Genomic DNA, 114350 nt, shown 5'->3' on the forward strand with positions numbered 1-114350 from the left:
GCTTGTCTCGACCGAGCGCATGATATGCGAGCGACCCAACCCGACTTCGTTCTGGCCGGTGCCGGTGCGTAGTCGGACCTTGGTCGCCACGAGCATTCGATCTTCGTCCAGCCCCAGCGCTTTTAGCACCTGGCCCACGACTTCTTCGGAGCGGCCCTGCGAATAAGCGTCCGCCGTGTCGATCAAGTTGACGCCGCGTTCCACGGCCATCGCGACGAGCCGAGCGGCCTGATCGCTGTCCAATCCGGCAATATTGCCCCAGATGCCCGAGCCGGCACCGAACGTCATTGCGCCCAGGCTCAGCCGTGAGACGCGTAGACCAGTTCTACCAAGTGTGCTGTATTCCATCGTGTATTCCTTGTTTGAACGGACCTGATGCATGGGTCGGGCGATGCGTACTCCACGCGTCGCCCCGTCGACTCCGGTCAGACCGGACGCGATGCAAGCGTGCGCAGAACCGTCTCCAGTTCGACGTGGCCGCGCATGATTTCATCAGGATAACTCTCGAAATCGATCCAGCCTTCGTTGAAACCGTCCAGCATGCGCATGCGAGGTAGAGGATGCTTCATGCCCTGCGTGCGGAACAGCGCTTCCCACGTCTGCCTGTCGACAACTTCCGCGCGTACCTTGCGGCCCAACACGCGGGCGAAGGCCAATGCGAGATCGTTGGGACTCACCCGGCGCGGGCCCTCAAGCTCGACGACGCGCACACCGCGCCACGTCTGCTGGAGCAGTTCGGCCGCAACACGGCCTACGTCAGCAGTGGCGACCATCGGCACGGGCTTGTCGAGCGGCTGCAGGTAGCTTGCGATGACGCCATCGTCGCTTGCGGACGCGACATCCCATGCGGCGTTCTCCATGAACCAGCCAGGCCGCAGGAACGTCACGGGCATCGGCATCTCGCGCAGCTTCTGCTCCATCAGCGTGCGTTGAGTGAGCAGGTTGACCTCGTCGGCCTGTGCGCCGATCGTCGAGAGGCAAACGACCTTGTCGGGCTGCGCCTTCAGGAGCGCTGCGGACACAGCCTCGATCACCTTCCGCGCTTCAGGAAACTCGGGCTCCGGATCGAACTCCGAAGGAGGCAGGATGAAAACGCCCGTCGCGCCTTCGAACGCAGCGGCGAGCGAGGAAGCGTCTTCCATGAAGGCCGTCGCGATCTCGCAACCGCGCTCCGCCCACGACCCTGCCCGCATCGCGTCGCGCACGACGGCGCGCACCGGCTGACCAGAGGCCAGCAGCTCGCGGGCCAGTGCGCCGCCGACCTTGCCGGTGATTCCTGTTATTGCATGCATTGCTCGTTCTCCATGTGTGGGTACGTAAGTTGACGCAGCGTCGATGTCTCGACGGTTAATCGCTCAGGCGCGACGCAAACCGTCGTAAAACGCCTGCTCGAACTGTCCGTAGAGATTCACGACGCGCGCATCGTAGAAGGGCAGCACCTGCGTAAAGAGCGATCCGGCGACGCGCTTGACCGGATCCACCCAGAAGTAGGTGTTCAACAGCCCGGCCCAGCTCACGCTACCTGCGCTTCGTCCGTGGGCTCCTTGCTCTGTATTGATGTCGAACGACAGCCCCCACTTGTGCGCTGTGCCCGGAAACTGATCGAAGCTGTTCGACCACGACGGCTGCGCCGTCTTCATTTCCGTGACCTGCAGATCGCCAATGTGATTGCGCAACATCGTCGCGACGGTGTCGGCGCGTAGCACGCGTTCGCCGCGATACGTGCCGCCGTTCAACAGCATCTGCAGGAACGCCATGTAGTCGCGCGGCGTGCTGAAGAGCCCGCCTCCGCCCATGAAAAATTCGGGGCGCTGGTTGATCTCGAACGGCTCGGGCGCAAGTGAACCGTCCGCTTGACGCCGGTGCATGGTCGCTACGCGCTGCTTCTGCGCGCTGCGGATAAGGAAGCCCGTATTGCACATGCCCAGCGGCTCGAAGATGTGCTCGCGGAAATAGACCTCCAGCGACTGGTCGGTCACGGCCTCGACCAGTTTGCCGACCCAGTCCATGCTGATGCCGTACTCCCAGCGGTCGCCCGGCTCGAATTCGAGCGGCGCCGCGAATGCACCGTTCATCGAATAGCCTATGTCCGGCATGCCCGTCACCTTCTCGTACCGGCTGAGCTTGTCGCTCCAGATGCTGTACGTGAAGCCGGAGGTATGCGTCAGCAGATGACGCACCGTGATCGCATTGCGCGCTGGACGCAGCTTCGGCTGCCCGGAGGCATCGAATCCGTCAAGTATCTGAGGCGACTTCAACTGCGGCAGGATCTCGCCCGCAGGTTGATCCAGCCGCAGCCGGCCCTGTTCGACGAGCTGCATGCACGCGGTTGCGGTAATCGCCTTTGTCATCGAGAGAAGCCAGAAGACTGTGTCGGGACTAATGACCTCGCCAGTGCGGGCGTTCGCCCGGCCACATGCTCCCTCGTAAACCAGTCCGCGGTCGTTTGCGCCCATGGCGACAACACCGGCAACCGTGCCGTCGTCCACCGCCGTCTGCAGGCATTGATCGATCGAACTGTAGGCCGGGTGATGGGCCAGCGCGGCGTCGCCACTCGCGCGCGGCAATACTGCCCGCGCGTCGCGGCTTGCGACGCCACCAAGTGTCGCAAGAGCCAGCAGGCTCGACGCACCCTTCAGAAGACGACGACGATCTGTTTGAACTGCCATTTTCCGTTTCTTCCCGAATGAATGAATAAAGCGCGGCATCACGGTGCTTCAGTGATGGGCGAAAAACGCGTGCTGCGCCCCGTTCCCGGTGATGCGACTCCCCGTAGCTGACCTATCATTCGCTACGCCGCCCAGGGCGTTGACGGCATACGGATCGGCGCTTCCAGGCGCGCGAATTCGCGCCTCGGCTGCCAGCAGGCTATTCGGGTAATGGGGGTTGTTGGCGCGGCTCGGTCGATACCCGGCCCGCTCGAGTTGCACCAGCTCCTCGCGTACCTGCTCGCGCGTCGCGCCCGAAGCGCCGATCTGCGCATGTGCGGCGACTGGAAGAGCGGTTGCTAAGGCAACGATGAAAATACGGCTTCGCATGGCAATTTCCTTTCGATTGGCGGGACCGGATGCCTCGGTGAGACGCATTCTGCACACACGCCGAACGAAACAAAATGACTCGGATGGCATCTGATAAGTGACAGCGCGTCACCAATGCGGCATGATCAACGAAGACGTCCAGCACTACTGCACGGTGCAGCAGTGGCGCGCTGGCCTTCAGTTGGTCGGTCGCGACCTGCCACCCGTATTAGCTCGAGCAACCATGAGATCCAGTAGCGAGAAGCTGTCCGGCAGCGTTAGCGTGTTCGCCGCCGTAGTGGATGCGGGGACGTTTGCAGCCGCTTCCGAAGCAATAGGAATGACGCCGCCGGGCGTCAGTCGGGCGATTGCACGGCTGGAAAAAAGGCTGAACATCCGGCTTTTCAACCGAACGACGCGCTCCGTCTCCCTGACGGAAGAGGGCCGCCGCTTTTACGAGCAGGTTATGCCCCATCTCGCCGGGCTGGAGGAAGCAGCCGCCGCTGCGGCAGGTGGCGCGTCGGCTGTCCGCGGAAAGCTCAGAATCAATCTGGACCCCGTCGTCTACCGGACCATTCTTGGGCGACAACTCGATGCGTTCATGGACACGCACCCCGACCTCGAAATCGAGTTCATCGCGCGAGACAGTCTTGGCGATCTAGTCATGGACGGCTTCGATCTCGCCGTGCGATTCGGCGAACCCCGAGCATCATCCCTGATCGCGCGAAAGCTGCTCGATACCGGCATTGTGACGGTCGCGGCGCCCTCATACGTCGCTCGTTGGGGACGGCCAGCAAAACCCGAGGACCTGGAAAGCCGAAGCCACAGATGCCTTGAATTTCGCAACCCGGAGACAGGCAAGCCTTTCCCGTGGGAATTCCATCGCAAGCGAAAACGCATTGTGATTAGTAGCGGGGGGCGCCTCACGGTCAACGATCCGGGTGCCCTTCTCGACGCATGCCTCGCCGGTTCTGGAATTGCGCAGATGTTGCTGCTCGGTGCCGAGCCACTGATTGCCGACGGCCGATTGATCAACCTCTTTCCCGAATGGGCGGACGAGCGGTATCCCTTATACGTCTACTACCCATCCCGGCATCACGTGCCGGCAAAGACCAGAGCTTTTCTTGACTTCATTGCCGAACTGACGGGCAATCACGAGCGCGTCGGCACGTGCTAGCACTGTTGCGGCGGACTGGCGAGGCAATATCGAACGGCCGGTTACTTATGGGTTGCGGTCTCCCATGATCAGACCACGAACGTCCACTTTTGGCCGTCTGTTACCGTTCGCGACCACGGCCGCCTATCTCTCGTCGGAGTCAAACACAAACGAGAGTTCGCTGACCCCCGACGCCCAACTCGCGAGTCCACGGCCTAGCCTAATGAGCGTTGCTGGCTCGAGCTCAACTGCGAAGCGAGATCGGGCGCTAACAAGACGTGTACCGTTTCTTTGACACTCGACCTCAAGCGCCGAATGGCCAACGCTGTCGAAGACAAACGCGCGGAGAACCAGCCAGCCGTATGAATTCGTGGCACTTGTGCTGTTCTCAAACACCACTTCATCTGTCAATGAACGAGGGAACTCCTGCAAGGCACGGCCGAATTCTTCTAATGCGTCTCGGTAAGAGTAAAAATCTATTGTTGCTGCGAAGCCGGCGCCTTCCATGGAAAATTGAAGTTGAACCATGCCGTCGTGATCGCGCCATAGGGGCTCAAGGGTTAACTGCATTACAGGTCCATCGTCGTCGTTGAGCGGCTCATTACTATACCGGTCCAGCAATGCAAAGAACGGGATTGTTGACGATCTCTGACCCATGGTCGAACGTCTGCTCCTGGGCCGTTGTGTGCCGAACGCGGCCGATTACGGCTGCGTCCGGGACATGCTGTCGCGGATGAAACGGCTTCAGGAGCCCCACGAAGTATGCGAAGATTGGAGCGGCGTACAGATCGGCAAGTGTGACACTACCGCCGATCAGGAACCCTTGGTCGTCGGACAGCCGGGTCAACTCAGATAAACATTACAGCGGCACGCGGCAGGGCGGCGGCGATCGTCTGCTCATTTGCTAACCGGCCTTGGCGAGCTGAAACCACGCGCTCAACGTATATGTCCCAAACAAGCGTTCGATACGCATAGGCATCCAGTATTCCAACAATCTGGTTTACCTCGGCATGCGGCCATATTGTTGACGATCTCGGCCGGAGCGTCGAACGTCGCTTCATGGCCGCACTGCGTTCCATGACCAGGCTCGCCGCTCGTCCCCGACCCACGTACCGGAGCGACTGCGCATAATCGACCCGCAGGAGCCGTTCAACACTTTCCGAAGCGGAGGTTCGCAAGTGTCCGCGAAGGCGCAGAGGTGCCAGCGGTTAGGATTTGCTGCAGAATTTGCCGTACGGCGTCCGATCGGTAATCGAGCGCTTGTTGAGCGCGGCGTCTCGAAGCGCCGTCGCGCGGTCGGTCAGCGGTTTGGCTTCCGCGGAGCGTCCTGCTCCAGCAAGGGCGCGTGCGTATTCGTTCAGAATATCGGAATACGCAACAGGTGCTTGGTCCGCGACATTCGCTCCGTCCAAGAACGGCATTGCGCGTTCGAAGTATGCGGCGGATTGCGAAAACTTCTTCTGGTCCAGATTCAACCGAGCCAGTTCGATCAATGACAGAAAAAGAGGTTGACCTGCTTGTTTGTCAAGCTCGTAAGCCGCGTTAAGTTCGCGTTCGGATCCGTCAAAGAAACAGGTGACGCCCAACGAACGCCCGTATTCGTAATGTGCGATAGCCCTGCTCGCTGGAGGCAAGCCCGCTTGATCAGCGTTTAGGGTTGCACGGGCAAAAGCTCGACGTGCAGTGTCCCAATCGCCGCGACGCTGGGCTGCCGCACCGACCGCAGTGTAATTGGTGGCCACCCGTTCGCTGACAGCCGAAGCGCATCCCCATAGAACAACGCTTAAGATGAGAACCGCGACAATCGCCTTCATGCTTTCTCAATTGCAGAGATAATTGTTGTCGAAATGAACTTCGCTCAGACGGATCCACGCAGCGCCACACATAACCCTTTTTCAAGGCACACGTGAAAGACTGTCGTATCAAATCTAACGGCTCGTCAGAGAGAAACTTGAGCGTAGCGCCGACGGTTCATTGCAGAAATGCTGGGTCAAATTCATACGGAAACAACGGAAAGCGTGCGCCACGGGTGTGCTTCGTTTGTTGACGATCCAAATAACCCTGTCGACCGGCCGCTTCTGGCCGACTGTACGCATTAGCCGCCTTGGCGAACGCGGACCGATGGCGAACGCACCAAACCGACCCACTACGGGACGTCGGACCAAGCCCCACTTAGTTTGCTGCAGCGCACGCTCGGGTTTGCCCGGTTGTCGGGGACGGATGCGAAGCATAGCCTCCGTAATGATGTGGTGATAATTTATTCGCAGGTTGCCGGGTAAGCCAGCCGCTCTCGCGATCTGCGCAATACGTCGAACTTTCACGACTGCGCTCCACACGCGGGCTGTCAAACGATGCTGGAAATGACGACTGAAGTGTTGTGACCTGTTCCCGCCTGCGCAGCTTCGACAAGCCTCGATTGAAGCGTGTGGTTTGACACAGCCGACATGGCCGCCGACGGCGGTCCTGCCCGGTGTGAGCATAGGTCGTGATCGTTCCGGTGCAGCGCGGTCGGTTCCCCGTCCGACCTTATTTTGATCGTCGAGCGCCGACACACGCGTTACACGACGACGCAAATTAGACCTTTTGTGCAGACCTAAGGTTGCTCTAGATGAACTCCGCTTACTCCTCAGCCGAAAGCGCGCATCAGCGGTTTCATCGTCGCCCGTATCTGGCTGCCGCTGCGATCGCACTGACATTGTCTTCGTGCGGGGGTGGTTCCGACTGTCTGGACGAGGGCACTTGCTATACGGTTGGTGGCAGCCTTTCCGGGCTTCTCGCCAACAGTTCGGTTACCCTTCAAGACAACGGCACCGACAATCTGACGCTGAGCAACAACGGAGGATTTTCGTTTAACAATACGGTGGACAGCTCCCGCAACTTTAGCGTCACGGTTCTAACCCAGCCGGTCGGGCAGTCATGCACTATCTACCACCAGGACGGAAGCGGCTACGGCCCGGCCGACGCAAATGTTAACGTCGTCTGTAGTCCAAACAGTCATACTTTGGGTGGCACACTGAATGGCCTCGCACCGGGTACGACCGTCACGCTGCAAAACAATGGCGCGAATTCCCTCGCTCTCGCAGCTAACGGCAGTTTCAACTTTCCCACGAAGGTGCGATACGGTGACGCTTATTCGGTGACGGTCTCGGCGCAACCAATCCCACCAACGCGCACCTGCGTAGTGACGAACGGCAGCGGCACCGTCCCGGACGGCGACATATCCAATGTGAATGTGACCTGCCAATAGCGCCGCGATGATAGGGTCTGAGGTGCAGTGGAACGGAAAACCGGTTAAGCGTTGGTCAAGCGTTGTTGTCATGCCCTACAGAGAAGCCTCAGCAATGAACCGCCCCGGGGTGGTTCACTCCACGAAAACGCTGCCTGAAGTCCTCGGCTGTTGAGATTCCAGCAATCTACGAGCCGGCGAGCTGCGCGTTTTCGTGCGTTACCGTGCGTTCTCTATTTCACCGCGAACATTGCCGCAGCCGCCATCTCTTGGGCTGCATCGATCAAGTTTCGTTGAGATGGAGAGTGGATTCGTGGCTTTGCCATTCCCGTCTGACGCCTGTGCGTTGAACGGGCAGAGCGGGAAGGGCTGCAGCTGAGCGCTATCCCGACGCTCGAATGTCTGTGCAATCGTGTAGACGAGAGGCCACTTGTGGCCGCTTTGAGGCAATCGGAGACCGGCCATTGAGCGTGGACGGACGAGACCTTGGATAACCGGATTGGATGGCGACCTCGACCGGCGGCTCATGGCCGCACAGAGCCCCATGCCAACGGCGGACGATCGTCTCAGGTACGGGCTTTCATGCGAGAGCATGCATCGACCCGTTACTGCCATCTGACGCCGTTTAACGCTACTGGCAGGTTTCTGGCGTTTCTCGGTCGTTCGCGTCATCGAGTAAAGCAAGGTGCGCGCTTGGTTATCTTGCTGACCATTAAAGACATTCCGGAGATTGCCGATAGATATGTTGCGACGGTAGACAAGCAGTGCCACTGCTGTGCTGCAGCCCGCTCGACCATTAATGTCCATTTTCAGGCGCATTGCGTATCGCAATTGCCAACCCTATCGAACATGCACCCCTTTCGCCAACTCGCCGTATTCGCTGCTGGTTGCTTTACCGTAGTGGGCTTGGGCAGCACGCCCTTGGCGGCGCATGCAACAGCACCCGAGTACCAACCGCACTCAGGCCAAGCCGCCCCCGCTTTCGCCGACCCGTCCAGAACGCTGGGAGATGCTTGGGCAAAGATACGCAGTGGCGACTACAAAGTTGCCGAAGCCGATCTTCGGGCATTTCTTGGTTCGCCAGACATCGATCACGCGCCGGCCCGGTCGCGGTTCGCTGCGTACGTGGGACTGTCAATTTGTCAGAACGTTAACGGCGAATCTCAGGGCGTGTATGAAAATCTGATCCGAGCCGGCGACATCGCGCCAGACCTTCGCAATTTCGAATACTGGCAGATGCTCATGGCCACGGCAGTGACGACAGGCCACAACTATGTCGCCGCCGAAGCATTGAGCGCCGCGCTGCTAGCGGCCCCCGCCAAAGCACAGGGCATTGATATCGGGCTGATCTGGACGATTATGGATGCCACCCACGAAATGAATGACGGCGGCTATCACCGTCACATGGTCCAGCGGGCACTGTGGCAGGCCGGCTATAGGCCCGACGACGACGCCCAACGCGCCGGTCTGCAGTCCTTTTGGGCTGAACTCTTCGAATACGATGTCGACCACGGCGAGTCCGCTCAAGCCCAAAGCTATCTAATGGCGATCGTCGACCCGTACCAGATCGTGCGTCTTCGTGCGGACAACCGTTACAGGCAGGCACTGCTCGGTAATTCGCGCTACGCTGACAATGACGTGTTGAATCGACGCTATATCGACTACTTGCGCCAGCAGGCGGCTGATCATCCTCGCAGAATTTCAGCGCAGCAACTGCTCGCTGAGGCGCTTCGCAACGTAGGCGCGTCGGCTGAATCACTTGCGGTGATAGACACTGCGATCGAAAAAATCAACAGCGCGCCTGCCGATCGGCCGCCCTTTGATGATCTGACCGACAATCTGCGCTGGATGCTGGACTCCCGCGCAAAGGCGTTGTCGCGGTTGGGACGGTGGAACGAGGCCTTGTCAGCAGCGGAGGCTGCGCGTGACGAAGCGAACCGGCAAAAAAAGGACGTCGCCAGCCAAACGATAAATCTGGGAGAGATGCTCTATCGACTCGGGCGACCACAAGAGGCGCTTCGTGCAGTTCAAGACGTGGACGACAAGGACGCAAGCGAGTACGGTTTGACGGAATTAGCGCAAGTGAAGGTTTGCGCCTATGCACAATCGGGCGAGAAGGCAAAAGCGCGCGCTGCCGTTGACGCGCTGCTAGTGCATCCGAGCCTCGACCCTGAGTCCGTGAGGTTGTCACTGTTGTGCATCGACGACGAAGACCGCTTGGCTCAGGTGATCCTCGGACGCCTTAAGGACCAGCTGACTCGCAACTATGAACTAGCCGCAGATCAAGCTTACGCGCCGACGCCTAACCCGACACCTTTTCTCGCGACGATGGCACGTCGGCTGGACACCGTTTTGCATCGACGCGACGTGCGCGCTGCACTTTCACGTTACGGAGTCGTCGAGCCCTATCGACTGACCTCACCTGACTCCGGCGTTTGGTGAACGCGATAGGAGGACTCGCCGGCAGCGGGGCAACAGGTCGCGTATCTCACGAACCTATCGAGCGCCTCGCATACGTCTCAGGGCGAAACTCTTCAGTCTCCAAAAGTCCGCTCTAAAGTGAGAACTGGACGTCTGAGTGGCCGACTGCATCCGCAACTGAACGACTGCTCCTGGCCGGATCGAGGCAGTGTCACCCGTGATTTGCTCGCCGTAAAACGGTCATTGAGCAAGGGTCAAGGACACCCCGGGCATGGAAACTGGGCGACGACCTTGAATGGCCGTTCATGGCCGGTTGGGTGAGGTCGCCAACGTCCGCTTCATGGCGCTCCGGTGCGCAACACGCTCATTCGGCTGACTGACCGCTTTGGAGAGGGTCGTCTGACCGGAGTGGGTCGACATACGCCGATCGTATGAGACGGTAGCCGGCCAGTTTCGGCCAGTCGTCGATACGGTCACGCGGTCATTCGAACGTCGAATCTGTACCGGCAAGCTGTCGTTCGATCCGCGGATGCATGCACTCGTCGCACGTCACTTCGGTAAGCGCTGACCTAGAATATAAGCATGGTCGCGACCCAATAAGGAGGTTGCCATGACCCAGTCTTCCCCGCCGCTCGCGTGGTTCGGCGTGCCCGCGAACGCAAAAAGCCTGGCGCTGATCGTCGACGACCCTGACCCGCCGGACCCGGCCGCGCCGAAAATGACCTGGGTACATTGGGTGCTCTACAACATCCCGCCGACGGCAACCGGGCTGCCCGATGACGGTACTGCGCAGGCTTTGCCGGGCGGCACGCTCGAAGGCACCAATGACTTCAGGCGTGCCGCTTACGGCGGCCCGTGTCCGCCCGTGGGACGCCACCGCTATTTCCACAAACTGTATGCGCTCGACACCGTACTGCCCGATTTGAAAAGCCCCGGCAAGGCCGCTCTCGAAAAGGCCATGCAGGGGCATGTACTAACGCACGCGGAACTTATCGGCACCTATCAGAAGCGATGAGCGATGGCGTCGTTTTACAAATCGAGTTTGCTGACGAAGAAAATCCGGTGGTGCCGATGCAATGCGCACGGACTGCGGGCGTGTGAGAGCAATGTGGTGTATGACGTGGATCGCTATCGGTCGCTGCAATCCGATGCGGCGTGCCCACAGGCTGAGAGGCTGGTGCGGCCCGTCACGACAGCAGCATCCGGCCAATGTGGGGCGGGTGGTAGGTGCAATTACTAGGCCGTGCACGGGGATACCGGTGTTTGCGCCGCGCATACGATGAGTGCTGCCCGAGACGCGAACGCGGGCGTTTCCTGCACTTTCCAGTACTAATGGGTTATTGTCGGCGTCGTAGACACTATCTGGTCAGCACGACCCGCAGGATTCTCGTTGGAGGAATGCCATGCCGACTTACCAGTACAGGTGCGAGAAGTGTGGTGAGATCTTCGAACATGCCGAACATCTTGCTGAACATGAAACCGCTCATCCGGCTTGTCCGAAGTGCGGGAGCGAGAAGGTTCAGCACATACCCACGCCATTTGTGCCGAAAACATCCAGAAAGAGCTGAAATCTGTCTGACCCGGCGAAGCCACAATCCGGCATCCACTGCAGCTAGATAAAACAGGCTCACTGCTATCACCGCGAGTGCGAATCCTGCAAGTTGGTCTATCAGGTCACTCAGGCCGGTCGTCGGACGCCGGAGTATCCATGCACCCGCCGCACCAACTGCAATGACGGTCATGTGCTTCGAAAATGCTCGAAGATCGCCTTGGTGGCTGTTTCGTCGCCTGCATACTTGTCGATGAAGTCGAAATGCCTTTATTGGCATGGTCGGAATCCGGTTCGACTACCGTGATCTCGGATGACGCTCGATCCAATCGGGTGAATCGTTCTCGATCCAGTCAACCGCTTCAGCTTCGCTGACGAACGGCGGAGAACCGGTATTCAGGTCTTGAATCTCTTCCTGAGAGCCGTCTGGCCACGTTACTCGCACGTAGTACCCGCTTCCGTCCGTGAGTTGCATAGGTTGGAGCGTTGGTTTTGTGATGGCATTGGACATCGCCGGACCTCTATCGCGTGGTCGATGCAGTGATCATAGCAGGCTGGGCGATCCCTATGTCCTCCGCGTATCTGATTGGACCAGTTCTGATTCACGAGAGGGCGATCACCCGAAAGCTTTACGTAAAAACCGACATAGGTGACTCGAATTATTCGAATCGCAGCGAATAGCGACAAAGTCGGATCAACCCGTCGGCCGTTTAGTTGCTACGAACGACCGTTGCCAAAGCGACGGGGAACCGACCAGCGAAACCCATCAGGGACAGCGGCGCAGCCGCAGCTAAAGTCCGAATGTACGGTTGCAATCTACCTTCCAGTCATCGCGTTCTGAAAGCCTGGCAAAACCGGGGGCGTCCATGTACGGTCACTGAATCCAGCAAACTCGGTGACGGCTCATCGACCTTAGCGGCCCCTCAACACGCTGGTGCGGACTCACCGTTTTCTGTCGTATGAACGGCCATTCAATCGCGGCGGTCGACGTCCACATCTCGGGCGCTATCGATGTACTCTTCGCCCCAACGCTTCATCGCGTCAAGTACAGGTGTAAGCGTCTGGCCAAACTCAGTCAGCGTGTATTCGACGCGTGGCGGCACTTCATTGAACACCTCGCGACGGACGATTCCGTGCGATTCAAGCTCACGGATTTGCAGCGTAAGCGAACGTTGCGTTACTGTGCCAATAAGGCGTTGCAACTCGCCAAAACGTTTTGTCCCATCCATTAAATAGTGAATGATGAGCGGCTTCCATTTGCCACCGGCAACGTCGACAGTGACCTGAACTGCACATGGGTATTTAGTCAAAAGAGACATCCGCTAAATCCAATAGGATACTGTTCTTCCCTATATATCAAACCTGTGCCTACTTGCGTACAAACTCCGTAGCATTGACATTAAGCCCCTTACGAAGATTGATGTCGATAGGGAGCAAGGTCATGAAAGCTGCATATTACGATCGTCAAGGTCCAGCCAGTGAAGTTCTCAAGTTGGGCGAGTTCGCGCTCCCAGAACCGGGACCAAACGAAGTAAGAGTCAAACTTCATGCCTCGGGTGTCAATCCATCGGATATTAAAGCTCGTACAGGATTCTCCGCCAAAATGGGTTTTCCTGCGATTATTCCTCATCAGGACGGGGCCGGTACCATTGACAAAGTGGGAGCTGGGGTGACCACACATCAGATCGGTAATCGCGTCTGGCTTTATGAGGCCCAATACGGGAAGCCACATGGTACCGCTGCGGAGTACGTTGTCGTTCCTGCGGTACAGGCCGCTGCGCTTCATGCGGGCGTGTCATTTGAAATGGGTGCGTGTCTTGGCATACCCGCCCTGACCGCGCACCGCTGCCTCTTCGCCGACGGCCCGATTACCGGCCTTAGAGTACTTATACATGGCGGAGCCGGCGCTGTAGGTTCCGCAGCGATTGCGCTTGCAAAATGGGCCGGCGCCTGGGTTGCGACTACGGTAACTAAACCAGAGCACGAAGCCAGTGCGCGTAGAGCAGGGGCAGACGTCGTCGCACTTCGAACAGATGATGCGGTAGTTGAAACACTGCGGTCGGCAAGCAGCAATCAAGGGTTCGACCGCATCGTTGAGGTGGCGCTCACAGCTAACCTGGACATCGATCTCGCGTGTTTAAGCATAGGTGGCGTGATAAGCACCTATGGTCTTGAAGATGCGAGCGAGCAACTGGCATTGCCCATTCTCAAGGCTATGGTTAAAGGAAGCGTATTCCGGTTCGTTTACATTTATACGGTGCCGAATCATGCAAAGTTGGAGGCGGTCGCTACTATTAACGCATGTCTCGCGGCAAACGCTTATGTTCCGGCCATCGGTAAGATTGTGCCATTGGAGCGCATTGCAGAGGCGCATCAGTGCCAGGAGAGTGGTGAAATCGCAGGAAAGATCGTCGTCGCGATAAACTGACACGGCTTGATGTGGAGAGCTTGCGGTCCGAGAGTCTTCGGTGGCAGCTTGTCGGGGATTTTGGTCAGTCGGGGCATAAGAGCGCTATGACCGCATCGGCTGAACCCCCTTCTGCCCATGCGACTAAGCGAACGTCCGGTGTACCTTAAAATGCTGCCCTATCTGTCGCGCTGGGTCGACCGGCAGCAGTGGGCCGGAAGTACTCGCTGGCGAACGGCCGCTTCCGGCGACTGACTCCCACGGGCCGCTTTGCGGTGATGAGTTTCAGGAGCCGACAGACGCACACCGACCCTGAGCGGACTCACAGGGTTCCCGACTGCGGCCATTCAGCCTCCCGTTTTGCCGACTGCGGGCGGCAGCAGTCGGCACGGGATCAAGCTACGCCGGGGCAACGCACTTTGTCATCGGCACGCAAGGCAATTCCAGTCCGCGCGACGTTCGGTACGTCGAAATTAAATCGCCCGACCAACCACAGTAACGATAAAACGGTGCTGCATTCAGCGTGGCATCGAGCCGCATCGAGGCAAGTCCGTGATCGCGAGCCAACGCTTCGAGTGACTGCAGCATCTTGCGTCCAATACCGCGCCCCATGTGAGACGGCCGGACGAAGATGGCGTCCACTTGCCCACTTGCGACGGTAAGCATCCCTGTGCCAACGACAAATCCTTCATCGACGGCTACGTAAAAGTCGCGTTCGACGACGCTGGCCCATTTGTCGGTCGGCGAGCCATCAACCCACGCTGACAAGGATGCTTCTGGATAATATTTAACGCACGCGGCAAGTACCGAAGCCTTGCGGATATCCCACGCGTCGAGCACATCGCCACTGCTAGCTTTTCGTATCGTCACCATGCCGCGCTCCTCGGCGCGATCTGCCAGGTCCAGGCGTCGATCAGACTCCGAAGGTCGGAAACAGATACTTTGTCGTACATGCAATCACTCCTATCTGTGCCAATACAAAACGGAGCGATTAAAAGACTCGGCCCCGTCATGACTGGCGGGGCCGTTGAGGAAATCTATGTGCGACGTATGAACGTCACGATTCCCACGACTCGCCAGAGGCGGTCATGGTGCACATCATGAAGTGGCGCGCGTCGTAGTTCATGACCCGAGGTTGCCGTTCTAGAGCGAAGCTGTCAATAGCGATGTGAAAATTGACCAATTCAGGCAGTGGCTACGAGCGGCTCAAATTGGGCCGGTGAGGGCCCTGCAGGCATATGCGGAACATGTTTCGAGTGGCGGCACGCGTCCCGGGCTTGATGCTTGATACCCAAGGCAGCGGTCGATCGGATCGCGTATTCAAGCGAAAGCGTAAAGGACCTCGAATCTCTCACACACGAGAGGCATCGTTTTATCAACCGTCCGGCCAATTCGCTTGCACTCGTCGGTAAAGAATTTCCAGTGCTCTGTTTGCCAATGCGATAGCGAGTAGTCACCTTCGCCTTCGCTAGCTGCGAAATCGGCGGTCACGGCGTCAAACGGCACGATTTCCACCTCCGTGGCGCGTCGAACGAACGTTGGCCGACCATGCCAGTCAAGCACGATCTCCATATCCCCGACCTCAGGAAGTGTCGCACCGTCGAAATCCCAAGACCAAACCAAGCTGCAAGTACCGCGCTTTACGCCAGTCAGGATGAGGGTGATCAGCGATTCTGAAAGCGCCTCTGAGTCCCCGAAACCGCCGATTCTAACGTTACCTTTCGGTAGATGGACGCCTCGCTCGGCCAACTCAGCGATTAACTCTTCTACGTTCTTGTCCATTCGACAGAGTCCAGTTTATTGCACCCGCTATATCGGGGCATCTACGCGCCGATTGTCAACCATCTACCCGGTGCTGTCGAACGTCTCAAAGTGGCCGAGGCCGTGTAAAAACGTGCAGAACGCCCGGTTGGTGAAGTCCTGTCGGGAGCACGATTGCGTTGGACCGAGACGCAAGCGGATGACGTGATCGAGCTTTGCTCAATGAACAACGTTGGCGCGCGAGTTCACGCGCCTGCCAGCTTCATTGCGCGCATCGTCTTTGCGAACCCGAGAATCCTGATGACTCGCTTGAGACACTATGACTTTCCGTGAGGCAGAGGCTGGCCCGCCGTGAGGAATCAGACGCGGGTTAGCATTTCTGCCAGAGCCGCATGGTGTGGACAGCGCCACACCTGGCGATTTCCGGCACGGAGGCCAGCATGGAAAACGATAGCACGGTGTACGTGGGACTGGATGTTCACAAGGAGTCGATCACGGTCGCCTATGCGCTCGGCGCGGGCGAGGTCGAACTGCCCGGCAAGACCGGTACGACGAAGACGGATATCGATCGCCTGTGCAAGCGTCTTCAATCGAAAGCGCGACACGTACGCGTCGTCTATGAGGCAGGGCCATGTGGCTACGGGCTTTACCGCCAACTGGTCCAGAAGGGATTCGACTGCATGGTGTGCGCACCGTCACTGATTCCAAGGAAACCCGGCGAGCGCGTCAAGACGGACCGGCGCGATGCGGTCAAGCTTGTGCGGTCCCTACGGGCTGGCGACCTGTCAGCTGTACACGTGCCGACCGTCGAGGACGAGGCATTTCGCGATCTCGCCCGTGCATGGATGACTGCCAAAGACGATCTGAGGCAGGCGCGGCAGCGGCTGAAGTCGTTTCTGCTTGCACACGATGTACGCTATAGCGGTCACGCCGACTGGGGACCTGCCCACCGACACTGGGTGAGCCAGTATGCGTTCGGCAGCGAATGGCAACAATTCGCGTTTGAGGAACTTCGGCGCACGATTGAAGATCGGCTCGCGCAATGCCAGCGTGTTGAAGGTGCCTTGCGTGAGGCAGTGACAAACTGGCGGTTCTATCCGGCAGTCCTGGGCCTGCAGGCCATGCGCGGTGTGCAGTTCACCACGGCCGTTGGAATGCTTGCCGAACTCGGAGATCTGTCGCGCTTTCAACATCCGCGTCAATTGATGGCGTGGCTCGGCGTCACCCCGTCAGAACACTCATCGGGTGACAAGCGACGGCAGGGAAGCATCACCAAGACCGGCAATAGCTATGCAAGAAAGTTGCTCGTCGAGGCTGCCTGGAGTTACCGGCACCCGGCACGCGTAAGTCCCGACATTCAGCGTCGACATGAAGGCATTCCGAAGGCGATCATCGATCGTGCCTGGGACGCGCAGGTTCGACTGTGTCGCCGATACCGGAGACTCTCCGCGCGTGGTAAGCATGCCAATACCACGGTCGTGGCCGTCGCCCGTGAACTGTCGGGTTTCATCTGGGACATCGGGCGCCTGGCGATGTCGCTCGCGTTACCCAGTAACAGACCGACAACCTGATTACACGATGGAGATCACCCCATAGATCCACGAGTTTCCTGAAGGCGGCGTAGCCCGGCTACTCGAGTAACCCGCGGCACAACCCCGCAACCGATATCACCCGGACTTGCGACTTAAGAATGCGGCAGGCTCATGAGACGGTCCACTGTAATGCGGTAACCAACCCGCGGATATCAGCATGATCCACCGTCGAGACTTACTGCTACGTCGCCCTCAGGAAATTCATTCGCGTGGAGAGCGCTGGACACCCTACATTCCGATTGACATGGAAAGTCATATCAGGTTGTATGCCAGCACATGCAAACTCATTTCGGCCGCGACATGGCCCAAACGGCGTGTCTGGAAGTGGGTCGAACCCATCCAATGCTTGAGCGTGCCGAACACATGTTCGACCGTTCGGCGTCGTATCGTCATGGCGTCGAGCTGGCGATCCAGCCTTGACTGCATTTTCTCAAGCACCGCTTCGTGCTCCCATCGTCGGATACGCCGGTAATCAGCTGGTGTGCACTGGCTTTTCATCGGGCACTTCGGGCAAGCGCTACTCCAGTAGGTACGCAGGGTCATCGGATTTTCGCGCTCGACCGAACTGAATCGGTAAATCGCCCGTTGGCCCGCTGGACACAGGTACTGGTCGTCTCTGGCGATGTAGATGAAGTCGGCCCGGTCGAATCGTCCATCAGCCTTTGCACTGGAGGTTTGCATTTTCGGCACCAGCGCCGCGATACCGGCGTCATCGCACGCCTTGATCTCCGGGGCACTGAAGCACCCACGATCGGCTAGCGCCTTGATCGTCTTCTTGCCCATGGCATCGCGGGCGGCCTTGGCCATCGGGCTCAACTGCGTCCGGTCGTTACCGATGTTCGTCACTTCATGGGCCACGATGAGGTGATGCTTCGTGTCGACAGCCACCTGAACGTTGTAGCCGACCACACCTGTGCCCTTGGCTTGCGACATCATCGAGCGTGAGTCGGGATCAGTGAGCGAGACCTGCTTTCCCGGTAAATCATTCAACAGTTCTGCGGCATTATCCAGATCGCGCATCTGTTCGCGCAGCGTTTCAATCTTTTCCCGTAGCCGTTCGGTTTTTGCTTCTACCTCGGCCGGTTGTGTGCGGTCGGCGGTCTCCAGTGCATCCAGATAGCGCTGAATGCTTTGCTCGATTTGTTCCTGACGCTTCGCAATCTTGTTGGGTGTGAAGTTGTTATCGCGGCTGTTGACTGCCTTGAACTTGCTGCCGTCGATGGCCACGACTGCTTGCGTGAAGAGTTTCAGGTCACGGCATATCACCACGAAGCGCCGGCATACATTGCGAATGCCCGGACCATTGCTGCGCCTGAACTCGGCAATCGTCTTGAAGTCTGGCGCGAGGCGACCAGTCAGCCACATCAGTTCGACATTGCGTTGACACTCCCGCTGCAGACGTCGGCTCGATTGCACGCGATTGAGATAGCCGTAGATGTAGATTTTGAGCAGCACGGCCGGATGGTAAGACGGTCGGCCTGTGATCGCGGGCGTGGCCCCGTCAAATCCCAAGGAGGTCAGTTGGAGTTCGTCTACAAATGCGTCGACTATCCGGACGGGATTGTCTTCGGCGATGAAGTCTTCGAGACATTCCGGCAGCAGCGTTGCCTGATTGCGGTTCGCACCTTCGACGAATCGACCCATCTCCGCCTCTCGCGCTAAAAGGTTGATTCAGTGTAGGTGATCGGCCGGGTTTTGACACGGCCTCGGCCGATCCCCGCCTCACCTCTGCAAACGATTAGGCCACCCGCTTCTCGCGCGGCTTCGCGTTTGCTAATGGGCCGTCACAACCGGCAATGCAAGCAAAGGCGTTTGAGAGTTCGGACTGCGATGTTAAAAGCGTACCGAATTGCTGCTTCTGCGTTGAGGCGTCTCGCCCTGTTTTTTGTCGTCCCGATGAAAAGACGAACCTCGTACAAGGAGTTCGCTCGAGACGGGCCGAGACTCTCGATCGATAGGCAGCAGTCGGAAACATAAGCGGCATACCGTTGCAGGCGCAAAAGCTGCATCGCCGCCTCACACTCCAAGGATGCTGTGCCGGAAAACGCGACGTGGGCTATCTGCATACCGATGCCCATAACAGAACTCCATCGCGAATGCGAGAACGCGGCCGGACTGTAGCCACAGGGGAAATGGTCGCGCCTCTGCACACCAACCGTTTGATCTCGATCAGCTTTCCGAAGTATCGGTTACGGGTTTTTGTCATCGTGATGTCGGACCCATTACCGACACTCGCGGACCTCAATAACGGTCGATCGTTGCGGGGCCCAGACCGGCATATGAAGTATCGCCAGAGTGCGCAAGTAAAATATGAGCATGCGCACCGTTTGCGCTCCTCGGGCGCTTAATATGGTCTCAATCATTACCGAGACGACGCGCCATGAACCGTACATACGAATATCAAGGGTATGTCTTGGATGTAAGTGTGGAACCTGCATCCGCATGGCGACCACCTGGTCCGGCGATAAAGCGGCGAGGCTATCTGGCCACGGTCAGAATTTTTCAGGCGGATACGGCGGTCGCACTTTTTTCACCGCTCAGGTTCGGCGATCTCTGCAGCCGTCCGTTCGACACCGAGGCCGACGCCCTGATGGGCGGATATAGCGCCGCGCGAAAGTTAATTGATGATCTTTCCAGCTCTCGCTCCTAATGACGCGCCCACAGAATTGCGTGATAGAGCGCTGGACGGCCTGGCCGCGAACTTAACGTTTCGATGGCAATACACCTGTACGAGCCGGGCGACAGCGCGCGATGTCACTGCCGGCGATGGGCGCAAAGCGGCTCTCTTTGTTATAGGGCATGACGTAGCGTCTGTAGCGGATTTGGGGCGCAATATAAAGCAGCCACTCGGCAAAAACCACTCATGGTTGCGTCGTGGCTGGTCCGCCACTGCCAGCGCCACCCCGCATATCCGCATCGATGTCGCACAGGCTGTCGCGATGACCGCGGCCTAGGGCGATTGTGCACGGGCGGCGACCTTGCTGATGAATCAGCGGCTCAACGGCATCGTCGCGTGCCACATCCAGCTTCTCGGACGCGCGTCCGCCTGGTGCCGGCCGCGATCGACCGCACGCAGACGGTCGAGGATGCGTGACGCGCTCCATGCGTGCAGCATCGCGGTTCGTTTCGGTAAATAGTGCGAACGGCTTCGGCAAGCGCAGGCGCAACACTACGGAGCTGCACCATGCGATGTGCTCATTGCCTCTTGATGTGCAGCCGGCGGTATGCGGCTGTCCACGCCATCAGGCCGCCATACGTGACGTACCGGATGCATAAGGAAAGCCAGTGTGGATCGCGGCCATCCAGCATGCTGGCGATCCCGAAGCGCATGGCGTTTTCTCCGACAAGACCGATGCCCCAAACCGCCGTGATGAGCCGGATCGATCCCGCGAGCGCCGGGCGGCTTGCCCACATAGCGTCGAATTCGAGTTCGCGCCTCTCGTGCTCGCGGGAGAGCGTCGAGCGTGCGAGATAGAACACGAGCGGCCGACGCAGCGCAAGCGAGCAAAGAAACAGTACGCCGATGACGCCACTCACGAGCGGCTCGCGAGCCGCTCGCAGCCATGCGACGGGTTGCGAGATGAGTAACAGCAACGAGAGCGCGATGCCGGCCAGCACTATGGCGCTCAAGGCGTCGACATGGCGAAATCGCAGGAAATCGACACCCATCCACGCGATCAACGGCAGCGCCGACGCGAGCAGCGCAACGGCCAGGCCGACATGCGGCAGCATCGCGCGGTAAGCCGCCGTCGGTAGAACGACGTTGATGACGGATGCCACGACGTAGCGATGGGAGGGAATCATGGCGATCGTCTCGAGTCGACACGCAAGCGGAACGGGTGCGACGCTCGCAGGAAGTCCGTCCAGTGATTTGGAAACTGTGGGGCCAGAGTCGTAATGCTAATGCCACTGTGTTAGCGATCTGGGTGTTGCCATCACGATGCTCATCAAGGAAACGCTAACTTTTTTCGGCGAAATTCACTGCCGACCGGGCTTATCCTGGCCGAATCCGGGAGGGAACATGCACGCTTTCCGTCAGAGATTGTGCACTCTGTAAAGTGCTGCGCGCGCGTCCTTTTACTTTCTGCGCCACATAAGCTTCCCGACCGCGCCATTGCAATTGAAAAAATGAACGAAGTCCAAGGGTGAGTTGTCACTAACTCGGCCTGCTAAACACGCAGAGGTTCGCTGTCAGGGGTTAAGCGGTCGCCCGGATGTCCGCATGCTCGGTCGGATGGATAGCACCTCATGGCCGATTGGGTGAAGTCGCCAACGGCCGCTTATGCGCAGTCCGGTTTGCAAAAACCAGATTCAGCTGACTGACCGCTTCGGAGAAGGTCATTTGACCGGGATGGGTCGGAAGTACTCGCTGGCGAACGGCCGCTTCTGGGCGACTGACTCCCACGGGCCGCTTCGCGGTGATGAGTTTCAGGAGCCGACAGACGCACACCGACCCGCATCGGCCCTTCGGGCTGGTGGAGCGTGAATGGCGGCTACCCGCAGTATTGCGGACATCCGTCGAGCTTTTCGCGCCGGCAATAGTTGGCGATGCTCAAGTGGCTGGCGACCGAAATCGAGGTGAGATCTAAGGCTGGCACAGTTGACGCGCTGATCAGCATGACGTGCGTGGCCCGCAGCGCTAAGACCGTCAAGACCGAACCAATTTGGCCATATCCCAATCTTCGTCGCCATGGTTATCGTGAAGACCGTGAGGGCGTTCGTCCCGGCAATCTCAGTAGCGATGGCTGGGCAGCCAGAGAATATGGCGGACTGTACGCGTCGACGACCTACAGGGCCCGTCACGCCCGAAGGCGGGGCCGGCCCAGGGCATGGCCTGAACGCCGACTCTCCTGCGCCCTGATTCGTTGACGTACATCAATCAGACTGGCCGGCGCGCGACTATTGTTCAGACGTTGGAACTCACATGTTTCCGATCGGCTCTGCGGGGTCATCGGCACCGTTCCGCGCCTCTCGCGGAAAGGGGGATGTATGTCACGATCAGAGCTACCTCGGCCCGCGCCCCATCGCGGAGAGTCAGACGGACGCCTGTGGCTCGCCATCGGTATGTCGCTCACCGGGCTGTCCTTTGCCCATGGGACGCTTGCGGCGGGCATCCTTCCACAAGGCGGCGCCTACGTGGCCGGCACGGGCGCGATAGCAAGCCAGGGCAACGGCCTTGTAATCACACAACCGGGTTCGACGCGGGGTGTGGTCGACTGGAACAGCTTTTCTGTCGGCAAGAGCAACAGCGTGACGTTCGACAATGGCTCGGGCGCGACGCTCAACCGGGTGACGGGCGGCTCACCGTCCGCGATCCTCGGCCGGCTCAGTGCTACGGGCAGCCTGTATGTGCTCAATCCGCAAGGCATCGTCGTGGGGTCGTCCGGCGTGGTGACAACCGGCGGACGTTTCGTCGCGTCCACGCTGGACGCCTGCAACGACGCTTTCATGCAGGGCAGCGGCTCGCTTACTCTGTCGGGCAACTCGAACGCAGCCGTGATCAATCTCGGCAGGATCAGTTCGAGCGGCGGTGATGTGTTCCTGATTGCCCGGGACGCAGTCATTAACGATGGCACCGTGTCAGCGCCCAACGGGACGGCGGAGCTGGCCGCAGGTGGGCAGGTGTTGTTAAAGGATTCGGGCAGCAGCAAGCAGGTGTTCGTGCAGACGGGCAGTCAGGGCACGGTCGTCAACAAGGGGCGGATAACCGCCGCGCAGATCAGCCTGCAGGCCGCCGATGGCAACGTGTATGCGCTCGCGGGCGGCGGCACGCGCGTCCGTGCAACTGGCACGGCCAGCCGCGACGGTCACGTCTGGCTCGTCGCCGATGGCGGCCGTGTCGAGCAGGACGGGTCGATTGCCGCGAGCAACGCGGACGGCAGCGGTGGCACCGTCGATACCCAGGCGGCGCAGCTGGCGTTCAGCAGGCACGCAGCAGTTCATGCAGGCCAGTGGAATCTCTCGACGCCTGCTTTCACGATCGATGAGGGCGCTGCGCATACATTGCAGCGCAGCCTGAATGCAGGCACGTCGGTCGATGTCACGACCACGGGTGCCAACGGCGCAACGGGCGACCTGGGCGTCGCCTCGGGCCTGCTCTGGTCCGGTCCGGCTTCGCTTACGCTGGCCGCGTACCACGGCGTGTTGGTAGCGACGGGTACGACCATCGCCAACACCGGTGCGGGCAATCTGACGTTGCGCGCCGACGCATCCGGGATCGACAACGGCGGCAGTGTCACCAACGTCGGCACACTTGACTGGTCGAAAAGCACGGGCGCAATCAGCGCTTTCTACGACGCCAACGGGACGTACAGTGCCGGCACGCAACTCTTCAATACGACGTGGACGCCAGGTCCGTACAGCGGACTGCTGACGCAAAGCACCGCCTACAAGCTCGTCAATTTGCTCGACGACCTGAAGAACGTGGCCGCCGACCTCGCCGGCAACTACGCGCTGGGCAAGGATATTAATGCAAGTGCGACGAGCGACGGGTCATATGCCCCGCTGGGCAACAGCGTTACGCCGTTCATCGGGCAATTCGACGGACAAGGCCATACGGTGAGTTCACTGACGCTGCAACCCTGGGTGCCTGCCGACCCATACGCCCCGCCTCTAGTGGGCATGTTCGGCGCCGTCGGCAGCATGGGCGTCGTGCGGAATCTGACCGTCCAGGGCAACGGCGTTGCAGGCCCGGGGCCGTTCGGAGTACCTGCTTATGGCAATATGGGCATGCTTGCCGGCACGAACAGCGGGACGATCATTCACGTGAACGCGGCCGGTAACCTTTCCACTAATGCAGGTTCCTCCGGAGTGGACTACACGTCAGCCGGCGGCCTAGTGGGAGTGAACGCCGGCACAATCTTGCGTTCTGCCAGCAGCGTCTCGTTGACCGCGGGTGGCAGCCTGGGCGGTCTCGCGGGTGCGAATAGCGGCCTCATCGCGCAGTCTTTCTCGAGTGGCCCGCTGAACTCACTCAGCTATATCAATCACGGCGCAGGAGGCCTCGTCGACTACAACTCGGGCACGATCGAACAGTCGTACTCGACCAGCACAACGCTGCTTCAAGGATACTGCCGGGGCAGCGCCGGAAATCCATGCGGCGGCGCCGGACTTGTTGTCACAAACGACGGGACCATCAGTCAGTCGTTCGCGACGGGCCGCGTCACTCAGCCGTTCTATCAGCCCATAGGAATCGCACGGACGAATAACGGCACGATTGCAGGCGACGTTTACTGGGATAAGGAATCGACGACAGCGACAGTTGGCGTCGTATATGGGACGCCGGTACCTGCATCGAATGGACTCACGACCGCACAGATGAGCACGCCTGGATCCTTTGCATCGTTTGATTTTGGCCCGACGGGCGTATGGGCGATGCCCGTGGGGGCGACGCACCCTGTGTTGCGCTGGCAGCTAGCGCACTGAACCTGACTGCGGCGCACTGACACGTTGCTTTACAGTGAAATATGGAAAAGACGTCGTGGAAATGTCCATTGTCTGGGCGGAAGCCGACGTTCGAACGTCCGCGTGAAAACATCGACGAACGTCCGTAGTTGGGCCGTCCGCTGCCCGTTGCATCAGTCGTGATACGCGAGTGCGACCAGAGCATCCCCGTGCTCGCGCGTACGACGTCAGTTCACAAAAGCGCATGCGTCTTGCAAGCCCGCGAATTGGTCCGGACAGCGCTTTCTGAAACTGTCGACACCGCAGAACAACGCCGTCACTGAAGCCGGCGCGACGGCTGGGCCCAACGTCTGTTCGAGGCCTCGAGCGACGTCCAGGGCACGGGTCGAAAGCATCACGCGCTGCATCACGTCAGCTCCCCCACCGTTCGTCTTGAGCCATAGCGTCGTTGACTCCACCAGATGTTCGACGGATAGCCACTCGCCCGTCATCTGCCGCGCGAGAAGATGAGATACAACGAGATAGGTGAGCAGTTCGGCGCGAGCGCGCAGGTCCAAGTTTAGCGGCTTGCTCATCGCAATGACATCGATGTCTGACAGTCAATACGCGACATTGTAGATGTACCAAACCAACGCCTGTTTCCATGTCACGCTGTTCGCACTGTTCGTCGTTCGCAGACGAATGAACGCCTCGTGCAAGAATATGCGTGACCCGTCGTAAGTGGCCGAACGACACACCGCAACGCCCGCGGGCGCGAAAAGCCTCAGTGCAATACCACCCGCTTGGGGGATATGCCTTGACTTCGAGCGACCGCTCTCTCTATAGGACGGGTTTGGCTCGTTGCAGTTAAGGAAGCTGATCGCCGAAGCCCAGAAGAGAGAGGCCACATCTGCGCTCGAACGGGTGCGCGAAACCGTTGCGGAGTTCGGTTTCACAGCGGAAAACATTTTTAGCAAGCGTCACAGAAACGCCGGCCTGCCGGTGGCGCCGAAGTATCGCAATCCTGAGACCGGCGAGACGTGGAGCGGGCGCGGCCGCGCACCGGCGCTGGCTCAAGGATCAGGACCTAGAACGCTTCCGCATCATTGGATGAGCGTCGTCGGCGTCTCCAGCGTTCGCGGATCGCGCCTTGCCGCGCCGCCGCTAGATCGGCGCGGTGACACTTTTATTGCGCTCTACGGATCCGGCAGGACAGAGCAATGGCTCGTGTCCGAGGAGCAAGTGAGCAGTTAGATTGCGTCGTCCTCGTGCACGAGCCGCGACATCAGTTCAATACGACAGCCCGAATCCGAACGGGTAGAGCGGATGCGCGGTGTCGTGCGGAACGTCTTCGAGTTGCGCGGTGACTTCAGCCATCGACGAAGGCAGCTCGAACGGCAGGTGCCCTTCCGGTCTCGCCTTGCCGGTCAACACGTCGAATAGCGCCGCGTCACTGACGCCGAAGTTGGCGACGATGGCCGTTACCTTGTCCTTCACGTTGGTGAGGATGGCGGGGCGATCCAGATACACCGAGACGACCGACTTCGGCGCGAGCGCGGCTTGCTTGATGGCTTCGTAGTCAGCGTTGCCATCGACGAACGCGAGGCTGCCTTCGTGCTGCATGGCACCGAACACGTAGTTGGGATGCAAGGTCTCGTATGGTGTGCTGACGCGGACAATCGCGACATCGGCGGCTTGCGGCGTCGTGACGACCGTGTAGCCATATTGCTGTGCGACGGATGCGTCGATGCCATAGAGCCATGCTTTCTTGCCGCTTGGTTGCATCGGGAGAACATTGCCCGTATTTTGCAGCAGTACGAGCGCGCGCCGCTGAGCGTCGAGTGCTTTCGCTATGAACGTCGCATTGCCGACAATCGAGGCAGCTGCATCCGCGCCGACATACGGGTGATCGAACAGACCCTGCTGGAATTTCTGCAGAAGTACGCGATACGCGGATTCGCCTAGCCGTGCCTCGGTCAACAAGCCCTGACTCACTGCCTGCACGAGGAAAGACGGATCGCTCTCACCGCCGAACTGGTCGATGCCGGCAGTCGTCGCCCTCACGAAACGCTGCAGGCGCGTGGCTGTCTCCATGCCCCAAGGCGTGCCGAAGCCGATAAATGACGGAGCGCCAGACGACACGCCGTTGATGCAGTTCGAATCGCAGTCCGATGCGATGCCCCAGTCGGAAACGATCACGCCCTGAAAGCCGTATTTGCCGCGCAGAAGATCGGTGAGCAAGGGTTTATCGAAGGCACCGCCCACTTGTTCGAGCGCGATGCCGTCGATCGTGACTGGACCGTCCGGCTCCGAATACGTCGGCATGACGGAGCCGACATGAGCCGCGAATGCACCTTCGAATGGCTTCAGGTGATAGGCGAAGTTGTTGCCCGGATACGTCGCAAACCGGCCATAGTAGTTGTGGCTGTCGTAGCCGTCTTTTTGCGCGCCGTAACCCGCCCAATGCTTGACGACGGCAATCACGCTTTGACTGTTGATGCCGTTCGTGCCACCCTGGAAGCCCTCGATATAGGCCTGCACCTGCGACTTCGCGAGGTCAGCATCTTCGCCGAAGGTGCCGTTGATGCGCGCCCATCGCGGCTCAGTGGCAAGGTCTGCCTGCGGCGATAGCGCTTCCGTAATGCCGACCGCACGGTACTCCTGCCTGACGATGTCGCCGAACGTGCGCGTCAGCGTTGCGTCGCCGACCGCCGCAAAGCCGAGCGTCTCGGGCCATTGCGAAAAGCCGCCGCCGCTCGCGCTCGCTCCCACTACGTACTGAAAGTGACTGCGCGGATCTGAACTGATCGACACTGGAATCGCGAGCCGCGACTTCTCGGCCAGTGCCTGGATCTCGTTGTACTGCAAGGCCATGGTGTGCGCATCGGTACTCATCCGCGTGATGTACGTATTGATGCCCAGATTGCCGATCTGCGTCTGCAATGCGGCGAGGTCGTAGGCTGTCCCCGTGCCGGCACCCGTCGTGTCATTGAGGACCGGAGCGGTGCCATGCACCATCAAGCCGGCTTTTTCCGCCACGGACAGCCGGTTCGTGAGGTCGCGCGCGCGCGTCTCAGCGGATAATCGCCAATCTTCGTACGGATCGAGTTGGCCGTTGCGGTTCATGTCCTTGAATTGAAGACCATTCACCGTGAGCAGCGGCAGCGTGGTATGTCCGAGATCGCGCTGCGTGACCGTCGAATCAACGTGACTCCCTCCGCAAGCATAAAGGCCGATCATGAGCGCAGTGCCGGTAGTGGTCGTGACCGAAAGCCGACGAATCAAAGGCGACGTGCGATGCATTTATTTCCTCCTCCAGAAAGATTTGCCGAAGCATTCTGTTTGTTGTCGGTAGGCTGCCGTAATGATCGTAACGGGCAGAGTCCTCACCGGTTTGATCGGTGGGTGCAGCGTTTAACCCTGCGTGGCGCGACGGATGATGCAGTGCGTCATGTCATGGCAAGACCCTATAGCGCCTGGCTGACGCGGCAACGCATGATGGACGGATTGCGACTCTTTCCTGTGACCGATGCGGCCGATGTCAGCGCAACCATTACAGAGCGTCGATAGGCGCAGGCGAACCGTATCGAACCGTCTGGCCGCCGATGCGCGCGCTGCGGCAGAAGCCGCCGGGATCGGCCCGGAAGTATTCACCGCGCGCACCGGCATCAGCGCGCAGCATCTGATCGATGTGAGTGGTCGCATTGACGGCATTCGACACGAGCGGCTAATCACTCTTCTTCACTCGCTGTCGCCGTCGATCGAGTGGCTGGCTGAACGGCCATGCGGGCTCTATCCACATTTCTCCGTGCTCGGCAATGTGTGCTTTAACTCGAGAACATTGCGTGAGGCAATGAGTGCTTTCGCGCGATTCAGACCGCTGATTGGCGAATTCGACTTTCTCTTCTATAGCGAAACGCCCGATTGGGTGCAGTTCGAATATGTCGCCGAATTCGTGCCGCATAATTGCGGACAGGCGCTCGCCAATTTCCAGGTACTCGTCTCGCTGATTCGAGCGTATGACACGAAGGAGTCCACTGTCTTTCACGTCACGCTGACAGGCAAGGCACCGCGCAATGCGTGGCTGCTGGCCGAGTATTTCGGTGCGGCAGTTCAGTATGGAGCGAGCGCCAATTGCATCCGCTTTGCAGCTCCGACACTCGATGAGCCGTTCGCGCAGCACAATGCGACACTCGCACCGCATCTGCTGGAGCAGGCAGAAGATGAGTTGCAGCGGGTGCGACGTGGCCATCTTTTTTCGGCAAGCGTCGAACAACTGATCACCGAAATCGTTTCGCAGCCCGACGACGAGATGCCAAGCCAATCGTCATTGCTCACGAAAGTATGCGAGCGGCTCGACACGTCGCGCTGGACATTGCATCGTCAGTTGCGAGTCGAGGGTCTGCATTTCAGTGAACTCGAGGCTCGCGTCAAACTGGCGCAAGCATGCCGTCTGCTTGGCGAAACGCGCCGCAGTCTCTCCGAAATCAGCGACATGCTCGGGTTCTCGTCGCAAAGCGCGTTCACGCGATTTTTTCGCAGTCGTCGCGACATGGCGCCTCAAGCGTTTCGGCAGCATATGCTACAACGCAAGCCGGACTAGTCGGGGGACCGTTGTTCTTAGCACGAGCGAATCCGCGACCGCCGCAAGCTCCTGTCCATCACCGAACCGGGTGGCACCCTTTACCTGAGCTGGCGCGTCACCGAGGGGACGACCGGCGGGACGAACACGGACGGATATATGCTGCGTTAGATCCTTCCCTGGTTCTGCAAGCCTTGTCTGACGCCGCTATTGTTCTCAATGAGCAAGTTGTGAGTCCTTCGTCCGGTAAGGCAGTTCGTCGCATTATTGCCAGAAAGGCATAGACGCTCTTGCCGAGCATCGGATCGGCAATCGGTGCTGGCGCAGGTGTAATCGAGCAGCGCCTTCCTATTCTGCATGCCGGTGGTGTCAAAGATTGGGCAGCAGGGTCGCGGAAGATCCAAGGCTGGCACGCCGCGCTTTCTGGCGTGGCCGCAGCGATTGGCTGGGCTGCTCTGCCGCTCGTGTCCGCCAACCCGGCATTGTCGATCGTCGCGTTGATCGTGACCGCAGCCGGAACATCAAGCGTGGCGGAGCTATTGGCATTCGCAGCCGGGAATAAGTTACCCGCTACACCGGTTAACCGATGCAGAGCACGTCAAAACGAACTCAAACCGGGTTCGGTCGATACGCTCTTACATCCAGGAGCACTGCCATGAAACGCACGTATGCAGACCGCGCAGTATCGCGCTCATTCATCATGATGGTGGCGAGCACCGCGTTGATGATCACATCGACATGGGCGCACGCACAAGCATCGCCCTCGCCAGGCTCGCATGAACTTACGCGTGCTGAAGTGATGCATGAACTCGAAGAACTCGAAGCCGCCGGATATAACCCGTCTGTCGGCGACGACCCCAACTATCCGGCTGACATTCAGGAAGCAGAACGAAAAGTTGCCGCGATGCATGCGGCCCAGCAGAACGCGTCGGTCGACGGCCAACCGGCAATGCAGTCAATGCCGGCAATGCCGATGCAGTGAGAAGAACTGTCGCCGATCTAACCCACGCTACGAGAGAACCTATGCGCCAACCTTGTAAGGCCGCGTCATCAACTCGAGAAAGTGACCATCGAGGTCGTCGAAATAAAGTCCGCGGCCACCGTTGTGCATGTACGTTTCTCCAGCGCGCCGTTTGCCGGGATCGGCCCAGTATTCGATCCCTCGCTCGCGTATACGCGCGAACGCCCGCTCGAATTCTTCTTCGCTGATTAGAAATGCGTAGTGCTGCATGGCGATTGGATCATCGCTTTCATAGAAATCAAGCGACACGTCATTAGCCATTTGCACGACCAGCATTTCCCCAAACGGGATCGGAGCGGGAAGGCCGAGAATGTCCCCCAGAAACTGTGCCGACGCCTGCTTGTCCCGGCACCAGACAATAGTATGGTTTAGCTGCACGCTCATGCTGCGCCTCCATCCGGTAGGTACGCCTTGAATCAATATAGTCGAAGCCTCATTAACCAACCGCTCCGTCCTGCAAGTCGTGAGCGATGAAGTCGACAAACGCACGAATGCGGTTCGACATCTGATGCCGCTGCGAGTACACGGCGAAGATATCCGCGTTCGGCGTCTCGTGATCGGGCAGCACCACAACAAGTGAGCCGTCGGCCAGATACTGTTTGATGTCCCACTCCGCACGCAGCAGAATGCCATGCCCCTCGAGCGCCCACTTCACCGCGATCTCGCCGTCGTTGGTGGTCAGCGTGCCTTTGATCCGCACCGCTTCCGTCTTGCGCGACGCACCCTTGCCCGACGTCAGTCGCCACACGCCATACGCTTCGTCGCCCTGGCGAATGCCGATACAGTTGTGCCGCGTCAGATCGTGTGGCGTCATCGGCAGGCCGTGCGAGGCGATATACGAAGGCGCCGCGCACAGCAGGCGCCGGTTCCCTGCAAGGCGGCGCGCGACCACCCGCGTATCGGGCGGCTCGCCAAAGCGGATACAGACGTCGAATGTATCGTCTGTGAGCGGCGGCGGCGTGACCGACAGCTGAAGCTGAACCGACACCTGCGGATACTTCGCGACAAAACGCGAGATAGCAGGCGCCACGTGGCTGCGCCCGAACCCGAGCGTCGCATTGACGCGCAGCAGCCCTTTCGGACTCTTCTTCGCCGAACCGAGCAACTCCGCGAGTTCGTCGATCTCGTCGAGAATCCTGCGCGCATGCTGCAAATACAACTCGCCTTCAGGCGTAAGCATCATCCGGCGAGTAGTGCGATTGACGAGCGCCACGCCGGCGCGGCTCTCCATCTGCGTGAGCCGCTTGCTCACGGCCGCCGCGGTCAGCCCCAGCTCACGTGCCGCGGCGCTCAGGCTGCCGGACGCGGCGAGCGTAGAGAAAAAGCTCAAATCGGCCGGCTGGACGGTGTCGCGCATCAGCGTCACTTGTGAATTAGAGTTAAAGATGCTTTGAGTCTAGCACCGGTTTTTGCGTCCAGATATCGATAGAGTCACTCACATCTACAACATCTGAAGGATCGGAGACATGCAAACCTATCGCATCGCAACCATTCCCGGCGACGGCATCGGCAAGGAAGTCGTGCCCGCGGGCGCGCAAGTCCTTGAAGCGCTTGCCAGAACCACAAAGTCGTTCGCGTTCGAATTCGAGAACTTCGACTGGGGCGGCGACTATTACCGCAAGCATGGCGTGACGATGCCGGCAGATGGACTCGACGCGATTCGCGGCAAGGACGCTATCCTGTTCGGCTCCGCAGGCGACCCGGACATTGCGGACCACATTACGCTGTGGGGACTTCGTCTGAAGATCTGCCAGGGCTTCGACCAGTACGCAAACGTGCGGCCGACCCGCATCCTGCCCGGCATCGACGCACCGTTGAAACGTTGCAAGCCCGAAGACTTGAACTGGGTGATCGTGCGCGAGAACTCGGAAGGCGAATATTCCGGCGTGGGCGGCCGGGTTCATCAGGGCCACCCGATTGAAGCTGCCACCGACGTATCGATCATGACGCGTGCAGGCGTCGAGCGCATCATGCGTTTCGCCTTCCGCCTCGCACAGTCGCGTCCGCGCAAACTGCTAACGGTGATTACGAAAAGCAACGCGCAACGTCACGCAATGGTGATGTGGGACGAAATCGCGCTACAGGTCTCGAAGGAATTCCCCGACGTTACATGGGACAAGGAACTGGTGGATGCGTCGACCGCCCGCATGATCAATCGTCCGGCGAGCCTCGATACGATCGTCGCCACCAATCTGCATGCGGACATTCTCAGCGATCTCGCCGCCGCTCTCGCCGGCAGCCTCGGCATTGCGCCGACCGGCAACATCGACCCGGAACGCCGCTTTCCGTCGATGTTCGAACCCATCCACGGCTCCGCGTTCGACATCATGGGCAAGGGTCTCGCCAATCCGGTCGGCACCTTCTGGTCGGTCGTGATGCTGCTGGAACACCTCGGCGAACTCGATGCCGCAAACCGCGTGATGCAGGCAGTGGAAGCCGTGACCGCCGACAAATCGCTGCATACCGGCGACCTCGGCGGAACGGCGTCCACCGCGCAGGTGACCGCTGCCGTCTGCGCGTTCATCGAGCGGGCTGCAGCGCCCGCTGCCAACGCCGCGTAAGCCTGGATCGCGCGACACCAGTTCGCGCCGTGTAACGCGCGCCGGAACAAGCGCTTCATAAGCGCCTCATAAGCGCTTCACGAGCGCCTCACGACAGCCGCCCTACAGCCGCATCCGACGGCTGCGGCGGGCGCGGCGCTGCGCTGCGCTGCGTTTGCAAGCGAGCACAGCCCACGCATCCAAGGAGGAGACAATGATGACCGACCTCGAAAGCCGGGTGTCCCGCAAGCTCATGCTGCGGATCATCCCGTTTGTAATGCTGCTGTACTTCGTGAGTTTTCTGGACCGCGTCAACGTGGGTTTTGCCGCGCTGACCATGAACAAGGCCATCGGTCTTTCACCGACCGCATTCGGATTCGGCGGCGGGCTCTTCTTCATCGGCTACTTTCTGTTCGAGGTTCCGTCGAACCTGATTCTTCACAAGGTCGGCGCGCGCCGGTGGATTGCGCGCGTCATGGTGTCCTGGGGCATCGTCTCGCTGGCTTCCGCATTCGTCGTCGGGCCCAACAGCTTCTATGCGCTGCGCTTTCTGCTGGGCGTGGCCGAAGCGGGCTTCTTTCCCGGCATCATCCTGTATCTAAGCTTGTGGTTTCCGACGCGTCAGCGTGCGGTCGCCGCCGCATGGTTCATGGCGGCCGCGCCGATTTCCACCGCCATCGGCTCGCCGATTTCCGGCGCGATCATGAAGCTTCCATCAATAGCCGGTTTCGCGGACTGGCAGATGCTCTACATCCTGGAAGCGCTGCCCGCTATCGTCCTCGGCTTCTTCGTGCTGAAGTATCTGACCGACACGCCATCGAAGGCGCAATGGCTTGCGCCGGAAGAGCGCGACTGGCTGATCGCGAAACTGAAGACGGAAGCCGACGCGCGCCAGTCGCACGCTGGCCACACGGCCGGTGCGATGAGCGCACTGCGCGATCCACGCGTTCTCGCTCTGGCGCTGATCTACTTCGGGACCTCGGCGGGTTTGTACACGCTCGGCTTATGGGCGCCGCTGATCATCAAGCAGTACGGCTTCGGCTCGTTCGAAACGGGCCTGCTCGCCGGCATCCCCAGCATCGCCGCCGTGGTCGCAATGATCCTGTGGGCGAGGCATTCGGACCGTACCGAAGAGCGCACGTGGCACGTCGTCATTCCGTGCGTGCTGGCCTGCCTTGGCTTCGTGTTCGCAGGTAACGCCTCAACGGCACTAATGATCGTGCTCGCCCTCGTCATCGTGAACGTCGGCATCAGTGCGGCGAAGGCGCCGCTGTGGGCCATGCCGAGCATGTTCCTGTCGGGCGCCGGCGCGGCCGCGGGAATCGCAATGATCAACTCGATCGGCAATCTCGGCGGATTCGTCGGTCCGTTCGCGATCGGGTGGCTCAAGAACGTGACGGGTGGTTACTCGGCGGGGCTCTATGTGGTCGGCGCAACGCTGGCTTTGTCCGCTGTCGTCACGCTGATGCTGAGCCGGCAGTCGAAGCAGACACCTGTAGCCGCCGGCGAGCGCCACAGCCACTGACGGCATACGCTCGTCTGGGAACAGGATTCTCCGTCGTGACATCCAACGTCGTATGCAACGAAACGTTGGTTGAACGGGAGAGTCCGCAGGAAACTGATCGCCCCTCACTGGCCAGGCGCGTTGACGCTCGTCAGTCTCGCTAGCTGGGCTCAAAGCGCCGGTCCGACCGATCCGTAAATCGCGGCGATCATCCTCACGGCCAACCAGGTCGATATCGACGCCGGTAAGCTCGCCGAGTCGCGCCCGAAGTCGAGCGACGTCAAGGCGTCCGCGCAACAGATGGTCATCGATCACGCGAAGCAAGCGTGGCAAGCGACGCCGGCAGACATAACGCCATGTCATGGCCGCTCCAACAATTGCGGCGTTGCCCCGGTCAAATTGACTCACTATATTTCCAATCAAGCCAGCGCTATTTGCCCCTCCGGCCGCAAGCCGCAGGCGCATTCGCGCCGACCTGGATGATGTCTTTCGCTTCAACCGTATCGAGGAGAAGTCGTGATAAGCATGCCAAGGTTGCGCCCGTTTGCCATGACTCTTGTGTTGAGCGCAATGAGCATGGCGCCCGCTCTCGCCGCAGGAAAAATCACCTTCGTGTCGCAAGGCGGCACGTATCAGGAAGCCCAGACCAAAGCGATTCTCGACCCCGCTGCGAAGGAACTGGGCATCACCATCAATCAGGACAGCATCCCCGACGCGTGGCCACAGATCAAGGCCCAGGCCGCTACCGGCAAGCCGATCTGGGACGTGGTGGACACGCCCACCTCCAACTGTTTGCGCGGCGGCCGCGAAGGGCTGCTCGAAAAGCTCGACTTCTCGAAAATCCCCAACGCTGCCGCCATGCCGGAAAAGTACCGCACGCCGTACTCGGTCGCGTATGAGTTCTATTCGACTGTGATCGGCTACAACAAGAAAACGCTGAAAAAGCCGCCGCAAAGCTGGGCCGACTTCTGGAATGTGAAAGCGTTCCCCGGCACGCGAGCTTTGCGCAACGATCCGCAAACGGTACTGGAAGCCGCCCTGCTCGCCGACGGCGTGCCGCGCGACAAGCTATATCCGCTCGACGTCGACCGCGCGTTCAAGAAGCTGCAACAGATCAAGCCCGACATCACCGTGTGGTGGACTTCCGGTGGCCAGTCCGCGCAATTGCTGCACGACGGCGAGGTGGATATGACGATGATCTGGAACGGCCGCGCGAGCGCGGTGCGCAAGGACAACCCCGATGTCGACTTCACATTCAACGACGGCATTCTGCAAAACACGCAGCTGTGCGTGCTGAAGAATGCGCCGAATCTGACCGACGCCATGCGCTTCCTCAACGCTGCAATGTCGCCCGAGCTGCAGGCCAACCTGCCGCTTTACATCGACTATGGTCCAGGGAACCCCGCAGCGTTCAAGACCGGCAAGATCACGGCCAAGCGAGCAAGCGAATTGCCAAGCTCGCCTGATAACGCCGCGAAACAGGCACTGATGTCTGAAGATTGGTGGGCGTCGGATGCAGGCATCCAGGCAAAAGCGCGGTGGCTGAAGTTCATGCAATAGCTGCCACACTGCTTGCCATGCGATTGAAGCGCCCGCGGGAACACGGTTCATCGCGGGCGTTTTGTATCGTGCGGCGCTCATTGCATCCAGCGCATTCATCGCAGGGATCGCACTCACAGCCACGAGCCCCACAGTCCTTATCTATCCAACGTGATCGATTATCTGATTCTTGGCGGCGGATCGGCGGGCTGCGTGCTCGCTGCGCGTCTTTCCGAAGACGCCAGCAAGACCGTGTGCCTCGTCGAAGCGGGTCGCGACATCTCGCAGGCGACAATGCCAGCCGACATTCGCAGCCGCTATCCCGGTCGCGCCTACCTCGACAGCACGAACATCTGGCAGCAATTGAAAGCGCGCATGAGCGCGCCTGCCGCATTGCGCCGCTATGAACAGGCGCGGCTGCTCGGTGGCGGCTCCGCGATCAACGCATTAATGGCCAACCGCGGCGCGCCCGCCGATTACGACGAATGGCATGCACTCGGCGCGCAAGGCTGGAACTGGCATGCGTGTCTACCCTACTTTCGCAAGCTCGAAACGGACCACGATTTCGGCAATTCCAGCGAGGCCAGTATCAGCGCCCTGCACGGCGCGAATGGCCCGCTGCGCATTCAGCGCACTGCCTGGCCGCGCATCTCGCCGTTCGTGAAAGCCGTGCTCGATACGTTGAAACATGATTATCCGTTGCGGGCCGATCAGAACGGCGCTTGGGAAGACGGCACCTTCATCGGGGCGATCGCAGTAAGCGCGGGCGGCGAACGCATACCCACATCCGTTTGCTATCTGGACGAAGCCGTGCGCGCGCGATCCAACCTTGCCGTTTGCACCCTCGAAACCGCCGAACGCATTCTGTTCGACGGACGGCGTGCAGTCGGCGCACGCATGATCCGGCCTGACGGTACGCACCACGACATTCGGGCCGGCTGCGTGATCGTGTGCTCCGGTGCGATTCACTCGCCGGCGCTGTTACTGAGAAGCGGCATCGGTCCCGCCGGCGAACTTGCCGCACTGGGCATCGACGTGCTCGCACATCGCGAAGGCGTGGGCCGCAATCTGATGGAGCATCCGTCTATTGCGGTGTCCGCCTATCTGCCTCGCGCGGCGCGCACACCCTTTCGCCACGAGCATCACGAACAGGCAATCGTGCGCTTTTCGTCGGGCTTGCCCGGCACCGTGCCGGGCGACATGCACGGCGCAATACTGTCGCGCTCGGGCTGGCACTCGGTCGGCTACCGTCTCGGCACGATGTTTTTCTGGGTCAACAAATCGTATTCGCGTGGACGTCTGAAACTGAAATCGTCGAGCGCGTTCGATGAACCCGAGGTCGACTTCGCCATGCTGTCCGACCCGCGCGATCTCGAACGGCTGAAGCTCGCGCTGCGGTTAGGCGCACGGACTCTCGCCGCGCCGGCGATGGCCGCGCATCTCGGCACAGTATTTCCGTCGAGCTATTCGCCGCGGGTCGCAGCCGTTGCAGTGCCAGGCGCATGGAACGCGTTACAGCGCAGCGCGCTGAGCTTGTTGCTCGACATCGCCGGCCCGTTGCGGGCGTCGCTCGTGCGGCGCGTCGTGACTCAAGGGGTGACGCTGAGCGAACTGCTCGCCGACGACACCGCGCTCACGCAGTTCGTCACGCGCTCCGTGGGCGGCACCTGGCATCCGTCGGGAACCTGCCGCATGGGCGCTGCCGACGATCCACTCGCTGTCACCGATGCGCGCGGCGCGGTCTACGGTGTCGAACATCTACACGTGTGTGACGCGTCGTTGATGCCGTCTATTCCATGCGCCAACACGAACGTGCCGACCATCATGATCGCCGAACGCATTGCCGACCTGCTGCGCGGCCGTACGAGTGGCTCCTAATCGCCGTAGCCGACGATACCCTTCACTTCGAGAAACGCCTCGAGGCCCCACTCGCCGTACTCGCGGCCGTTGCCTGACTGCTTGTAGCCGCCGAACGGCGAACCTGGGTCCCACGACGGATAATTCACATAGACGCTGCCCGCGCGCAGACGGAACGCCACACGCCGGGCGCGCGCCAGGTCCGCGGACTGCACGTAGGCGGCGAGGCCGAATGGCGTATCGTTCGCGATTGCAATGGCATCTGCGTCGTCGCGATACGGGATGATCGCGAGAACGGGACCGAAGATTTCCTCGCGCGCAATCGTCATCGACGGGTCCACGTTCGCGAACACCGTGGGGCGCACGTAGTAGCCGCGCGTCAAACCATCGGGCCGTCCGGGGCCTCCCGCCGCCAGTTGCGCGCCTTCCTCGACGCCCTTTTCGATCAGCCGTTGCACGCGAGCGTATTGCACGTCGCTGACGACCGGGCCCATCGTCGTCGTTTCATCGTCTGCGGGACCCACGCGGTGCGCGGCCGCCGCGCGCTGTGCAATGCGCACGGCCTCTTCGTGCCGCGCTGCCGGCACGAGCATGCGCGTCGGCGCGTTGCACGATTGTCCGCTGTTGCTGAAGCACGACTTGACGCCCGACGTCACAGCCGCTTCCAAGTCGACATCGTCGAGAAGAATGTTCGCCGACTTGCCGCCCAGTTCCTGATGCACCCGCTTGACGGTCGGTGCGGCGAGCTTTGCGATTTCGACGCCCGCTCGCGTCGATCCTGTGAACGACACCATGTCGACGTCCGGATGGCTGCACAGCGCGGCGCCGACAGTCGGGCCGTCGCCATTCACGAGATTGAACACGCCGGGCGGCACACCGGCTGCGTCGAGAATCTCGGCGAACAGCACGGCGTTGAGCGGCGACACTTCGCTCGGCTTGAGCACCATCGTGCAGCCGGCGGCGATTGCGGGGGCGACCTTGCAGACTATCTGATTGATCGGCCAGTTCCATGGCGTGATCAACGCAACTACGCCGACAGGCTCATGATTGACGAGCGTCGTCCCTTTCTTGCGCTGCCACGCGAACGTCTCGCATGTTACGAGCAGTTCTTCGAGGTGACGCTTGCCGAGCGCGGCCTGCCACGCATGCGAAAGCGCTTTCGGCGCGCCGATCTCGCGCGAGATGATGTCGGCCATGTCATCGTAGCGCGCCATATAGGCGTCGAGTATCCGGCGAATCAGCGCGATCCGCCCGGTAGGGTCGGTCAAAGAAAACGACTCGAACGCGCGCTTCGCGGCGGCCACGGCGCGCTCGACATCGTCGGCATTGCCTAGCGCGACTTCAGCGAAGACTTCTTCCGTGCAAGGATCGACCACGGGCAGACGTGCGGTGCCCGACGGCTCGACCCAGGCGCCGTCGATATAAAACTTCAATGCGTTCGACATCCGCTTCCCATAGAAAGAGTTCAAAGACCTCACGCCCGCGCCGCCGAAGAACGGCGGCTCACGACGACGATCATCACGAGGCACAACGTCAACGCGGTCAGCATCGTACTGATCGCGGCGATGGTAGGATCGATCTCGTCGCGCAGCGTGACGAACATGCGGCGCGTGAGCGTCTGATTCGTGCCGCCCGAGATGAACAATGCAACCACCGTTTCGTCGAGCGCCTGAATGAAGACAAACACCGCACCCGAAATCACGCTCGCCTTGATCTGCGGAAGCGTCACCGCAAGAAAGCTGCGCAGGCGATTCATCCCGAGGCTGCGCGCGACCATCTCCTGCGTGCGGTCGAACGTGCGTAAATCGGCGCCCACGGAAATCAGCACATAGGGCAGGCCGAGCATCGTATCGGCAACGATCAGGCCACCCAGCGTATTCACATAACCGGCCTGCGTGAATACGAAAAACACGCCCACCGCGACGATGATGATCGGCACCATCAGCGGCAACATGAGCAGCGTGCGCAGATAGCGCATCGACCAGTGCGTGCCGTGCTGGATCGCATAGGCCGCGGCGATGCCGAGCGGCGTCGCGAGCATCGCTGCGCATACGGACGCCACGAGCGTCGTGCGAGCCGCGTCGATCCACGCGGGGTTGTCGAAGAACGCGTGATACCAGCGCAACGAATAGGCGGGTGGCGGGAACGTCATGAAGCGCGTGTCGGAAAACGACAGCGGCACGACGATCAGCACCGGCAGCATCAGAAACACGAGAATCAGCACGACGAGCACGCCGAGCACGACTCTGCCGAACGGGATCTTGTTCATTTCGCGCCCAGGGTCTTTTCCAGGGGAATCACACGGCTCGCGGCATAGAAAATCGCGAACACGCAGAACAGCAGCACGACACTGACCGCGCTCGCAGCGCCCCAACTGTTATAAATCTCGACGTTGCGACTCACCACCATCGACACCATGATGGACTTGCCCCCGCCCATCAGTTCGGGCGTGATGTAAAAACCGAGGCACAGTACGAATACCAGCGTGGCGCCTGCCACGACGCCGCTCATCGATAGCGGCAGGAACACGCGCCAGAACACGTGCAGCGGCGAGCCGCCGAGACTGGCGCCGGCCTGAGAGAGATTAGCGGGGATTTTCTGCATCGCCGAATACAGCGGCAGCACCATGAAAGGCAGCAGAATGTGCACCATCGCGAGAATGGTGCCGAACTGGTTATACGCAAGTTGCACCGGCCGATCGACAAGGCCCGTCGCGAGCAGCGCCTTGTTGATGAGGCCGGTGCGCTGCAGCAGCACGAGCCACGCATAGGTACGCACGAGCACACTGGTCCAGAACGGCAGGATCACCATGCCGAGTATCAGCGCACTCCATCGCGGCGATACCGACGCCGCAAAGTACGCAACCGGATAGCCCAGCAGCAACGTCACCCCCGTCACGATGACGCTGAGCTTGAACGTCATAAGGAACGTGTCGAGATAGGTGCCTGTGAAAATGCGCTGGTAATTGACGAGCGTGAAACCGCCGTCATGCCAGATGGACTGCCACGACAGCCACGCGAGCGGCACCACCAGCAGCACGACCACGACGAACAACGCGGGCGCGAGCAACAGCAGCATCGCGCGGTCTTCGCGTTGCTGGTGGCGCACCGACGGGTCAGTGGCAACTGCTTGCATCAGGGCGGGGTCCTGGAGAATCCGTTTGGCTGTCGTCATCATGCACCCACGGCGTCGAGAAACTGGTACCACGCGGCAACGACGCGAACGCCCGGCGCGCGCAACGAATGGAACGGCACGGGCCGCAAGCCCTGCTGGCCGAGCAGCGCAAGCTCGGGCGTCTCGCCGAGTGCAAGCGCTGCGGCATGCTGGCCAAGCAGGCTCGCCATCGCGACGCCCGCTCCGTTATACCCCAGACAAAACGTTGTGGCTTCGTCGCTGCGGCCAACATGCGGTAACGCATTGAACGTCATGCCGACATACCCGGACCACTGATATTCGATACGCAGATCCGCGAGGTCGGGAAAGAGCGCGACCATCGCGCGTCGCAGCGCGTCGAAGCCGGTCGCCTGGCCTTCCTTACCGAATGCGTCGCGGCCGCCGAACAGCATACGGCCGTCGACCTTGCGAAACCACTTCATCATGCGCCGCGTTTCCGTATAGCTGCGGCGCTGTGTCATGAGCCGACTATCGAGTTCGGCGGGCAGGCGTTCGGTCGCAATCATTGCGCTGCGAAACGGCACGAGTTCACGCTGATAGGCAGCGGTCGCCGACGTGAGATCGGAGTACGCGTTAGTCGCGACAATGACTTGTCTCGCGCGCACCGTACCGCCGGGCGTTCGCAGCACAACGCCGGCCGGGCCGCCTTGCGAACGCGTCATTTCGTCAACCGGCGTCGCTTCGTAAATCGGCACGCCGCGCGCAGTGAGACCTCGCGCGAGACCGTACACGTATTCGAGCGGCAGGATCGTGCCTGCGTCCGCGCTCAATACGCCGCCCGTAAATTCGCTCGATCCCGTCTCGCGTGTCACTTCTTCGCGCGACTGCACTGTCATCGACGTGTCGCCCAATTGCGTCCGCACCCAGTCGGCTTCCGCACAGATCGCGGCCAACGCGCGCTCGGTGTGCGCGCAACGCAGGCTGCCTGTGTGCTCGAAGTGCGCCCGTTCGAGCTTGAACTCGTCGATGAACGATTCGACGACTCGCACGCCGTCGTGCGCGAGCCGATGCATGCGCTTCGCGGTATCGAGTCCGTGCAGCTTGTCGATCTGCGGAAACGACAAGCGGAATTTCGACGACACCACCCCTCCGTTGCGCCCGCTCGCGCCCCAACCCACCGGGTTCGCATCGAACACGGCGCAATCGACGCCGCGCTTTTGCAGCGCGTACGCGGCCGACAGGCCCGAATAACCCGCGCCGATCACGGCCACGTCGACCGCCAGATCGCGCGCGAGCGGCGCGCCCGTGCTAACGGGCGGCTGCCGTTGCGCTAAGCGGGCGGCCATCGCGCGCCATAGCGAATCAGCGTGCGGCCGCTGCGAGTCGTTGTGGAGGACGGGCGCGAGCATGGCTTAAGCAGCGCGCGCTTCGGCTTCGACCGCGTCAGCGAGCGCGCCGAGCGTCGCGAATTTGAACGTGGGCGCGGTGACGGCTTCGGGCACCGGCGTCGCGCCGAAACCCTTCATGCCCTGGCGTCGCTCGATCCAGCATGTCGAGTAACCCAGCTTCGTCGCGATGCCGATGTCGTGATACTGGCTCTGCGCGGTGTGGAGGATCTCGTTGAACTTGAAGCCGAATGCCGCCTGACGTCCGCGGTTGTAGGCAAAGAACTGCGGGTCCGGTTTCGCGACGCCCGTTTCGTCACAGCACACGGTGTCGTCGAAAGGGTCGCCCAGGGTATGTGCGTAAGCCGACAACGCGACGCGGTCCGCGTTGGTCATCGCGACGAGGCGATAATGTTTGCGCAGGCGCTTCAGGGCCGCGACCGAGTCTTCGAATGCGGGCCACTCCAGCACGTCGCGCTGGAAGGCCGCCGCGGATTGCGCGTCGTCGGGCAGGCCCAGCTCGCCGGCAAGATACAGATACACGTTCGCCATTTCGTGGCTCGAACGACCCGGATACTTCGCGCGTCCGCGCATATACGGCTCGAAGATCTGGTCGTCGGTGAGATCCTTCGCCGCCGCGCCGCCAAGGCGCCGCACGGACGCAAGCACGCCCTGTTCGAAGTTGATCAGCGTGCCGACGACGTCGAACGTCAGGACCTTGAAATCGGTGAGCTTCATTGCATCATCCTTTTGCGGGTTGCGTTAATTTCGTAAGACGTATGCCCGAGGCGGGCGGGGAGTCAGGCGGGCACGACGATCGTGTCCTGCGGATCGAGCACAACGGTCATGTGTTCGCCCGGTGACGGAATGCGGCTACGTGCGTTGTGATTGCCGGGCTGGCGCAGACTGATCGAGGTGCCGTCAGCCAGTGTCGCGAACACGCGCAGGCTTTCTCCCTGGTACAGCACTTCGGTCACGCGGCACGAGAGCCGGTTGGCGGCAGGCTCTGCCGGGCCGGCGTCGATCACGAGCTTTTCTGTCTGCACGGCAAGCAGCAAACGCTCGCCGCGCGGCAACGGATGCGCGGTTCGCAGCACCGCGTCGCCTAGGCGCACGGCGTCATCGGCGGCGCGGCTCACATCGAGCAGCGTGGCCTCGCCGATGAAGCTCGCGACGAACGCGTCGCAAGGCCGGTCATAGAGACGCTCGGGCGTATCGATTTGCACGAGCTTGCCGTTCTTCAACACGGCCACGCGATCGCTCATGGTCAGCGCCTCGCGCTGGTCATGCGTCACATAAACAATCGTCGCGCCGAGCTTGCGATGCAGACGCCGCAACTCGATCTGCATCGTTTCGCGCAACTGCTTGTCGAGCGCGGAAAGCGGCTCGTCCATCAGGATCAGTTGCGGCTCGAAGACCATTGCTCTTGCAAGCGCGACGCGTTGACGTTGACCGCCGGAAAGCTGGCTGATGCCGCGGGATTCATAGCCGCTGAGTTCGACCATCGCGAGCGCGTCGGCCACTTTCGCCGCCCACCCCGCTTTCGGATCGCGGCGCGCGCGCAGCGGGAACGCGACGTTTTCGCCCACCGTCATGTGTGGAAAAAGCGCGTAGTTCTGGAACACGATGCCAATGTTGCGTTTGTGCGGCGGCGCAAATGTAATGTCCCGCTCGCCGACCCACACCGATCCGGAACTCGGCTGAACAAAGCCGCCGAGGATGCCGAGCAGCGTTGTCTTGCCCGACCCGGACGGTCCAAGCAGCGACACGAACTCGCCCGGCTCGATGTCGAGCGAGACGTCGTCCAGCGCGATCACGGGTCCATAGCGCTTCGCTGCCGACCGGATGGAGACTCCTGTTTTCGCTCGTGCGTCCATTGCGTTTGCTCTCGCTGAAGGGCCTGCATTAGGGAAAATATAGGTGTCAAACTTTTTGGCGGCAATTCCCAAATTGTTGGATCGGGCATAACATCAAGTCATGCCGAATCTACGCAAAAAACTGCCGAGCGCGAATGCGCTGTTCGTCTTCGAGGCTGCCGCTCGTTGCGGCAACTTCACGCGTGCCGCGCAAGAACTCTATGTGAGCCAGCCCGCCGTGAGCCGCATGCTCGCCCGCATGGAAGATCACATTGGAGTGCGCCTCTTCGAGCGCGTGCGCGGCGGCATCGAACTCACCGAGAGCGGGCGGATTCTGTACACCAAGATCTCCGAAGGATTCAACGGCATAGAAAGCGCGATACGTGAAATAGAAGCGCGTGCTACGGGCGTGGAATCGGTCACGCTGTCGGTATCCACGGGATTTACGACGCACTGGTTGATGCCGCGCATGAGCCGCCTGAACGAAGCGTTCCCGTCAATCGATCTGCGGTTTCAGCTCATTTCCGGGCGCATTGGTGGACCGCTTGTCGATGTCGATCTGGGCATGCGCTTCATGCACGCCGGCGACATCGACGAAAACAGCGTGCTGGTTATGCCCGAAACCCTGTTGCCCGTGTGCAATCCGCGCTATCAGGAAACGTCGCTGACAGACGCCGGCCGTGAGCACGGCGACACCGTCATCGTGATGGACGACGAGGAGCGCGGCTGGCACCATCGTTTTGGCGCGTTCGAGCAGCACGGCCGGCGCGTCGCGAGCATGCTCAGCTTCAACGACTACGCGATCGTCGTGCAGGCGGCGCTGCTCGGTCAGGGCATCGCGCTCGGCTGGCTGAACGTGGTGTCGCACTGGCTGTCGCAGCGCGCACTCGTCCCCGCCGAAGAAGAAATCCTCGTGACGAATCGGCGCTGCTGTCTGGTGTCGCCTGCGAACCGGCCTTTGCGGCCCATCGTCGCGAACGTGCGCGACTGGATCGTCGAGGAAATGCGCGCCGATTTGCGCACGCTGGAAAGTGCGTACCCGCAGTTGGGATTGCGTGCGGCGTTCAAGGAATGCGGCGTCGCTATCGTTTGACGGAAGGTAGTGCACTGCCGCGGCCACATCGCAGCATGAAAACGCGCGGTGCGCGAAAACCCCGGCCTCAGTGTGCGCGGGCCAATTCCGGAATTGCCTGCAAGCAGCAAGACAACGCGATGGGCCAACGGCAAATCAAAGCCCGTTTTTCATCGTGTGCATCAAGTCACCGAACGACTGACGCGTATTGACCGCATTGACGATGTCAGCGAGAAACCAGGGAAGAATCAACTGCGTGTTGGGATCGGTGACACCGACGCTCAGCACCGGCGGCCTTGCGGCCGGCGCGGCTGCCGTGGCTGGCTTTGCGCCCTGATAAGCGGGCGAGGTGCGGGTTTCGGTGCTAGCCGAAACGTGCGAGGCGGCTGGCTCGCCAGGCGGCGGCCACGCCGACGAACAGCCGGCCAGCAGCATAGTGGCGGCGGCAACAACGGCAGTACCGGCAACGTAGAACGGCTTCATGATGAACTCCAGCCTACGTTATTTGGACAAAACTGCCTGGCGGGAAGTTCGTCGACTTAGGCACGCCGAATGGCAGCGTGGGCGTGCCAGTTCCTAGTGCCCCGCTGCGGCGGCCGCCGCGACATTCGTCTTGCCCGGCTTCGTCACCCAGATCAACGGAATGATCAATACGAAGATCACAGCCGACAACCAGAAAATGTCGTTGAGTCCAAGCATGGCGGCTTGCGTGTTCACCGAATGTTCGAAGAAAGCCATTGCTTGAGACCGGCTTCCTCCCAGTGCCGCTTGCGCCGAATCCAGTGCCGCGGTGAAAACAGGGTTGGTGACGCCCGTCTGCTCGGCCAGTCTTGCGTGATGCAAGATGGTGCGATCGTTCCAGCCGGTTGCGGCAAGAGACGTTCCCACTGCGCCCGCAAACACCCGCACGAAATTCGACAAGCCCGCAGCGGCGGGAATCTTCTCGGGCGCGAGGCCGGAGAGAATGATTGCCGTCAGCGGCACGAAGAACAATGCGGTTGGTATGCCCTGCAACAAGGTGGGCAATACGAGCGTCCAGGTATCCACGCCAGTCGTGTAGTGCGAACGCATGAAGAACACGCCCGCAAAGCCGACGAAGGCCAACGTTGCGAGCACGCGCGCATCCGAGCGCGGCATGATCTTCGCCATCACCGGGGCAAGGATCACGGCGAATATGCCGAGCGGTGCAGTGGCGAGGCCTGCATCGACGGACCGGTAGTTCAGGTAACCCTGCATCCACTGCGGCAGCAAGACGAGGTTGGAGAAAAACACCGCATACGCAACCGAAATCGCAACCGTGCCGCCAAGAAAATTGCGGCCGCCGAACAACCTCAGATCGATGACAGGGTTCTTCTCGGTCAGCTCCCAGATCACGAAGAATGCGAAGCTGATCCCTGCAAAGACAGTCAACGCGACGATCACCGGGGAATTGAACCAGTCGAGGTCTTTGCCCTTGTCGAGCATGATCTGCAGCGAGCCGACCCACGCGATCAACGAGATCAGCCCGATCTTGTCGATCGGCGAACGCTTCGTTGGCGTCTCGCGCGTGCGGTAGATCGCCCATGTCACACCCGCAGCAAAAAGCCCCACCGGAATGTTGATGTAGAAGATCCACGACCACGAATAGCTGTCCGTAATCCAGCCACCGAGCGCAGGCCCCGCAATCGGGCCGACAGTCGCTGTCATTGCCCAGAGCGCCAACGCATGCGAACTCTTCTCCTTCGGATACGAGCCCAGCAGAATGGCTTGCGAAAGCGGAATCAACGGTCCCGCTACCGCGCCTTGCAAAATGCGCGCAGCGAGCAGAACCGGCAGGTTCGGTGCTATTCCACATAGCCACGAAGACATGACGAACAACAGTATCGCCCACACGAAGAGCTTGATCTGCCCGACACGCTGCGTGAGCCAACCTGTCAACGGAATCGAAATTGCGTTGGCGGCGGCGAAGAGCGTGATGACCCATGTTCCTTCATCGACCGATACGCCGAGGTTGCCCGCTATAGTCGGGATAGCCACGTTCGCAATCGAGGAGTCGAGCACATTCATGAAAGTGGCCAGCGCCACAGCGAGCGTTGCGAGCACAAGCTTGCCGCCCGTCAGAGGGGGAAGCGTTGCAGGTCGCGTCGATTGATTCATTTCATCACCTGTGAAGGTCGCTAATATCTGACTTGTCAGCTAATCGCACAAAAAATGGAGAACACTCGCCGCGTATTCAGCCTGCTTTTCGATTCGCGCTTTTTTGCACCCCAGCCGTTGCGGCTGTGCGCGCCATCGGCATGTTCTGCGCGATGATCCGGGCGATCTCCGCATCTGCATCCGCGCCGTACTGCGCGAACACATCGGTGCGATAGGTCGTATTCACCGCGGCACCCAGTTGGGTTCCCGACTGGTCGCGAGTTTCGACTTCGACCTGCATCGACAATCCAATCCGCAGCGGATGTGCGTCCAGTTCCTTCTGATCGAGCTGAATGCGCGCGGGCAGACGCTGCACGACCTTGATCCAGTTGCCGGTCGCATTCTGAGCGGGCAATACCGCGAACGCCGAGCCTGTTCCCGCAGAGAAGCCGACCACGCGGCCGTGGTATTTGACACTCGAACCATAGACGTCGGCGGAAAGCGTGACGGGCTGGCCGATACGCATGCGCTTGAGTTGGCTCTCCTTGAAGTTCGCATCGACCCACACCTCGTTGAGCGGGACGATCGCCATCAACGGCGTGCCGGGCGCGACTCGTTGACCGACCTGTACAGAACGGCGTGCCACATAGCCGGTAACCGGAGCAGGCAAGGTGTTGCGCGCGTAGTTCAAATAGGCGTCGCGTACTTTCGAAGACGCCGCCAGAACGTTCGGATGCTGTTCGACCGACGTGCGGTCGGTCAGTGCATGGTTTGCTTCGGCCTGCTGACGCGCGGCGTCGAGCGCGGCCTGCGCGGCGCTGACCGCATCGCGCGCGTGTGCCACGTCCTCGCCGGACACCGCGCCGGTTTCCGCTACCGCCTGACGTCGCTTCAGATCACTGACAGCGCGCGCGAGATCGGACTCGCGCTGCGCGACCGTTGCTGCATAGTAGTCATTGTTCACGTAGAGACCGCTGACTTGCCGCACGGTCTGTCCAAGCGTTGCTTCGGCGTTGGCAAGCGCGTCTCTGGCATCCGCGTTGTCGAGCGTCACGACCGGCGCGCCTTGTTTGACGATCTGCGTATCGTCCGCGTTCACCGCAACGACGGTGCCGCTGACCTGCGGCGTCAGTTGCACGAGATTGCCGCTGACGTATGCATCGTCGGTAGCCTCGTGATATTGACCGGTCGTCACGTAATACAGGCCGTACGCTGTTCCGGCTGCCACTATCGCGGCGGCCAGCAACGCGAGCAGCAACTTGCGCCGCGTGTTGCCTTGCGTTTTTTGGGGTTGGTCTGCGTCCGCCTTCGCTCGGTCGGCGTTGATGCTATCGCTCATTTTTTGACTCCTGACAGGATCTGAAATACGTCGCGCTCAACGCACGGCGACGACTGGATTGGGTTTCACTGCAGGCGCGGCACCGGCGCTCTGCCGAGCGGCATCGGCATTGTCGGAATAGCCGCCGCCCAGCGCCGCTGCCAATGCGATTTGCTGATCGCGCCGGTTCATCTTCAGATTCGCGACCTGCTCGTCGGCTTGAAGCGCCGTGGTATCGGCGTTCAATACCGTGAGTTGATTCGCAAGTCCCGCCTTGTATTGCACGAGGGCCAGTTGATCGGCGCTGCGGGCGGCTTCCTGCGCGGATAGCGCGTCGACGAGCTGCTCGTCGGTGGAACGGATTTGCGCGAGCTGAGTGGCAACTTCGGACAGTGCGGTGACGAGCGTCTGGTTATATGAAGCGACGGCGTAGTCGAAATCGGCATAGCGGCCTTTGAGTTGCGCCCGCAACTGCCCGCCGTCGAAAATCGGCAGATGAATCGCCGGGCCCACCGATGCCGTGCGGCTCGCTGCGGTGAGGAAGCGGCCGAAGCCGAATGCGTCGAGGCCGATAGCAGCACTCAGGTTGATGTCGGGATAGAACTCGGCCTTGGCCTCCTTCACGTCGTGCACGAGCGCGTCAACTCGCCATTTTGCGGCGACCAGATCCGGGCGCCGGCTCACGAGGTCAGCGGGCAGGTTGGCCGGCAGACGCACTTCATCGCCGATACCCAGCGACGGGCGGGCAATCGCAAGACCTCGATCAGGTCCTGCGCCGAGCAATGCGGCAAGCTGATATCGCGTGGTGAGAATGCTGCCGTCCAGCGACGCCAGCGCGGCCCGGCTGCTGGCGAGGTTCGCCTGCGCGGTCTTGCGCTCGACCTGCGTGTCGAGTCCAGTTGCAATCCGGCCGGCCGTAATGCGATCAATCTGTTCGCGCTGCGTCACTTCCTGCTGCGCGATGTCGCGCAGCGCAAATAGACGAGCAAGCTGGTTATAGGCGCGCGCCGTGGCAGATGTCAGCGAAAGTCTGACGACTTCCGCATCGGCCTTGCTTGCTTGCAACTGCGACAGCGAGGCTTTCAGTGCTTCGCGATTCTTACCCCACAAATCCAGGTCATACGATGCGGACAACAAACCCTTGTTCTCTGATTGCCATGACCCGGCGTACGGAGGCGGCACGAGCGCAGTGCTCGAATACTGCTGCCGCGTGAACGAGTAAGTCGCCCCGACTTGCGGCATCGTGCTCGCCTTCGCTGTCTCGCTGTAAGCAGCGGCGGCGGCAACGCGTGCGCGCGCCTGTTCGATCGACGGGTTGCTTTTCAATGCTTCCTCTAGCAGCGCCTTCAGTTGGGCGTCGCCGAACTGATCGGCCCAGTCGACGGCGGGCCACTGCCCGTTGTCCGCTGGAATGCTTTGCTGCGTCGCATAAGTATCCGGGGTCGCAAGCTGCTTGTCGCTCGAGATACCTGCATAGTTCGCGCAGGCCGATAGCACTGCCGCGAAAATCACCGTCATGCCGGACTTCGCAATTCGCGATCCGCTCATTCGTCGATTTAACTGTCTATTCATTTTCTGACCCGTCAGATATATGGACAAAAAATTGTGTGCGAACACTTCGCTCAGTCTTCGAGAAACTTGAACAGCAGACGGCGCAGCTCATGGAATTCGGCCTTGGTGAATTTCTTCAGCCGCTTGTTCAGCACGACCGGCACCCTGTCGGGCAGGTGGTCTGCCACTGCTTCGCCCTTCTTCGTCAGCTTCAGATTGACGACCCGGCGGTCTTCAAGACTGCGGGAGCGCTGAAGCAAACCCTTCGTTTCGAGTTTGTCGAGCATGCGCGTCATCAGGCCGGTGTCTATACCGAGCAACGTGGACAGTTCGAACGGAGTGCTCGCAATGTCCTGGCGCATGGACAGAAGAATGCCCATTTGCTGGGCCGTGATGTCGAGATCCTTGAGTTCTGCGTCTATCTCCGTCACCAGAAGGTTGCGCGCCTTGTTGATGGCGAATCCGACGCTCTCGGTCACGGTGAAATTGTCGCTCGTGTAGTGGTTCATCTGTTGCTCCCTTGCTTTGAGAGCAATATATCTGCATTGTCAGATATCTCCAAGCACCATACTGCACATCAATGTTTCAAATATTGCGCTAACGGGACACTCCCGGTCCTGCGGCGAAGAGGAATTGCCGATCGCCCGCATCACTCGCGGGCGGGGTCACGCTCAATTCAACGGGCCGGGCATCGCCACCCTTCTTACACGCCTTCGACGAGAACTGCGCGATAGCGTGCGCCTTTGAATCGGTGCTGCGCGACTTCCTGATATTCGGGACCGTCGTACCAGGCACGCGCTTCGGCAGTGGACGGAAACTCCACGATCACGACGCCCTGCGGCGCTTCGCCCTCGAGAACCTGTTGAGGTCCGTAGGCAGCGAGAATCTTGACGGGATGGCCTTTGAAAGTGGCGCCGACCTTGCTCTGATAAATGTCGAGTTCCTGCTGATCCTGCGTGCTTTCCTTCGTGAAGACGATATATGTGGCCATGACATACGCTCCTGCGTTGGTGGGAAGGTGCGTACGATGATGCCATGAAATCGCATCGTGCTTCGGCGTACAGCGCCGCTGTCATGTGGTCCGTCACACTGGCACGTCGTGACCGCCGGCATTGCTTATGCGCGATGGTGGCGCCTCGCGCGCAACCACGTCGCGCGTCATCGCGTCGCTCGCCCGGTTCTGAACGACCGAGCGCCGGCAGTCGCGCGCTGTATGAATTGCGCGCCGATGGTTTGCCGCGCGCGCGAAAGCCGGCTCATGACGGTGCCGATCGGCACGCCGACCACTTCGGCCGCTTGCGAATAGCTGAGCCCTTCAACCGCGACCGGCAGCATCACGATGGCGCAGTGCCGGGCTCTAACTGGGCGGCGCGCTCGAGTCCCCGCGCACAGGCGCGCTCAAGTACGCGTTCGGCGTCGTGCCGGTTACGGCACAGGCGAATAGAGAACGCCCAAAGGCGCGGAAGCAGGCCCGGCAGAAGTCTGTGCGACTTGCCGGCATCTGCAGTTGACATGATCGACTGGTGAAATCAGGTTACCGGACGACGCGCCCGCCGGGAACCGGCGATGATCAAGGGCCGACGGAAGTCGCGGTCGAACTGTGCCGCGACCACCGCGACCACCGCGACCACCGCGACCAACAATACGCCGGTCATTTTCCAGTAGCCCAATGCGAGTTGCGCATCAGCTTGCTGAAGTCTCTGCGGACGAAACCGGGGTCCTTGTAGGCCATGACATCGGCCAGACCTGTTCCCTGCGTGGTCTCCGGACGATGCTTCAGGCTATCGTAGAGGGCCTGCATGAAGTCCTCAGCGAATTGCGGCGGATGCGGATGCGCCACCTCGACGGCGCTCCGCTGCGCGGCTGTGAAGTCGTCATAGCCTGCGCCCACGAGATCCATGTTGGCGCCTTCGGCAACCAGTGCGGCCATGGGGAACAGATTTGCGGAAATTCCATTGGTCGTGTGCAATGCAATTGCAAGCCAGACCATCTGGCTATTGGCCTCGGAAACGCCGTGACTTCGCAAAAAGTCACGTGCTGCGTTCGCACCATCCAATTCATAGCGCAAGTGGCTTTGCCCATAGCCGGCCGTCAGGCCGAAATCATGGAACATCGACGCAACGTAGAGAAGTTCCGGGTCGAAAGCGAGACCTTTGCGCTTTCCTGCCAGGGCAGCCCAATAATAGACACGCGTGGAATGCTGAAACAGGAAATCGCCCTCCGATTCGCGAATGAGTTGCGCTGCGTCGCGTGCCAATTTGCTGTCGGGGATTTTTACGCCAGGAACCTCGTCGCCGGCATTCGCCGTGGATTGATTGAACGTGGGCCGCGCTTGCGCGTGCGCGTCGAGGGCCGGGACAATTCCCCCAACCGCAAGAGCAACGGCGGCGCAAATTGCAGCGACAGTACTGCGGGACTTCATGATGTTCTCCTTCTAGCAGAGAAATGCACCCTTAGCGGGTAGTTCGCTGTTCCCAATTCGAATTGAGAATGATGGTGCAAACGTTCGTTCGCACGAATTCCGGGTCCTTGTAGGCGAGGAAGTCGTCGTTGAATGTGCCGAACGTGCTGCCGGGGCGATGCTTCATACCGTGATAGAAAGCATCGATGATCTTGTTTGCAAAACCAGGATCGCGGGGATACGCAGCAATCACCGCGTCGCGTTCTTCGTCGGTGAATTCTTCGAAGCCGCGCCCCGCTACGTCCATTCCTGCGCCTGCCTGCAACAGGGCAATTTCTCCGTGCATGTGTTCCGGGATGCCAGGCGTCGTGTGCAGAGCAACGGCATTCCAGACCTTGTCGATGTCCGCCTCGGCGATGCGGTGGCTGCGCAGAAAATCCCGCGCGGCGTTCGCGCCATCCACTTCGAAGCGAAGCTGGCTCTCGTGAAAGACCGACGTCAGGCCAATGTCGTGGAACATAGCCGCGACGTAAAGCAACTCCGGATCGAAGGTCACGCCTTTGCGTTCTCCGAGCAATGCGCCCCAGAGATACACGCGAGCGGAGTGCATGAACAGCAATTCATTTTCCGTATCCCGAATAAGCTCGGTGACCTCACGCGCCAATTTACTGTCAGGTATCTTCGCGCTGGATTTTCCGGACTTCTGCATCGCTCTTCTCCATTCATCTGGTCCGGCATTTACGGGCAGCTGGCAACGGCTGCTGCCTGTCGCTGGCTCGCGCACCGACTGCGTACTTCACTGAAATCGCCACTGTTCAGCCGCTGAATAGGGAGGAAGTTACGCTCCTATCGGGCCACAATACAGACCCAAGATTGACGATTCTGGATGTACCATTAACGGCTATGACGACGCTCCCAATCGGCCTCGATCGCTCCGCGAGCACATCGCTCTCCACACAAATCTACGGCGCGATTCGACACGCCATAGAGACGGGGCAGCTTGCCGCCGGCGCGCGGCTGCCATCGTGGCTGGATCTGGCCGCGCAGATCGGCGTCTCGCGAGGCACGGTTCGTGTGGCCTATGAACGTCTGATCGATGAGCAGTTCGCGGTTGCTTGCGGGGCGGCCGGCACCCGGGTTGCCGAGCGCCCACCCTTGCCTGCAACGCCCGCGCGGTCACCGGAAGCGCCGCCGTTTCCCGACCTGTTCCACGAATTCGGAGCGACTCCTTTGGCGTTTCAAATGGGTGTGCCTTCCGAGGACGCCTTTCCTTTCAAGCTATGGTCGCGTGTACTCACGCGCGCGGCGCGGCGCGCTGCGGCTGCTCCGGTCGGCTACCCTGATCCGCGGGGCGATCCGGACTTCCGGAAGGAGATTGCAGCCTATCTCGGCGTGGCACGAGGCTTGCGGTGCAGTCCGTCTCAGGTTCTTGTCACTGCGGGATTCTCGGCTGCACTGGGCCTCGCCATCAGGGGGCTCGGTGTTGAAGGCAAAGAAGCATGGATAGAAGATCCGGGTTTTCCGCTCACGCGTACCGCGCTCGATCTGGCGGGAATGACTGTGAGAGCCATTCCAGTCGATGCAGACGGGCTCGACGTGGAAGCCGGCATCCGGAGTTCTGCTGAAGCCGCTCTGGCAGTCGTGACACCGGGCCAGCAGGCGCCCCTCGGAATGGCCATGTCGCTCCCCAGGCGGCTCGCGTTGCTCGCATGGGCTCGACGAAACGGCGCATGGATCATCGAAGACGATTACCTGAGCGAGCTCCAGTTGAAGGGTCGCGCCGCGCCCGCCTTGGCATCGCTCGATCCAGACGGACGGGTGTTGCATATCGGCAGCTTCAGCAAGACTATTAGCCCGACACTCCGACTTGGCTTTCTGGTGGTCCCGGTTGAAATGGCTCGCCGTTTTGGCGACATCGCAGCGTGCCTGATGCCGGCACCGGCATCGTTCGTGCAACACGCCGTGGCAGAGTTTCTGCGCGATGGGCACTATCTTCGGCACCTTCGGCATATGAAGCGTCTTTACGCCACGCGGCGCGACAGCCTGCTTCGTTGTCTCAACGAGTTGGCGCCGGACTCGATAAAAGTGCATGCGGCTGCGGGTACGGCCATCGTGACCACACTTCCCCGCTCTACATCTGACGTGGACATTGCCATGCGAGCATTGCAATCCAGCCTGGCACCTGCGCCTTTGTCGCCATGGTATCTGCAGTCTTCCGGCCCACAGGGCTTACTGCTGAGCGTGACCAACCTCGATGAACGCAACATGGTCGAACACTGTCGCCGGCTGGTCGAAGTGGTTCGCAAGGGTAGTTAGGCGACAGGCAATGCGGGCTTGCTGTCCGCTGGATGGTACATAAAGAATGTTCATTCTTGGTTCTTTCTTGTGGTCCGGCCCGGACCCACAATGCGAGGACACCAAGGAGATGCAACATCATGAACATTCGATCTATCGCTGGTGCTGTCGCCGCAGGCATTGCTCTTTCCATTGCCGTACCGGCTACCGCGCATGACACGGCTGAGACCGTTACGCCGAACTTCCGGCACGCGATTCCCAACATCCCCGGCAAGTCGTTGATTGCGGTAGTTGTCGACTATGCGCCCGCGGCAGCGTCGCACGCACACGAACATGCGAAGTCGGCTTTTATCTATGCATACGTCGTGTCGGGCGCCATCGAGTCGCAAGTCGACGACGGCCCGAAGCGGGTCTACCACGCCGGCGAAAGTTTCTTCGAGGAGCCCGGCGCCGTTCACCGTGTCAGCCGCAATGCAAGCAAGACCAAGCCCGCGAAGTTGCTGGCGGTGTTCGTGGTGGACAGCAACGACAAGGCCCTGACCACCCCGGTCGAGTAATCAGTACATCAAGGAGTAAAAGTATGAGCATGCGTCTGGACTACAACCACATCGCACTTGCGGGCGCGAAGGCCCTCGGTGGTGTTTACGGCTATGTTCTGCAGAGCGGCCTCTCGCCTGTTCTCGTGGATCTGGTCTACCTTCGCGTTTCGCAGATCAACAACTGTGCGTACTGCCTCGACATGCATACACGCGATCTGCTGAAAAAGGGCGTGAAAGTCGAAAAGCTCGCGCTCGTGCAGGCCTGGGCGGAAGCCGGCAATCTGTTCGACGAACGTGAGCGTGCTGCACTTGCGTGGGCCGAATCGGTCACACGTGTTGCACAAACCGGCGTACCCGACGAAGCCTACGAGGCAGCCCGTGCTGTGTTCGACGAGCGGGAACTGGTCGACCTCACGATCGCCATCGGACTCATGAACACTTATAACCGTATGGCGATCAGTTTCCGGAACACGCCTCAGGCCGCAGTTGGGCAGTGATCACGCTTCACATCGCTCCTAACACAGCGACCCGGACACATCGCGACGGCGTCGTTAGCCAACCAGTTCGACCATCACGATGTCGGTGTCGTCTCGCGCTGTCATCGTAAGCTGCGATTCACCGGTAATTACGACTCCATCGCGAGGCGCGAGCCGAACCTCTCCCACGTCGAGCCGGCCGTGATCGGTAACCAGATACGCGTGGCCTGGCGGACGCAATGCGTGACGCAGCGTTGCGCCTTCGCGTATCGTCGCGATGCGCACGCGAGCGTCGGCATTGATAGGCAACGCGCCTGCACGCACGTCGTCCGGATCGCCGCTCGCCAGCGTGACGAAGCGGCCTTCGCGACACTCGCGCGAACAGACACGCGTCGCCCAACGCGGCGTGCCACCCAGCGTGCGCGGGTGCAACCAGATCTGAAACAGCCGCGCCGGCGAACTCTCCTCGTTGCGCTCGGCGTGATGTACCGCGCAACCCGCGCTCATTGCCTGCACGGAGTCGGCAACCAGACGTGCGCGATTGCCGGCGTCGTCTTCGTGCGTAATTGCGCCTGAGCGCACCCACGTCACGATCTCGACTTCGCGGTGAGCATGAAGGCCGAAGCCCGAATGTGCCGCGAACTCATCGTCGTTCCATACGTAGAGTGCGCCGAGCGGCACATGATCGGCGCGTCCGCACTCGCCAAACCGGAAATGCAGCCGCGCTTCCAGCCAGTCGCGACTGATTACATCGAGCGACAGAAAAGGACGATGTTCGATCATGATGTGCCCGGGTTGGATCGCGCGCACGCGTGCGCGCGCCGGTGCAATCGTCGAAGACTGCACCAGACGCGCCCTCGCGCGCTCAAGGACCGCTTAGACCTGCTGCTGGCCGCCGTCGACGAACAGCTCGGCGCCGTTCACGAAGCTCGCGTCGTCGGAGGCGAGGAACAGTGCCGCACTCGCGATCTCGCCAGGCTCGCCGAGACGGCCCATCGGGATCTGGGCGGCCAGGTAATCGGCCAAGCCTTGTTGCTGCGCCGCGTCCGGACCGGCGAGGTCGAGCAGGCCAGGGGTGCGGGTTGCGCCCGGGCTGAGCGTGTTGACGCGGATGCCGCGGTCCTTGAGGTCGAGGATCCAGCTACGTGCAAAGGCGCGCACCGCGGCTTTCGAAGCTGAATAGACGCTGAATGCAGCCGTGCCCGAGCTGCCAGCCGTCGAACCCGTGAGGATCACCGACGCACCTTTTGCGAGCAGCGGCAGCGCTTTTTGCACGGTGAACAGCACGCCCTTCACGTTGCGGTCGAAGGTGTCGTCGAACTGTTCTTCGGTGATGCTGCCGAGCGGCAGCATTGAACCGCCACCAGCATTGGCGAACAGCACGTCGAGACGCCCCTTCTCCTGCTTGATCTGCGCGTAAAGCGCGTCGAGTTCATCGAGCTTTGCAGAATCGACGCGCACGCCGGTCACGTTGCCGCCGGCTTCGCGAATTCCCTTCACTGCGGCGTCGAGTTCGGTCTGACGGCGACCGGTGATGTAGACGTGCGCGCCTTCTGCTGCAAAGCGTTGAGCAGTGGCGAGGCCGATGCCGCTCGTTGCGCCCGTGACCAGTGCGATCTTGTTGTCGAGTTTGCGTGCCATGGTGTTTCTCCTTCAATTCGATAAGTGGATGACTACGTCGGGAAACTACGTTGGGTGTTTCGTGCTGTGATGTAAGGAGAATATCGACGCGGCCGCCTTTTCGAAATAGAATTGATTGCAATCTAACGTTGCAAATATGAAATGATGAGGCGAGATGGCGAAACTGCCTGATTTCGAGGGACTGGCGATGTTTGCGAAGGTCGCCGAAGAAGGCTCCTTCGCGGCTGCTGCGCGCGCAGTGGGCGTTTCGGTTGCGACGGTGTCGCGCGGCGTTGCGCGCCTGGAAGACCGGCTGGGCGCGCGACTTTTCAATCGCACATCGCGTCAACTGGCGCTCACCGAGTTCGGCCGGACGATCTGCGAGAAAGCTGGCCAGATTTACCGGCAGGCCGAGGAAGCAGAAAGTGCCGCCCGCGAGATGTCGGTGCAGCCGCGCGGGCTCGTGCGTCTGGCGGTGCCGATGTCGTTCGGGCTGCGCTGGGTCGCGCCGCTCCTGCCGGCATTCTTTCGCGCATATCCGGAGGTGTCGATCGACCTGCACCTGTCCGATGCGCCGGTCGACCTGGTCGCCGACGGCTTCGACGCTGCGCTGCGCATCGCCGCACTGCCCGATTCGTCGCTCGTGGCGCGACGGCTGTGCGCGGTAACGCAATACGTAGTCGCGTCACCGGACTATCTGAAGCGTGAGGGACGGCCTATGCATCCGCGCGAACTGGTCGATCGCCCCTGCCTTTCGTATGCGTATCGCGCGCGCAGCGATGTGTGGCGCTTCACGAACGACGCGGGCGAAGAGGAACCGGTCATGCCGATCGGTCCATTGCGCGTGACGAACTCCGACGCGCTGTTGCCCACGCTGCTCGATGGTCTGGCGATTGCTGAGTTGCCCGAGTTCATCGCTGGCGAATATCTGGCCGATGGCCGCCTGGAAGCCATCCTCACCGACTGGTCTTTGACGAAAGGCGGCCTTTACTTCGTCACGCCATCGGCGCGCGCCCGGCCCGCAAAAGTGAGCGCGCTGTCCGACTACTTCGCGGAACATCTTTCCGATCCGTCGTGGCGATGGCCGAAGTGATCTGCTGCAGTTGACATGGGCTAACCGGACGAACGTTTCATCATTGCATGAGTGCAACGACGCATCCCGGTTCCGCTTAGCTTTCGCCGAATACAATGCGAGACGGAGAATGCGAGACGAAGAAGGGTCGCTATGGCCGACCCGTATAACACACAGTGATCGATGAAAGTCCCCAAAACGTCTGCTAATGCTGAGCCCACGGCGGCCGACCGCAGCAAGACCGCACGCCCGGTCGCGGACGCCATTGCACCGCACAATTTGCACAATGCGCGTAATCCTGACGAACCGCACAATCCGCACGCTCCGCACGATTCGCGCGCTCGCAGCATCGCTCTCGCGGCGAGCCTCGCCTTGATCGCCTTTTCGCTGCGCACGCCGATCACGAGCGTAGGGCCGATCCTGCTCGAAGCAGTGCGGGCCACCAACCTTTCGCGCACGGGCGCGAGCGTGCTGACGACATTGCCGTCGCTATGCTTCGGTCTCTTCGGGCCACTCGCACCGCTACTCGCGCGGCGCCTCGGCAGTGAACGTGCATTGCTCGCGCTGCTGTTGCTGCTCACGCTCGGTACTGCGTTGCGCGTCTTTCCTGTGTGGGAGGCGTTGTATCTCGGCCAGATTGTGGCCTGCTTCGCCATCGGCTTGATGAATGTGCTGTTGCCAGGCGTAGTGAAGCGCGACTTCCCGCACCACGTCCCCCTGATGACTGGAGTCTACAGCGCGGCAATGTGCGTCGGCGCCGCCGCGGCGGCGGCCGGGACGGTCCCCGCGGCCCATGCGATCGAATACCTGCTGGGCGGCGCGAGCGGCAACTCGTGGGCATGGGCACTGGCGCTGTGGGCGTTGCCCGTCGCATTGGCCACGCTGGTTTGGGGCGTGCGTCTTCCGAAAGAGTCGACCCACGCAGGACGACGGGTGGAGGTCGTTCGCGGATTGTGGCGAGATCCGCTCGCGTGGAAGGTTACGCTGTTCATGGGTTCCCAATCGTCGCTGGCGTACATCGTCTTCGGCTGGCTGCCGACGGTGCTTCGCACGCGTGGCATGAGTGCGGTCGATGCCGGTTTCATGCTGTCGCTCAGCGTGGTCACGCAGGCCGCGTCGTCGCTACTGCTGCCGTTTCTGCTGGCGCGACTGCGCGATCAGCGCGCGGTGAATGTGGGGGCGTTACTGTCGACTGGCGTGGGTCTGATGGGCTGTTTCTTCGCGCCTGCGTCAACCATGTGGATCTGGGCGCTGCTTCTCGGCGCCTCGCAAGGCGCGGCGTTCACGCTCGCGCTCACCGTCATCGGCTTGCGCTCGTACGATTCGCACGTGGCCGCGCAACTCTCCAGCATGGCTCAGGGCATCGGCTATCTGATCGCGTCGTGTGGGCCGTTCATCGCCGGATCGCTGCTCCATGCAACTGGCTCGCTGTCCAGTCTCGCTGCTTTGTGCGCGGGTATCTGCATCGTCTCTGCGTGGTTCGGCTACGCGGCGGGGCGGCGGGAACACGTCAACGCGCATCTCGAGTCGGCGCATTGAGGACGCAATAGAGTCGCTGCCTCCGCGGGCGATGACCCTTTTGTAGCCGACGTGCGCCGTGACAACACGCGTCATGGCAACGGATCGGGAAGGCTCAACACGGTTCGCTCTATTGCAGCGCGGTTAGTTGACCTGTTGCTCAACGGGTACGAGCCATTGCCTCGCCTTGCCCGCGCTCAATGCCTCGGCCAGTTCGGCGAGCGGCATGGGTCTGCCGATGTAGTAGCCTTGCGCCTCGGTTGCGCCAATGTCCCGCAATGCAGCCAGAGCGACCGCATCTTCGACACCTTCGGCCACCACACCCAGACCCAGCGATTCCGCCATCCGCACGATTGCCCGGACGATGGCGCGCGTGCGTGGACTCGACATCAAGCCGACGATGAACGATTTGTCGACTTTCAGCGCACTGAAGTGATACTGATGCACATAGCTGAGTGATGAAAAGCCGGTGCCGAAGTCGTCGAGCACCACCGACACGCCGTTGTCGATCAGATGCTGCATCGTCTGCCGGGCGACTTCCGGCTCCGCGATCAACGCGCCTTCAGTCAGTTCCAGACGCACGCGCGACGGTGCGACGCCGTGCTGCTGCAACAGCGCGAGTACGTCGTCGGCGAACTCGGCGCGCGTCATGCTGTAGCTCGAACAGTTCACATGGACGGGAGGCCAGCCGGCATGCGCGGGCTGCGCGAGAATTGCCGCGACGCAATTGAGCATGTACAGATCGAGCCGGCCAATCAGCCGCAGTCCCTCCATCGCCGGCAGGAATTCTCCCGGCGCGAGCAGGCGGCCGTCTTCCTGCCGCCAGCGTACCAATGCTTCAAGCGAGGTCAGACGGCCTGTGATCGTGCAGATGATCGGCTGGAAGAACGGGATCAGTTCGTCGTCGCGTTTCAGCGCATTTCGTAGCGCGCCTTCGCGCCGCATCCGGTCCGAGACCTCGTGGCGCAACTCCTGATTGAACACCACGTAACTGTCGCGGCCACCGTTTTTCGCGCGATACATCGCCGTGTCGGCGTCGCGCAACAGGTCGGCCGGTTCCTTGTGGAATTCATGCTCGGCGGTCACGATGCCAATGCTGCATGACGAGAAAACGACGTGATCGTCGATATGAAACGGCAGGTCGAACACCGACAATATCCGCTCGGCAATGGTGACTGCCGCTTCGAGCGACGCTTCGGGCGACGCTTCGGGCGACAGGATCGCAAACTCGTCTCCCCCGAGGCGCGCGAGCATATCGGTTCTGCTCAGGCAGTCGCGCAGCCGTTTCGCCGCCGACACCAGCAGTTGATCGCCGAAATGATGGCCGAGACTGTCGTTGACTACCTTGAAGCGGTCGAGATCGAGGAACATCACGACCAACCGTCTTCCGGAATCCAGATGCCGGATCCATTCCGCGCCGAGCCGCTCAAGAAGATGACTGCGATTGGGCAGCCCGGTCAACGAGTCGTGAAAGTTCTCATGCAACAGTTGCGCGTTTGCCCTATCCAGTTCGCGAGTGCGCTCCTGCACGCGCGCTTCCAGTTCGAGGTTCGCGGCATACAGTGCATCGGCGGCGCTTCGTCGCGACAATGCCGTATCGATGTGACGCGAGACGAAAGTCAGCAACTCCTGATCACGGGGCGTGTACTGTACGTCGGTCGAATAGCTCTGCACCGCGAGCATGCCCCGCACCTTGCCCGCTTCGAAAAGCGGCACACCTAACCACGAACGCAGATTCAGGTCGTCGTGGTCGAGCTCTACCTTGCCGTCGCGAATCAGGCGCTCCGCATCGGTACGATTGAAAAGACACGGTCGACGCTGTGCAATAACGTATTCCGTGAAGCCGCGTTTGTAGCGCCTCGGAGCCGGCTGCTCGTCAACCAGTTCATCGACGTAATAGGGGAAAGAAACCGTTGCTGTCGCCTCGTCATACAGTGCGATATAGAAGTTGTGCACATACAGCAGTTCGCCCAGAATGCGATGCAAACTGCGGAAGAACTCGACCATGTCCCCCGACGCGCTCGACAACTCCGCGATGCTGAAAAGCGCACTTTGCAGATGTTCCGCGCGTTTTCGCTCGGCCACTTCCTGCCGAAGCGCGTCGTTCAGCTCCGAGAGTTCCGATGTCCGGCGCGCTACGATATTTTCGAGGTTCGCCCGGTGAAGAATGCGGTCGAGCGCCATTGCCACATGACGCGCGACCACGAGAAACAGCGCCCGGTCGTCGGCGCTGTATATGCGCGATACGTCATAGACCTGCATGGCGAGCATGCCGAATACTTCGTCGGATGCGTTCTTCAACGGCGCGCCCATCCAGAATTCGGGGCGATCTCCAACGCAAAAGAAGCGGCCTGCCGCTTCCGCCTCCTGAATCCCTGCGGCGTCGATCAATAACGGCTGTCCGGTCGTCAGGACCTGTGCGGTCAGCGACAAACGATCCGGATCGAGCATGTCGTAGCTTTCGGATTCGAGCGCCTCGACGTCGATTACATCCACATAATACGGATACGTGATACGTCTGCTTTCCGGTTCATACAGCGCGAGATAAAAGTTTTCTGCATCGATTATCGTGGCCAGTTGCTGGTGAACGGCATGCAGGAACGCTGAGCGCTCGCCGGTCGAACTGGCCAGGTACGCGATTTCGTGGAGCGCGCGCTGCGTGTGTTGGGCGCGCACGAGCGCGTCGCCAAGCAGTTGCAGTCCCAATGTGTTGGCGAATGCCGCGAGCGCTTCGTCGTGCGCGTCCTTTAGCGGCGCGAGCAGCCAGCCCAGCGCTTTGTCGCCGGTTCCGGTCGGCCAGCAATGTAATGCTTGCGACTCACAAAATGGGACTAACGCGTCGTTCGCGAGGGCGTCGGGCCAGACCGTTTCGGCCCCGGAATATGCCGCAAGGCGCAGCTTGTCTCCCGCGCGATACCATGCCCAGTCCCGCCCGCGCATTCGATCGCGGGACGCTTGAAGCAGTGTATCGACCCGCGCTGTCGTCGCTACCGACGTAGTCAGGTCCGCCTCTGGATTTGCGACAGCGGTGGTCTGGTTATCGCTCTGACCTTTCCCCCAGTCGCGTCGGTGTCCGGAAACAATATTCATCAACGCTCCATGCATCTCTCATTCTGCATGCATTAACTCAGGTAGCGACCGGCCCCGGTCCGCGTGCCTTTTGTAATTTGCCTACCCGCTATCTGATAACGGCATCAAAGCCTCGATACTTTATCCCAACCCGTTTCCGGCCCATTCAGGTGGCTGTCATTCCCGTGCCTGATCAATGCGCGATGCGTGATTTTTCGGAAAGCAATCGTTCGGAATATGTCACTTGCCCATGCATTTGTGGCTGCCTAGCATCAGTCCGACTAGTCGCAGTGGGAGCGCTCGGTACAGCCGGAGCGGGCCCGATCCTTCCTCTCAGACAGACTCTCACGATGATCGACCCCAATAAAAGCAGGCGCGCCAGTATCGCGGTATTCGCGCTGCTCTATCTCGGCTACTGCATTTCGTACATAGATCGCGCGGCGATTGCGCTGTCGCTGGTCGCCATCGGCAAGGAATTTAACGTTGGATCGGCGGCGCTCGGCGTCGTCATGAGCACCTTCTATATCAGCTACGCCGCGATGCAGATACCCGGCGGCTGGATCGCGGATCGCTGGGGCAGCAAAAAGGTCATCGTCGTATCGGTGGCATTCTGGTCCCTGTTCACGCTCATGACGGGTCTTGCATGGTCGCTGGCCTCGCTGATCGCGATCCGCTTTATCTTTGGTCTCGGCGAAGGCGGTTATCCCGGCGCCGCCGTGAAGGGCGTCACCGAATCGTGCGCGCGTGCCGATCGCCCGAAAATGTCTGCATTGCTGATGTCGTCGAACTACGTGGGCAGCTTTATTGCTCCGCTTGCGATCGCGCCTCTCATTCTGTACCTGGGCTGGCGTCACGCGTTCGTCGTGGCAGGCATTGCCGGCGTCGCGTTCGCGCTGTTCTACCTGTTCGCCGTCAAGGACACGCATCAGAAGCGCGATGCGTCGGGCCGTGCCACCCGCATCGACGGTGCGGCGACGCGCGCGCTCCTCAAGATGCCGCTGATGTGGAAGATCCTGCTCACGTGGTTCGGCATGGGCATCGTCAACAAAGGTCTGGATGCATGGATGCCCGCGTATCTGCTGACCGAGCGTCATCTCGACCTGAAAGCGGTCGGCATGTTGACGCCGCTGCCCTTCGTCGCCGCGAGCATCTCGACGGCGCTCGGAGGCTGGATCCTCACACGCTGGTTCGATGGCCGAGAGAAATGGCTGATGGCCGCGTGCTGCGTGATCTCCGGCTTCTTCCTCTACGAAATGTATACGGCTGAAACCGTGACGGGCGTGATCGCATATCAATCGATCGTGTATTTCTTCAAGTCTTTCGTATTCGCGGGTGTCTTCGCGCTGCCCACGAAGTTTCTCCCGCAGAAGTTGATCGGCACGGGCGCAGGCATGGTGAACTTCGGCGGCCAGGTGGCGGGTTTCGTCGCGCCGGCTGTCATTGGGCTGCTCGTGTCCATGACGGGCAACTACAACGCCGTGTTCGGCTTCCTGATCGCGGCGACGGCGCTCGCGGCGGTCACGAGCATGTCGATTGGACTCGCAAGCGAACACGATGCGCGCCGTCTGGGAACCGCTGAAGAAGCCTGATTGCATGATCGCAGTGCGCGGGCGCTATGATGCGAACTACGCGTCACTACATCGATCCAGCATGAACGCCCGCATTCTTCAGGAAGCCGCTGTCCGTTACTTTCTCGAAGTCGTCAATACCGGGTCCATCGCCGACGCCGCGCATCGGCTGAACGTCGTGCCGTCGGCGGTGAGCCGGCAGATCACGCGGCTCGAAGGCGAACTCGGCATGCCGCTCTTCGTGCGGCAATCGCGCGGCATGGTGCCGAGCAAAGCAGGAGAAATGCTCGCAGCCTATGCGCGGCGCTCGCAACTGGACGCCGAACAGATTTCGCTCGAAATCGACGCGCTTCGCGGCGAGGCGGCCCGCAGAATTCGCATCGCATGCACCGAAGGTTTCGCGGCCGCGTTCCTGCCGCGCGCAATGGCCGATTTCCGCCGCACCGTCGCGCCCGCATCGTTCGAAGTCGTGGTGGATACCGCCGCGGGCGTCACCCAGCGTGTCCGCGAAGCCGGAGCCGATGTCGGCCTGACCTTCAGCTTCGGTCCCGCGAAGGACATTCATGTCGCGTTCTCAGCGCCGTCACCCATGTTCGCGATCGTTGCGGCGTCGCATCCGCTCGCGTCATCGGCGCAGGTTTCGTTTCGCGAATTGCTTGCCTATCCGCTCGCGTTGCCCGGCGCTCATTCGACGCTGCATACGCTCATCGATATCTATTGCAGCCGCGAAGGCGTAGCTTGCAAGAGCGTGCTGAGCAGCGCGACGCTAGAAACGCTGCTCGGCTTCACGCTCGAAAGCGACGCGGTCACGTTCAGCGGCGAACTCTTCGTGCGTCCGCGTCTCGCGACCGGGGAACTGGTCGCGTTGCCTGTGCCCGAGTTCGCGACGAGCGAACGCGCCATCGAAATACAAACGCTCGCGCGGCGCGAATTGCCGCCGCTTCTGCAGTCGTTCGTCGAGCGCTTGAGCGATGAACTAACGCCGCCGGCGAGCGTTGTCCAAAAGTGAAGTCAGCGTTCGATAAACATCACTAGCCGCTCAATTTCTCGTCGTCTACATTGAGCGCACTCTTTGTATCATTGCCAAAGGATCGCTCGATGACCGACCGTCACGAACTCACGCGTCATAGCGCCGTCGCGCTGCGTATGCTCTTGCAGGCGCGCGAAATCTCCGCCGTTGAATTGCTCGATGCCTGCATTGCGCGCATAGAAGCGCTCAATCCGTATGTGAACGCGATCACCGCCACGAGCTTCGAGCGCGCTCGCCTCGAAGCGCGTGCCGCCGATGCCGCGTTCGCGCGTAGCGCCGCGCTGGCGCCGCTGCACGGCCTGCCGATCGCCATCAAGGATCTCGAAGAGACCGAAGGCATTCTGACGACGTACGGCTCGCCGCTTTATCGCGCGAACGTGCCCGCACGCGACAACACGCTCGTACGGCGTTTGCGCGCGGCGGGCGCGATCGTCGTCGGCAAGACGAATGTGCCCGAGTTGGGCGCTGGCGCCAACAGCTTCAATCCCGTTTGGGGCGCAACGGGCAACCCGTTCGATCCGCGCCTGAACGCTGGCGGATCGTCTGGCGGATCGGCGGCTGCGCTTGCACTCGACATGGTGCCGCTTGCAAGCGGATCCGACACGGGCGGCTCGTTGCGCATTCCCGCGGCGAAGTGCGGTGTGGTCGGATTGCGCACATCGCCGGGACTCGTGCCGAGCGACCGCAAGCCGCTGGGCTGGACACCGATTGCTGTCGTCGGGCCGATGGGACGCAACGTCGAAGACACGTGGCTGCAACTCGCGGCGACGGTCGGGCAATCGGACAGCGATCCGCTCGGCTACCCGTTCACGATGGCGCCCACGATGGACGGCCGCGCGCTCACCGACTTGTCGAAGCTGCGTATCGGCTACACCGAAGACTTTGGCGTCTGTGAAGTCGATGACGAGATCCGCGCCGTGTTCCGCCGCAAGATCGAATTCCTGCGCGGCCATGTCGCCGTTTGCGAGCCGGTCGAAGTCGATTTCGAAGGCGCGCACCGCTGCTTCGACGTGCTACGCGCGGAAGCTTTCGTCGCGGGCCTGCAAAAGGCGTACGAAACCAATCCTGAACTGCTCGGGCCGAATCCACGCGCGAATTACGAAATGGGTATCGGCATGGGACTCGCCGATTGCGTGCGCGCGCACGCCGATCAAACCCGCCTGTTCCGCCACTTCCAGACGCTGTTCGATCGCTACGATCTGATTCTGTCGCCAACCACGCCCGTGTCTCCGTTCCCCTGGACGCAGCCGTATCTGAAGTACGTGAACGGCGTCGAACTGGAAAACTACTATCGTTGGCTCGCGTTGACTTATGTGGTGACGCTCGCGACAAACCCGGCCTTGTCGTTGCCATGCGGCGTCGATCATCGCGGCATGCCGTTCGGGCTTCAGATGATTGGTGCGTTCCGCGGCGATCTCGCATTGCTCGATGCAGCGCGCGCATTTGAAACGCTCTTCGCGTCGTCCGATGAAACGCGCCGTCCGATCCCGGATGCCGCGAAGCTGCGCACGTCCGACGTCGATCTCAGGTCCATCGTCACGCATCCACCCGTGTTCGATGCCGTGGCTCCTTCGAACAGTTCCGCTTCCTCGTCAACGTCCGCCGTCTGACCGAACATGATCGATTTCATTTATGGCAAGCCGCTCGACGCCTGGCTTCGCGACTATCCGCTCTTGCGACCGCTCATGGAGCTTCAGCCCGTCGAATGGTTCAACCCGGCGGTCGCGCCGCTAGTCGATGCGATTGACGACATTCCGCTCGATGCATCCGATGTCGCCGATGCGAGCGCACGCCTGCAACGATTCGCGCCGCTGCTCGCGCAAACCTTCGACGATGTGCGCGAAGCCGGCGGCATCATCGAATCGCCGTTGACCGAGGTGCCCTTGTTCGCGGACGCATTGAGCAGGCGCTACGACGTCGACGCACCTCGTCGCCTGCTACTCAAGCAGGATAGTCATCTGCCGGTTTCCGGTTCGATCAAGGCGCGCGGCGGCATCTACGAAGTGCTCTTTCATGCTGAGCAACTCGCGATACGCCACGGCCTGTTGAATGTAGGCGACGATTACCGCATGCTCGCCACCGACGCGTGCCGCGCGCTTTTTCGCAAGCACAGCATCGCGGTAGGATCGACGGGTAACCTGGGCATGTCGATCGGCATCGCGAGCGCGACGCTCGGCTTCGCAACTACCGTGCACATGTCCGCCGACGCACGTCAATGGAAGAAAGACCGTCTGCGTGCGCACGGCGTAACGGTCATCGAATATGCGGGCGATTACGGCGAAGCGATCGAGAGCGGCCGGCGTCTGGCGTCGAACGATCCGCTGTGCCACTTCGTCGACGATGAAAATTCGACCACGCTGTTTCTGGGTTACGCCGTCGCGGGCGAACGCCTCAAACGCCAGCTCGATCTCGCGAACGTGCCTGTCGACGCTGAGCATCCGCTTTTCGTCTATTTGCCATGCGGCGTCGGCGGCGGTCCAGGCGGCGTGGCGTTCGGTCTCAAGCTCGCATTCGGCGATGCGGTGCATTGCGTCTTCGCGGAGCCGACGCACTCGCCATGCATGTTGATGGGCGTGCTCACCGGTTTGCACGAGAAGCTCGCGGTACAAGACTTCGGTATCGACAACCTGACGGCGGCCGACGGCCTCGCGGTTGGTCGCCCGTCGGGCTTCGTCGGCCGCACGATGCAGCGGATGATCGACGGCTACTACACGATCGACGACCGCGAGCTGTACGCCCTTCTCGCACTGATGGCGGACACACAGGCCATTCGTCTGGAGCCGTCCGCGCTTGCGGGCGCGCCGGGTTTCGCGAGGGTATCGAAAGAAGCTCAAGGCTATCGCGCGCGCATGGCTCTCGACGACGCAGCCATGTGCAACGCGACGCACGTCATCTGGGCGACGGGCGGCGGCATGGTGCCGGAGGCAGAGATGTCGGCTTATCTGCAAACCGGACGCGCCGCGTTGCACGGCGCGTAGACATCTGGCGGCCCGGTTTCCGGCGCCGCCACCTCCATCTGATCATGGCGTCGTCGTCATGACAGCGCGTCAAGCAGTCCGTACCACGCCACTCCCGCACTGATATAGAACCGCTGCAACGCGTGAAACGGAACTGGCTCGATCGACGTCGGTGGAAGCGGTAAGCCGCGTGTCGTCCCGCCGATTAGAGCGGCCAAGTGCTTTCCCAGCGTCGTCGCCATCGCAATGCCGCGTCCGTTGTAACCAAGCGCGATAGTCATGCCTTCTGCCGGCACGTGCACATGCGGCAAAAAATTGCGTGTGATAGCGATGCGACCAGCCCATCGGTATTCGTATTCGATGTCTTTCAGCTGTGGAAACATCAACTGGGCGGCACGCTCAAGATGCACCCAATCTGCGGCGCTGCGAGGCTCGCGAAAGGGTCCTCGGCCGCCCATCAGCAGACGCCCATCCGCATCCTTGCGAAAGTAGAGCAACAGTCGTCGTGAATCGGAAGCCACTTCGCCACCGGGCAGAATCGTTGCGCCAACGTCTTTGGGCAGCGGCCTCGTTGCGACGATGAAGCTATTCGCTGCGATCACTGATTGGGCGAGGCGCGGCCAAAGGCCATCGGTATAACCATTGGTTGCCAGCAGGACCTGCCTCGAATCGACGTGCGAACCATGCGCCGAAATGATTCGCCATCCTTTCGGGCCGCGCTCGATGCTCGCGGCACGGGTTCCGCTGTGGATCGCCGCGCCTGCGGTTTGCGCCGCACGCGCGAGGCCGCGCGCGTAGCTCAACGGATGCACGCTGCCCGCGCGGCCGTCGACCCATCCGCCAACGAATGCGTCTGTGCCGAGCCGCCTCGATATCTGCGTACGGTCGAGCAGTTCAACGGGCGCGCCGCGCGATTCCCACTGCCGCGCCCGGGCGTGAAGCATGCCGAGCAGCTTGCTCGAATGGGTGGGCTGAATCCAGCCGGCGCGCGTCGCATTGCACCGAATGCCGTGGCGCTCGATCAGGTCGAAAACCGAATCTGCGGCGCCGCCGGCCATTCGCACCAGTGCATCACCATCGTGTGGGCCGTAGCGTCGAAGGAGTTCATCGGGATCATATTTCAGACCAGGAATCACCTGACCGCCGTTACGGCCGGAGGCCCCCCAGCCGGGCTCGTTGGCGTCGATCACACAGACTCGTATGCCCTGTTCCGCCAGATGCAAGGCCGTCGACAAACCCGTGTAACCGGCGCCGACGATCGCAACGTCCACCGTGACGGAACCGTCGAGCCGCGGCGTATCGACGGCGGGTTCCGCCGTTGCCGCCCAGAGAGAGGGAGGCAACGGCTTTGCAACTTCAACCAGGCTCATGATGGTATTGAAATCCGGGGTGCTTCGGTAAGCGCGGGCATCTTGCCGAGAAACTCGCGTGTGCGAGGATTACGCGGACGTTCGAACAGATCGGCGGCGGACCCTTCCTCATGGATCGTGCCGTCGTGAAGAAAACACACACGGTCGGCCACTTCGCGCGCAAAGCCCATTTCATGAGTGACGACGATCATGGTCATGCCGTCGTCGGCAAGCTGGCGCATGACGCCCAGCACTTCGCCGACCAGTTCCGGGTCAAGTGCCGAGGTAGGCTCGTCGAAGAGGATCGCTTTTGGTTCCATGGCGAGTGCGCGGGCAATCGCCACACGCTGTTGCTGCCCGCCCGACATTTCGGCCGGGTAAGCGTTCATGCGGTGCGCGAGACCGACCTTGTCGAGCAGCCGCCGCGCCCGCTCGCGTGCCCGTGCACGCACTTCCTTCTTGACGAACATGGGACCTTCAAACACGTTTTCCAGCGCGGTTCGATGTGGAAACAGATTGAAGCGCTGGAACACCATGCCGACCTGCGCACGAAGTTCGTGGATCTGTTTCGAACCCGCGTCGACGGCGCAGCCCTCGACGGTGATCGCGCCGGCGTCATGGCGCTCCAGTCCGTTGATGCAGCGCAAAAGCGTGGATTTGCCCGAGCCCGATGGACCGATCAGACACACGACCTGCCCGCGTTCGACGTTCAGGCTGACGCCCTTCAGCACGTGCTGATCGTCAAATCGCTTGTGAATCGAGTCGACCTTGATCATCGTTTTCCCTTCTGTCCGAGGCGGCGTTCGAGCCGCCGCAATCCAAAGACGAGCGGAAGGCTGAGTCCCAGATAAAGCATCGCGACCAGCGTGAATACCGTCATGTTCTGAAACGTCGATGACGCGATGAGCTGCCCGGCGCGCGTCATTTCCGCGACGGTGATCGTCGAGGCGAGCGACGAGTCCTTGAGCATCATGACGAGCGTATTGCCGTATGGCGGCAGTGCGATCCTGAACGCTTGCGGCAGCACCACGCGCCGCATGATCATCGCGCCGCGCATGCCGATGGACTGTGCTGCTTCGATCTGCCCGTGATCGATCGCCTGGATGCCAGCGCGGAAGTTCTCCGCCTGATACACCGAGTATGCGATGCCAAGTCCGATGAAACCGGCCTGGAACGCCGACAACTGAACGCCGAGATCGGGCAGCACGAAGTAGATATAAAACAGCTGAACGATGATCGGCAGTCCGCGAATCACGTTGATAAAAGTGGCTGCGGCGTTCGACACGATGCGGTTGTCGGACACGCGCATCAGCGCGAGCACCAGGCCGAGCGCGGTGCTCAGAATGAACGAGCAAAAAGTGATCTCGATCGTGACGACCGCGCCTTTCAGCAGGATCGGCAAGAATTCGACGGCGTTCTGAAAGAACATGGCGGACAGTCCTTACTCTGAAGACGGCGTCATTCCACCTGCCACTTCTTGACGATCTGCGTCAGCGTGCCGTCCGCCTTGATCTTCTTGATGCCGGCATTCAACTGCTCCAGCGTGGCCGTGTCGCCCTTGCGCACGACGAAACACAATTGTCCTTTCACCGACGGTTGATATCCGCTGACGAGGCGCAATTGCGGATTCGGATTGTGTTGAAGCTGATACGCAATGATCGGATGGTCGCCGAAGCCCGCCTTGATGCGGCCGAGCGCGACGTCGCGCATGATGTCGGCGACTGAATCGTAGGTACGGACCTCCTTAAAGATGCCTTTCTTGTTCAACGCGTCGACGAACGCGGTGCCGACCTGGGCGCCTACGACCTCGCCCTTGAGGTCGTCCATTGACGTGTACTGGGCTTTGTTGTCGGCGCGCACGATCAGGCCTTCGCCATAGGAGTACACAGTGTCGGAGAAATCGACGACCTGCTCGCGCGCCGGCGTCTTCAGCATGGCCGCCGAAATGATGTCGATCTTCTTCGTGGTCAATGACGGAATCAGAGAGGAGAACGTGGTTTGCTCGATTTTCACGTCGAAGCCCGCGGCCTTGCCCGTCGCGGTAATGGCATCGACCAGAAGGCCCTGAATCGAATTGCTCTTCACATCAAGAAAGGTGAACGGCACACCGGTGGCCGTCGCTCCAATCTCGTAGGTGGTGGCGGCTACCGACAAAGCCGGCGCACCGGCGAGCAGCAAACCCGTTGCAAAGACACCGGCGAAGCGTTTGGCGAACTGGAACATTAGTCTCTCCTCGAGTTGACGACGGCCGATCAAAGGATCGATGGCCATTAGGTAAAACATGGTATTCGAATCAAAAATATCGTTGCTGGTACTTTCCGTATCGATATGCGATATGATAAAGTCGTTACAGCCGGAAACAATTAGGTGATTCCATGACCCGCAAGAACGTCGGCGCTGATACGGAAGCGCCCCCACAGCCCGAAGAAACGCCGGACGCACTGTTCAATCAGTCGCTGGAGAAGGGAATCGCTGTGCTCCGCGCGTTCACCGCACAGCGAAGGTCAATGACGTTGCCCGAAGTCGCGGAGGCGACGGCTATCACCAAAAGCTCCGCGCAGCGCATGATCTACACGCTGGAAAAGCTCGGCTATGTGAGAAAGCATCCGCGTACCAGGCGATATCAACTGGCGCCGCGTGTGATGCAGATCGGGTTCAACTACCTGGCCGCCGACACGCTAATTGACGTCGCCAATCCGTTTCTGTCCGAACTCACCAATGTCACGGGCGAGACGACCAATCTGACCGAGCCGGATGGCGTCGACATGGTCTACGTGGCGCGATTCGTGTGTACGAAATTCGTGCCGATTCATATGCCAATCGGCAGCCGCATTCCGATGTACTGCACGGCGTCGGGACGGGCGTATCTCGCGGCGCTGCCTGATAACGAGTCACGCACGCTGCTACTGGCCAGCGATCGCGTCGCGCATACGCAGTACACGATCACGGATCTCGACGAGATCGAGGCGCGGCTCGCGCTGGGACGGCGTAATGGCTATGCGTCGAACCACGAGGAACTCTTCATCGGCGATATGACGATCGCCGCGCCCTTGCTGGACGGGGAGCGCCGACCGGTCGGTGCGGTTCACGTCGTCGCGCCGACGAGCCGGTGGACGCCAGCGGAAGCGGAGGCACGGTTGGCACCCGCAGTAATCGATTGCGCACGCGGTATCAGCAATTCGATCAGGACGCTTGCCTGAGGCGCGCCCACTTCGAGGCATTCCACGTTTATCGCGTGAAGGACGGACGCATTTTCGGAACTGGCATCTCGAAGACATCTGACGCTGCAGAGGCAACTCCGCGCCATCAAGCCGTAGTGGTTTTGCCGTAGGCACGGCCAGTCCTTTGTTCTTTCGCCTGTCGGCGCAACGTGCACAACGTCTGTTCACCGGCCCCGTTTCTCTGGCCCAGCGTCGCACGCATCCATCGACGGTACGCTATGCCAACGGTCATTTCTTCCTTGCGCGTGTGCAGTTGTTTCGAAATGCTGCTCACTCGCGACCGCGCGCGAAGCGTCGGCTAGACAGCGTCGTGAACGACATCGTGCAGTGCTCCCGCGAAGACCGTCCCTCTTATCGGTTCAGTAGTTCAGACAAGTCGCGATGAAGCAAGATTTCGACACGTTTTGACAGAAACTGGAAAGAAACGCCGGCCCCCTCCCCCTAGACTTGATCCCGTCGCCCGAAGGGTTGTGGTGCAAATAGCGATCAACGAATCGGTCAGCGTGTCGGACTGAACGAGTTGCGAGCCCGCGATGAGCACTGAAGAGTCTGGACGGGCTGTGCGCCGGCCGTCACTTTGACCGTGACGTGACCATTCTTTGTGTGCGCTGGTATCTGCGCTACAAGCTCAGCCTGCGCGATCTCGTCAAGATCATGGCTGAGCGAGGGCTGGCGCTTGCTGATCGGGCCGCCCAAGCGGCAGATTTCGTGCTTCGCGCAAAGCGTGACGTAAAGATAGCCAAAGCATTTTTTCGTGAGCCCGCAAGCATCAGGGCCAGTGTTCGAAGACGGTCACACCCGGTGGCTACGCGGCCTCGCATCGCGCTGTGCGCGAGATGAAAGCCGAAGGCCTGCTGCCTGAGGACACGAAGGTTCGATGCTCAAAAAGTCTCAACAACCGGATCAAGCAGGACCATCGCAACGTAAAGTCCAGAACAAACGCGATGCCTAGCTTCAAACGTTTCAGGAACGCGGCCACCACCGTAGCGGGCATCGAGTTGATGCACCGCATTCGCAAGGGGCAATTTCGCCCGAATTGCCTGTACCTCAAAGATACCGCCATGCCTACCGCCTGGAATTTGGTCCTCGCTGCTCAACAAGGTGTCCTGATCTGGTGGCGTTAGCTCGCCGAAATCGTCTATTGCATCTGAACCATCGCAAGTACGCGGCGCTACTGCCCGAAGGTGAAATGGCTGGGGCGCGCTTCTGACCTCGAACACGCGTTGGAACTAGTCAAACACGACGCCGACTACATGGTGCGGGGAAACCTGGGAGTCCGTCCTGCTGCTCGGCCGTCAGGCCGTGCTAACTCTGGGGCGTCGGAACTCGAAGCCGATGCGGCGACCGACGAAGTGCGCAAATGCGATGCCGAACGTTTTGCCCTGGAAACATCGGGCGGCCCGTTTTCCCGGCGGGCGTTGATACGGAGGAAGACTGAGCGCAGTCGTTCCGGGTGGCTTTGAAAGCGCTGATTAGATACCTGCTCGCAGGCGTTTTTTCAGCCCCTCAGAACTCTATTTTTTGAAATATGCAGGCAGAGCATGTTTACTCCGAATTCCATTCCCTATCAGCAACAACCTGGCTTTCAGCGCACCTACCGCCAAGGCCGCCTGAGCCTGGGTCTTTTCTTTCCCCTCGAAGCCTTCACCGGCGATACGCCGAGTATGTTGGACCAAGTGAGCTTGGCCCAACGTGCCGAAAAGCTAGGTTTCTCTGCCCTGTGGTTTCGCGACGTGCCGTTACGCGATCCCAGCTTCGGTGATTCGGGCCAGATCTTCGATCCTTGGGTCTACCTGGGTTTTATGACGGCACACACTCGCTCGATTGCGCTGGGTACCGCGTCGGTCATCCTGCCAATCCGCAATCCCCTACACACAGCCAAGGCCGCAACCAGTGTCGATCAACTCAGTGGTGGCCGCCTGCTGCTCGGCGTGGCTTCCGGTGACCGTCCAGTAGAGTTCCCAGCATTCGGTGTCGACCCGGAGCAACGCGGCAGCCTGTTCCGCGAATACCTCAAGGTGTTTCGCGAGGTTCAGCTCACCAGTTTCGTGCCTTTGACCTGGCCCGGCGGCAGACTTGAGGGGGCAGACCTGATTCCCAAGCCGACCACGGCGGAAATTCCTTTCTTCGTCACCGGCCATAGCCGCCAGACACTTGAGTGGATCGCCCGCTACAGTCATGGCTGGATCACATTGAGGAACTCGGTCAGTTCGTTCTACCTGACTTCGTGATGTCGACATGAGCGGGCATGGTGCTGGAAAGCACCGCACGGGGAAGCCCACGCTCAGGTGCTCAAGACCTGACCGAAGAAGGCCAGGATGCGGACCGCGATACTCTCGCGCGGCGCAGCTCCCGGCGGCGCAGGGGAGCCTGGAAGGGGCGGTATGGAGGGTGAGGCGGGCACCGCCGTCGTGGCGCATCGTACCCCTTGATCAGCAAGGCTTCGTCACGGCGCATGTCCGCAGAATAGTAGCAGCGCTGATGCGGATTGCAGGCCAGCTGGTAGATCTCACCGATACGATCCGGGTAGACCTCGTCGGTGTGCAGCAGGTCATCGGGGTCGAGCGTCGCGGCGTCGCGGCGTCCAGCAGGGCCAGCGGGGAACGCTTGACGGGCCCGCTTATGGGACGCCAGTGGTTGTTGATCCGGGCGCCGTAGTTCTGCAACGAGCTTCGATCACATAGGGGATTACAGATTAAAGCGATGTCGCTTCGCGAGGCCAGGAACTAGCAGACCTGAAGTCGCGATTGGCTGAACATTCAATTTACGAATCTCTGGAGAGCAGACGAACATGAAAACAGTGGTCGTAGCAGGCGCGGTCGGAGTTATCGGACGCGGAGTACTCGCACACTATGAACCCAGAGGCGTCGGCCTGGTCGCCGTTTCCCGACGCGCACCTGATTTCTCGACGCGCGCCAGGCATTTGGCGGTCGACCTGCTGGACAGAGAGTCCTGCGAGGCGCTGCTTGCACAAGTACCGGAAGCGACGCATCTCGTGTTCGCAGCCTACCAGGAGAAGCCGACGCCTGCGGAACTGGTCGAGGTGAACCTGCGGATGCTGAAGAACATAGTTGAGGTTATGGAGAAGCACGCGCCGAACCTCCAGCACGTCACGCTGATGCAGGGAGGCAAGGCATACGGCGTGCATATTGGCCCGATTCCGTCGCCCGCGAAGGAGAGCGATCCGCGCCATATGCCACCGAACTTCTATTACGACCAGGAGGATTTCCTTCGGGAACGTTCAGTCGGCAAATCATGGTCTTGGACTGCATTGCGTCCCGAGGGTGTTGCAGGGGTTGCCGTGGGCAATCCCATGAATCTGCTGATGGTGATTGCCGTTTATGGAACGCTAGCGAAGGCCCTGGGCGTTCCGATGTCTTTCCCCGGCCCCCGCGCCGCTTACTACGCGCTCTACCAGATTACCGATACTCGAATTCTCGCGAGCGCTGTCGATTGGGCGGGCGAGACCGACGCATGCCGAGGCGAGATCTACAACATCACGAATGGCGATTACTTCAGATGGTCTCGCGTCTGGCCGCGCCTGGCGGAGTTTTTCGATGTGTCGGCCGGTGAGCCGTTTCCCATGTTGTTACAACAGATGATGGCCGACAAGGCAGAGCTGTGGAACAGTCTGGTCGAGAAGCACAACCTTCGAGACTACCCGTACGAGCAAATCGTGTCGTGGAAGTTTGGCGACATGATTTTCAAAACGACCTTCGACAACATCACTAGCACGATAAAGGCGCGCAAACATGGCTTCCATGATTGCATCGATTCAGAGGAGATGTATATCGAGATGCTGACCGAACTCAGGGAGCAACGTTACATTCCCTGAAGGGTTCTGTCGCGCTAAGGCCGTCATATAAAATTCGGCGACCGAAGGTCGAGTGACCGGTTTCCGAATTGAACCAGCCGATTGCGTAGTCCCGGCTGCGACGTTGAACGGCTGAAAGCACGAGCGCGTCCTCGCATCCATCCCGATCTGGAATGAGCCATATTCCTTTCCGCCAGTTCCCGCAGCGGTTGCGAATGGCTACATTGCAACTCAACGCAATCGCGAGAGAGCGCCGGATCCCCCGGCGCTCTGGCTCACTTAGGGAAAGATCATGGCGAAGCTGTTCAACCCTGTACAAGTCGGTGCATATACACTTTCACATCGCGTGACGCTCGCGCCGATGACCCGTCTGCGCACCACCCAGCCCGGCGATGTCCCGAGCGCGATGATGGCCGATTTCTACGGCCAGCGGGCATCGGACGGCGGTCTGGAAATCGTGGAAGCGGCAAGCGTGTCAGTGCAGGCGCGTTCCTATCTCGGCGCCGCAAGCATCTACCACGACGGTCAGATGGAAGGCTGGCAAGCCATCACGAAGGCCGTGCACGCGAAAGGCGGCCGGGTATTCCTCCAACTGATCCACGGGGGCCGGCAGAGCCACGTCGAAATGACGGGGGGCGTCGATCCCGTTGCGCCTTCCGTCGTGCCGTTCGATGGTGTCGCTGTCACGAAGGATGGCTTCGTGCCCGCCTCGCCGCATCGCGCGCTCGGTATCGATGAGATTCCCGGCATCGTCGAGGACTTCCGCGCCGCCGCGCAGCGTGCGAAGGACGCCGGATTCGACGGCGTCGAACTGCACGCGGCAAACGGCTATCTCGTCGATCAGTTCATCCAGGACGGCACCAACCAGCGCAGCGACTCCTATGGCGGCCCGATCCAGAATCGCGTGCGCTTTCTGCGCGAGACGCTCGAAGCGCTGATCTCCGTCTGGGGCGCGGACCGCGTCGGCGTGCGCATCTCACCTTCGGGAGAATGGGGCGGTATCTCCGACAGCGATCCCGAAGCCACGTTCAGCTACGTCGCGAGCGTGCTCGATTCGTACAAGATCGCGTATCTGCATGTAATCGAACCGCGCGTCAAGGGCGACGACACGCTGCACCACGATCACGCGCCCGTCGCGACGAAGTATCTGCGCGAGCACTTCTCCGGGCCGATTATCGCTGCGGGCGGATTCGATCGCGAGAGCGCCATCGCGATCGTCGAATCGGGCGATGCCGATCTCGTGGCATTCGGCCGCCACTTTTCGTCGAATCCGGATCTGCCGTATCGCTTGAAGCACGATCTTCCGCTCACACCGTATGTGCGCGCGGCATTCTGGGGCGGCTCGGAAAAAGCGTATTCCGATTTCCTCACGCATGAAGAGTCGCAAGCGCTGGAAACGCGTACAACCGAAGACGAAGCTGAAAACGCCTGAACCGTCTCGCGGCCCCGGATGCGTTCGTGAGTATCGATTCGCGCATCATGCGGCTTTCGGCCTGCCGTGCCCCGACATCAACTCGGGCGCGAACTCGGGCTCGAGGCACCCTTCGACGAAAGCCGTGAACTTCCGGGCCTTGCTGTTGGCGAGACGTCCTGTCGGATACACGGCGGACAAGGAAATGGGCGGCAGCATCCAGTCGTCCATGACCGAAACGACCGCGCCCGATTTGAGTTCCGGCCAGAAAGCCCATTCCGATGCAACGGCAAGCCCCATGTCCGCGAAGACGGCCGCGCGCAAGCCTTCTGTCGCGGAGATTCTCACGCGGCCTTGCAGCCTCACCGACGACTCCCCCGCCTCGCTGCGAAAGGTCCATTCTTCGCCGCCGCCCAGATCTCGCGTGTAGACGACGGCGCGATGCGCGGGCAAATCAGCAGGCGCTTCGGGCATGCCGTGCCGCTCGAAGTAGGCAGGTGTCGCGAGTACGCGCCGCCGCGCGATGCCGATGCGGCGCGCCGTCATGTTCGAATCCGCCAGTTCGCCCATGCGCAGCGCAAGGTCGATGCCCTCTTCGACGAGATCGATATTGCGGTCGTCGAGCACGAGTTCGAGATCGAGGTCCGGATGCTGGTCAAGGAACGCCGGCAAGCGCGGCACGATGTGCAGCCGCGCAAAACATACAGCAGCCGACACGCGCAGCTTGCCAGTCAGTCCCGCCGCGGTGCCTCGCGCAGCGAGCACGGCCTCGTCGGCTTCTTCGACGGCACGGCGCGCGCGCAGATAAAAATTCTGGCCGGCTTCCGTCGGCGTGAGCGCGCGCGTCGAGCGCAGCAGCAGCTTCACGCCAAGCCATTCTTCCAGCTGCGCAACAGTTTTCGATACGGCCGGCTGGCCGATATCGAAGTGTCGAGCCGCCGCCGAAAACGAACCGGTATCGACAACGCGGATAAAAATTTCGATCGCCGCGAGACGGTCCATCGCGATTCTCCCTCGCTCAGTTGGTGGCAATCAGTTCGTCCGCTCTCGCCAGAAACAGCTTCAGCACAGGCGATGCGTTCGAACGACTGTAGCCGATCGCGAGATCGACGGTTGGCGCTTCGCCTTCGAGCGGACGGCTCACGACCGACCACGGCAGCAGATTGTTCGCGTATTCGGGCATCAACGACAAGCCGCGTGTCGATGCAACGAGCGACATCGCCATCGCAAGGTTGTCGACGCCGTGCTCGGGCTTCGGATCGAGCCCATTGTCATCCAGATATCGGGCGACCACATCGTGCAGCACGCGTGCCTTGTTCGACGCCATCACAAACGTCTCTCCTTTCAGGTCAGACGGATGGATCGCGCTCTTCGCCGTTAGACGATGATCGCTCGGCATCAGCACGACGAGTTTCTCGCGATAGACGACGCGATAATCGAGATCCAGCCCCGGCTCCGTGCGCACGAAGGCCAGATCGAGCTTGCCTCGCGCCACGGCGTCCGCGAGATCGGGCGAGTAGCCGCTCGACACCGTGACGTCGATGTTCGGCAATTCGTCGCGCAACACCTGCATCGCGCGCGGCAGCCATGTCATTTCCTGGCCCGTCAGAAAGCCGAGCGCAAACACCTGCTTCGTGGGACTCGCGGCGCGGCGCGCGGCTTCGATCGCGGCATCGACCTGCGCGAGCGCAAGCCGAGCATGGTCGAGAAAAGCCTTGCCCGGCGCTGTCAACTCGACGCCGCGCGCGCTGCGGCTGAACAGTTCCGTGCGCACTTCGTCTTCGAGGTCGCGAATCTGGCGGCTCAGCGATGGCTGTGAGGTGAACAGCCGCTGCTCGGCGGCGACAGTGAGGCTGCCCGTTTCCGCGACTGCAACGAAATAGCGCAGATGGCGTAGCTCCATGTTTTCTCCTGTTTCGCCCCGTTCTGCCACGCCCGTGGGCGCCATGCTTTCAAGGCATGCCGGCAAGCCTACAAAGTCTTTTTCCGTTACGCAAGCGAAGGTTAGATTACATGCCAGCAGCACATCGAGCAGCGCGGATGCCAGCAGCGCGGTTTCGCGGCCATACCTGCCTGCTATCGCTGGCCGAGCCGCCGATCCATCCAACGGAGCTTCGTCATGAACTACCTAGCAGGAAAAACCGCGCTCGTCACGGGCGCGTCGCGTGGCATCGGCCGAGCCATTGCGCTCGCGCTCGGCGGAGCCGGTGCGCAGGTGCTGGTGCACTACAGGAGCAATGAAGCGGCCGCCGATTCGGTGGTTGCCGAGATCATTGCGAGCGGCGGCCATGCGCAGCCAGTCGCCGCCAATCTGCGCACCGCCGACGGTCCGCATACGCTCGCCCGCCGCGTCCGTGCGGTCGTCGGCGGAAGGCTGGATGTGCTGGTCGCTAACGCGGGCATGGCCACTGCCGCGCGCATCGAAGAGACGACTGTCGAGCAGTTCGATGACCTTTTCGCCGTCAACGTGCGCGCGCCCTTCTTCCTCGTCCAGCAGCTTCAGCCGATGCTATGCAAAGGCAGCAGCGTCGTGCTGCTGTCGTCGCTGGCTTCGCGCGCTGCGGTTGGCGAGCTGGCCGCATACGCCGCGACCAAAGGCGCCGTCGATACACTCGTGCGCCACTTCGCTTCGGCGTTCGGCGAGCGCGGCGTGCGTGTGAATGCCGTCGCGCCCGGCATCGTCGCGACGGAAATTTCGAGCTTCGTGACAACCGATGCAGGCCGCGATTACGCGCTGAGCCTGCAAGCGTTGAAGCGCGTCGCGCAGCCAGACGATATCGCTGGCGCCGTCGCGTTCCTTGCCTCCGACAAGGCAAACTGGATCACGGGGGACACGCTGCGTGTCGACGGCGGATCGAAGCTCTGACCATCACTTCATCCGAAACGGATCCGAACTCCATTCATCGATAAGGTATCCAGAATGACCGACAACACACCAAAACTTTTCTCGCCCACGACGGCAGGACGACTGCAGCTTTCACATCGTGTCGTCCACGCACCGATGACGCGGCTGCGCTCCGATCCCGACGACAGCCCGAGCGCAATGATGGTCGAGTACTACCGGCAGCGCGCATCGCGAGGCGGCCTCTTGATTACGGAAAGCGCGCATCCTTCGTACGACAGCCGCGGCTATTTCGGCACGCCTGGCATCTACACGGACGAACACATCGAAGCGTGGAACAAGATCACCGACGCCGTTCACGCGAAAGGCGCGCACATCTTCATGCAGATCGCGCACGACGGCCGTCAGTCGCACGTCGATCTGAGTTGGGGCAACGCTCCCATTGCACCCTCTGTCGTGCCTTATGAAACCACTGTGTTCACGCAGAACGGCTGGGTGCCGAACTCGCCGCATCGCGCGCTGAAAACCGATGAGATCCCAGCCATCGTCGAGTCGTTCCGACGCGCGGCGGAACGCGCGAAAGCCGCTGGTTTCGACGGCGTCGAGCTGCACAACGCGAACGGATACCTCGCCGACACTTTCCTGCAGGACGGCACGAACAAACGCACGGATGCCTACGGCGGCACGATCGAAAAGCGCGCGCGTTTTTCGCTGGAACTCGTGGATGCGTTCACGTCCGTGTGGGGCGCTGACCGCGTGGGCGTTCGCGTGTCGCCAAGCGGCCGCTGGGGCGCCATCTCCGACAGTAATCCCGAGGCGACCTTCGGCTATTTCGCCGCGCGTCTGAATGGGTATGGCCTCGCGTATCTGCATGTCATCGAGCCGCGCGTGATGGGTACAGAGACACTCGATGAAGGTCAGGCGCCCGTTGCGTCGTCGTTCCTGCGCAGGGTGTTCGACGGACCGATAATCGCTGCCGGCGGCTTCGATCGTGCCGGGGCCGAACAGATTCTTCAACGTGGCGACGCCGATCTCGTCGCGTTTGGCCGCTGGTTCTCGTCGAATCCCGATTTGCCCGAGCGCCTGCGCTGCAACCTGCCGCTCACACCGTACCAGCGCGACGCTTTCTGGGGCGGCGACGAACGCGCTTACACCGACTTTTCCGCCTACGTCGCCTGATTCAAGGAGTGACATCGTGTCCACCAGCAACGCGCCCAACGTGGCGAAAACTGTGAAGCTTCCCGGCCCCGCTCATCCGATCACGATCGAGCGCAATCCGTCGCGCGTCGTGGTGACAGTCGCCGGCCACACCATCGCCGACACGCGCAGCGCGCTGACGTTGCGTGAGGCGCACTATCCGCCCGTCTTTTACATCCCGAGAAACGATGTCGACATGACGCTGCTCGAGCGCACCTCACATTCGACGTACTGCCCATACAAGGGCGATGCCGCGTACTTTTCGATCCCGTCGGGCGGCGAGCGCGCCGTCAATGCGATCTGGACTTACGAGTCTCCGTATTCCGCCGTCGAACCGATCCGCGATCACCTCGCGTTCTACCCCGAACGTGTCGATTCTATCGGCGAACATGCGTAAGGAACCGACATGAACGAACAGACAGTGGTGCTCGGCACGGGCGCGCTGCGCGGCATCGTCGCGCGGCCGCGCTCGCCTTCGCGTGTTCGCGCAGCGGCAGCATCGTCAACGTGTCGTCGACGATGGGCGCGTGCGGTGCGGCAGGCGCGTCGCTGTATGCGGCGAGCAAGCATGCCGTCGAAGGACTGACGAAGTCGGCGGCGCTCGAAGGTGCGGTGTCCGGCGTGCGCGTCAACGCAGTCGCGCCCGGCCCCGTGCAAACGCCGATGCTCGACCGTCTCACGCAGACGTCCGAACGCAAGGCCGCGTTTCTCGACACCGTGCCGCTCAAACGCGCCGGCACGCCCGATGAAATCGCCGAAGCCATCCATGTACGTCGCGTCGGCCAGCTTCATGACGGGCGAAGTGCTGCGTGTGAACGGCGGTCGGACGGCGTCGTAGGCCATGCTTCCCGGCCATGCCTCTCAGGCATGGCGCACAACTTATAAAGTCTTGTTTCTCGCGATCCGACGCGCCTACATTACCTATCAGAGCGCCTTACGAGAAGCAAAGACGGTCCGGGCCGACACAGCAACGCCGACCCCTTCATACGTTTCAGTTATATCGCGCCGCATGACCATCAACCGGTTTTGAAAGGACATCTGCCATGACCCGCCACACTCACCAGACCGCGCCGACCCAGTTCGTCGAAGCCAACGGCATCCGCTTCGCGTATCGCCGCTTCGGCAATCCCGGCGGCGTGCCGCTCGTAATGAACATCCACTTCACGGGCACGATGGATCATTGGGATCCCGCCGTCACCGACGGTCTCGCGCAAAACCGCGAAGTGATCCTGTTCAACAACGCGGGCATTTCGAGCAGTTCCGGCACGGTCCCCGAGTCGATCGAAGAGATGGCCGCCAATGCCGGCGCGTTCATCGAAGCACTCGGACTGAAACAGGTCGACGTACTCGGATTTTCGATGGGCGGACTGATTGCGCAGGAACTCGCTATCACGAAGCCGCGACTCGTGCGCCGCGTGATTCTCGTCGGCACGGGTCCGCGCAGCGGCGAAGGCATGGCGACGCTCACGCCTGAAGCGCAGGAAATTTTTGGAGCGTCATATGCGCACCCCGACAATCTGTGGCTGCGCGTGCACTTTTCGCCTTCGGAAGCGAGCCAGGCAGCGGGCCGTGGATTTGTCGAACGATTCCGTCTGCGCAGCGACAATCGCGATCCCGAAGCCAACGACACGGTCGCGCCCGCGCAACTCGCCGCACTCGCGAAGTGGGGCGCGCCGCGCGAGAACCCGTACGACTATCTGCGCGCACTCGAACAGCCGACGCTCGTTGTCAACGGCGACAACGACGTGATCATCTATTCGATCAATTCGTGGCACTTGCAGCAACACATCCCGAACGCGCAACTGATCCTCTATCCCGACGCCAATCACGGCTCGCTGTACCAATACCCGGAGCGCTTCGTCGCGCACGTTGATCGGTTCCTCTCGGAAGCGGACGCGCCCGAGGCGTAACGCACTCTCACTCGACATCAAACGAAATTTCATCATGACCAATCTGACGGGCAAAACCGCGCTCGTGACGGGCGCCTCCCGCGGCATCGGCCGCGCCACGGCCATCGCGCTCGCCAAAGCAGGCGCCCGCGTGCTGGTCCACTACAGCAACGCCGAGCAGGCCGCCGATTCCGTCGTTGCAGCCATTCGCGCGGCAGGCGGCCAGGCCGAAAGGGTCGCCGCCGATCTGCGCGACGCCCACGGACCGCATGAACTGGCGAAGCGCGTGCGCTCGCTGACGGGCGATCGGCTCGACATTCTCGTCGCGAACGCGGGCATCTCGAAGGCCGCACCGATCGAAGAAACGACCGTCGAGGATTTCGATAACCTGTTCGCCGTCAACGTGCGCGCGCCGTTCTTCCTCGTCCAGCAATTGCTGCCCGTACTGGGCGACGGTAGCAGTGTCGTCTTGCTGTCGTCTCTCGCGGCACGCGCGTCCGTGAACAATCTGTCGGCGTACGCGGCAACCAAGGGCGCGGTCGATACACTCGTGCGCCACTTCGCGTCCGCGCTCGGCGAGCGTGGTATTCGCGTCAACGCGATTGCGCCGGGTGTCGTCGAAACGGATATGTCGAACTTCGCGAAGACGGACGCGGGCCGCGATTTCACGCTCGGCATGCAGGCGCTCAAACGCGTCGCGCAGCCCGACGATATTGCCGGCGCCATCGTGTTCCTCGCCTCCGACGACGCGCGCTGGGTCACGGGCGACACGTTGCGCGTCGACGGCGGATCGAAGCTCTGATGCACTCGCCGCGCGCGTTCATTCGTTGCCGCTTCTGATCCTTTCCGTCTTCGCGGCGGGCACCGGGTACGCGCTACGCTTCATGGGCGGCCTCGCGCTGGCCAGCAACGGCATCGATCGCCAGCATCGTGGCTTGTCGCTATCGACTCTCTGTTCCACCGGCTACGCAATGCAGGCGATCACTGCGCTCGTGCTCGGCATCGCGACCTGTCGCCCGCGTCTGCTCGCATGCCTCGCAGGCATGCGCTCCAGCCTGGAAAGTCTTTTTCACAGCCGCAAGAGACGCCTAAAGTTAGCTCCGTCATGCTCACCGAGCAGCGCGACACGAGCAACGTGTCGTGAACCTTATTGACAGGAGCCTCAAATGTCCCACCCCGTCGTCCTCATCACTGGCGCCCTCACGGGCATCGGCCGCGCAACTGCTTTCGCGTTCGCGCGTTCGGGTGCACGGCTCGTCGTATCGGGTCGCCGCGCAACGGAAGGTGCCGCGCTCGAAGCCGAACTGCGCGAAGCAGGCGCCGAAGCTCACTTCGTCCTGGCTGACGTGCGCCGCGACGAAGAAGTCCGCAACCTGGTGGATCAGACCGTCGCCCGCTACGGCCGTCTGGACGTAGCCGTCAACAACGCCGGCACGGAAGGCCGGCCAGGACCTGTCGTCGAGCAGACCGCCGACAGCTATGCCGACACGTTCGACACCAACGTGCTGGGAACGCTGCTGAGCCTCAAGCACGAACTGCGCGTGATGACTGCGCAGAAGGCCGGCAGCATCGTCAACATCTCGTCGACTTACGGTCATGAAGGCGCCGCATTCGCATCGGTGTACGCAGGCAGCAAGCACGCCGTCGAAGGCATCACGAAATCGGCAGCACTTGAAGTTGCGTCGACGGGCGTTCGCGTCAACGCCGTCGCACCCGGGCCAACCGATACGGGCATGCTGGACCGCTTCACCAGCACCGCTGAAAACAAGGCAGCGCTAGCAGCCACGGTGCCGCTCGCGCGTATCGGCAAGCCTGACGACATTGCCGCAGCGGTGCTCTACCTCGCTGCCGACGGCGCAGCATTCGTCACCGGTCAGATTCTGACTGTCGACGGCGGCAAGACGGCAGGCTAAAGCGACCTCACCTGCCCGCCTGCGCGCTCACTGCCTGGCGGGCAGCTCGAATCTTTTAATCGGAATGGACACGTACATGAAAACCGACCTCACGCTTTACGAATCCAAGGCCTCGCCCAACTCTCGCCGGGTTCGAATTTTCCTTGCCGAGAAAGGCATCGAACTTCCGATGAAGGCCGTGGACCTCGGAGCCAAAGAGCAATTCTCCGATGCGTACATCGCAATCAACCCTCGCCGGCAGGTGCCGACGCTAGTGCTGGAAAACGGCACGGCGATCGGAGAAGTCCCCGCAATCTGGCGCTACATCGAGGAAACGTATCCCGGCAAGCATGCATTGCTGGGTAGCACGCCGCAAGAGAAGGCGCTCGTCACAATGTGGGAGCGACGCGCGGAACTCGAGGGATTCGCGGCCGTGATGGAGGGCGTGCGGAACGCGGTTGCCGGACTGAAGGGGCGCGCGTTGTCGGGGCCCTATGCTTATGAGCAGATTCCGGAGATCGTCGAGCGCAGCAAGCTCCGCATATCCAACTTCTACTTCGATTTCAACGAGCGTCTGAAGACAGTACCTTTCGTGGCTGGTGAAGAGTTCTCAGTGGCCGACATCACGACGTTGGTGACCGTCGACTTCGCGGCGGGCGGGATGAAAATGAACATTCCCGCGGGTTTCGATGCACTGCAGGCATGGTACGACAGGATATCGGAACGATCTTCTTCCAAGGCCTAGTGGAGGGCCACCGAATACGATACAGGCGTCCGAGCTGCACGATGTGATCGACCACATTCTCGACTTCGTTCCGGTTGATGAAGTGTCGGTGTGGCAGATGCCCGTCGCTTTCACTTCGATCAGGACTTCGCCTGCGCCCGGTCCTTCGAGATCGACTTCTTCGATCGTCAGCGGCGCGCCGGCTTTCCATGCGATGGCTGCTCGTGTCTTCATACTGCATTCCTCTGCTGAAGCGTTTGTCGTTCGTGATTTGCGTGGTCCGTTGGTCGAACGTCGCGTTGAACCTCTGCCCACACCTTGCGGATCATGTCCTGCAGCAGCAGCGATTCCGCCCAGCGGTCGGTCGTGTCGTTACCGTCGCGGTCGATAATCGAGTACGGTTTGGGGCCGAGTTCGCAGGTGAAGGCGAGGGTGTCGTCCGCGCCCGCCCGTCGGCACCAGGACGCGAAGCCATAGCCCCACCAGCCGAGAAACAGATCGACCCACATCCGGTGCGGCGCGAACGATAGCTCTATCTGCACCTGCTCGCGGCTCGCGACGCGCCCGTGAAAGGCCCACGACTGATCCAGGATGCGGTGCATCAACGCATGATTCTCGTTGGACACGGGCCACGAGAATTCGCGTCCAACGAGGTAATGCGAGATGTCCCCAAGCAGCTTTACATCGGGCCGAGCGTCGAGGAGGTCAAGCGTGAAATAGAGATCCGTGGTCATGCGATCGCGGTGCGTCTCGATGTAGACCGGGAAATCGACCTGTTCGGCCAGTCTCTGCCAGCCGTCGAGCAGCGTTACGCATTCTGCGACGGTGCGAGGACGTACGTCGGGTTGCAGGTCGATGTGATGCACGCCAGATTCGACGGCATTTTCGAGCACGGGCTGTAAATCGTCTATCGTGCGTGGAAAGCACTGACCTTCCGCGTGCAGTCCGCATGTGGCACGCAACCGGGCCAGCCGCCGAACGTCCGCACGCTTCGTATAGTGCGCACTCACGCCGTCAAAGCCGGCGTCGGCAATCATCCGCACGTTCTCTTCGAGTGTGCGTTCGTTGCCATCGGTGTGGCGACGCTCCATCGCCCACAGCGACCGAAACACGAGCAGTCGCTGATTCATTGCGCCTCCGCGGCGAGCAGCGACCTGAGCTTCGTCCCACGATCGGCAAGCAGATGAGGCTCCACGCACGCGCGCCGCGCAATCAGCTCTTGTGCGAAGCGCACATCCCGCGCAATTTCGCCAGTCTGTCCGACTCCGCTCGCGCCGACAAGCACGCCGTCGCCGTTCAGTGCGAAGAAGACGCGCGACGCCGAACCCGTCTCGCGTGCCACCGTCGTCGTTCCAAGCGCAGGCATGCCGGCGATCTGGATCGTCATGTCGTATTGATCGGACCAGAACCATGGCACTGACGAACAGGCTTCGCCGTGGCCGAGCATATTGCGCGCGACGACACGCGCCTGGTCTTCGGCGTTTTTCCAGCATTCGAGCCGAATCCGGCGGCCAAAAAGCGGGTGGGGAAACGAACAAACATCCCCAGCCGCGAAAATACGTGGGTCGTTCGTGCATAACGTCGCGTCGACTGCGACGCCATTTTCGACGTCAAGATTTGCGGCCTGTGCAAGTTCAGTACACGGCGTCACACCAATTCCAGCGATCACGGCGTCGCACGCCAGGGTTGTGCCCCCGACAAGCTGCACACCACTTACGCGCGCCGTTCCGACAAGGCGTTCCACATGTACATCGAAGCGGACGTCTACACCGCGTTGTCTATGCTGCGCCACCAGGCATTGCGCCACGACTTCAGGCACCGCACGCATTAACGCCCGCGGCGCCCCTTCGAGCACGACAACCTCGCAACCGAGTGCTACCGCTGTCGCTGCAATTTCAAGGCCGATGAAACCCGCCCCAATCACCGCGATGCGGCGACCCGGGCGCAGTTCGGCGCTGATCGCATGCGCATCGCACACGCTACGCAGCATATGTACGCCGGCGAGCGTCGCCCCCGGCAGATCCAGCCGGCGTGGCCGGGAACCCGTCGCAATCAGCAAGCGGTGATAGCCGAGCGTGTCGCTGCTGGCAAGCACCACCCTGTGCCTCACGCGATCGATCGCAGCCACAGGCGCATCGGTACGCACTTCGATGCGCTGTTCCCGAAAGAACACCTCGTCGTAGATCGCGCACTGGGCGGTCGTCTTTTGCCCAAGCAGCACCGACTTCGATAACGGCGGCCGTTCATAGGGCAACAAACCTTCGTCGCCGAAAAGCGTGATGGCGCCGTCCCACCCGTTCTCGCGTAACGCCTGCGACGCACGCGCTCCGCACTGGCCCGCGCCGACGATCACCATCGGCTCCGTTGTGCTCATCAGCGGCTCCCGATTGAGCTTAGCGGTAGCGGCCAGCCAGCGCCGAGACCTGCTCGATGTTCTGCGGCGTAATGAAGCCCGGTCCTGAGCTGATGTTGCGCGCCTCGTAGACTGGCTTCAGCCCATAGGCCTGAAGACGCTTGATGAAGTTCGGGTCCTTCTCGAGCTCCGCGCGAGCCGCGACGACATCCGTGTTGTGGTTCCTGTGCATGATTGCGAGCATGGCGATCGGAATGTAGCCCTGCAGATACGGCTGCTGGTCGGTACAGAACTTGATGGTGCCGTCCTTGATGGCCTTGGCTACGTCAGCATCGATGTCGAAGGTGGCAAACCAGATCTTCCCTGCAAGCCCCAGCTTCGTGACGGCACGAATGGTTGGGTCCGCAGAAGTCGGCCCTAACGTCAACACGGCTTGCGTATCCGGATGGGTACGCAAATATGCGCTTACCTTCGCTTCGATGCCGGTTGGGTCCGTGCCGACGTCGAGCGACGACGCCTTCCAGTCCGCACCGATGGCTTCGCCGAACCCTCGGCAACGCTCGAATGAGAGCGGATTGGTGGCATAGTGATTCACACAGACAAACGTTTTGATGCCGGCGGCTTTCGCTCGCAGTCCAGCCTCCTTCCCGGCCAGGTACTCCGGCTGTCCCACGTGCATCAGCGCCCCGAGGTCAGCGCTCTGCTGCTCCGTACCGGTATTGGCTGTAATGAACCTGATATTTTTGTTCTTCAGCTTCGAGACGGCTCCTTTCAGCAGATCGTAGTCGGCAATCGTTAGTACGACGCCGTCGTAATTACGTGCTGCCGCCTGGTTGACCAGTTGCACCATGTCCGCGATGTCGCCATTTGGCGGATTGCGATAGTCGGTCCGTACGTTGAAATCCTGATCGGCCTGCGTGATGCCGTTCTTGACTGTATTCCACCACGCATCCGAATCCGGCGCGTGCGTGATGAAATCGAAATGAGCGACCGGGTCCGCGCAAGCGCTCGTGCAGAGTCCCAGACTCAACACAACGGCGCTCAGGCCGAGCATCTTTCCAATAGCATGTTTCATGGCTGTCTCCTTGTTTATGGTCTATCTGCCGATGTGGCGACATCGGCCATTCATGCGTTGCCTCAACCGCGCGTCGCCACAGTCAATCCGCTGGCAACCCGATGAAAACCTTGTTGTCCTCGACCTTCACGGGATGAATGGCGAGATTGATGCAGACGGGCGCCCCTTTCGCCGCGCCTGTCGGAATGTGGAAACGCCCCATGTGCATCGGACATTCGATAATGTCGCCAAACACGAGCCCCTCCGTGAGGCGCGCTGTTTCATGGGTGCAAAGGCCTGCCGACGCGTAAAAGCCGGTCGGCGTGTGATAGATCGCATACAGCCTGCCGTCGTGACTAAACTCGATGACGTCCTCTTCTTCGATGTCATCGCACGCGCAGACGTGATGCCATTGCAGGATGTTCATTGGCGTATCTCCGCGGCTCAGCGAGCCTCAACCGCGCCAGGCGGCGTATCGATGGTTTGGCCTGCAGCCGCGGCGGCCAGCTTGCCGGGCACGAGGGGGGTCACCATAAAGTCCGGATCGCGCCGCTGCATTCTGAACACGTGGAGGATTTCTCTCCACGCGCTAAAGAGGCCGTCGTAGGCAGGCGGCAGATCCTCCCGGATTGCCTCACGCAGCTTCGGCAACGCATGGAACGGCACATTGGGAAACATGTGATGCTCGACGTGATAGTTCATATTCCAGTAAAGGAATTGAAGCATCCGGTTGAGCTTGATCGTTCGTGTCGAAAAGCGATGATCGAGCTCGTTTTCGCGCAACCCCGTATGCTGGGTAATCGCCAGCAACTCATGCAGCCATGCGCCGTAGGCGCGCGGCAACAGAAGGAACACCACGGGCAACCAGCTATGGGCGGCGATGGCCCACCCGGCCACGCCAATGTAGAGCAGCAGAATCACGCGTGAATTGCGGCACATTGCACGATATTCGGTGACCGGCACGACGGCTTTCGCGCTCTTCGACACGATGCCGAAAGTGTGCAGAACGATATTGCCAAGGTGATGAATGCCGTGCGAAACACGCAGAAAATCGGTGGCGAGCTTCAGGTAGTTCGGCGGCCGCTTGACTGCGAGTTCAACGTCGGATGGGACGGTTGCCGTCAGGTGCGTGTACGTATGATGTTGCGCGTGCGACCAGCGGCTATAGATCTGTTCGCGCCATGTCATGAAGCAGATCAGCCAGTGCACCGACTCATTCAGCCATTCGCTTTTGAAGGGCGTGCGATGACGCAACTCGTGCTCCATCGCCTCCGCGAAGGCATAGAACGTTCCGTAAAGAAGGAACGCCGGTACGCACCAGGGAGTATCGAGCGACAGCCACGCGAACGCCCCGCTTGCCGCCACCAACGCAATGAAACCTCCAAAATGCAGCAACGCGGCGGTGTCGTTACGCCGCGTGACCTCTTTGAGCACCTTCCTGTCGAGCCGGCATTTATACCAGTCGTCCATGGTGATCGTTTGTCTGCTGTCTTGCTGGTTGGACATGAATCGCACCCTGTGCCTGATGTTGACCGCCGTGATGAGCTGCTTGATGCATTGATCATCCTTGAGCGCATTTAAGGCTCTTTTTGAGCCACGGTCAAACGCCAAATTGCCTCATTTTGAGCCCTAAAGGGTATTCCCCGAGACGAAAGCCAGTCTTTGCCGGATTTGGCGATGCCCCTGAGGTAAGCCTCAAAAGACTCATTTTTGAGGCAAAATGATGCCTGCGCCGCAATGCCGCGCTGCGACGATCAGGAACCGGGCGACGATGGGCAAGCCAACACTGAAACAACTGATGGAAATGACGCAGCTCAGCCGGGCGACAATCGATCGCGCGCTGAACAACCGACCCGGGGTGCATCCGCGCACGCGCAGTGCTATCGATGCAGCGGTAAGGCAATTGGCTTCGGAGACGCCGGTGCGCCCGGCATCCCCGGTGGGGCAGCGCAGCTACGTGTTCAGGTTGCTGTCGCAGGCAGGCGACGCATTTACGGAGGAGTTGACGCGCAGCGCGGCCGGACTCGAAGCGGAATTCGCGGCGTCGGGCGTGCGCCTGGAGGTCGAGGGTTGCGTGGGAGTACCTGACGACGAAGTCGCAGCGAGGGTACACAAGGCTGCCGATGAGGCAGACGGTATCGCGATCATCTGCACGAATACGGCTGCAACGACCGCAGCATTGCGCAAATGCATGGCTGCCGGCAAACCGGTCGTGACACTGATCACCGACGTCGATGCCGACGCCCGTCACACCTATGTCGGCGTCAATAACCGCGCGGCGGGTCAGTCTGCGGCGTTCCTCATTGGACGGCATCTGCAGGCGCACACCGCACCCGACGTCGCAGTGGTCGTCGCCACGTTTTCCTATACGTGCCACGAGGACCGCGAGATTGGCTTCCGCTCGTTGCTAAGACAACGGTTCTCGAACGTGAACCTCGTGGAGGTGATCAAAGGCGCAGATTCCGGCGCTGCGACCTATGAGGCGACCATGCGCTTTCTACAGGGACACGGCAAGCTCGACGCCATCTACAACGTGGCGGGCGGCAACGAAGGATTGGCTGCGGCGCTGCGCGAACACGATCTTGTGGGCCGGACGGTCTATATCACGCACGAAGTGAACCGGATAACAGAGCCGCTATTGCGTTCCGATACCATCGACTATTTGCTCACACAAGATCTTCGGCTTCTGCTTCGCACTGCGGTCGAACATTTGAGAACGGCCCGCGCTGGGGGCGACGTTCCCGCTCAGGCAATCATTCCAATCGAGACCTATTCCCGCTACTCGTTGTACTAGCAAATGTGTGCCGTGCGCAGCAAGCTTCCTCCGTGCGTTCAGTCTTGCGCGTCGCACTTGTTCCGAAAAATATGCTGTCGCGCACTGACCGCCGCACCTTGGGAAACGCGTTGATCAGCTTTCATCGGTCGTCTCTTGACAATCTGCGAGCGGACACTCAGACAAGTTCGCCCAACGGCCGTTGATGGCCGGACAGCGTCCGATTGCCGCCCGGCCGGGATGCTCACACTCCGGTTTGTTCAGCCATCTCGAGCGCGTCGTCGACCTCAATGCCGAGATACCGGAGCGTACTTTCCAGCTTCGTATGGCCGAGCAGGAGCTGTACAGCGCGAAGGTTCTTTGTGCGGCGGTAAATTAGTGATGCTTTCGTTCGGCGCATTGTATGCGTGCCGTAGGCCGTGTCATCGAGCCCGATCGATTTTATCCAACGATGCAGAGTTTGTCCGCACCCCCATGTTCCTGAGTCATGGCGGACTCCTTGCTGTTCGTGGCGAGCATTGCCGCTTCGGGCTACGCCCTTCGCGCCACTGCTCGCCAGCATGAGAGACCAACCACTGTCAGATTTAGTCTAGTCCACTGCATCTTAGGGGAGGACGCGCCGGTAACGGCGCGTCCTTAACCGCTTTGTTCTACGTGAGACCAACATCAAACAAGCTCTGATTCATACGACACTGCTGTTCACCTGCGAAGCGCAGTTCGAGCCCATGTCCTTTGATGGCTTTCCTCAATGTGCGTATACCGGAACAAACCCCTCAGACGTTTCGGACGTTTTGCGGGGTACGTCAGATCACCGAGCCTTGTTCAAGACGCTATGCGCTACCTCATCGACTGCATCTCGCACGATGCCGACGATCTCGTCCACTTCCGCGCGCGTCGTGATAAGGGGGGGAGCAAAACCGAGAATGTCCCCATGTGGCATCGCGCGAGCGATCACGCCGCGCTGCAGTGCCGCGGCCGACACCTTCGGCCCAACTTTCAAACCTGCATCGAAAGGCCGGCGTTCGTCCTTGTCCGCCATGAATTCAAGCGCCGCAAGCATGCCCGCGCTGCGCACTTCGCCGACCAGAGGATGTGCATCGAAGGCCGCATGAAGCTGTTCGCCAAGATAGCCTCCAACCTCAGCCGCATTGTGAGTCAGATCTTCACGCGTCAGGATGTCGAGATTGGCGAGCGCGGCCGCCGCACAGACTGGATGTCCGGAGTAGGTCCAGCCATGGCCCATCGCGCCGTATTCCTGCGAACCTTTCTCGATCACGTCCCACACTCGCTCGCCCACGATCACTCCGGACAAAGGTGCATACGCGCTCGTCAAACCCTTGGCGATCGTGATCAGGTCTGGTTCAATGCCGTAGTGCTGCGCGCCCATCTTCGATCCAAGCCGGCCGAAACCACAGACAACCTCATCGGAAATCAGCAGGATGTCGTGCTTCCTGAGTACCTGCTGGATGGCGGCCCAATAGCCGCGCGGTGGGACGATAATGCCACCAGTACCCATCACCGGCTCGGCGATGAAAGCCGCAATCGTATCGGCGCCTTCGCGTGCGATCAGCTTCTCCAGTTCGTCGACGCAGTAGGCGACGAACTGCGCTTCGTTCATACCGGCGGGTGCCTGACGATACCAATGCGGACAAACGGTGTGCATGAAGCGATCAATCGGTAAATCGAAATTCTGATGAAAACCCGGCAAACCCGTGAGGCTGCCGGTGACGATGCCCGAGCCGTGATAGCCGCGCTGACGCGAAATGATCTTCTTCTTGTTCAGACGACCCAGCACATTGTTGTAGTACCAGACGATCTTGATCTGTGTCTCGTTCGCGTCTGAACCAGACATGCCGTAATACACCTTCTTCATGCCCTTCGGTGCCCAGTCAATGATGCGCGACGATAGTTCGATGATCGTGTCCGTCGAATGGCCGACGTACGTATGGTAGTAAGCCAGCTTTTTAGCCTGCTCGTAGATCGCGTCGGCAACCTCGGTGCGACCATAACCGATGTTCACGCAATACAGCCCGGCAAACGCGTCGATATAGGTCTTGCCTTCGTGGTCTTCGATGCGAATACCCTTCGCGCCCTTGATGATCTTCCCCGGCAGTGTGCCCGTCGCGTGATCGCGTGCGTGCGTGGACGGGTGCATGAAGTGTGCTCGGTCTTCAGTGAACAGTTGGTCGAGTAGTTGTTGCATGAGTTGCTCCTTATTGTTCAGGTCAGTCCTGGGCGGTCATTGGCAGGCCGAGATTACCCAGGCAAAAGTATTTGGTTTCGACAAAGGGCTCGAATCCCTCCGATCCCCCTTCGCGGCCAAGACCCGACGCCTTCATCCCGCCAAACGGAATCGGCGCGCCGGTGAACTTCACCCCGTTGACAGAGACCATCGCGAAGTCGAGCCGCCGCACCAACTGAAAGATCGTGTCGACGCGTGTTGCGCACACATAGGCGGCGAGCCCGTACTCGGTATCGTTGGCTTTCGCGATAACCTCGTCGAGCGTGTCGAACGAGCACACGGAGGAAATCGGGCCGAAGTTTTCCTCGTCGTAAATGCGCATGCCAGGCCGGGCATCGGCCACCACCGTCGGTGCGTAGAACCATCCGCCGAGCGCGTGCGCGTGACCGCCCGCGGTAATGCGCGCGCCCTGCTCTTTCGCGTCGGCGATGCGTGCAGCAGTCGCGTTGAAGGCCGCCTGGTGCATCAGCGGCCCGACTTTGACATCCCCGTCGAAAGCGGTACCAACCTTCAACCGACTCACTGCTGCGCTGTATTGCTCGACGAAACGCTCATACAGCGGCGCCGCCACGAAGACGCGATTCGCCGCACAACAGTCCTGCCCTGAGGTCTGGAATTTGGCGCCGACCGCGACGTCGACCGCCTGGTCGAGATCAGCGTCCTCCGTGACGATGAAGGGCGCGTTGCCGCCCAGTTCGAGCGAAAGTTTCTTGATGCCCGCCTCGGCGGCCGCGCGCGCAACCAGTCCGCCCACACGCGTCGAGCCGGTGAAGCTGACCGAGCGCACACGAGCGTCACCGACCAGTGTCTCCATTGCCATCTGCGGCTCACCGAAGACGACATTGAAGACGCCCGACGGAAACCCGGCCTCTTCCGCGAGGTGCGCCAGCGCGAGCGCCGAAAACGGCGTCTCGTGCGCGGGCTTGACGATCGCCGTGCAACCGGCCGCCATTGCGGCCGCGGCCTTGCGTGTAATCATCGCGACCGGGAAATTCCACGGTGTGATCAGTGCGGCGACGCCGACTGGTTCCATCAGCGTTCCGAGATGCGCGCCGGCGATGTGAGTGGGGATGGTCCGGCCCGCGAGCCGCTTCGCTTCGTTCGCGAACCATTCGACGAAACTCGCTGCATACGCGATCTCGCCCATCGACTCCGAAAACGGCTTGCCCTGCTCAAGCGACAGGATGTGAGCCAGATCGTGCTGATGGCGCAGAATCAGCTCATGCCAACGCAACAGGATCGCACTGCGTTTCTCTTGCGGCGCCCAGCGCCAGGTGTCGAACGCGCGTTGCGCGGCGTCGACCGCGGCGACTATCTGCGCTCGGTCGAGCATCGGAACGTGGCCGAGTACCGTTTGATCGGCGGGATTCTGAACCGCGACGCTACGGGCGCTATCGCTGTGAACCCAGCGACCGTCGACATAACAAAGCGATTTGAACAGAACGGGATGATCCAGCAACATGAAAGGCTCCTGACGACACGTTATGGCTTCTATTCTGCGTGTGTCGGTGCATGGCAATTTTTCGATTTCACCCGCAATACATGCGCTTTTTTCTGTTTCCCGACGCTGAGCCGGCCGTCCTCAGGCCCATTCGGGTACGCAATCCGGCAGGCTTTTTACCACCTTGGTGATGATGTAGGTAAAGTAGCGTTCGATACCCAGTTCATCCATCAGCAACGCGTCGATGAAACGTTGGTAATGGTCGATATCGCGCGTGAGCACATGCAGCACATAGTCCACCCCCCCGCCGGTCGCATAGCATTGCGTCACTTCGGGTGCGGCCCGCACCCGCTCCTCGAAACGCCGCATGTCGTGCGCCGTATGTCGCGAAAGGGTGACTTCCACGACGATGCGGCTCGCCATCATCGCGCCGGTCCAGTCGAGTTCCGCGCGATACCCCTTGATAACCCCGCTTTCCTCGAGTTTGCGCACCCGCTCCCATGCCGGAGAAATCGACAGATTCACTTCCTCGGCGAGCCGTGATTTGGTAATGCGTCCGTCGCGCGCGAGGATAGTCAGGATCGCGACGTCGTAGCGGTCGAGTTTGATCAACTTAAATCACCACCGGAACATTACGTTCGACAATATCGGCGACGACCGCTACGGTGTCGCCAATTTGCACGCGCCCTGGGAAATGCCGCGCGGCGAGTAGGCCGCCGCGCCGTGCGCGGTATTCGATTGCCGCCGACCCGGTGCGCGTCGCGTCGTGAATACGTGCGAGCAGCTCGCCTTCCTGCACGACGTCTCCTAAATCACGCCACATTTCGAGCAGGCCACCGTGTTCGCTCATCGTGTAGCAGGTGCTGTCCGGCATTTCCAGCAGCGTGGTCGTGCGCGCGGTTTCGTCGTCGCCGAACGTGTCGCGAGCGAGCACGCCAGTATGCGCGAGCAGCCCGTATATGCCACGCTCGGCGATTGCGACGCTCGCGGGCGTCGCAGATCCGCCGCCGCCGAGTTCGGCTGACACGAACACCTTGCCCGCCTCCTCCACGGCGCTGTCGAACATGCCACCGCTGTCCTGTTCGAGCATGCGCATCGAATAAGGTGCGCCGAAAGCGCGCATCGCGGCTTCGCAGCGTGCTTGCTGTGCCGCATCGGGCAATACATGCACCGCAGCGAACGGCACGAAGTCCAATGTCCGGCCGCCCGCGTGAATATCCAGTACGTAGTCCGACAACGGCAACAAATGCCGCTGAAAATAGTCGGCGATTCGTTCCGTTACTGTGCCGTCGGGTTTGCCCGGAAAGCTGCGGTTCAAATTGCCAGCATCGATCGGCGAAGTTCGCGTGCCAGCCTGGAACGCCGGAAAATTCATGAACGGCACTACGATGACGCGGCCAGTGACATCGTCGGCCCGAAGGTTCGAGGCGAGCTTGGACAGCGCTATCGGCCCTTCATATTCGTCGCCATGATTTCCGCCGGTGAGCAGCACCGTTGGCCCGTCGCCGCGCTGAATCACGGTAATCGGAATCATCACCGAGCCCCAAGCGGAATCGTCGCGGGAGTGCGGCAGTCTGAGGAAACCGTGCTGCTCACCATCGGTGGAGAAATCAACCGTGGAGCGAATCGTAGATGCACGCATTCGATAGCCCTTGATGACATTGATTCGCCGCTTTATTGCCCTTTGCTCGCTGTGGCGACCCATTGATCGAATTGCGGCTTGTTGGCCGACAGCCATTCGTCGGACAGCTTCGTAATCTGCGCCGACGAGCCGCCGTTCCTGCTGATCGCGTATTCCCAGCGCGACCAGGTCGCGACCGGGAATTTGATCTGCTCGATCAGCACCTTGATCGCCGGGTTTGCGGCAATGAACTCGCGGTTCGCAACTGCTCCCCAGTTCCACGACGCCATCGCCATCCGGCACGGATTGGCGCCGCCCGCACAACCTTCCACGCCGTTCACGAGCGCGCTGCCCTTGTTGGGCACATTCGGCGGCAACGCATCCGCGGGTGTCGGCAGCCAGACGACGTCTTTCCCCGGCACCAGTGCATTCGTTACCCAAGACGGACTCCACGCGTAGAACAGAGCCGGCTTACCGCTCTTCACGCGCGACACGGCATCCACCATCAGTGCCTCGTACTTGCCGCGCACCGCGCGCACCGTTTGCTTCAGACCGAATTTATCGAGCTGATAGTCCACCACGTCACCGCAACTCCAGCCCGGATCGCAACTGATCAGTTCCGCCTTGCCGTCCGCGCCGAACAGACCGGCGATTTTCGGGTCTTTCAGCTGATCGAGACTCGTGAGGTTGTAGGCGAGCGCAGTCTTCCTGTCGATCAGATAGCCGTTGATCCCGCCGCCCGTAATCATGCCGCTTCCAACGATGACCGCCTGCTTCTCGACCGCGCGAAACCCGGGCTCGCGCTGCGGGAAGTTCACATCGGTCGCGAGGTCGACGTCGCCCTGCGCGGCGGCCTGAAAGAACAACGTCGTGTTCATCGTACTCAGCGACACGTCGTAACCGAGCGCCCTGATCGCTTTCATCACAAGTTGCGCCGCGACGTAGTTACCTCCGAGGCTGTCACCCTGCGCGTAGCGGACCGTCTTACCCTTGCCGGGCTGCGCCTGCGCGAAGGCCGCCGTGCTCGCGGAAGTCAGCGCGACAACCGCCGTTACAATCAGTGTTCTAATCAGCGATCGCATCGATTTTCCTCTCCGTTACCGTTTGTCGTCTGTTTGCCGTCTGCAATGCCAACGCCGCCGATGAATCGCAGCAGCGGCCCGTGCCTACCAGGCAAGGCCACCGTCGCATTTCGACAGGCCGCTATTGCGCTTTGCTCGCCGTCGCAACCCATTGATCGAACTGCGGCTTGTTGGCCACAACCCAGTCATCTGCGAGCTTCGTGATCTGCGCCTGCGAGCCGCCACCCTTGCTGATCGCCAGTTCCCAGCTCGACCAAGTCGGGCCCGGAAACTTGACCTGCTCGACGAGCGCCTTGATTGCCGGATTGGTAGCGATGAAGTTGCGGTTCGTCACGGAACCGTAGTTCCACGACGCCATCGCCATCCGGCACGGATTGGCGCCGCCCGCGCAGCCTTCGACGCCGTTCACGAGTGCCGACCCGCGGTTCGGCACATTGGGCGGCAGCGCGTCGGCGGGCGTAGGCAGCCACACGACGTCCTTGCCCGGCACCAGTACGTTCGTCATCCACGACGGACTCCATGCGTAGAAGAGCGCCGGCTTGCCGTCCTTCACGCGCGTCACGGCATCGGCCATCAGCGCCTCGTATTTGCCGCGTACGGGATGCACGGTCTGCCGAAGACCGAATTTATCGAGCTGATACTCGACCACGTCGCCGCAACTCCAGCCCGGATCGCAACTGACCAGTTGCGCCTTGCCATCCTCTCCGAAGAGCGCGGCAATCTTCGGATCCTTTAATTGTTCCAGGCTGGTGATGTTGTAGGCCAGCGCCGTCTTCTTGTCGATCAGATAACCGTTGATACCGCCGCCGACGATCATGCCGCTGCCGATCAGGTCCGCCTGCTTTTGCACCGCACGGAAATACGGGTCGCTCTGCGGAAAGTTCGCGTCCGTGCCGAGATCGGCGTCGCCTTGCCCGATCGCCTGAAAGAACAGCGGCGTGCTCATCGTCGTCATCGTCACGTCGTAGCCGAGCGCCTTGATCGCTTTCGCGACTATCTGTACCTCGACGTAATTCGCACCGAGGCTGTCGCTCTGCGCGTAATGCACCGTCTTGCCCTTGCCGGGCAACGTCTGCGCGACCGCCGCCGCGCTCATGGAAGTCAATGCCGCGAGTGCCGCGACTGCGAATGTCTTTGCCAATGCGCTCATGGAATCTCCTGTACCTATCTCTTGTGAGGTTTTCGATCGACGTGTTCGGCCACGACCGCTTCTGCGGCCTCGCGACCGATCTGCATGCGTCCGTGTGCTTTACGTCACAGTGCCTTTTCCGCGTCGTGCGGATGATGCGCGGCCGCGTCGGCGTCATTTGCCGCGTTGCGGTTGCCGAAGAAAAGTCGTGTGACCGTCGAGAGAAGCGCAGTGCGATTGCCGGGCTGCGGCTGTGCAAGCTTCTGCGTCACGCGGTCGAGCATCATCGCCAGCAGCACGATCGCGATGCCGCCGACAGCCGCCTGACCGACATCTAGCCGCCCGAGCCCTTGAAGCACGACGAGCCCCAATCCTTCCGCGCCGATCATGGCGATCACCACGGACATCACCATTGCAGTGAGTACTGTCTGGTTCAGACCGCCGAGAATCGTCGGTATCGCGAGCGGCAATTGCACCTCCCACAGAAGCTGACGCCGGTCAGCACCGAACGCGAGACCAGCCTCGACGATCTCATGCTCGACCATCCGAATACCGAGATTGGTGAAGCGGATCAGCGGCGGCATGGCGGTAATGACGACGGCAACTTCCCCCGGCACCGTGCCGACGCCGAACAGCATCACAACAGGCACGAGATAAACGAAGGTCGGCGTCGTCTGCATGATGTCGAGGATCGGGCGCACCACGCGCCAGACCCGCTCGCTGCGCGCGCAGCAGATGCCGATCGGAATGCCGAGCACCGCGCAGAACACGATCGCCGTGGCGATCAGCGAGAGGGTTGTCATCGCGTCGCCCCAGACGCCGAGTACGGCAATCGCGACCAGTCCCGCCGCGCTAAAGGCAGCGACCCCGAGGCTCGTCAGACGCCACGCAAACACGAACGTCAACAGCACCATGACGGGAAACGGAATCGCGTGAAGTACGCCGTCGTTGAAGGTCAGGAGTTTCTCTATCGGCCACTTGATCGCGAGAAAGGTCGGGCGAAGATGCAACGCGGCCCACTGCACTCCTTGCTGAATCCACGAGGCAACCGGTAATACGGCAAGATCGTCGGCTTTAAACATGGCGTGCTCCCACGGCTCCGTGTGCGCCGATGCGGGCAAGAATCTGCCCTGCTTCCAGACGGCCGATCAGACGGCCAGCATCATCAACCACGCCGATCGCCTGATCCGTCGTGCAGCGACCAGCTACGTCGACGAGCCGGGTGTCGGCGCGCACACATGTAAAACGGGTGTCCGGGCGGGGCAGCAAGCCGCTGTCGCGCGCCTGCTCGATCTCGGCGGCAGTCACGGTGCCGAGAATCCGCTCTTCGGCATCGAGAAGAAAGCCAGGACCTGGCCGGCCGGACACGTCGCCCTTCAGGACGCCGCCCGGCCCGCTAACCACCGTCACGAGCGACGTCATCACCGAGCCTGCATCGAACAATCGCGCACGGTCTACTTCGCGGGTGAACGCGGCGACATAGTCGCTGCCGGGCTCGAGCACGATCGACTGCGGCGTGCCTTCACGAACCAGGCGCCCCTCCGACATGATCGCGATCCGGGTGCCGAGCTTGAGTGCTTCCTGGAAGTCGTGCGTGATGAACAGGATGGTCTTGTTAAGCGTACGTTGCAGCCGCAGCAACTCGTCCTGCATCTCGGTGCGGATCAGCGGGTCGAGCGCGCTGAATGCTTCGTCCATGATGAGGGTGTCGGCATCGGTCGCGAGCGCGCGCGCCAGACCGACACGTTGACGCATTCCGCCGCTGAGTTCATGCGGCATGTGATAAGCCCAGCGCGCAAGGCCCACCACATTCAACACTTCCTCGGCGCGCGTGCGCCGCTGCTTTGCCGAGACCCCGCGCAGCTTCAGGCCGAACTCGACGTTCTCGATTACGCGACGGTTCGGCAGCAGCGCGAAATGCTGGAACACCATCGAAATCCGGTTGCGTCGCACTTCACGAAGACCGGCTTCGTCGAGCGTGCAGATGTCCTCGTCGTCCAGCAGGATCTTGCCGGCGCTCGGTTCGTTGAGCCGGTTGATGCAGCGCGCCAAGGTCGACTTACCGGACCCCGACAGGCCCATGATCATGTACATCGCGCCGGAGGGCACGCTGAGGGAGACGTCATCGAGACCGACGACCTGTCCCAGCGCCTGCTGCACCTCAGACTTTGTCTTTCCGGCCTGCAACATCGTCAGCGCCTGCGCAGGTTGATTTGTGAACACCTTATACAGATGCTCTATTTTCAAGCGCTCAGTCATAGTCTCGTCTCCTCGTGTTGGTGGGAGAAACTGGACGGCAGCCGCAACGGTGAAAAGTCGGTCGGCACCAGAATCCTGTTTTCAGCCTGCTCAATGTTCTCCGACAGTTTTGGCAGAAACGCCTGCCATCTATCGTCGTTCGCAAGTTTCTGACGGCGTCGCGCACGGTCCTGATAATCGGCGTAGCCCCATAGATGCGTCACCTGACTCAGCGTACCAAACTCGGTCGTAAAGTAACCGATCAGAAAGCCTAGAATGGGCTGCTGGATCGCGAGGCCTTCGTCTCGCACGAGTTGCAGATAACGCCCCATCCTGCCGTTCCTGATGCGATAGATGCGCTCTTCGACGATCATGGCCGCGCCTCCTCGCCGTCATCGACGAGGAAGCCGCGCATCAGCGCCGCCACCGCGTCCGGCGCTTCGATCAGAATCGAATGCCGAAGCCCCGGCAAAATCGCCAGTTGTGACTGACGAATGCTCTGGTGCATGAAGTTCGCCATACGTGGATTGGAGCCCTGATCGTCCTCACCCGTCGCAATCAGAGTCGGCACACTGATCCGGTCGAGCAGTCCGCCGAAGTCCGTTTGTGCCAGCACGCGGTAAGCGGCCGCATAGCAATCCGGATCGTTATCGGCGTTGCGCTGACGCAGTTGCGCCACCAGTTCGGGATGACGCTCCTGAAACCCTTCCGTGAGCCAGCGCGACAGCGAAGCGTCATAGTGAGAACCGCGGTCGCCGGATTCGAGCGCCGCGAGCCGCGCCGCGACCCGCGCGCGCTCGTCCTGCGTGCGGCCCGCGACGGTCGCCAGCAGCACGAGTTTGCGCAGGCGCTCCGGACGCGTGAGCGCCAGGCGCTGAGCAATCAGTCCGCCGAGCGAAAAACCGGCGAGGTCGAATTGTTCGAAGCCGACGTGATCGGCGAGCACCAGCACGTCACCAACGAAATCGTCGATCTCGTAGCGCCCTTTCACCCGCGACGACCGACCATGGCCGCGCAAGTCGAAGCGCAACAGACGAAACGCATCGCCGAGCCGCGCAGCCACACCGTCCCATGCCTCGAGATAGGAGCCGACGCCATGGATACAGATCAGGGCCCGCGGACCCTCGCCCTCAAGGCGATAGTTGAGTTCGACGCCGCGCACGGAGAGCGTGCGGTCATCGCCCGCTTGGGTCGTGATAGGTCCTATCGCAGTCATCGCCAATCACCTCTCGGCGACGAGGTTCGTTTCGAGTTGCCCGCCGCGCTCGCGAGCGGCAAAGTGCGGCATCACCTCGTCGATGAACAGACGCAAGGTCTTCACCTGCAACTCGAACGGCAGATTGAACGAGAGACCGAGACAGAACTGATCGACGCCCTCGTCTTCGTAAATCTGGAGCTTTCTGATGACTTCTTCCGGGGTGCCGAACATCAGGTTGTCGCGCAGGTTGGCGGGGTCGTAATTGGCTCTGTTCGCCACGATTTCGTAGGGCACAGCTTCCGGGAATCCATTCGTGACGGTGCCGATGTTCTGCATCAGATTCTCGAATGTGCGGCCGTAGTCGACGCTGTGCCGCACGGCCACTTCCCAGTCCTCAGCCCGGTCGTAGACACAGGTACGCCGTTGCATCATGAAGCGCGGCCTCGGTCGTTCCGGATGATCGGCCACCGCCTTACGGAACTTCTCACCCAGTACGGCGACTTCGGACGGCGGCGCGGACAGTGGCGTGGACAGAATGTTTGCTCCGATCCCAACCGCCCAGTCGAAGCTCCCCGGATCACGCGTCGCCACCCAGATCGGCGGATGTGGCTGCTGCAAAGGCTTCGGCACGGATGTCGCGAGCGGAAACTTCCAGTAGTGCCCGTCATGCTCATAGTCGCCCGCCCACAGCTTCTGCACGGCCGGCACGAGTTCCTTCATATAGCCGACGCCCTCCTGTTGCGGAATGCCACCAGCCATGCGGTCGAACTCGTACTGATAGGCGCCGCGCGCGATGCCGAATTCGAGACGGCCGCCAGTCAGGTGATCGCACATGGCGGCCTCGCCCGCAAGCCGGATGGGGGACCAGTACGGGGCGACGAGCGTGGCGGTGCCGAGCCTGATGCGCTCCGTATGCTGGGAGATCCACGTCAGCACGGTGAACGGATTGGGCGATACGGTGCATTCGATCGTATGATGCTCGGCCGTCCAGAGCGTCTCGAAACCACCTTCGTCGGCGATGCGGACCAACGTGAGCATGTTGGACATTTCGTCTGCCATCGAATCGGTCGGCGAGAAACGCTCCATGCTGAGCGAAACGGCGAATTTCATTGCGAATCTCCTTAGCTGTTTTTCTGCTTTGCGTGAAGGCCGCCGCTCAACGCAGACGAATCACGAACGGGTCTTGCATCGCGCCCGAATAGTCGACGACCACGTTCTTCAGACGCGAGAATTCGCGCATCACTTCGAACCCGCCGCGCCGGCCGTAACCGCTATGTTTGGTGCCGCCGTTCGCGGACATGTACGCGGCCGAGCGATAGGTATTGATCCAGACGGTGCCTGCTTCCACATCGCGCGCGAAACGCAACGCGCGGTCGATGTTCTGCGTCCATACACCCGACGCAAGACCGTATTGGGTATCGTTGGCAAGCTCGATCAGTTCTTCTTCCGTGCTGAACGGCACCACGCCGACGACGGGACCGAAGATCTCTTCCTGCATGAAGCGCATGTCGTTGCGAGCCTGGGTCATGACGGTCGGCTCGAAATACCAGCCGCGCCGCAACCCCGGATCGCACGGCTGGCGACCACCGATTGCGATCTTCGCGCCTTCGTGCACGCCGGATGCGACGTAGCCCTGCACCTTGTCGAGCTGAGCGGCGAGCGCGAGCGGGCCGATATCGGTGTCCTCGGCCATCGGATGGCCGACCTTGATGCACCGGGTGCGCTCCACCAACGCCTCGACAAACCTGTCGTAGACGGGCGCCTCGACAAAGCAGCGCGACCCTGCCACGCAGGTTTGCCCCGCGGCCGCGAATACACCCGACACCACGCCATTCACCGCCCGCTCCACATCGACGTCCGAGAACACGACGTGCGGCGATTTTCCGCCCAGCTCCATCTGGCAAGGGACGAGATTGTCCGCAGCATTGCCAGCAATCTTGCGGCCCGTCGCGGTGCTACCCGTGAAGACAAATTTGGCGATGCCTGGGTGCCGCGTGAGCGCGTCGCCCGTCGTCATGCCGTCACCGGTGACGACGTTGAACACGCCCGGCGGAATGCCGGCTTCGATCGCCAGTTCGGCGAGCGCGAGCGTGGACGCCGTCGCGTGCTCGGAGGGCTTGACCACAATCGTGTTGCCGATTGCGAGACACGGCGCGAGCGTGCCGGTCAGCATCATCAGCGGTGAATTCCACGGGATGATCATGCCAACCACGCCGATCGGCTCGCGCAGATTGAAGTTCAGTGTGTCAAGCTTGTTGACGGGAATGGTGTCGCCCTGGAGCTTGTCCGCCATTCCCGCGAAGTACAGATAGGAATCCGGAATAGCTCGCATCTGCGCGCGCATTTCCTTGATCAGCTTGCCGTTGTCGCGGCATTCGATCAGCGCCAGTTCTTCCGCGTTCGCAAGCACGAGATCGGCAAGACGTCGCACGAGTTTGCCGCGATCGGTCTGCGTCATTCGCCGCCAGGCCGGATTCTTCAGCGCGGCCTGTGCCGAGCCCACAGCGGCATCGACGTCATGGGCATCCGCCTGGGCAAACTGATACCAGGGTTCGGCCGTGGTCGGGTCGTAACTGGGCACGTATTGATTGCTATGCGGGCGGATGAAGCGTCCGTCGATGAACAGATCCAGACGCGAGCCCTGTAGATTTTCGACTGTCGTTTTCATCATATCCTTCAAGGATCAAGGTTGCTGACGCAGGATTTGCGGTTGCGCCGCACCAACCATTGCAATGCGGCCGCCGTCGTGCGAATCCATGTAGATACCGAATCGTCCGGCTGCGCTTTCGCTCACATAGCGGCGCAGCATGCCGCGAATTTCCGCAGTCGGAATCTCGTCGTAGGGAAGCTGATCGAGGGGAAAGAAGCGGAACTGCTCGGGGAGATCGCATGCCGCACGCGGCTGGGCGAGCCTCGCCCGGTAGATCAGAAAACCCGAATCGCTGCCGTCGACATCGAAAACGGAGTACAGGAAGGTATCGTCGGGCAGTAACGCCAGCTCGCCGCCACCGGCGACGGGAAGTCGGCCGTTGATCAGACGGCGCGGTGCGCTCGGCAGCGTCCAGCCATGATTGCCGTCCTTGACCAGCAGCAGTGTGCCTTCCGCCTCGACGAGATAGCCGGGAATCATGTCGTGCGACGAAAGCCAGCCCGGCGGCAACGGGTTCTTGACCTGTGCATAGGTGCCGCGACAGAAACCGAGCGGCGCGGACGGACTGGTGCCGAACGCCTGCACTTTGCCGATCAGAATCATGTGATCGCCGGCGTCGACCCGATCGTGCACCGTGCAGTCAAACCAGGTCAGACAATTCGTCAGCACCGGCGCGCCGGTATGAATACGATCGTGACCGACGGTCGCGAACTTGTCGGCGGATTTGGAGGCGAACAGATTGGAGACGTCGGTCTGCGCTTCACGAAGCAGATTAACCGCGAAGTGATCGGTTGCGCGGAAGACGGGGAAGCTGGAAGCGCCCTTGCCGACACAGACCAGCAGCAACGGCGGATCGAGCGACACCGACGTAAAGGAGTTCGCCGTCATGCCGCGTGGACGGCCTTCGTCGTCGCGCGTCGTCACCACGGTCACACCCGTGACGAACGTGCCAAAGGCCCGGCGCAAGGCCACAGGATCAATGGCGATCGTTTTGTCTATTACCTGCGCTTGCATGTCCTTCACCTCGAAACGTCATTGCGTTGAGGTAGAAGTTAAGCCACGCAAAAAAAGGTTTCTTCCGTCAGATCGGAGGACAACCGCAATTAATTAGCCTCTCATTCGACGGATCGGCTCGGGCGAACACCTGGTCGGCACGCTGTTCTCGATCAGGCTATGCAGTTGCAGCGCGAGTTCGATCGCAAAGCGTCGCTCCGGCGTTTCGACCTCGATGCCGAACAGGTCTGCGATGCGCGAGAGGCGATAGCGCAGCGTCGTCACATGCAGGCCCATCGCGTCAGCGCAAGCTTGGCTGCGGCACCCGGAACGCACATAGGCTGCCAGGGTTTCCAGGTAAGCGGTATCGTTGCTTCGATCATGAGCAACCACGCGGCCAATCGCGCCGTCGATGAACTTACGCACGTCGGCGGAGTCGGCCGCGCCGATCAACATCGGCAACGGTCCCAGATCGGGGACTGCGATCACGCCGCGCCGCCCGAATGTACGGGCGACCCGGATCATGCGCCAGCAGCGCTCCCAGCCGTTCGCGTAGGCTTCGAGACCCTCGCATGTATCGCCGAGCACCACGACGGGTTCTTTGCCGAACGAGCTGCCAAGCGTTTCGGAAATGCGCTGCACGAACCTGACTATCAGGTCGAGACTCGTACCTGACTCCTGAGGCACTAGACAGACGAGGCCGCCGCCAATGGCGACCGTGTGCACTGCAAGATGCTGCTGTCCTGCGAGCAGCGCGACCGAGTGCTGGGCGTCGGCCGAAAAGTCGGTCGACGCATCCGTATGGTCCGGAAAGTCGATGACGATCAGCCGTGTCGGCGCGGCGAGCGACAGCCCGAGACGCCGGGCCCGGTTCAGCACGTCCTGCTCGTCTCGCCAGCGGCGCTCGACAATTTCGAAGAAAAGCTCGGTGAAAGTTCGCGTCTCGAAGCGGAAGCGGATGACGCTACGCATCAATTGCACGCTCAGCGCAAACTTCGCGCTTTCGATCAGCAGCTTGCGCAGGTCGCCTTCGTCGGGTTCGTCGAAGGTCAGCAGTGCGCCAACCGCCTCGTCGTCGACCATGAGTGGTTCGATCTGCGCATCCAGAGCGATCTTTTCGCCGACGCGCAGCGTAATCGTGCCGGAGCGCCGGTACGCGATGGCGTCGCGAACGTCGCCCAGCAGCTGGCGTCCGGGCGCGCCGTCAAGCATCTGCCGCCATGCCGCGTCGTCATGCTCGGGTAGCGGCGACCTGAAACCTGCCAGACTGCTGGCGAAGAAATCGAGTACAAGCACGGGCGCGTTCAACAGATCGCCGAGCATGGCAGTGAGCGTGTCCATCGAGCCGCCGGCCAGCACTTCCTGCAACAGCGAACTCTGCGCGCCCAACGCGCGGCGCATTTGCTCCGCTGCGGCAAGCTCCGCGCGGTGGCGGTGCGCACGGTCGACGGCGATCGCCCCGAGATGCACGATGGTCGCCATGAACGCGAGGTCGTCCGCGGAGACGTCTGTCACTTTCCGCGACGCCACCGTCAGCACCATCGGCCGCCCTTCCCCGTCGACGCTCGCCATAGGAAAGATCAACACCGTGCAATAGTCGCGCTCGTTCGCGTCACGCCTGTAGCCAGGAAACTCCTCCGACTGCCGGGCATCGCGGATATACACCGGCGCGCTCCGCTGCAATGCAACCAGCGCCGGGCTTGTCGCCAATTCCCAGCGATCCGACAGCGAGCGCGGCAGCAATGAGGTCTCGTATCGTGCCATCACCAGCGACCAACCGTGCGCCAGGTCCACTGCCATGACCGAGCCGAGATCCCACGAACCGTGCCGGCACGCAGCCTTGATCAGGTCTTTCAGCAGCGCGTCGAGATCACCGTCTGAATTGATCTGGCTTGCAACATCACGTAGCGAAACTATCCGCGAGGATTGATCTGACATGTCAGCAGCGTCCGTTAGTGTCGGTTCACTATACGACAGCTCGCAGGGGAAAATAATAGTTTCATCCGTCGAAGCGGAGGAAGACGCGGCAGTCTCACGTCCTTAGCATGCTTCTCATGAAACCGCTGAACAGACTAACCAATGGGAGCACGCATATGGAAACTGGACTTCGCAAGATCGCTACGTTTGTCGAGGAAACCGTCATGGAGGGCGGCAAAGAGACGGAACGGCCAATCACAACCGTGATCGTCGCAGCCGTGCTTCGTAACCCGTGGGCGGGTCAAGGCTTCGTGGAAAACCTCCGCCCTGAGATTCTGCGTCTGGCTCCCGTGCTCGGCGCGGAGATGACTCGCAGACTTGTGGCCGTCATGCCTGCCGAGCGCGTCGAGGCATATGGCAAGGCGGCCACGGTGGGTGTCAACGGTGAAATCGAGCACGGTTCAGCACTGATTCACACGCTTCGTTTCGGCAACATGTATCGCGAGGCGGTCAACGGCACGGCATTCCTCAGTTTCACTAATACGCGTGTCGGACCCGGCGCGCTGCTGTCCGTGCCAATGATCCATAAGTCGGAAACCGGCAAGCGCTCGCACTTCATCACCGCGACTTTCCAGATGGCGGATGCGCCTGGTCCCGATGAGATCCTGATCGCCATCGGCGCGGCCGACGGCGGCCGCGCTCATCCGCGCATTGCCGACCGCTTCCAGGACATGGCGGAAATCGAAGCGGAGAAAGCGAACGCGTGAATCTGCGCTCTCCCGAGCTTCACACGGCCGGCCTCTTTGTGCCGCGCTGACGTACGTAGACCATGTCGCTCAACCATCATGTCAGAGACGATTGCACTAGTCAGCGACATCCATGCCGAGCAGGAAGCGGGTTATCTGTCAGCACTTGCCGCTGCGCTGCCCAATGAAACGATCGTGCCGTTCCGCAGCATGAGCGCGGAGCAACGCGCTCATGCCCGGATTGCGATCGTCGCGAATCCTGATCCCGCCGACGTTGCGGCGTTGCCGAATCTGGTTTGGGTCCAGAGTCTGTGGGCCGGCGTCGAGCAGCTGGTTGCCGCGTGGCCAGCCGCTGGGCCGCAGATCGTGCGCCTGGTCGACGAGGAAATGTCGAGAACCATGGCGGAAGCAGTACTCGCATGGACATATTATCTGCAGCGTGACATGCCGGCCTACGCGCGCCAGCAACGCGACTGCGTGTGGTACCAGCGAGCCTATCGCAAACCTTCAGCGATGACGGTCGGCGTTCTCGGGCTGGGGACGCTCGGCACAGCTGCTGCCGCACGCGTCGCACACGCGGGCTTCAAGATCGCCGGCTGGAGCCGCTCGGCGAAAGAGGTGCCTGAGGTCGCCACCTTCTCGGGAGACGACGGACTCATCGACATGTTGCGCATCAGCGATATCGTGGTTTGCCTCGTGCCGCTTACCGTACATACCCGCAGCCTGCTCAATGCCGAGCGGCTCACCGCAATGAAACCGGGCGCGGCATTGATTAACTTTTCGCGTGGACCTGTCGTGGTGACGAACCATCTGCTGGCCGCGCTCGACAGCGGACATCTGTCACACGCGGTTCTGGACGTCTTCGACGAGGAACCGTTAGTGCCCGGCTCGCGCTTGTGGCGTCATCCGCAGGTGACTGTCCTGCCGCACATATCGGCGCCGACCGACTTCAAAACAGCAGCGGCGGTTATCGCGACAAATATCGCCGCCTATCGGGCGACGGGATGTTTGCCGTGCGGAGTGAACATCGCACGCGGCTATTGATGCAGTAGCGGTCGAGTACCGTAGAGCAAATCGGGGGAGGACGCGCCGTTACCGGCGCGTCCTCCCCCAAGAACTGTACGTGCGAGTTTCCCCGCATACAGCTCAAGCCCCCGCGAACTGCACAAGCGTGCAGCCGGTCCGCTCAGCTTCAAACGAACCTACGCTTCGTTCAAAGTCGTTGTTCCGCGCAAAAGCGCAGAGGGCGCAGACACCGTTGCCGGTCCTCTCTCATGCTCTCCCTCGATGAACTCAGATCATGACTCTGCGTCCAGGGACCGAGCGGAAGTCTGCTCCCTTTCGCGCGAGGCAATGTTGCAGCCTCTATCCGTGCCATTACAGTACGGCCTTCGCTTTTTCCGCCTTCTCATTCCCGCACGACCAACAGCGTCCCTTGCGATTCGCCTGCCACGGGGGCAGTCGTTCGGGCTTACCACGTTTCCATTCCATCACACGACCGGTTCAGGGTTCGCCTTTTCTCCGATGGACGCATGCGACGACGTGCTCTGAATTACCAGCAGGGCAACCGTCCACCTACCTTTTGGTCAATGCCTATCAGCAGCTTTGGCATCTCTGACATGACGACGTTTGTCAGCGATTCACCTACGTTACCCATGCCGGCCAGCCTAGCGTCTCGGCCCCATCGCTGGTCGGAGCGTCTATGCCACGTCTCGCGACGGGGCACACTTTCGGACTACATTGTCGGAAGGGCTTCAACCAACGTCGTTACCGACGATGATTGCCTTCCTGGGCTACCGCTGGCCGTACAGCGGGTTCACTGTCATGCAAATCCTCCTGCATGATTTAACAATGATGCAATGGGCATGCACTGCGCTCGGCGACGCCGAGCCTCATGCTTCGTGTCGCACCGCAATGTTGTTAACTGGGAGGCTTTGAGCTTATGTGAGCAGCCTCTGGCCGGTGACAACTTTGCGTTGCTTTACGCCGGTTGAAACCCGCCCCGGACCATTTTTTAATTCGGCTATTCGCGCGTTCACCATTGAAAGCCCGATTTTGCAATCATCGTTACCAGGTTCAAAATCAAGTCGCCTCACGAGGCAAAGGCGACTCCCATGACAGACGATCCCAATCTCGATCCTGATTCCAATCCTGACAAGCTGAAAGGCCCCGGCGGCATGACGTTGCGGCAGATCCACGAGCAGGTGCAGAAGAGCGTTGAGCGCGACCGCGAAGCGCAGGCTGCGCACCGTTCATCCGCTCCGCCGCAGAGCCGGTGGCAGCGGTGGGTGCGCTATGTATGGGGCCGCACCGGACGTCGCTAGCCACGGTTTAATAAGGGATGCGCCGGTCGCCGGCAGGCTTCTCAGGAATGGAGCCGTATCGCCAAGCAGCGCTATTTCGCTCCTGCCAACCCGAAATTTGAACGTCCGTAGCTTCGCAATGTTGCAAACCCCTGGTCGTCAACCCATACGGTTGGCCGCGATTGCCCGCTCGGGAGCAAGCGTGAATAGCGGGCCTGGCCAGCCGCTGCGTGTCGGTGACCGGCGGCTCGCGACCCACAAGGGACAGTTGGCTTTCTCTAGAGCAGTCATTCGGTTCTGGCTTGGGTCTCGAGCCATCGTGTCTTCACGCGCGTTGGTCGCCCCCCACTGCCGCGCTTTCGCTAACATCATCCGTATTCGCCGGTGCAGATCGGGAGTTCGGCAGCGATTCCTTTGACGATCAACGCTTTTTCAAGTCGCCCAGTGCCGGGTCAACACGGCATCCTCTCCACCTGAGTTAAGACAGATTTTATATACCCTGTCGTCCTGCCAATGATTTAATCGCTTCAATCCCCGCCGTCATTCGCGCCCGTGCTGCGGAGTTCTCAGAATGGACGACAATTCTCGGCGGCTTGAACCCCCGAAGCGCAACAGCCTCCTCCATCCAGACAATCACGTCGTAGCCGGTCCCGCGCTCGTCATTACCTAGATCGTGGTCAAGACTGATCTCTTCTACACCCCCCGCTTCGAGAAGACGGATGGCCCCGTCGGGCCAGTACACCCTAATCCAGCCTGGCGGTGTCTCTCTCAGATCGTCGAGATAAACTTTCAATCGTCCCCCAAGATGGCCGATCGTGTCCTCTACAGAGTCACTGCTTCCGCTGTGGACTCTTCCGGGCCGACAGCGCGGCTCGCACAAAGGCCATCTACGTGGCGCAGGTACTCAGCGATATCGGAGTGCTTCTCGTCCCCGATTTCGCCGTCGATCGGCGCTGACAGCTCTTCATTTACGCGCAGCCCACCCTCGGTCATGTTTGCAGACCCGATAAGCGCATGGTATTTGCCTTTCGACTCGAAGTACCACAGTTTTGAATGTAGGAACTTCTTCGTCGTGGCGATCACGTTGACGCCCAGCTCTACAAGCAGATCAACTGCAGCTTGTTGCACTTCGGTCTTCTTCTCGTCCTTTCTTGGGCGATTCGAATAAACGGTGACTGCCACGCCGCGCGCTACTGCCCCGGCGATCGAGTCTTTCAGCAAGCCGACACCATCGAGCTTGATCCAGCCCGAGCAGATAACAACGCGGTCGGCGTCAGAAAGGAGCTTCTCAATCGTTGCCAGGTGATTCCGCTTGTGTTTTTTTGGTACGTTATAGAGAAGTGCTGGCACGGCAGGCCTTTATGAGAGTGAGAGGCGGAAGCTTACAGCAACGCCGCCTGCACCCGAAGTCAGACAAAGGGCCCTTTCGCAGATCGAAACGGTGTTCCGGTGAAACATGTAGCGGTCCAGTCGAGTGAGATATTCGACCGGTGACTTACGGTCCTCCCCCGGGGCTTCGAGACTGCCCTGGTTAACCTCAGTGATTTGCTGCAACGTGTTTTTTCGCCGTCGGCTTGGAGGCCAAGCTCTTGCCGACGCGGACCGCTTCGACACCAGCGCGATGGAAAGGTGTGCCCGACTTGTCGCGGGGCGTTTCCTTGAGGAGCGCCCGACGTTGCAAGCGCTCTGGTGCTCGACGAGGCGGCCCACAAATAACGCTGTGTCCCAGGCGCACTTCATCTGCAGTCGACGCGCTACGC

103 protein-coding genes and 6 pseudogenes (1 of these 109 cut by a window edge) are annotated in these 114350 nt (G+C 60.9%); 44 read left to right on the forward strand and 65 right to left on the reverse strand.

What is annotated here, in order from left to right; genetic code table 11:
- The 4 genes from OH764_RS28875 to OH764_RS28890 form a co-directional block, all read right to left on the reverse strand.
- Positions 1-348 carry the beginning of an aldo/keto reductase gene (locus OH764_RS28875; protein ID WP_498849493.1) on the reverse strand. Its footprint begins 672 nt before the window's first position, so the window shows 348 of its 1020 coding nt (coding positions 1-348); it begins with the start codon at positions 346-348; its stop codon lies off the left edge, out of view.
- A 77-nt stretch (positions 349-425) separates the two neighbouring features.
- The gene (locus tag OH764_RS28880) at positions 426-1292 is read right to left on the reverse strand and encodes a Rossmann-fold NAD(P)-binding domain-containing protein (protein WP_498849494.1); all 867 of its coding nucleotides are present in this window, start codon (positions 1290-1292) and stop codon (positions 426-428) included.
- Between the two features lie 63 nt (positions 1293-1355).
- Positions 1356-2669: a serine hydrolase domain-containing protein gene (locus OH764_RS28885; RefSeq protein WP_498849495.1), complete on the reverse strand. Its 1314-nt coding sequence runs from the start codon at positions 2667-2669 to the stop codon at positions 1356-1358.
- A gap of 48 nt (positions 2670-2717) precedes the next feature.
- A complete protein-coding gene (locus tag OH764_RS28890) occupies positions 2718-3086 on the reverse strand; it encodes a DUF4148 domain-containing protein (protein WP_498849496.1) in 369 nt (122 codons plus the stop codon).
- Positions 3087-3261: 175 nt separating this feature from the next.
- Between OH764_RS28890 and OH764_RS28895 the strand changes: the two genes are divergently transcribed.
- Positions 3262-4194 (forward strand): LysR family transcriptional regulator, encoded by a 933-nt coding sequence (locus tag OH764_RS28895; RefSeq protein ID WP_498851320.1) that lies wholly within the window; start codon positions 3262-3264, stop codon positions 4192-4194.
- 123 nt (positions 4195-4317) lie between these two features.
- On the opposite strand, the gene OH764_RS28900 is transcribed toward OH764_RS28895, so the two are convergent.
- The 3 genes from OH764_RS28900 to OH764_RS28910 form a co-directional block, all read right to left on the reverse strand.
- Positions 4318-4830, reverse strand: a complete 513-nt coding sequence (locus OH764_RS28900; RefSeq protein WP_498851348.1) for a hypothetical protein — start codon at positions 4828-4830, stop codon at positions 4318-4320.
- Positions 4778-5020: a glutathione S-transferase family protein gene (locus tag OH764_RS28905; protein WP_498849497.1), complete on the reverse strand. Its 243-nt coding sequence runs from the start codon at positions 5018-5020 to the stop codon at positions 4778-4780. Before OH764_RS28905 ends, OH764_RS28900 begins: the two co-directional genes overlap by 53 nt.
- A gap of 361 nt (positions 5021-5381) precedes the next feature.
- A complete protein-coding gene (locus OH764_RS28910) occupies positions 5382-5987 on the reverse strand; it encodes a hypothetical protein (RefSeq protein WP_498849498.1) in 606 nt (201 codons plus the stop codon).
- Positions 5988-6781: 794 nt separating this feature from the next.
- Between OH764_RS28910 and OH764_RS28915 the strand changes: the two genes are divergently transcribed.
- The 4 genes from OH764_RS28915 to OH764_RS28930 all read left to right on the forward strand — a co-directional run bounded on the left by OH764_RS28915 (position 6782) and on the right by OH764_RS28930 (position 11388).
- The gene (locus OH764_RS28915; protein ID WP_498849499.1) at positions 6782-7420 is read left to right on the forward strand and encodes a hypothetical protein; all 639 of its coding nucleotides are present in this window, start codon (positions 6782-6784) and stop codon (positions 7418-7420) included.
- Positions 7421-7981: 561 nt separating this feature from the next.
- Positions 7982-9841: a tetratricopeptide repeat protein gene (locus OH764_RS28920; RefSeq protein WP_498849500.1), complete on the forward strand. Its 1860-nt coding sequence runs from the start codon at positions 7982-7984 to the stop codon at positions 9839-9841.
- Positions 9842-10430: 589 nt separating this feature from the next.
- Complete coding sequence (locus OH764_RS28925) at positions 10431-10835, forward strand: YbhB/YbcL family Raf kinase inhibitor-like protein (protein ID WP_498849501.1); 405 nt, start codon at positions 10431-10433, stop codon at positions 10833-10835.
- 388 nt (positions 10836-11223) lie between these two features.
- Positions 11224-11388: an FmdB family zinc ribbon protein gene (locus OH764_RS28930; RefSeq protein WP_408122694.1), complete on the forward strand. Its 165-nt coding sequence runs from the start codon at positions 11224-11226 to the stop codon at positions 11386-11388.
- Positions 11389-12340: 952 nt separating this feature from the next.
- On the opposite strand, the gene OH764_RS28935 is transcribed toward OH764_RS28930, so the two are convergent.
- Positions 12341-12688 carry a winged helix-turn-helix transcriptional regulator gene (locus OH764_RS28935; protein ID WP_498849502.1) on the reverse strand — a complete coding sequence of 116 codons (348 nt, stop codon included), beginning with the start codon at positions 12686-12688 and terminating at the stop codon, positions 12341-12343.
- 122 nt (positions 12689-12810) lie between these two features.
- Between OH764_RS28935 and OH764_RS28940 the strand changes: the two genes are divergently transcribed.
- Positions 12811-13797: an NADPH:quinone reductase gene (locus tag OH764_RS28940; RefSeq protein ID WP_498849503.1), complete on the forward strand. Its 987-nt coding sequence runs from the start codon at positions 12811-12813 to the stop codon at positions 13795-13797.
- 378 nt (positions 13798-14175) lie between these two features.
- Here OH764_RS28940 and OH764_RS28945 read toward each other — a convergent pair whose 3' ends face one another.
- Positions 14176-14649, reverse strand: a complete 474-nt coding sequence (locus OH764_RS28945) for a GNAT family N-acetyltransferase (protein WP_498849504.1) — start codon at positions 14647-14649, stop codon at positions 14176-14178.
- 447 nt (positions 14650-15096) lie between these two features.
- On the reverse strand, positions 15097-15558 hold the full coding sequence (locus tag OH764_RS28950) for an ASCH domain-containing protein (RefSeq protein ID WP_498849505.1): 462 nt from the start codon (positions 15556-15558) through the stop codon (positions 15097-15099).
- A gap of 419 nt (positions 15559-15977) precedes the next feature.
- On the opposite strand from OH764_RS28950, the gene OH764_RS28955 reads away from it, so the two are divergent.
- On the forward strand, positions 15978-17108 hold the full coding sequence (locus tag OH764_RS28955) for an IS110 family RNA-guided transposase (protein ID WP_498848679.1): 1131 nt from the start codon (positions 15978-15980) through the stop codon (positions 17106-17108).
- A gap of 273 nt (positions 17109-17381) precedes the next feature.
- Here the strand turns inward: OH764_RS28955 and OH764_RS28960 are convergent, their stop codons facing one another.
- Positions 17382-18773, reverse strand: a complete 1392-nt coding sequence (locus OH764_RS28960) for an IS1182 family transposase (protein WP_498849506.1) — start codon at positions 18771-18773, stop codon at positions 17382-17384.
- Between the two features lie 736 nt (positions 18774-19509).
- Here OH764_RS28960 and OH764_RS28965 point away from each other — a divergent pair.
- Positions 19510-19779, forward strand: a complete 270-nt coding sequence (locus OH764_RS28965; protein ID WP_498849507.1) for a hypothetical protein — start codon at positions 19510-19512, stop codon at positions 19777-19779.
- A 545-nt stretch (positions 19780-20324) separates the two neighbouring features.
- On the opposite strand, the gene OH764_RS28970 is transcribed toward OH764_RS28965, so the two are convergent.
- A complete protein-coding gene (locus OH764_RS28970; RefSeq protein WP_498849508.1) occupies positions 20325-20933 on the reverse strand; it encodes a DUF3159 domain-containing protein in 609 nt (202 codons plus the stop codon).
- 1185 nt (positions 20934-22118) lie between these two features.
- Here OH764_RS28970 and OH764_RS28975 point away from each other — a divergent pair.
- Positions 22119-24554, forward strand: a complete 2436-nt coding sequence (locus OH764_RS28975; protein WP_498849509.1) for a two-partner secretion domain-containing protein — start codon at positions 22119-22121, stop codon at positions 24552-24554.
- 206 nt (positions 24555-24760) lie between these two features.
- Here the strand turns inward: OH764_RS28975 and OH764_RS28980 are convergent, their stop codons facing one another.
- On the reverse strand, positions 24761-25108 hold the full coding sequence (locus OH764_RS28980; RefSeq protein WP_498849510.1) for a hypothetical protein: 348 nt from the start codon (positions 25106-25108) through the stop codon (positions 24761-24763).
- Positions 25109-25514: 406 nt separating this feature from the next.
- Between OH764_RS28980 and OH764_RS28985 the strand changes: the two genes are divergently transcribed.
- Positions 25515-25766: an H-NS histone family protein gene (locus OH764_RS28985; RefSeq protein WP_498851321.1), complete on the forward strand. Its 252-nt coding sequence runs from the start codon at positions 25515-25517 to the stop codon at positions 25764-25766.
- A 36-nt stretch (positions 25767-25802) separates the two neighbouring features.
- On the opposite strand, the gene OH764_RS28990 is transcribed toward OH764_RS28985, so the two are convergent.
- Complete coding sequence (locus OH764_RS28990) at positions 25803-27815, reverse strand: glycoside hydrolase family 3 protein (RefSeq protein ID WP_498849511.1); 2013 nt, start codon at positions 27813-27815, stop codon at positions 25803-25805.
- A gap of 235 nt (positions 27816-28050) precedes the next feature.
- Between OH764_RS28990 and OH764_RS28995 the strand changes: the two genes are divergently transcribed.
- Complete coding sequence (locus OH764_RS28995; protein WP_498849512.1) at positions 28051-29115, forward strand: helix-turn-helix transcriptional regulator; 1065 nt, start codon at positions 28051-28053, stop codon at positions 29113-29115.
- A gap of 634 nt (positions 29116-29749) precedes the next feature.
- Positions 29750-30076 carry a DUF4148 domain-containing protein gene (locus OH764_RS29000; protein ID WP_498849513.1) on the forward strand — a complete coding sequence of 109 codons (327 nt, stop codon included), beginning with the start codon at positions 29750-29752 and terminating at the stop codon, positions 30074-30076.
- Positions 30077-30115: 39 nt separating this feature from the next.
- Here OH764_RS29000 and OH764_RS29005 read toward each other — a convergent pair whose 3' ends face one another.
- Entirely contained in the window at positions 30116-30499 is a 384-nt protein-coding gene (locus OH764_RS29005; protein WP_498849514.1) for a VOC family protein, read from the reverse strand.
- Between the two features lie 52 nt (positions 30500-30551).
- Positions 30552-31472 carry a LysR family transcriptional regulator gene (locus OH764_RS29010; protein WP_027804395.1) on the reverse strand — a complete coding sequence of 307 codons (921 nt, stop codon included), beginning with the start codon at positions 31470-31472 and terminating at the stop codon, positions 30552-30554.
- 109 nt (positions 31473-31581) lie between these two features.
- On the opposite strand from OH764_RS29010, the gene OH764_RS29015 reads away from it, so the two are divergent.
- The 5 genes and pseudogenes from OH764_RS29015 to OH764_RS29035 all read left to right on the forward strand — a co-directional run bounded on the left by OH764_RS29015 (position 31582) and on the right by OH764_RS29035 (position 37576).
- The gene (locus OH764_RS29015; protein WP_498849515.1) at positions 31582-32676 is read left to right on the forward strand and encodes an isocitrate/isopropylmalate dehydrogenase family protein; all 1095 of its coding nucleotides are present in this window, start codon (positions 31582-31584) and stop codon (positions 32674-32676) included.
- Positions 32677-32869: 193 nt separating this feature from the next.
- Positions 32870-34180, forward strand: coding sequence for an MFS transporter (locus tag OH764_RS29020; protein WP_498849516.1), 1311 nt, complete (start codon positions 32870-32872; stop codon positions 34178-34180).
- A 93-nt stretch (positions 34181-34273) separates the two neighbouring features.
- Positions 34274-34477: pseudogene (locus OH764_RS29025) on the forward strand (DUF4142 domain-containing protein); the annotation flags it as partial.
- 207 nt (positions 34478-34684) lie between these two features.
- Positions 34685-35719, forward strand: a complete 1035-nt coding sequence (locus OH764_RS29030) for an ABC transporter substrate-binding protein (protein ID WP_498849517.1) — start codon at positions 34685-34687, stop codon at positions 35717-35719.
- A 150-nt stretch (positions 35720-35869) separates the two neighbouring features.
- Positions 35870-37576, forward strand: a complete 1707-nt coding sequence (locus OH764_RS29035; RefSeq protein WP_498849518.1) for a GMC family oxidoreductase — start codon at positions 35870-35872, stop codon at positions 37574-37576.
- On the opposite strand, the gene OH764_RS29040 is transcribed toward OH764_RS29035, so the two are convergent.
- From OH764_RS29040 to OH764_RS29065, 6 genes are all read right to left on the reverse strand, one after another.
- Positions 37573-39000, reverse strand: a complete 1428-nt coding sequence (locus OH764_RS29040; RefSeq protein ID WP_498849519.1) for an aldehyde dehydrogenase family protein — start codon at positions 38998-39000, stop codon at positions 37573-37575. The genes OH764_RS29035 and OH764_RS29040 overlap by 4 nt on opposite strands.
- 29 nt (positions 39001-39029) lie before the next feature.
- Entirely contained in the window at positions 39030-39824 is a 795-nt protein-coding gene (locus OH764_RS29045; RefSeq protein WP_498849520.1) for an ABC transporter permease, read from the reverse strand.
- Complete coding sequence (locus OH764_RS29050; RefSeq protein ID WP_498849521.1) at positions 39821-40732, reverse strand: ABC transporter permease; 912 nt, start codon at positions 40730-40732, stop codon at positions 39821-39823. The genes OH764_RS29045 and OH764_RS29050 overlap by 4 nt, the downstream gene beginning before the upstream one ends.
- Entirely contained in the window at positions 40729-42078 is a 1350-nt protein-coding gene (locus tag OH764_RS29055) for an NAD(P)/FAD-dependent oxidoreductase (RefSeq protein ID WP_498849522.1), read from the reverse strand. Before OH764_RS29055 ends, OH764_RS29050 begins: the two co-directional genes overlap by 4 nt.
- A gap of 3 nt (positions 42079-42081) precedes the next feature.
- Entirely contained in the window at positions 42082-42792 is a 711-nt protein-coding gene (locus OH764_RS29060; RefSeq protein WP_110403778.1) for an HAD-IA family hydrolase, read from the reverse strand.
- 62 nt (positions 42793-42854) lie between these two features.
- Positions 42855-43931, reverse strand: a complete 1077-nt coding sequence (locus tag OH764_RS29065; protein ID WP_498849523.1) for an ABC transporter ATP-binding protein — start codon at positions 43929-43931, stop codon at positions 42855-42857.
- 100 nt (positions 43932-44031) lie between these two features.
- Between OH764_RS29065 and OH764_RS29070 the strand changes: the two genes are divergently transcribed.
- Positions 44032-45003: a LysR family transcriptional regulator gene (locus OH764_RS29070; RefSeq protein ID WP_498849524.1), complete on the forward strand. Its 972-nt coding sequence runs from the start codon at positions 44032-44034 to the stop codon at positions 45001-45003.
- 135 nt (positions 45004-45138) lie between these two features.
- Here OH764_RS29070 and OH764_RS29075 read toward each other — a convergent pair whose 3' ends face one another.
- The 9 genes and pseudogenes from OH764_RS29075 to OH764_RS29115 all read right to left on the reverse strand — a co-directional run bounded on the left by OH764_RS29075 (position 45139) and on the right by OH764_RS29115 (position 53076).
- Positions 45139-45465: a hypothetical protein gene (locus OH764_RS29075; protein ID WP_498849525.1), complete on the reverse strand. Its 327-nt coding sequence runs from the start codon at positions 45463-45465 to the stop codon at positions 45139-45141.
- A gap of 93 nt (positions 45466-45558) precedes the next feature.
- Positions 45559-47118, reverse strand: a complete 1560-nt coding sequence (locus tag OH764_RS29080; RefSeq protein ID WP_498849526.1) for an efflux MFS transporter permease — start codon at positions 47116-47118, stop codon at positions 45559-45561.
- Between the two features lie 76 nt (positions 47119-47194).
- Positions 47195-48436 (reverse strand): HlyD family secretion protein, encoded by a 1242-nt coding sequence (locus tag OH764_RS29085; protein ID WP_498849527.1) that lies wholly within the window; start codon positions 48434-48436, stop codon positions 47195-47197.
- A gap of 36 nt (positions 48437-48472) precedes the next feature.
- Positions 48473-49987 (reverse strand): outer membrane factor lipoprotein domain-containing protein, encoded by a 1515-nt coding sequence (locus OH764_RS29090; RefSeq protein WP_498849528.1) that lies wholly within the window; start codon positions 49985-49987, stop codon positions 48473-48475.
- Positions 49988-50037: 50 nt separating this feature from the next.
- Positions 50038-50475 (reverse strand): MarR family winged helix-turn-helix transcriptional regulator, encoded by a 438-nt coding sequence (locus tag OH764_RS29095; RefSeq protein ID WP_020066582.1) that lies wholly within the window; start codon positions 50473-50475, stop codon positions 50038-50040.
- Positions 50476-50669: 194 nt separating this feature from the next.
- Positions 50670-50957 (reverse strand): DUF1330 domain-containing protein, encoded by a 288-nt coding sequence (locus OH764_RS29100; RefSeq protein WP_498849529.1) that lies wholly within the window; start codon positions 50955-50957, stop codon positions 50670-50672.
- A gap of 167 nt (positions 50958-51124) precedes the next feature.
- A pseudogene (locus OH764_RS29105) lies at positions 51125-51480 on the reverse strand (sigma factor-like helix-turn-helix DNA-binding protein).
- A gap of 137 nt (positions 51481-51617) precedes the next feature.
- The gene (locus OH764_RS29110; RefSeq protein WP_498849530.1) at positions 51618-52388 is read right to left on the reverse strand and encodes an HD domain-containing protein; all 771 of its coding nucleotides are present in this window, start codon (positions 52386-52388) and stop codon (positions 51618-51620) included.
- A gap of 31 nt (positions 52389-52419) precedes the next feature.
- Positions 52420-53076, reverse strand: coding sequence for an HD domain-containing protein (locus OH764_RS29115; protein WP_498851322.1), 657 nt, complete (start codon positions 53074-53076; stop codon positions 52420-52422).
- A 194-nt stretch (positions 53077-53270) separates the two neighbouring features.
- Here OH764_RS29115 and pdxR point away from each other — a divergent pair, with 194 nt between their 5' ends.
- From pdxR to OH764_RS29130, 3 genes are all read left to right on the forward strand, one after another.
- Positions 53271-54683, forward strand: a complete 1413-nt coding sequence (gene pdxR, locus OH764_RS29120) for an aminotransferase-like domain-containing protein (protein ID WP_498849531.1) — start codon at positions 53271-53273, stop codon at positions 54681-54683.
- Positions 54684-54802: 119 nt separating this feature from the next.
- The gene (locus OH764_RS29125; RefSeq protein ID WP_498849532.1) at positions 54803-55219 is read left to right on the forward strand and encodes a cupin domain-containing protein; all 417 of its coding nucleotides are present in this window, start codon (positions 54803-54805) and stop codon (positions 55217-55219) included.
- 23 nt (positions 55220-55242) lie between these two features.
- The gene (locus OH764_RS29130; protein ID WP_498849533.1) at positions 55243-55698 is read left to right on the forward strand and encodes a carboxymuconolactone decarboxylase family protein; all 456 of its coding nucleotides are present in this window, start codon (positions 55243-55245) and stop codon (positions 55696-55698) included.
- Between the two features lie 54 nt (positions 55699-55752).
- On the opposite strand, the gene OH764_RS29135 is transcribed toward OH764_RS29130, so the two are convergent.
- Positions 55753-56460: a pirin family protein gene (locus OH764_RS29135; RefSeq protein ID WP_498849534.1), complete on the reverse strand. Its 708-nt coding sequence runs from the start codon at positions 56458-56460 to the stop codon at positions 55753-55755.
- A 93-nt stretch (positions 56461-56553) separates the two neighbouring features.
- Positions 56554-57318, reverse strand: a complete 765-nt coding sequence (locus OH764_RS29140; RefSeq protein WP_498849535.1) for an SDR family NAD(P)-dependent oxidoreductase — start codon at positions 57316-57318, stop codon at positions 56554-56556.
- A gap of 154 nt (positions 57319-57472) precedes the next feature.
- Between OH764_RS29140 and OH764_RS29145 the strand changes: the two genes are divergently transcribed.
- Both OH764_RS29145 and OH764_RS29150 read left to right on the forward strand, forming a co-directional pair.
- Entirely contained in the window at positions 57473-58390 is a 918-nt protein-coding gene (locus OH764_RS29145) for a LysR family transcriptional regulator (protein WP_498849536.1), read from the forward strand.
- Between the two features lie 162 nt (positions 58391-58552).
- Positions 58553-59908: an MFS transporter gene (locus OH764_RS29150; RefSeq protein WP_498849537.1), complete on the forward strand. Its 1356-nt coding sequence runs from the start codon at positions 58553-58555 to the stop codon at positions 59906-59908.
- A 123-nt stretch (positions 59909-60031) separates the two neighbouring features.
- Here OH764_RS29150 and OH764_RS29155 read toward each other — a convergent pair whose 3' ends face one another.
- Complete coding sequence (locus OH764_RS29155; RefSeq protein ID WP_498849538.1) at positions 60032-62977, reverse strand: bifunctional diguanylate cyclase/phosphodiesterase; 2946 nt, start codon at positions 62975-62977, stop codon at positions 60032-60034.
- A gap of 329 nt (positions 62978-63306) precedes the next feature.
- On the opposite strand from OH764_RS29155, the gene OH764_RS29160 reads away from it, so the two are divergent.
- The 4 genes from OH764_RS29160 to dsdA all read left to right on the forward strand — a co-directional run bounded on the left by OH764_RS29160 (position 63307) and on the right by dsdA (position 68532).
- Positions 63307-64545 (forward strand): MFS transporter, encoded by a 1239-nt coding sequence (locus OH764_RS29160; RefSeq protein WP_498849539.1) that lies wholly within the window; start codon positions 63307-63309, stop codon positions 64543-64545.
- A 61-nt stretch (positions 64546-64606) separates the two neighbouring features.
- Positions 64607-65533: a LysR family transcriptional regulator gene (locus OH764_RS29165; RefSeq protein WP_498849540.1), complete on the forward strand. Its 927-nt coding sequence runs from the start codon at positions 64607-64609 to the stop codon at positions 65531-65533.
- Between the two features lie 89 nt (positions 65534-65622).
- Complete coding sequence (locus OH764_RS29170) at positions 65623-67164, forward strand: amidase (protein WP_498849541.1); 1542 nt, start codon at positions 65623-65625, stop codon at positions 67162-67164.
- Positions 67165-67170: 6 nt separating this feature from the next.
- On the forward strand, positions 67171-68532 hold the full coding sequence (dsdA, locus tag OH764_RS29175; protein ID WP_498849542.1) for a D-serine dehydratase: 1362 nt from the start codon (positions 67171-67173) through the stop codon (positions 68530-68532).
- A 56-nt stretch (positions 68533-68588) separates the two neighbouring features.
- Here dsdA and OH764_RS29180 read toward each other — a convergent pair whose 3' ends face one another.
- The 4 genes from OH764_RS29180 to OH764_RS29195 are packed head-to-tail and all read right to left on the reverse strand — an operon-like array spanning position 68589 to position 72083.
- Entirely contained in the window at positions 68589-69881 is a 1293-nt protein-coding gene (locus OH764_RS29180; protein WP_498849543.1) for an NAD(P)/FAD-dependent oxidoreductase, read from the reverse strand.
- Positions 69878-70636 carry an amino acid ABC transporter ATP-binding protein gene (locus OH764_RS29185; protein WP_498849544.1) on the reverse strand — a complete coding sequence of 253 codons (759 nt, stop codon included), beginning with the start codon at positions 70634-70636 and terminating at the stop codon, positions 69878-69880. Before OH764_RS29185 ends, OH764_RS29180 begins: the two co-directional genes overlap by 4 nt.
- The gene (locus OH764_RS29190) at positions 70633-71289 is read right to left on the reverse strand and encodes an amino acid ABC transporter permease (RefSeq protein WP_498849545.1); all 657 of its coding nucleotides are present in this window, start codon (positions 71287-71289) and stop codon (positions 70633-70635) included. The genes OH764_RS29185 and OH764_RS29190 overlap by 4 nt, the downstream gene beginning before the upstream one ends.
- Before the next feature lie 29 nt (positions 71290-71318).
- Positions 71319-72083 (reverse strand): substrate-binding periplasmic protein, encoded by a 765-nt coding sequence (locus OH764_RS29195; protein WP_128584781.1) that lies wholly within the window; start codon positions 72081-72083, stop codon positions 71319-71321.
- Between the two features lie 152 nt (positions 72084-72235).
- On the opposite strand from OH764_RS29195, the gene OH764_RS29200 reads away from it, so the two are divergent.
- From OH764_RS29200 to OH764_RS29210, 3 genes and pseudogenes are all read left to right on the forward strand, one after another.
- On the forward strand, positions 72236-73060 hold the full coding sequence (locus OH764_RS29200; RefSeq protein ID WP_498849546.1) for an IclR family transcriptional regulator: 825 nt from the start codon (positions 72236-72238) through the stop codon (positions 73058-73060).
- A 561-nt stretch (positions 73061-73621) separates the two neighbouring features.
- Positions 73622-74205: pseudogene (locus OH764_RS29205) on the forward strand (DDE-type integrase/transposase/recombinase).
- A 417-nt stretch (positions 74206-74622) separates the two neighbouring features.
- Positions 74623-75312 carry an LLM class oxidoreductase gene (locus OH764_RS29210; RefSeq protein WP_498849547.1) on the forward strand — a complete coding sequence of 230 codons (690 nt, stop codon included), beginning with the start codon at positions 74623-74625 and terminating at the stop codon, positions 75310-75312.
- A gap of 61 nt (positions 75313-75373) precedes the next feature.
- Here the strand turns inward: OH764_RS29210 and OH764_RS29215 are convergent, their stop codons facing one another.
- Together OH764_RS29215 and OH764_RS29220 are read right to left on the reverse strand one after the other, a co-directional pair.
- Entirely contained in the window at positions 75374-75538 is a 165-nt protein-coding gene (locus tag OH764_RS29215) for a hypothetical protein (RefSeq protein WP_498849548.1), read from the reverse strand.
- The gene (locus OH764_RS29220) at positions 75514-75747 is read right to left on the reverse strand and encodes a hypothetical protein (RefSeq protein ID WP_498849549.1); all 234 of its coding nucleotides are present in this window, start codon (positions 75745-75747) and stop codon (positions 75514-75516) included. The genes OH764_RS29215 and OH764_RS29220 overlap by 25 nt, the downstream gene beginning before the upstream one ends.
- A 125-nt stretch (positions 75748-75872) precedes the next feature.
- Here OH764_RS29220 and OH764_RS29225 point away from each other — a divergent pair, with 125 nt between their 5' ends.
- Together OH764_RS29225 and OH764_RS29230 are read left to right on the forward strand one after the other, a co-directional pair.
- Complete coding sequence (locus tag OH764_RS29225; RefSeq protein ID WP_498849550.1) at positions 75873-76916, forward strand: SDR family oxidoreductase; 1044 nt, start codon at positions 75873-75875, stop codon at positions 76914-76916.
- Between the two features lie 271 nt (positions 76917-77187).
- On the forward strand, positions 77188-78327 hold the full coding sequence (locus tag OH764_RS29230) for an alkene reductase (protein ID WP_498849551.1): 1140 nt from the start codon (positions 77188-77190) through the stop codon (positions 78325-78327).
- Between the two features lie 45 nt (positions 78328-78372).
- Here OH764_RS29230 and OH764_RS29235 read toward each other — a convergent pair whose 3' ends face one another.
- Together OH764_RS29235 and OH764_RS29240 are read right to left on the reverse strand one after the other, a co-directional pair.
- Positions 78373-79308: a LysR family transcriptional regulator gene (locus OH764_RS29235; protein ID WP_498849552.1), complete on the reverse strand. Its 936-nt coding sequence runs from the start codon at positions 79306-79308 to the stop codon at positions 78373-78375.
- A 16-nt stretch (positions 79309-79324) separates the two neighbouring features.
- Complete coding sequence (locus tag OH764_RS29240) at positions 79325-80209, reverse strand: LysR family transcriptional regulator (RefSeq protein ID WP_498849553.1); 885 nt, start codon at positions 80207-80209, stop codon at positions 79325-79327.
- Between the two features lie 216 nt (positions 80210-80425).
- Here OH764_RS29240 and OH764_RS29245 point away from each other — a divergent pair, with 216 nt between their 5' ends.
- The 8 genes and pseudogenes from OH764_RS29245 to OH764_RS29280 all read left to right on the forward strand — a co-directional run bounded on the left by OH764_RS29245 (position 80426) and on the right by OH764_RS29280 (position 86871).
- The gene (locus OH764_RS29245) at positions 80426-81172 is read left to right on the forward strand and encodes an SDR family NAD(P)-dependent oxidoreductase (RefSeq protein ID WP_498849554.1); all 747 of its coding nucleotides are present in this window, start codon (positions 80426-80428) and stop codon (positions 81170-81172) included.
- A gap of 54 nt (positions 81173-81226) precedes the next feature.
- Complete coding sequence (locus OH764_RS29250; protein WP_498849555.1) at positions 81227-82327, forward strand: alkene reductase; 1101 nt, start codon at positions 81227-81229, stop codon at positions 82325-82327.
- A gap of 16 nt (positions 82328-82343) precedes the next feature.
- Entirely contained in the window at positions 82344-82742 is a 399-nt protein-coding gene (locus OH764_RS29255) for a DUF427 domain-containing protein (RefSeq protein ID WP_498849556.1), read from the forward strand.
- 89 nt (positions 82743-82831) lie between these two features.
- A pseudogene (locus OH764_RS29260) lies at positions 82832-83183 on the forward strand (SDR family NAD(P)-dependent oxidoreductase); the annotation flags it as partial.
- Positions 83184-83388: 205 nt separating this feature from the next.
- Complete coding sequence (locus OH764_RS29265) at positions 83389-84255, forward strand: alpha/beta fold hydrolase (protein ID WP_498849557.1); 867 nt, start codon at positions 83389-83391, stop codon at positions 84253-84255.
- Between the two features lie 34 nt (positions 84256-84289).
- Positions 84290-85036, forward strand: coding sequence for an SDR family NAD(P)-dependent oxidoreductase (locus OH764_RS29270; RefSeq protein ID WP_498849558.1), 747 nt, complete (start codon positions 84290-84292; stop codon positions 85034-85036).
- A 364-nt stretch (positions 85037-85400) separates the two neighbouring features.
- Entirely contained in the window at positions 85401-86147 is a 747-nt protein-coding gene (locus tag OH764_RS29275; protein WP_498849559.1) for an SDR family NAD(P)-dependent oxidoreductase, read from the forward strand.
- Between the two features lie 76 nt (positions 86148-86223).
- Positions 86224-86871, forward strand: coding sequence for a glutathione S-transferase family protein (locus OH764_RS29280; RefSeq protein WP_498849560.1), 648 nt, complete (start codon positions 86224-86226; stop codon positions 86869-86871).
- An 84-nt stretch (positions 86872-86955) separates the two neighbouring features.
- Here the strand turns inward: OH764_RS29280 and OH764_RS29285 are convergent.
- The 6 genes and pseudogenes from OH764_RS29285 to OH764_RS29310 all read right to left on the reverse strand — a co-directional run.
- A pseudogene (locus OH764_RS29285) lies at positions 86956-87084 on the reverse strand (S-(hydroxymethyl)glutathione dehydrogenase); the annotation flags it as partial.
- A complete protein-coding gene (locus OH764_RS29290; protein WP_498849561.1) occupies positions 87081-87980 on the reverse strand; it encodes a sugar phosphate isomerase/epimerase family protein in 900 nt (299 codons plus the stop codon). The pseudogene OH764_RS29285 and the gene OH764_RS29290, both read right to left, overlap by 4 nt.
- Positions 87977-89224 (reverse strand): NAD(P)/FAD-dependent oxidoreductase, encoded by a 1248-nt coding sequence (locus OH764_RS29295; RefSeq protein ID WP_498849562.1) that lies wholly within the window; start codon positions 89222-89224, stop codon positions 87977-87979. Before OH764_RS29295 ends, OH764_RS29290 begins: the two co-directional genes overlap by 4 nt.
- Before the next feature lie 19 nt (positions 89225-89243).
- The gene (locus OH764_RS29300) at positions 89244-90278 is read right to left on the reverse strand and encodes a sugar ABC transporter substrate-binding protein (protein WP_498849563.1); all 1035 of its coding nucleotides are present in this window, start codon (positions 90276-90278) and stop codon (positions 89244-89246) included.
- 82 nt (positions 90279-90360) lie between these two features.
- Positions 90361-90684, reverse strand: a complete 324-nt coding sequence (locus tag OH764_RS29305) for a non-heme iron oxygenase ferredoxin subunit (RefSeq protein WP_131321869.1) — start codon at positions 90682-90684, stop codon at positions 90361-90363.
- 17 nt (positions 90685-90701) lie between these two features.
- A complete protein-coding gene (locus OH764_RS29310; protein WP_498849564.1) occupies positions 90702-91763 on the reverse strand; it encodes a fatty acid desaturase family protein in 1062 nt (353 codons plus the stop codon).
- A 265-nt stretch (positions 91764-92028) separates the two neighbouring features.
- On the opposite strand from OH764_RS29310, the gene OH764_RS29315 reads away from it, so the two are divergent.
- Entirely contained in the window at positions 92029-93051 is a 1023-nt protein-coding gene (locus tag OH764_RS29315; RefSeq protein ID WP_498849565.1) for a LacI family DNA-binding transcriptional regulator, read from the forward strand.
- A 223-nt stretch (positions 93052-93274) separates the two neighbouring features.
- Here OH764_RS29315 and OH764_RS29320 read toward each other — a convergent pair.
- The 15 genes and pseudogenes from OH764_RS29320 to OH764_RS29390 all read right to left on the reverse strand — a co-directional run.
- Positions 93275-93487: pseudogene (locus tag OH764_RS29320) on the reverse strand (tyrosine-type recombinase/integrase); the annotation flags it as partial.
- A gap of 351 nt (positions 93488-93838) precedes the next feature.
- A complete protein-coding gene (locus OH764_RS29325; protein WP_498849566.1) occupies positions 93839-95233 on the reverse strand; it encodes an aspartate aminotransferase family protein in 1395 nt (464 codons plus the stop codon).
- A gap of 22 nt (positions 95234-95255) precedes the next feature.
- A complete protein-coding gene (locus tag OH764_RS29330; protein WP_498849567.1) occupies positions 95256-96734 on the reverse strand; it encodes an NAD-dependent succinate-semialdehyde dehydrogenase in 1479 nt (492 codons plus the stop codon).
- Positions 96735-96854: 120 nt separating this feature from the next.
- Positions 96855-97325, reverse strand: coding sequence for an Lrp/AsnC family transcriptional regulator (locus tag OH764_RS29335; RefSeq protein ID WP_498849568.1), 471 nt, complete (start codon positions 97323-97325; stop codon positions 96855-96857).
- 1 nt (position 97326) lies between these two features.
- The gene (doeB, locus tag OH764_RS29340) at positions 97327-98355 is read right to left on the reverse strand and encodes a N(2)-acetyl-L-2,4-diaminobutanoate deacetylase DoeB (RefSeq protein ID WP_498849569.1); all 1029 of its coding nucleotides are present in this window, start codon (positions 98353-98355) and stop codon (positions 97327-97329) included.
- A 32-nt stretch (positions 98356-98387) separates the two neighbouring features.
- Complete coding sequence (gene proX / locus OH764_RS29345; protein ID WP_498849570.1) at positions 98388-99416, reverse strand: glycine betaine ABC transporter substrate-binding protein; 1029 nt, start codon at positions 99414-99416, stop codon at positions 98388-98390.
- Positions 99417-99537: 121 nt separating this feature from the next.
- Complete coding sequence (proX, locus tag OH764_RS29350; RefSeq protein ID WP_498849571.1) at positions 99538-100566, reverse strand: glycine betaine ABC transporter substrate-binding protein; 1029 nt, start codon at positions 100564-100566, stop codon at positions 99538-99540.
- Positions 100567-100670: 104 nt separating this feature from the next.
- Complete coding sequence (locus tag OH764_RS29355; RefSeq protein WP_498849572.1) at positions 100671-101627, reverse strand: ABC transporter permease; 957 nt, start codon at positions 101625-101627, stop codon at positions 100671-100673.
- Positions 101620-102804: a quaternary amine ABC transporter ATP-binding protein gene (locus OH764_RS29360; protein ID WP_498849573.1), complete on the reverse strand. Its 1185-nt coding sequence runs from the start codon at positions 102802-102804 to the stop codon at positions 101620-101622. Before OH764_RS29360 ends, OH764_RS29355 begins: the two co-directional genes overlap by 8 nt.
- Complete coding sequence (locus OH764_RS29365) at positions 102801-103157, reverse strand: NIPSNAP family protein (RefSeq protein ID WP_310357629.1); 357 nt, start codon at positions 103155-103157, stop codon at positions 102801-102803. The genes OH764_RS29360 and OH764_RS29365 overlap by 4 nt, the downstream gene beginning before the upstream one ends.
- Entirely contained in the window at positions 103154-103999 is an 846-nt protein-coding gene (locus OH764_RS29370; protein ID WP_498849574.1) for an alpha/beta fold hydrolase, read from the reverse strand. Before OH764_RS29370 ends, OH764_RS29365 begins: the two co-directional genes overlap by 4 nt.
- Positions 104000-104005: 6 nt before the next feature.
- Positions 104006-105091 carry an LLM class flavin-dependent oxidoreductase gene (locus OH764_RS29375; RefSeq protein ID WP_310357624.1) on the reverse strand — a complete coding sequence of 362 codons (1086 nt, stop codon included), beginning with the start codon at positions 105089-105091 and terminating at the stop codon, positions 104006-104008.
- Between the two features lie 46 nt (positions 105092-105137).
- The gene (locus tag OH764_RS29380; RefSeq protein WP_498851323.1) at positions 105138-106649 is read right to left on the reverse strand and encodes an aldehyde dehydrogenase; all 1512 of its coding nucleotides are present in this window, start codon (positions 106647-106649) and stop codon (positions 105138-105140) included.
- Positions 106650-106664: 15 nt separating this feature from the next.
- Entirely contained in the window at positions 106665-107645 is a 981-nt protein-coding gene (locus tag OH764_RS29385) for a flavin reductase (RefSeq protein WP_498849575.1), read from the reverse strand.
- Positions 107646-107738: 93 nt separating this feature from the next.
- Positions 107739-109562 carry a helix-turn-helix domain-containing protein gene (locus tag OH764_RS29390; protein ID WP_498849576.1) on the reverse strand — a complete coding sequence of 608 codons (1824 nt, stop codon included), beginning with the start codon at positions 109560-109562 and terminating at the stop codon, positions 107739-107741.
- A 155-nt stretch (positions 109563-109717) separates the two neighbouring features.
- Between OH764_RS29390 and OH764_RS29395 the strand changes: the two genes are divergently transcribed.
- The 3 genes from OH764_RS29395 to OH764_RS29405 all read left to right on the forward strand — a co-directional run bounded on the left by OH764_RS29395 (position 109718) and on the right by OH764_RS29405 (position 112611).
- The gene (locus tag OH764_RS29395; RefSeq protein ID WP_310357619.1) at positions 109718-110308 is read left to right on the forward strand and encodes an amino acid synthesis family protein; all 591 of its coding nucleotides are present in this window, start codon (positions 109718-109720) and stop codon (positions 110306-110308) included.
- 78 nt (positions 110309-110386) lie between these two features.
- Entirely contained in the window at positions 110387-111331 is a 945-nt protein-coding gene (locus tag OH764_RS29400; protein ID WP_498849577.1) for a 2-hydroxyacid dehydrogenase, read from the forward strand.
- Between the two features lie 1070 nt (positions 111332-112401).
- Positions 112402-112611 (forward strand): hypothetical protein, encoded by a 210-nt coding sequence (locus tag OH764_RS29405; RefSeq protein ID WP_498849578.1) that lies wholly within the window; start codon positions 112402-112404, stop codon positions 112609-112611.
- 469 nt (positions 112612-113080) lie between these two features.
- Here OH764_RS29405 and OH764_RS29410 read toward each other — a convergent pair whose 3' ends face one another.
- Entirely contained in the window at positions 113081-113383 is a 303-nt protein-coding gene (locus OH764_RS29410; RefSeq protein ID WP_498849579.1) for a cyclic-phosphate processing receiver domain-containing protein, read from the reverse strand.
- A gap of 29 nt (positions 113384-113412) precedes the next feature.
- The gene (locus OH764_RS29415) at positions 113413-113940 is read right to left on the reverse strand and encodes a phospholipase D-like domain-containing protein (RefSeq protein ID WP_498849580.1); all 528 of its coding nucleotides are present in this window, start codon (positions 113938-113940) and stop codon (positions 113413-113415) included.
- Positions 113941-114350 lie beyond the last annotated feature (410 nt).

It is taken from the genome of Burkholderia sp. M6-3, from assembly GCF_050858985.1.
Taxonomy (GTDB): Bacteria; Pseudomonadota; Gammaproteobacteria; order Burkholderiales; family Burkholderiaceae; genus Paraburkholderia; species Paraburkholderia caledonica.

What these genes read in the sequence shown, in the direction of transcription:
- OH764_RS28995 (WP_498849512.1), top strand. Translation starts at nt 28,051, where the DNA reads ATGTCAGCGCAACCATTACAGAGCGTCGATAGGCGCAGGCGAACCGTA.
- proX (WP_498849570.1), bottom strand. Translation starts at nt 99,416, where the DNA reads ATGCGATCGCTGATTAGAACACTGATTGTAACGGCGGTTGTCGCGCTG.
- OH764_RS29230 (WP_498849551.1), top strand. Translation starts at nt 77,188, where the DNA reads ATGGCGAAGCTGTTCAACCCTGTACAAGTCGGTGCATATACACTTTCA.
- OH764_RS28965 (WP_498849507.1), top strand. Translation starts at nt 19,510, where the DNA reads ATGAACCGTACATACGAATATCAAGGGTATGTCTTGGATGTAAGTGTG.
- OH764_RS29405 (WP_498849578.1), top strand. Translation starts at nt 112,402, where the DNA reads ATGACAGACGATCCCAATCTCGATCCTGATTCCAATCCTGACAAGCTG.
- OH764_RS29400 (WP_498849577.1), top strand. Translation starts at nt 110,387, where the DNA reads ATGTCAGAGACGATTGCACTAGTCAGCGACATCCATGCCGAGCAGGAA.
- OH764_RS29130 (WP_498849533.1), top strand. Translation starts at nt 55,243, where the DNA reads ATGAGCATGCGTCTGGACTACAACCACATCGCACTTGCGGGCGCGAAG.
- OH764_RS29165 (WP_498849540.1), top strand. Translation starts at nt 64,607, where the DNA reads ATGAACGCCCGCATTCTTCAGGAAGCCGCTGTCCGTTACTTTCTCGAA.
- OH764_RS29070 (WP_498849524.1), top strand. Translation starts at nt 44,032, where the DNA reads ATGCCGAATCTACGCAAAAAACTGCCGAGCGCGAATGCGCTGTTCGTC.
- OH764_RS29050 (WP_498849521.1), bottom strand. Translation starts at nt 40,732, where the DNA reads ATGATGACGACAGCCAAACGGATTCTCCAGGACCCCGCCCTGATGCAA.
- proX (WP_498849571.1), bottom strand. Translation starts at nt 100,566, where the DNA reads ATGAGCGCATTGGCAAAGACATTCGCAGTCGCGGCACTCGCGGCATTG.
- pdxR (WP_498849531.1), top strand. Translation starts at nt 53,271, where the DNA reads ATGACGACGCTCCCAATCGGCCTCGATCGCTCCGCGAGCACATCGCTC.
- OH764_RS29190 (WP_498849545.1), bottom strand. Translation starts at nt 71,289, where the DNA reads ATGTTCTTTCAGAACGCCGTCGAATTCTTGCCGATCCTGCTGAAAGGC.
- OH764_RS29300 (WP_498849563.1), bottom strand. Translation starts at nt 90,278, where the DNA reads ATGAAACATGCTATTGGAAAGATGCTCGGCCTGAGCGCCGTTGTGTTG.
- OH764_RS29280 (WP_498849560.1), top strand. Translation starts at nt 86,224, where the DNA reads ATGAAAACCGACCTCACGCTTTACGAATCCAAGGCCTCGCCCAACTCT.
- OH764_RS29135 (WP_498849534.1), bottom strand. Translation starts at nt 56,460, where the DNA reads ATGATCGAACATCGTCCTTTTCTGTCGCTCGATGTAATCAGTCGCGAC.
- OH764_RS29265 (WP_498849557.1), top strand. Translation starts at nt 83,389, where the DNA reads ATGACCCGCCACACTCACCAGACCGCGCCGACCCAGTTCGTCGAAGCC.
- OH764_RS29140 (WP_498849535.1), bottom strand. Translation starts at nt 57,318, where the DNA reads ATGGCACGCAAACTCGACAACAAGATCGCACTGGTCACGGGCGCAACG.
- OH764_RS29180 (WP_498849543.1), bottom strand. Translation starts at nt 69,881, where the DNA reads ATGAGCCTGGTTGAAGTTGCAAAGCCGTTGCCTCCCTCTCTCTGGGCG.
- OH764_RS29250 (WP_498849555.1), top strand. Translation starts at nt 81,227, where the DNA reads ATGACCGACAACACACCAAAACTTTTCTCGCCCACGACGGCAGGACGA.
- OH764_RS29225 (WP_498849550.1), top strand. Translation starts at nt 75,873, where the DNA reads ATGAAAACAGTGGTCGTAGCAGGCGCGGTCGGAGTTATCGGACGCGGA.
- OH764_RS29315 (WP_498849565.1), top strand. Translation starts at nt 92,029, where the DNA reads ATGGGCAAGCCAACACTGAAACAACTGATGGAAATGACGCAGCTCAGC.
- OH764_RS29020 (WP_498849516.1), top strand. Translation starts at nt 32,870, where the DNA reads ATGATGACCGACCTCGAAAGCCGGGTGTCCCGCAAGCTCATGCTGCGG.
- OH764_RS29125 (WP_498849532.1), top strand. Translation starts at nt 54,803, where the DNA reads ATGAACATTCGATCTATCGCTGGTGCTGTCGCCGCAGGCATTGCTCTT.
- OH764_RS29150 (WP_498849537.1), top strand. Translation starts at nt 58,553, where the DNA reads ATGAAAGTCCCCAAAACGTCTGCTAATGCTGAGCCCACGGCGGCCGAC.
- OH764_RS28915 (WP_498849499.1), top strand. Translation starts at nt 6,782, where the DNA reads ATGAACTCCGCTTACTCCTCAGCCGAAAGCGCGCATCAGCGGTTTCAT.
- OH764_RS29195 (WP_128584781.1), bottom strand. Translation starts at nt 72,083, where the DNA reads ATGTTCCAGTTCGCCAAACGCTTCGCCGGTGTCTTTGCAACGGGTTTG.
- OH764_RS29215 (WP_498849548.1), bottom strand. Translation starts at nt 75,538, where the DNA reads ATGCGCCGTGACGAAGCCTTGCTGATCAAGGGGTACGATGCGCCACGA.
- OH764_RS29275 (WP_498849559.1), top strand. Translation starts at nt 85,401, where the DNA reads ATGTCCCACCCCGTCGTCCTCATCACTGGCGCCCTCACGGGCATCGGC.
- OH764_RS28980 (WP_498849510.1), bottom strand. Translation starts at nt 25,108, where the DNA reads ATGAGCAAGCCGCTAAACTTGGACCTGCGCGCTCGCGCCGAACTGCTC.
- OH764_RS29330 (WP_498849567.1), bottom strand. Translation starts at nt 96,734, where the DNA reads ATGTTGCTGGATCATCCCGTTCTGTTCAAATCGCTTTGTTATGTCGAC.
- OH764_RS29115 (WP_498851322.1), bottom strand. Translation starts at nt 53,076, where the DNA reads ATGCAGAAGTCCGGAAAATCCAGCGCGAAGATACCTGACAGTAAATTG.
- OH764_RS29000 (WP_498849513.1), top strand. Translation starts at nt 29,750, where the DNA reads ATGAAACGCACGTATGCAGACCGCGCAGTATCGCGCTCATTCATCATG.
- OH764_RS29100 (WP_498849529.1), bottom strand. Translation starts at nt 50,957, where the DNA reads ATGGCCACATATATCGTCTTCACGAAGGAAAGCACGCAGGATCAGCAG.
- OH764_RS29145 (WP_498849536.1), top strand. Translation starts at nt 57,473, where the DNA reads ATGGCGAAACTGCCTGATTTCGAGGGACTGGCGATGTTTGCGAAGGTC.
- OH764_RS28890 (WP_498849496.1), bottom strand. Translation starts at nt 3,086, where the DNA reads ATGCGTCTCACCGAGGCATCCGGTCCCGCCAATCGAAAGGAAATTGCC.
- OH764_RS29210 (WP_498849547.1), top strand. Translation starts at nt 74,623, where the DNA reads ATGTTTACTCCGAATTCCATTCCCTATCAGCAACAACCTGGCTTTCAG.
- OH764_RS29385 (WP_498849575.1), bottom strand. Translation starts at nt 107,645, where the DNA reads ATGCAAGCGCAGGTAATAGACAAAACGATCGCCATTGATCCTGTGGCC.
- OH764_RS29375 (WP_310357624.1), bottom strand. Translation starts at nt 105,091, where the DNA reads ATGAAATTCGCCGTTTCGCTCAGCATGGAGCGTTTCTCGCCGACCGAT.
- OH764_RS29170 (WP_498849541.1), top strand. Translation starts at nt 65,623, where the DNA reads ATGACCGACCGTCACGAACTCACGCGTCATAGCGCCGTCGCGCTGCGT.
- OH764_RS29185 (WP_498849544.1), bottom strand. Translation starts at nt 70,636, where the DNA reads ATGATCAAGGTCGACTCGATTCACAAGCGATTTGACGATCAGCACGTG.
- OH764_RS29045 (WP_498849520.1), bottom strand. Translation starts at nt 39,824, where the DNA reads ATGAACAAGATCCCGTTCGGCAGAGTCGTGCTCGGCGTGCTCGTCGTG.
- OH764_RS29245 (WP_498849554.1), top strand. Translation starts at nt 80,426, where the DNA reads ATGAACTACCTAGCAGGAAAAACCGCGCTCGTCACGGGCGCGTCGCGT.
- OH764_RS29235 (WP_498849552.1), bottom strand. Translation starts at nt 79,308, where the DNA reads ATGGACCGTCTCGCGGCGATCGAAATTTTTATCCGCGTTGTCGATACC.
- OH764_RS29290 (WP_498849561.1), bottom strand. Translation starts at nt 87,980, where the DNA reads ATGAATCAGCGACTGCTCGTGTTTCGGTCGCTGTGGGCGATGGAGCGT.
- OH764_RS29390 (WP_498849576.1), bottom strand. Translation starts at nt 109,562, where the DNA reads ATGTCAGATCAATCCTCGCGGATAGTTTCGCTACGTGATGTTGCAAGC.
- OH764_RS29355 (WP_498849572.1), bottom strand. Translation starts at nt 101,627, where the DNA reads ATGTTTAAAGCCGACGATCTTGCCGTATTACCGGTTGCCTCGTGGATT.
- OH764_RS29370 (WP_498849574.1), bottom strand. Translation starts at nt 103,999, where the DNA reads ATGACTGCGATAGGACCTATCACGACCCAAGCGGGCGATGACCGCACG.
- OH764_RS29015 (WP_498849515.1), top strand. Translation starts at nt 31,582, where the DNA reads ATGCAAACCTATCGCATCGCAACCATTCCCGGCGACGGCATCGGCAAG.
- OH764_RS29305 (WP_131321869.1), bottom strand. Translation starts at nt 90,684, where the DNA reads ATGAACATCCTGCAATGGCATCACGTCTGCGCGTGCGATGACATCGAA.
- OH764_RS29040 (WP_498849519.1), bottom strand. Translation starts at nt 39,000, where the DNA reads ATGTCGAACGCATTGAAGTTTTATATCGACGGCGCCTGGGTCGAGCCG.
- OH764_RS29010 (WP_027804395.1), bottom strand. Translation starts at nt 31,472, where the DNA reads ATGCGCGACACCGTCCAGCCGGCCGATTTGAGCTTTTTCTCTACGCTC.
- OH764_RS29055 (WP_498849522.1), bottom strand. Translation starts at nt 42,078, where the DNA reads ATGCTCGCGCCCGTCCTCCACAACGACTCGCAGCGGCCGCACGCTGAT.
- OH764_RS29080 (WP_498849526.1), bottom strand. Translation starts at nt 47,118, where the DNA reads ATGAATCAATCGACGCGACCTGCAACGCTTCCCCCTCTGACGGGCGGC.
- OH764_RS29200 (WP_498849546.1), top strand. Translation starts at nt 72,236, where the DNA reads ATGACCCGCAAGAACGTCGGCGCTGATACGGAAGCGCCCCCACAGCCC.
- OH764_RS28940 (WP_498849503.1), top strand. Translation starts at nt 12,811, where the DNA reads ATGAAAGCTGCATATTACGATCGTCAAGGTCCAGCCAGTGAAGTTCTC.
- OH764_RS29095 (WP_020066582.1), bottom strand. Translation starts at nt 50,475, where the DNA reads ATGAACCACTACACGAGCGACAATTTCACCGTGACCGAGAGCGTCGGA.
- OH764_RS28910 (WP_498849498.1), bottom strand. Translation starts at nt 5,987, where the DNA reads ATGAAGGCGATTGTCGCGGTTCTCATCTTAAGCGTTGTTCTATGGGGA.
- OH764_RS29060 (WP_110403778.1), bottom strand. Translation starts at nt 42,792, where the DNA reads ATGAAGCTCACCGATTTCAAGGTCCTGACGTTCGACGTCGTCGGCACG.
- OH764_RS29160 (WP_498849539.1), top strand. Translation starts at nt 63,307, where the DNA reads ATGATCGACCCCAATAAAAGCAGGCGCGCCAGTATCGCGGTATTCGCG.
- OH764_RS29360 (WP_498849573.1), bottom strand. Translation starts at nt 102,804, where the DNA reads ATGACTGAGCGCTTGAAAATAGAGCATCTGTATAAGGTGTTCACAAAT.
- OH764_RS28920 (WP_498849500.1), top strand. Translation starts at nt 7,982, where the DNA reads ATGCGAGAGCATGCATCGACCCGTTACTGCCATCTGACGCCGTTTAAC.
- OH764_RS29005 (WP_498849514.1), bottom strand. Translation starts at nt 30,499, where the DNA reads ATGAGCGTGCAGCTAAACCATACTATTGTCTGGTGCCGGGACAAGCAG.
- OH764_RS28900 (WP_498851348.1), bottom strand. Translation starts at nt 4,830, where the DNA reads ATGGGTCAGAGATCGTCAACAATCCCGTTCTTTGCATTGCTGGACCGG.
- OH764_RS28990 (WP_498849511.1), bottom strand. Translation starts at nt 27,815, where the DNA reads ATGCATCGCACGTCGCCTTTGATTCGTCGGCTTTCGGTCACGACCACT.
- OH764_RS29365 (WP_310357629.1), bottom strand. Translation starts at nt 103,157, where the DNA reads ATGATCGTCGAAGAGCGCATCTATCGCATCAGGAACGGCAGGATGGGG.
- OH764_RS29085 (WP_498849527.1), bottom strand. Translation starts at nt 48,436, where the DNA reads ATGAGCGATAGCATCAACGCCGACCGAGCGAAGGCGGACGCAGACCAA.
- dsdA (WP_498849542.1), top strand. Translation starts at nt 67,171, where the DNA reads ATGATCGATTTCATTTATGGCAAGCCGCTCGACGCCTGGCTTCGCGAC.
- OH764_RS28930 (WP_408122694.1), top strand. Translation starts at nt 11,224, where the DNA reads ATGCCGACTTACCAGTACAGGTGCGAGAAGTGTGGTGAGATCTTCGAA.
- OH764_RS28960 (WP_498849506.1), bottom strand. Translation starts at nt 18,773, where the DNA reads ATGGGTCGATTCGTCGAAGGTGCGAACCGCAATCAGGCAACGCTGCTG.
- OH764_RS29395 (WP_310357619.1), top strand. Translation starts at nt 109,718, where the DNA reads ATGGAAACTGGACTTCGCAAGATCGCTACGTTTGTCGAGGAAACCGTC.
- OH764_RS29155 (WP_498849538.1), bottom strand. Translation starts at nt 62,977, where the DNA reads ATGAATATTGTTTCCGGACACCGACGCGACTGGGGGAAAGGTCAGAGC.
- OH764_RS28885 (WP_498849495.1), bottom strand. Translation starts at nt 2,669, where the DNA reads ATGGCAGTTCAAACAGATCGTCGTCGTCTTCTGAAGGGTGCGTCGAGC.
- OH764_RS29110 (WP_498849530.1), bottom strand. Translation starts at nt 52,388, where the DNA reads ATGAAGTCCCGCAGTACTGTCGCTGCAATTTGCGCCGCCGTTGCTCTT.
- OH764_RS28880 (WP_498849494.1), bottom strand. Translation starts at nt 1,292, where the DNA reads ATGCATGCAATAACAGGAATCACCGGCAAGGTCGGCGGCGCACTGGCC.
- OH764_RS29065 (WP_498849523.1), bottom strand. Translation starts at nt 43,931, where the DNA reads ATGGACGCACGAGCGAAAACAGGAGTCTCCATCCGGTCGGCAGCGAAG.
- OH764_RS29270 (WP_498849558.1), top strand. Translation starts at nt 84,290, where the DNA reads ATGACCAATCTGACGGGCAAAACCGCGCTCGTGACGGGCGCCTCCCGC.
- OH764_RS28945 (WP_498849504.1), bottom strand. Translation starts at nt 14,649, where the DNA reads ATGGTGACGATACGAAAAGCTAGCAGTGGCGATGTGCTCGACGCGTGG.
- doeB (WP_498849569.1), bottom strand. Translation starts at nt 98,355, where the DNA reads ATGCGTGCATCTACGATTCGCTCCACGGTTGATTTCTCCACCGATGGT.
- OH764_RS28950 (WP_498849505.1), bottom strand. Translation starts at nt 15,558, where the DNA reads ATGGACAAGAACGTAGAAGAGTTAATCGCTGAGTTGGCCGAGCGAGGC.
- OH764_RS28895 (WP_498851320.1), top strand. Translation starts at nt 3,262, where the DNA reads ATGAGATCCAGTAGCGAGAAGCTGTCCGGCAGCGTTAGCGTGTTCGCC.
- OH764_RS28975 (WP_498849509.1), top strand. Translation starts at nt 22,119, where the DNA reads ATGTCACGATCAGAGCTACCTCGGCCCGCGCCCCATCGCGGAGAGTCA.
- OH764_RS29240 (WP_498849553.1), bottom strand. Translation starts at nt 80,209, where the DNA reads ATGGAGCTACGCCATCTGCGCTATTTCGTTGCAGTCGCGGAAACGGGC.
- OH764_RS28955 (WP_498848679.1), top strand. Translation starts at nt 15,978, where the DNA reads ATGGAAAACGATAGCACGGTGTACGTGGGACTGGATGTTCACAAGGAG.
- OH764_RS28970 (WP_498849508.1), bottom strand. Translation starts at nt 20,933, where the DNA reads ATGATTCCCTCCCATCGCTACGTCGTGGCATCCGTCATCAACGTCGTT.
- OH764_RS29090 (WP_498849528.1), bottom strand. Translation starts at nt 49,987, where the DNA reads ATGAATAGACAGTTAAATCGACGAATGAGCGGATCGCGAATTGCGAAG.
- OH764_RS28925 (WP_498849501.1), top strand. Translation starts at nt 10,431, where the DNA reads ATGACCCAGTCTTCCCCGCCGCTCGCGTGGTTCGGCGTGCCCGCGAAC.
- OH764_RS29380 (WP_498851323.1), bottom strand. Translation starts at nt 106,649, where the DNA reads ATGAAAACGACAGTCGAAAATCTACAGGGCTCGCGTCTGGATCTGTTC.
- OH764_RS29075 (WP_498849525.1), bottom strand. Translation starts at nt 45,465, where the DNA reads ATGAAGCCGTTCTACGTTGCCGGTACTGCCGTTGTTGCCGCCGCCACT.
- OH764_RS28935 (WP_498849502.1), bottom strand. Translation starts at nt 12,688, where the DNA reads ATGTCTCTTTTGACTAAATACCCATGTGCAGTTCAGGTCACTGTCGAC.
- OH764_RS29030 (WP_498849517.1), top strand. Translation starts at nt 34,685, where the DNA reads ATGCCAAGGTTGCGCCCGTTTGCCATGACTCTTGTGTTGAGCGCAATG.
- OH764_RS29325 (WP_498849566.1), bottom strand. Translation starts at nt 95,233, where the DNA reads ATGCAACAACTACTCGACCAACTGTTCACTGAAGACCGAGCACACTTC.
- OH764_RS29295 (WP_498849562.1), bottom strand. Translation starts at nt 89,224, where the DNA reads ATGAGCACAACGGAGCCGATGGTGATCGTCGGCGCGGGCCAGTGCGGA.
- OH764_RS29310 (WP_498849564.1), bottom strand. Translation starts at nt 91,763, where the DNA reads ATGTCCAACCAGCAAGACAGCAGACAAACGATCACCATGGACGACTGG.